We start from the raw sequence: 115343 nt of genomic DNA on the forward strand, positions 1-115343 counted from the left end.
TGACACGTCGGCTTAGTTTAATTCTCTAGAAAAATTTCATCAAATACGATATTTGAAATAAATCCCTAGTATTAATTGGATAAAGGTGTTAATTTTTGTCTATAGTTTGTTAGAGTAGCATCTAGACCCATTCGATCATTACCAACAAAAGAAATAAAGCCGTTCTATGCCAGGTGATTATTACGAAATTCTCGGAGTTCCCAGAGACGCAGACAAAGAAGAAATCAAACGAGCTTATCGCCGTCTAGCTAGAAAATATCATCCAGATGTTAACAAAGAAGCTGGAGCAGAAGAACGTTTTAAAGAAATTAATCGCGCTTACGAAATTCTTTCAGAACCCGAAACCCGTTCTAGATACGATAAATTTGGCGAGGCGGGCGTAGCTTCGGGTGCGGGCGCAGGCGGAGAATATGGCGATTTTGGCGGATTTGCCGATATTTTTGAGACGATTTTTGGCGGTTTCGGTAATATGAACGCAGGTGGGCAAACCCGTCGGCGTAATGGCCCCACTCGTGGCGATGACCTCAGACTTGATTTTAAACTTAAATTTAAAGAAGCTGTTTTTGGTGGTGAAAAAGAAATTCGGATTCGTCATCTAGAAACCTGTCAAACTTGTCAAGGCAGTGGCGCAAAATCTGGCACAGGATCGAAAAGCTGTACAACCTGTAACGGAGTAGGACAAGTTCGACGCGCTACCCGTACTCCTTTTGGTACTTTTGCTCAAGTTTCTACCTGTCCAACTTGTAACGGAACAGGTGAAGTGATTGAAGAAAAATGCGAAGTCTGTAGCGGTGTTGGACGCAAGCAAGAAACCAAAAAACTTAAAATTACGATTCCCCCAGGTGTTGATAATAATAATCGTCTCAGAGTTGCAGCCGAAGGTGATGCGGGGCTAAAAGGTGGGCCACCAGGGGATTTATATGTGTATATCACGGTTGAACCTGATGAGGAATTTAAACGGGATGGCTTTGATATTAAAACTGATCTGACGGTGAGTTATCTTCAAGCTATTTTAGGCTGTACTTTAAAAGTTAATACAGTAGATGGTTCAGAAGATTTAGTCCTACCTGCGGGAACTCAACCGAATACGGTTTTAACATTACAGAGTAAAGGTGTGCCAAAACTGGGTAGCCCAACCCTCAGAGGGGATCATCTGTTTACGATTAAAGTCTCTATTCCGACGCGCATCAATAGTGAGGAACGAGAATTACTCGAAAAACTCGCTAAGCTCAAAGGTGATAGTCACGGAAAGGGTGGTATAGAAGGCTTTTTAGGAGGACTCTTTCAAAAATGAGTCAAGTCACTTTAGATCTTAGAGGTACGCCTTGTCCGATTAATTTTGTTCGGACTAAGCTAAAACTAGAACAAATGCCATTAGGAGAGTTGTTAGAGGTTTGGTTAGATGCGGGCGAACCGATCGAACAAGTCCCCCAAAGCTTAACCGTAGAAGGCTATACCATCGAAAATATTAAAGAAAATGACGGTTTTTTTGTTCTACACGTGCGTCGTTAATTTAACGTGAATGATTCTATCTTAAGCGAGAACACAAGTTTACAAGGTATTGTTATAGCAGTACAAGCGAACTACTATCATGTGCAAATAGATGATCAACATAGCGATCATTTTTTACTTTGCACTCGTCGCACCCGTCTAAAAAAAATTGGTCAAAAAGTGATGGTGGGCGATCGTGTTATCGTAGTCGAACCAGACTGGCAAGATAGACGAGGTGCCATAAGGGAAGTATTGCCGCGTCAAACCGAGTTCCAACGCCCTCCCGTAGCCAATGCGGAACAAATCTTACTCGTTTTCGCCCTACAAGAACCGAGTTTAGATCCTTGGCAACTTAGTCGTTTTTTAATCAAAGCAGAATCGACTAATTTAGAGCTATGTTTGTGTTTAAATAAATCAGATCTAATTACACCAGAACAACAGCAAGCATGGCAAGATCGTCTAAATGAATGGGGTTATCAACCGATTTTTCTAAGTGTTGCTCTTAACTCTGGAGTCGAAGAATTACAAGCGCGTTTACAGCGTAAGATTAGCATATTGGCAGGGCCGTCAGGAGTTGGGAAATCGAGTTTGATTAACCGTTTAATTCCTGATGTTGAACAAAGAATCGGATCAGTATCAGGAAAACTCTTAAAAGGTCGTCATACAACACGTCATGTTGAATTATTTACTTTATCCAGTGGTGGATTAATTGCGGATACTCCTGGTTTTAATCAACCTGATCTTGATTGTACTCCCGATGAACTCGCTTATTTGTTTCCCGAAGCAAGACAACGCTTAAATCAGGGCAATTGTCAGTTTAATGACTGTTTACACCGCACAGAACCGAATTGCGTCGTCAGAGGAGACTGGGAACGCTACGAACATTATTTAAAGTTTTTAGAAGAAGCGATCGCTCTTTCGTCTAATTTAGCCCAACTTCCTGATGAAGAAACAACCCTAAAACTGAAAGTTAAAAGCTCTGGATCACACCAATATGAGCCAAAATTAGAGAGTAAGAAATATCGTCGCCCTTCTCGACGGCAAAAACAGCAAAATTTACAAGAACGTTATGAAAATCAAACATTGCAAGATCTAGTAGATACCGAGGAAAATTGGTAATGATTCTTCACAAAGAATTAATCAAAATAAGCCTTAGATGAGAGGGCAATCAATCCTCTACCATAGAAAATAAGAATTGTTAAGAGTATTTGTCTTTAGGTAATCAAAAAGCTATGGAAATCTTAAGTGTTTTAGGATTAATGACGACAGTAAGCTTATTAGGAATGGTTGGTTGGACACTTGGAAGTGTCGTTAAAGATACGATTGAAGTAGCCAAAACCATGCACGAAATACCTTGTGCAAACTGCCAATATTTTACTAATGATCATCGATTAAAATGTACATTGCATCCAAAAATCGCCAATACAGAACAGGCGATCGATTGTTCTGATTATCGTAGATACAGCAAGTACTATTCATGAAAAACAAAGCATATCAATGGCTTGATCAAAATGCAACACAGAGAAAAACTTGGTATTCTTCCGTTGCTAAAGCCTATGATTATGCTAGACCTCGCTATCTTTCACAATTGATTGAATGGGCAGTTGAATTAGCCCAATTATCACCAGAAAGCACCATTCTTGAGGTAGGATGCGGGCCTGGAATTGCCACAGTCGCTTTTGCTGAATTGGGTTTTTCGATGCTTGGTCTAGAACCCAGTTTCCAAATGTGTGAGTTAGCACGTCAAAATTGTCAATCTTATTCTAATGTAGAGATTCAACAAACTTTATTTGAAGAATGGCAAAGAGAAGAAAAAACATTTAATGCTTTTTTAGCCGCTAATTCTTTTCATTGGATACCTGCTGAAGATCGGTATATCAAAGCATCTGAAGCCTTACAGGATCAAGGTTTTTTGATTTTGTTCTGGAATCTGAGTATGCAACCTACATACGAAGTGTATCAAACATTAAATGAAGTGTATGAGCTTTACGCACCCTCTTTAATGCTTTATGAAAGTCAAAACAGACAAAAAGAAATCCTGCAAGAACTGGGACAAGATGTTATTGAGTCGGGTTATTTTAAAGATTTAGTCTCTAAACATATCCCGTGTGAGAAAACGTATAACATTGATGATTATTTAATTCTACTCAGTACATTTTCGCCCTATATTGGGTTAGATTCTAGTGCGAGAGATGCGTTATTTGATGGAATAAGAGAAAAAATCGAGAAAGACTACGACGGGAAAATATCACTTTCCTATCTGTCGGCGGTTCAGGTTGCCCAAAAAATCTAAAATATTTCTCTTATTTGGCATTTTTTTGATAATTTTGAGTTAAAGTAACAATTTCTTCAAAACAAAACTGATCGGTTAATTCAGTCAAAGCATCTTTAAGATCCGCATGAGATGGCGGAATTTGTTCAATCAATTGAAGAATCTGTTTAGCATTCACTCTAGCTGCTGCTTGCTGTAATTGTTCAACCCAGTCGGCAGGCATAACCGATAAATCAGAAATTGTCAAGGGCGGCTTAGGAGCAGATGAGACAGGTTTTTTAAACTCTTGTTTTGTGCTGTAAAGATAGCGAATTCCGAGGTGAACGGACATTGTTTCAAAGATCATTTCAGTTTGGAAAGGCTTACGCATAAAACCATCACATCCTGCTGCATAAGTACTCATGCGATCGTCCTCAAAACCACTTCCCATCAAAGCAATAATAACAGGAGTAGGATTAACTAGAGCTTTGATCTGTTGAGACGCAGTTAAACCATCCATCACGGGCATATGGATATCCATCCAAATCAGATGAGGTATCCATTTTTGACATAATTTCACCGCTTCTAGTCCATTTTCGGCTTCACGAACATCAAAGCCAATAGGTTTGATTAAATCAACGAGTAACCGACGATTTTCTAATTGATCATCGACAATTAAAATACGATAGGTGGGCTGTCCCAATTCTAAACCGATGACTTGCTGATGATTGGATAAAAATGGCGAGTTTTTGGCTTTGCTTAGTTGGGTTTGAATCTCAAACTCAAAAATCGTACCAACTCCGACTTGTGAATATACTTTAATTTCTCCACCCAAAAGACGTACAAATTCTTGACTGATGGGTAAACCTAAACCTGTGCCTTCATGAGTATTTTTGTTCGCTTCTGCTTGGACAAATGGTTCAAATAAATGCTCAAGTTCTTTCTTTTCAATTCCTTTTCCCGTATCCTTGACTTCAAAAAATAAAGTTAAACGTTCAGGGTTTAAAAAGTCGATTTTTTTAATACCTACTTGCAGAGTGACTCGTCCTTGATCTGTAAATTTGATTGCATTACTAATAAGATTTAATAAGACTTGACGCAGTTTGCCCTCATCCGTGTAAATGTAGCGTGGTAAATGGTTAGTATTGGGAAAAATCAATTTTAATTCTTTAGATTCAGCTAGAGAGCGTAGCATTTGCTCTAAAGAGTGCAAAAGTTCATAGAGATCGCAATCATTTTCTTTAAGTGTTGTTTTTCCTGCTTCGATTTTCGATAAGTCCAGCACATTATTGATTAAAGTTAACAAATGTTCACCACTGCGGCTAATCATGCCTAAATACTCTTGCTGTTGAACATTTAAAGAACCATTACGAGTCAATAACTGAGTGAAACCCAAGATCACATTAAGAGGTGTACGGAGTTCATGACTCATATGAGCGAGAAACTGACTTTTGGCGTTACTGGCTTCTTCGGCTTCAGCTTTAGCTTTTTGAGCTTCTTTGGTACTAGCGGCGAGTTGTGCGGTACGTTGTTCTACAGCTTGATTAAGATTTTTTTCACGGGCTGAAACTTCGTGCGCCATCCGTTGAAAGCTACGGGCGAGTTGTCCTGGTTCATCGGAACGTTGAGCTACTTTCATCATTCTAGGACTATCAAACGCCTTAATTTGTGCGCTTGTGATTCGTCCGCCAGTGATTTGACTAGCGATCGCTGTTAATTGTTTAATCGGTTGAATGACACGCCGTTTTAATAATCCGTTGAGTGAGAGTAGAGCGATCATAAACACACTACCAAAAATCAGCATAATCAGCGTTAAATATCGCTGTCGATGTTGAAAAACTTCATCCGCTGGAATATAGAGAATTTGTGCAGCAATGACATCATTTAATCGCCAATCAAAACCGTTTTGGCTACCATAAGTATTGATCAAGCTTTTGGGTGCGTTCTTAGGATTTCCGTGACACTGAAGACAGCTAGATTGTTTCATCACTAAAGGACGCGCCACATAAAATAGCTTTTTTCCATCCACCACACGATAATCAGAAAGAGACTTTAAATCAGGCTGTAGTTGAAAATGTGCAACAATCTTTGTTTCAAATTCATCAGCTTGATCGCGGGTATTGGTTGGGTTTGGTGCTGCTTCTTTATAGAAAAAACTGTGATATTCTGGACGATCTCGAAATCGCTCAAAAATTTCTCTTGCTGCAAATGCGGGTACCGATTCTCGAACAAACTCCTTAGATGTTGTTAACTGCTCTTTAAAAAGTGGGCTAACATAATTATCGGTATAACTTCTGACCGAATTCATTGTCTGCATCAAAAGTTCTGATTTTCTGGCAATATCCGCTTCTGCCTCGTGTTGTATAGTTTGCCATAAAATTAGGCTACTTACAATGATGCCGATCAAAAAGACGATCGTTAGTAATAAAGTAAATTGAGTTCCTAATTTTAGGTTTTTGAGCATTGGACGGATGTCGCGTAATAAATTAGCTTTTTTACCGTTTTATCACTTAATCACATCGATATTTATAAACTTTAAAATAAAATAATATTGGCAGGATAGTTCTTCGTATCCTTAAAAAAATGTTATGAATTTGAGTTCGGACAAGCGAGGAGACATTTTAATCGTCGATGATACGCCTGATAACTTGCGCTTCTTGTCTACGATGTTGACGGAACAAAAATACGAGGTTCGTAGCGTTAAAAATGGTTCATCTGCTTTGATGGGTGTTCAAGCACAACCCCCCGATTTGATTTTGCTAGATATTACGATGCCAGACATGGACGGTTATCAAGTCTGTCAACGACTCAAAGCAAACCCCAAAACTCAAGCAATACCAATTATTTTTATCAGTGCCTTAAGCGAGTCGTTTGATAAAGTTAAGGCTTTTGCTGTAGGTGGTGTGGACTATATTACTAAACCGTTTCAAGTTGAAGAAGTCCTCGCCCGCGTCGAACATCAACTCGCCATACGTCGTCTACAAACACAGTTAATGAATGCCCTCGCGCAAGAACAAGCCCTCAATCAACGTATTGAAGAATTAGCCACCCTAGAAGAAAGAAACCGCATCGCCCGTGATATTCATGATTCTTTAGGTCATATCCTTGTTGCTCTCAATATCCAAATGGAAACCGCCTTGGCTTTGTGGGCGAATAATACTCATCAAGCGCATCAGTTTTTAGTAGAAGCCAGAAAACTCGGCGCAGAAGCCCTAAAAGCCGTTCGTCAATCCGTCGGAGAACTGCGCTCAGAACAATGGAACGGTCAATTCTTAGAAACTGCGATCGCTAAACTCGCTCAAGAATTTCACTCGATGATGGGAATCTTACCTATAACTGAAATCGCGCTCAATGCTCCAGTCTCGCAGCAAGTTGGCACCGTCATCTATCGAATTGTCCAAGAAAGCTTGACAAATATATGTAAATATGCAGGAGCAACATCAGTACAAATTCAGATTCAATCGACGGACACGGGGTTACAGGTCAAAGTCTGCGATAATGGTCAAGGTTTTCGAGTCGATGCAGAGCTTTCGGGATATGGGTTACAGGGAATGTATGAGCGGATATCTTCGCTCAATGGTCATCTAGAAATTATCAGTCAGCCTGGACAGGGTTGTCAAATTATCGCTAATTTACCGAAAATATGATTCACATTTTATTAGTTGAAGATCAAGAGATTATCCGTCGCGGTTTAAAAAGTTTATTAGAGACTAAAACTGATTTTAAAATTGTTGGAGAAGCTAGCAACGGTCAACAAGCGATCGAACTTGTCGAATTATTTCACACCGTATCCCAACCGCTAGACCTTGTACTAATGGATATTCGGATGCCTGTGATGGATGGTGTCGCAGCAACTCAACAAATCTGTCAAAAATTTCCCGAAACTAAAATTCTTGTACTAACTACCTTTGATGATGCTCAATATGTAACAGAAGCCCTAAGAGTGGGTGCTAAAGGTTACTTATTAAAAGATACACCCATTGAAGAATTAGCCGAAGCCATTCGCTCCATTGATAAAGGCTATACTCAGTTTGGCCCTGGTATTGTTGAAAAAATGCTCACCTATGTTTCAACCCCTCAACCAAAAGAACAGTTATTACCGTCGGGGATGAAAGACCTCACCGCTAGAGAACGACAAATTTTATGTATGATTGCTCAAGGACAGAGTAATCGAGAAATTGCACAAACGCTGTTTCTTTCAGAAGGAACCGTGAGAAACCATATTACTCATATTTTAACTCGCCTCAACTTACGTGATCGGACTCAAGCCGCCATTATTGCTAATACTTTTCTTTCGTGGTTAGAAGATCCTAATCATTAAAACAGTGATCATGACATTTGTCATTCTTGTGTTGTGACATTGCTCAGATGAGAAGAACTGCCCCCTCGCCATACATTAGGACTATAGAAACCGAGGGAAACCTCATTAACACAGGAAGATAAAAAGATGGCTACTTACAATGGTTCTAACGCAAATGACTCTTTTGATGCAAGACTGATTCAAATTTATGAACCCTGGCTAATGTACGGTAATGATGGCAACGACACCCTAATCGGTAGTAGTTTTAATGATAGTATCTATGGTGGAAATGGCGACGATTTTATTGATGGTGGTTTCGGCTTTGATCTCATAGTTGGCGGAAATGGCGTAGATACAGTTAGCTATAATTTTTATAGTGGTGGAATTAATGCTAACTTAGCGACTGGAGTAGTTAGTTTTCCAGGTAATGGTACTGGAAGTGATACAGTTTACGGTGTTGAAAACTTAATTGGTAGTCGTGGGAGCGATCGCATTGTCGGTAGTGCAGACAATAATGTGATCAAAGGTGGTGATGGCAATGATTCTATCTATGGTGACTGGGGCAATGACTCTATCTATGGGGAAAATGGCGATGATTTTCTTGATGGTGGTTTAGGTTTCGATCTCATCGATGGTGGGGCGGGTGTAGATACGGTTACTTATGATTTTTATAGCTTTGGCATTAATGCTAACCTAGCGACTGGGGTGGTGACGTTTCCTGCTGAAGGCAGCAATTTAGCCGATACACTTAGAGGCGTTGAAAACATCATCGGTAGTTATGGTAGTGATGTCATTACAGGAAGTGCGGCTAATAATTTTCTCAGTGGTGGCGATGGCAATGATACGCTCAATGGTGGTGCAGGTAGCGATACTCTCAATGGTGGAACTGGCAATAACCTACTCAATGGTGGTGCGGGTAACGATACTTTCTATGTTAATAGCAGTGGCGATGTAGTTGTAGAAGCCGCAAATAGTGGAACAGATACCGTTTACTCTACTGTTAACTATACCCTAACCGCCAACGTTGAAACTCTAATCCTCAATGGTAGTGCAACAATCGGTACCGGCAACAACCTTAATAACATAATCTTTGCTAATAATAATGGCAATACTCTTAATGGTGGCGATGGAAAGGATACCCTAATTGGTGGTACTGGTAATGACTATCTCAATGGTGGCACAGGTAATGACGTTCTGAATGCTTACGGTGGTAGTTATGAAGTGGATAATCTAGCAGGTGGAACGGGTGCTGATAAGTTTATTATGGGTGATGCCAATCGAGCTTTCTATAACTATCCTGGACTTCCTGCGGGTAACTATGATTACGCTGTAATTGCTGATTTCAAAGTCTCTGAAGGCGATAAACTTCAACTACATGGCAATTCTAGCAACTATCTACTCAGTGTTGGAGGAGGTACAGGTTATGGTACTGGGTTGGCGGATACTTTCATCTACTACAGTAACGGGAGTTCTTCTAATCTGGTGGCAATTCTAGCCGATGTTTCTAATTTAAGTCTAGCGAGTAATTCTGTTATTTATGTTTAACTGAATTGTTGATTAATTATATTTGTAGAGACGTACTATAGACCGTCTCTACTATTGTATGATTAATCTTATTTGAGATTTAAAAATTTATCTAAGGCAGAGATCATATTAGGTGGCCATCTCCGAATCGTTTTAACCCATTCTAAATCTTGATAGCGACTATCCATACCAACGGTTGCAACCCAGTTACTTTCTGCTTCTCCTTGTAATCCTTTTTCCCACAGTGTCGCCGTTAAAGCTGCCCTCATATCAGGAAACATCGGGTATTTTCTGACTATATTTCGCATTACTCGCAAAGCTTCGTCTTTTTGTCCTAATTGGTAGAGTGTTACAGCAACATTCGCATTAGCCCAAGCAAAACTAGGAGCCATATTAGCCGCTTTTTTGTAATCTGCTAAAGCGTCATCCCACTCCCCTAAACCTGCTTTGGCATTGCCTCGGTTATTATAAGCCATCGCATCATCTGGCGCGATTTCTAAAATTTTATTATAGTCTGCGATCGCCTCCGTATAGTGTCCCTGTCCTTCTAAAGCTGCACCTCGGTTTAAATAAGGATCAGCCGCATCGGGTGCGAGTTGAATCGCTTGATTATAATCACTAATAGCCTCTTCTAGTTTATGTTGACTGACTCTAGCATTACCTCGGTTACTCCACACCGCAGGATTCGTCGGAAAGTCTTCGGTTAACTGTGTCCAATAAGCCTCTGCTTGCACAAAATCGCCTTTATTGGTCGCTTCTAGTGCTTTTTTAGCGATTTCTTCCCCCTGTTGTAATTGTTCTTCTGTAAAGGAAAGGAAAGGAGTTTCAGCCGCGCTCGCACTCCAAGATATACTTAGAATCAACAATCCACACAATAAACTTAAAAACCAACGTTTCATAATTAATTAACCATTATTTTTTTATTGAAAAAGAACCGTATCGTCTATGAATGCGAGCGGTTCTCATCTATTCTACAAATTGTATCAAAATGTCATCGGTACACTTCCCTGCAAGGGTAGTGCCTGCGATGACCGCCTTCCGAGGTTAAGATCTAGCGTCCACCAACGGTAATTGAATCGACTTTTAAATGAGGTTGCCCGACGGTTACATAAACGCTACCACTAACAGAGCCACAGAAACCCGCCGCTAGTCCTAAATCTTGCGAACACATGGAAATTTTATTCATAATTTCTTTTGCTTCACCAATCAGAGTAGCACCTTTTAATGGTTTAGTGAGCTTGCCATTTTCGACTAAATATGCCTCATCGACGGCAAAGTTAAATTCACCCGTTGCACCGACGCTACCACCGCCCATTTTTTTACAATAAATGCCTTTATCGACAGAAGCAAATAAATCCTCTAAAGTGTAGTCCCCAGACGCGATATAGGTATTTCTCATCCGAGACGCAGCCGCATAAGCATAACTTTGTCGTCTACCACTACCAGTGCGGGGATGTCCAGTATTAATCGAACCAGCACGATCAGCGATAAAATTCTTTAAGATGCCATTTTCAATCAATAATGTCCGTTGAGCAGGCATTCCTTCATCATCCATATCGATCGTACCAAAAGCATTACTTGATAGCCCTTCATCCCATGCAGTTAGATTTTCGTGGGCAATTTTTTCGCCTTTTTTATCGATAAAAGGAGTCGTTTTTTGTTCGATTTGTGTTGTTTCTAAAAGATGTCCGCACGCTTCATGAAAAATCACCCCACCGAAATGATTAGCCATGATGATCGGATAGGTTCCCGACTCTACATAATCAGCATAGAGCATTTTACCCGCCGACTCTGCCACATCTTCGGCATCTGTTTGATAGTTCCAAGTTCTCAAGAAACCAGGATCACTTGTATTTCCAGCGCGTTTACCAATTGAAGAACGATTTGCACCATCAGCACACAATAAATTGTAGCCAACAGACTGAGTTAAGCGAATATCACGAGCAAAAGTCCCATCAGAAGACGCTACTAGAACTTCTTGCCAGTCACGGAAATATGCCGCCCGACGCGATTGGACATGAGACGCTTTTTTGTTGATATAATCATTAGCCGAAAGTAAAATATCGCCCATTTCTTGCATTGAACTACTTTGAGAAAGCCAATTTTCTTTCCCTTTCGCGCTGGCATAGTCTCGCAGCATTTCTAGATTAATTTCAGGAATAAACGCATTTGGAGAGGGAAGCGTTAAACCAAGAATCGATAATCCTTTTTCAAGAGCGTTTTTCAGTCCATTAAAAGATAAGTCATTTGTACTAACATAACAGTCAGCTTTTCCGCGAAAGACTCTAATTCCCGCACCAGTAGACAAACGAGGGGCAATGCTAGTGATCAGATCATTTTCAGCCAGACAACTGATATAATTAACTTTTTCTAAGAAAAATTCAATAAAATCGGCACCCGCAGCACGTCCTAAACCGAGAAGGGTAGCCAGTGGAGATTCCCAAGTCAGGTCAAAGCGATCGAGACTCGGACTATACTGCAAGGAGGGGATTTCTTTGGAAATGAGTAAAGAGGATGGCATAAATCGGTAAAATCAGATTGATCAATTGCTGATATCTAACAGTCTAACAAGATCTACACTCTAAGCGCTGTCTCCATGAGGAGCTATTATTTTTCGGAATTTTCAGCTGATTTTCCTTTGCATTCAGTATTAATTGTTATATAATTCACAGAGAATTTAGGCTATTCCAGATGAATCAACTTACTCCATTTGTTAATAAACTGCGGCGAGCCAAGAGAAACTTTGAATATAGTGTGCAGGACTTGACTCGTAGTTTTAATCAATCTTCTAAAATTGTTAATCAAAAAGAAATCAGAGTAATTGGGTTAAAAAGAAGTGGTAATCATGCGATTATTAACTGGATCTGGAAACAGTATGGAGAAGATGTAACACACTTAAATAATCTTCGAGTTAAATGTAATCCTTATCGATTTCTTTACGAACATTATCCCACTGAAAGACTTAAGCGAGAAGCTTTGGGAAATTTTACCGAAAAAGAATTATTAATCTATAGCTATGAAGATCATCGACTAGAAGACATTGTTCATCAAAGTTTTGAAAAAAAACATGATTTGTATTTAGGAAAAAGTGCCAAGCGTTATGATCTACTAATTTTAAGAGATCCATTTAATTGTTTTGCGAGTCGCATCAAAATGTATATCAACAAGAATCAATACGATAAACATCATACATTAGTGACTAATGAAAGTGTGAAATTATGGTTAAGCTATGCTCAAGAATTTTTAGGTGAAACTAATTTTTTAAAAAACAATAAAATTTGTATTAATTATAATTTATGGTGTTCTGAAATAGACTATCGTCAACAACTTGCCAAACAACTCGATTTAGAGTTTTCGGATGCAGAATTTGAGCGAGTTAAAGAACAAGGTGGCGGAAGTTCTTTTGATGGTTTGAGTTTAAAAGAGCAAGGCTCTAAAATGAAAGTAACAGAAAGATGGAAATTGATGGCGGAGCATCCTTTTTTCATAGAATTGATCAACAATTCCGAAGTCCTTGAATATTCTAATCAAATATTTGGTGAGATTTCAGGCACAGAATTTTTGCTGAAAAAAAATAATTAGAAATTCGGCTCAACCCGCTTAAAAAGCGATCACATCTTCATTGATCACTTCAGACACGAAATTCAATAGCTTATAGTTTAGCAAGCTATTGCTCTAAAATTCCCTAAAACCAATTGAAAATTGCGTGATGAAATTTTCCACAAAAATGTTATGCGAAGCGGATCATAAGTTTTTCATTTATCACAACTGAATTTAAAGACAAGAGCAAAAGTACGCTGACTAAATTTAATCGTTCCATTCACCTTTAGGGGGTAATGGAGGATTACGCTTAAAAGTACGAGTTAAATCATCATCTTGATCTCTTTCACCTCTTAACCATTGTTTAATCGCTGTTTCGATGACTCGACTCGGATCGTTGGTGAGATGCTTGATTTGTTCTAAAACTTCTGAGTCAAGATGGATAGAAATCTCGACCTTATCGGCTGTGCGTTGAGTAGGCATGGCATTTTCACTCATAGACTTAAAGTTTGGTTCCTCCATTGCTTGGATCTTCCTTTCCTATTGTAATCATTCAACAGTTTTAACGATCTGCTATGACATGAAAGTATGCCTTTTAGTCAAAACTTAACTGGGTTCCTTGTATTTATTTTCACAAAAATAGTACCAATGATGATTTTACCAAGATTTGACAAAGAACTTTAAAATAGATTAAGGATTCTTGATTTTTTCAACCCCCCACGGATATATGACTGACGTTCCTGTTTCTCGCATTCGTAACTTTTCAATTATTGCCCACATCGATCACGGCAAATCGACTTTGGCCGATCGTATGTTGCAGCTAACAGGAACCGTCGAACAACGGGAAATGAAAGAACAATTTCTCGATAATATGGATCTTGAACGGGAACGCGGCATTACGATCAAGCTTCAAGCGGCTAGAATGAATTATACCGCCAAAGATGGTCAACACTATGTGATTAACCTGATTGATACTCCAGGACACGTCGATTTCTCCTATGAGGTATCCCGTTCACTCGCTGCTTGTGAAGGAGCTTTATTAGTGGTTGATGCGTCTCAAGGAGTAGAAGCGCAAACCTTGGCTAACGTGTATCTCGCTTTAGAAAATAATCTCGAAATTATTCCCATTTTAAATAAAATCGATCTCCCCAGTGCTGAACCCGAACGAGTAGCCAATGAAATTGAAGAAATCGTGGGTTTAGATTGTAGTAACGTGATCAAAGCTTCGGCGAAAGCAGGGTTAGGAATTGATGACATTTTAGAAGCGATCGTCCGACAAGTTCCCCCCCCACAAGATACCGTCAACCAACCGCTACGGGCCTTAATTTTCGATAGCTACTATGATGCTTATCGCGGTGTCGTCGTTTATTTTCGGGTGATGGATGGAACCGTCAAAAAAGGCGATAAAATTCGTTTGATGGCATCAGGCAAAGAATATCAAATCGATGAACTCGGTGTCCTTTCTCCCCAGCAGATCCAAGTCAACGAACTCCACGCAGGAGAAGTAGGTTACTTTGCCGCAGCCATTAAAGCGGTTGCTGATGCGCGGGTGGGCGATACGATTACAAGTGCCGATCAAAGTGCCACCGAACCATTACCTGGTTATACTGAAGCTAAACCGATGGTATTCTGTGGTTTATTTCCCACTGATGCGGATCAATACGGAGATTTGCGAGAAGCGTTAGATAAACTGAGTCTCAATGATGCTGCATTATCCTTTGAACCTGAAACCTCTTCTGCGATGGGTTTTGGTTTTCGATGCGGGTTCTTGGGACTACTACACATGGAAATTGTTCAAGAACGCTTAGAAAGAGAGTACGATCTGGATCTAATTACAACTGCGCCATCAGTAGTCTATCGTGTGACGACAATGGATGAAACAGTCGAAGAAATTGATAACCCCAGTCAGTTACCCCCTCCTCAAAACCGTTTAAAACTCGAAGAACCTTATGTTAAAGTCGAAATCATCACACCCGAAACCTATGTGGGGACTTTAATGGAGTTGTGTCAAAATCGGCGCGGTATCTTTAAAGATATGCGTTACTTTACCCAAACTCGTACCGCATTGATCTATGAAATTCCTCTTGCTGAAGTCGTTACTGACTTTTTCGATCAAATGAAATCTCGCACAAGAGGTTATGCAAGTATGGAATATCAACTGATCGGCTATCGGGAAAATCCTTTAGTTAAACTGGATATTTTAGTCAATGGTGATCCAGTTGATGCTTTAGCGATGATTGTCCATCGGGATAAAGCTTATAATGTGGGTCGCGGACTGACAGAAAAACTGAAAGAATTAATTCCTCGTCATCAGTTTAAGATTCCCATTCAAGCGGCGATCGGAGCTAAAATTATTGCCAGTGAACATATTCCCGCACTTCGTAAAGACGTACTAGCCAAGTGTTATGGTGGGGATATTAGCCGTAAGAAAAAACTACTCGATAAACAGGCTAAAGGTAAAAAACGCATGAAAGCCATTGGAACCGTTGATGTTCCTCAAGAAGCATTTATGGCGGTTTTGCGTTTGGACAATCAGTAATTCTTTATTTTAGATTAGGCCTTGGTTAACTTAGCTAAAAGTTGGCCAAGCCATTTAAGTTTTAGGGATGAATTAAAAGACAATTTGCTAATCATTAAAGTACTATTGAAACGTGACTTTTCAGATTAATCAGATTTTCCTGACCGCTTTACTGAAGTTTATTACGCTAATATACCCAAAAATTAAATAATAAATACATTGAGGGTATCTTAATTAAGAAATGTCTTAAAAATCCTGACAATTATTGTTTTAGAGATTAAACTAGAAGAAGCAAAAAAGTATTCAATGATACTAGACAGGACGAATAATGGTAGCTCCCTTAGATATTAATCCAGAAACTAGACCAGAATCGCAATTAAGAGAAATTCAAGACGCAGCGATCGGACTAGCCGCAAAAAATCTCAATCCGACGATCTTAAGTGTCGAGTTTCTCAAGTATAGCGGAATTATTCCTGCTGATTGGGAACTGAGCGCACAACCTGTCATGAACCCTAATTTTGCTCAAATTAACTTCCAAAATGGGGTAAGTATTGTTGCTCAACCCAGAACCATCACATTTACAGCGATTCTCAATCATCCTAATCTAAAAGATTTCAAACTACCCGACATTGCCAGCAATTTTATTGAAAAACTTCCTCACGCTGAATATCAAGGAGTTGGGATTACAACTAGAAGTATTATTCCATTTCCTAGTAGTCCTGATGCAGCTAGACAGTATATTACCAGAACTTTACTGTCCCCTGGGCCTTGGCAAGATTTTGGACTCAACCCAGTACAAGCAGGGATTAATTATCTCTATCAATTAGATCGCTGTCAATTTAATCTAAACATTAACGAAGCGAAAGTGCAATTACCCGATCAGCGCGCTCTTCCTGCGGTTCTGTTTGCAGGCAATTTTAACTATACAATTGAAACTGAGAACGAGGTAGAAAGACTCGCACTACTTAAAAGCGCACTGAATCAATGGGACAATGATTTAAGAACTTTTAGTGAAATCGTTCATCAACGTTTTTTAGGACAGCAAATTAGTGTTTTTCCCTCATTGATCCCGAATTAAAGGAAATTTAACACTGATGCTTAAACTTTATGGAGGAACTCGTACAAGGGCAACGATCGTTCGATGGTATCTCGAAGAGTTGAAATTGCCCTACGAGTCTATTTCTGTTGATATATCAGCAGGAGAACACCGCAAACCCGAATTTTTAGCCATTAATCCGATGGGAAAACTCCCTGCATTAGAAGATGGAGATTATAAAATATGGGAATCTGGCGCAATCCTGCTCTATCTGGCTGATAAATATGACAAAACGGCAGAAAATGCTCAAATTCGGAGTATTTTTGCTCAATGGGTGATTTTTGCTAATGCGACCTTAGCTTTGGGGATCTTTTTGGACGATCGTAGAGATCAAGAACTGCCCAAATTATTGCCTTCAATTGAGCAAATCCTTCAACAACAGCCGTTTTTATGTGGGGATATTTTGACTGTAGCAGATATAGCAGTGGCATCCTATTTAAACTATGGTTGCACTCTATTGTCACTCGATTATAAGGACTATCCAGTTATCATCAGTTATCTCGATCGATTGAGTCAAAGAGAGGCTTTTCAAAAAGCTTTTGGTACTTATCCGATTTAACATCATTGCTCGTTGGAAGTTTTCGTATTTTGAATCATTTCTTGAATTGTTTCAGTATTGCCAAGTTCGTAAACGCTTATCAAACCGTTCTCAATGGTAAAAATTTGCCGAACTGTTGCATTCGCAAGCACATTGCCTTGCAAATCTTTGATGATTTGATGAACGGTGACAATGTTCCGATTGTTTTCGTCCGTCTCGAATTTTAACGTCTCAAGCTCTACTTGAATATTCTTAAATTGATTCGTCCAGTATTCGCGCACCGCATCGCGTCCATAAACGAAACCGCCTTCCAACCCGTTCGCCCATTTCACGTCTGGGCGCATCAGCGAGATGATTGTTTCAATCTCGCGTTTGTTAAAAGCATCGTATAAATTTTGCAGAAACTGTTGATTTGAACTCATAATTATTCATCTGACCTCTTGCTCTTAGTAAAAAGAAATGCAAAAGTATTGTTTTTTACATCTATCTAACGGTAGATATTTTATAACAAATAATTTCATTCATCAGCTTGATGACAGGGGATCTTAAAAATTGCTATTGGTAAGCAATCTTCTAAATCTAACTTAAGATGCTGCAACAATCGTGGAAAACAGAATTACAAGATTTAATCAGGGGCATTTCAGGCGGCTTTTTATTTGGTATTCCATTGATATATACGATGGAAGTTTGGTGGATTGGTTCCTATACTAAACCTCCTTTAATGTTGAGTGTTTTAGCCGTTACATTTTTAGTTCTTTTTTTACTCATTCAAACCGATGGGTTTCGTAAAAATAATTCTCATAGCTTCATACAAATTGTAACGGATAGTGTCGAAGCCCTAGCATTGGGTATTATCAGTGCGGCGGCTATCCTGATTTTGTTACAAGAAGTGACCATAGAAACCCCTTTAGATGAAACACTCGGTAAAATTATCTTTGAAGCCGTTCCGTTTTCTTTGGGTGTAGCATTAGCCCAAACATTAATTAGTGGTGGTGGTGAAGAATCAGAGGAAGAACAGCCACAGTTAACAGGTTCAGAGCGCAAAAAACAACGCTATCATGCAGCATTAGCGGATATTGGTGCTACTGCTGTCGGTGCGATATTTATTGCTTTTAATATTGCTCCGACTGATGAAGTGCCAACATTAGCAGCACCAACTACAGCACCTTGGCTAATCGCAGTTATTTTAACCTCTTTATTGATTTCCTATGGTATTGTCTTTGTCGCTAACTTTACAACACAACAAAAGCGGTTACAACAAGAAGGAATGTTTCAGCAACCCATCGTCGAAACAGTCATGTCTTATGTTATTTCTCTGGCATTAGCAGCATTTATGTTATGGTTTTTCCACCGCTTAAGTTTGACTGATCCTTGGCCGATGTGGTTACGTCATACAATTTTATTAGGACTTCCTGCAACTGTCGGGGGTGCCGCAGGACGCATCGCTATATGAATAAGAGTAAGTCTTTAGGTTCTCGTGCTAAAAATGCAATTCCCGCAGAATGGGTAACATTTGCGATCGCATTATTAATCGTTCTGTCAATGATTGGTTTAGTTCTGTATACTTGGTTGACTCAAGACAAGCAACCCCCCGTGTTATCGATTACTCGTAGCGAAATTAGGGAAACACAAGGACAATTCTATATTCCCTTTAAAGTCACAAATACAGGTGGCGAAACAGCAGAATCAGTTCAAGTGCTCGGCGAATTTCTGCTCAATGGAGAAATAGAAGAATCTGGAGAACAACAAATCGATTTTCTGTCAGGGGGGGAAAGCCAAGAGGGAGCATTTATCTTTACTCGTAACCCACAAAACGGTGAGATTGTTTTACGAGTGGCTAGTTATAAACTTCCCTAAATTCGTCTCAAAACTCAGCCATGAAAGCAGGATACACTAGAAAAAAGTGTGAAACATTAAAAAAAGAGCTAGGAATGGATATACGCGCAGTAGATACGACACTGTTAAATTGGACAGGAGATGCCATAGCTGTTGGTTTATCTGAAGGAACAACAGAACTAACTGGAGAACTTGCCCAACTCAATGAACAACTGTCAAGAACCATCCAAGAACTAATTACAGATAATGAATTTGAAGGAAAAATCGGCACCACAGCAGTATCTAGGGTGGGTGGTGATCATTCGATCCGCAAAATTATTTTAGTGGGTTTAGGCAAAACCGAAGATTACAAGCTAGATACCCTCAGACGTGCGGCGGCTAGTATTTCTCGTGTGGCTAAACAAGAAAAAGTTAAAACACTGGGAATCAGTTTACCTGTAGTTGGAGATAACGCTCGCTCTACGGCACAAATTATCACTGAAGGTTTCCTACTGGCATTACACCAAGACGATCGCTTTAAATCCGAAAAAAAACCAACTAAATTAGAAACAGTCGATTTATTAGGCTTAAACGGTCAAGATGAAGCCGTTCGTCAAGCTGATTTGATTGCTTCTGGTGTCATTCTAGCCCGTGAATTGGTCAATGCTCCCGCCAATAGTGTAACACCTGTCACAATGGCTAATCTTGCCGAACAATTAGCCACCGATTATGGTTTAGCCCTCGAAATTTTAGAGCAAGCCGAGTGTGAAGCTTTAGGAATGGGTGCGTTTTTAGGTGTTGCTCAAGCGTCTGATCTTCCTCCCAAGTTTATCCATCTCACTTATAAACCCGAAGGCACACCCCGCAAAAAAGTCGCTATTATCGGTAAAAGTTTGACTTTTGATTCGGGTGGTTTAAACATCAAAGGTGCTGGTAGTGGCATTGAAACGATGAAAATGGATATGGGAGGCGGTGCGGCAACTTTAGGCGCGGCCAAAGCTTTAGCCCAACTCAAACCCGATGTCGAGGTACATTTTATCTGTGCTGCTACGGAAAATATGATCAGTGGTAAGGCAATGCACCCAGGAGACATTCTAACGGCTTCTAATGGCAAAACGATTGAAGTGAATAATACGGATGCTGAAGGACGGTTAACGCTGGCTGATGCGCTGGTTTTTGCGGAAAAATTAGAACTAGATGCGATCGTTGATTTGGCGACTCTGACGGGTGCTTGTGTGGTTGCACTAGGCGATGATATTGCGGGTTTATGGAGTACGAATCCAGATTTAGCCCAACAAATCAAAGATGCAGCCGAACGTGCGGGCGAGAAGTTTTGGGAAATGCCGATGGAAGAAAAGTATTTTGATGGTTTAAAGTCTGGAATTGCTGACATGAAAAATACTGGCCCTCGTGCAGGGGGTTCTATTACGGCTGCTTTGTTCCTCAAGCAGTTTATTAAAGAAACACCTTGGGCTCATTTAGATATTGCAGGCCCAGTTTGGACAGACAAAGATCATGGTGTTAATAATACGGGTGCGACTGGTTTTCCTGTACGCACTTTAGTTAATTGGGTGATGAGTTAGGTTTTTTGTGGAGACGTGATCAAAGCGCGTCTCTACTATGAATTAAACACCGCTTTTTTATAGGCCGCCCAACCTCCCAAATGAGAAATATCGGGCCAGTTATATTGTTCGACTAATTCCTGTGGATAGAGCATAGCGATCGCTGTTTGTCCATCTTCTAAAATCACTTCAGACGGATACATATGAGGAGGTTCAGTCGAAACCAGATAATCAAATTGTTCGGCACTTAACTGATAAAGTTCTCCTGGGATTGAAATTCCGCCTTCTGGAACTTGATAAATCGCGGGATGCCATCCATCTACTGCTGCATGAAGACGATAGAGGGGTTTGGTTCGTGTTTCTCTAATAAATTCGGCTGATTGCAGATTTTGATGATCGGGTTGCCCGCGTAAAGCTGAACCACAAATAAAAACTTGTTTGCTTCCGTTTGCTATCTCTGTCATTGTGTGAGTGATCCTTAGATTAGAAGAATTATTGACCAACCTTTGATTCTAGCTGAATTTGTTCCATTTCCCGAATTACTCTTTCTTTACTCGCACTCAAATGCGATGTAATAGCTTCTTTGGCTGTTTGTGGATTCCGCGATCGTACTGCGTCATAAATTGCCCGATGTTCCATGCGAATATCGAGAACTAATGGATTATTTTTAGTGGTTTGTATCCTAAGTAACTGCATTTTATCGAAAACTTGGTCTAATAACAAAACGAGCCAAGGATTTCCTGAACTTTGAGCTAAGAGACGATGAAAACGATAATCTAAATCAAGCTGACGAAAACAGTTTAATCGCGTTGGTTTTGCTGCTACTAAGCGTTCTGCTTGCTCTAACATCATTTCCATCTGTTGAAATTGTGTTTCTGTCGCATGAAGACAAGCATCAGCTACCGACAGTTGTTCTAAACTAATCCGACAGTCGTATAATTGTATTGCATCTGCACAGCTAAATGTAGCCACTCGAACGCCACCACTCGGTTCTAAATTGACTAAATTTTCTTGCTGAAGCAGTCGAATCGCTTCTCTAATGGGTGTTCTACTGACTTGCAATTTTTCAGCTAACTGAGTTTCTACCAATCGTTGTCCAGGTTCAAGTTCGCCACTTAAAATCGCTGTTCTTAAAGCTTGATAAGCTTGTACCTGTAATGAATGTCTGCGTTGCAAGGTATGGGGAGATAAAGTCAAAATAATTCTCCTTTTAAGTGCGAAGGTCGCAAAACGGATCTACTGTTCATTTTAAAGAATTGTGCTAGATGTATTTGCCATTACAGTCATTATTCGTATTCAACAAGACCCCTGTGTACAGTATACAAATAATTTCGATGACACTAGGTAAAATTAAAGCCAAAATTACAAAATTTTACTCAAAAAATTATGAGAAAAATATGAATAATTTAGCTGAGATTTTGACAACAAAAAGCTTTAAACCTTAAACAGCTTTTTCAATTGTTCTAAGCGAGCTTGATAGGGAGCATATCGCCAATTGAAATCAAAGCGAAAGCTTTTTTTAAGGATACTTTTGTGATGCGAGAATGTATCAAAACTTGCTTTGCCATGATATTTCCCCATCCCACTATCACCAACACCCCCAAAAGGTAAGTTCATGACTCCGACTTGCATTACGGTATCGTTGATACAAACGCCACCCGAAGAAGTTTGATTTAAAACCTGCTCTTGTTGGTGACGATCGTTAGAAAATAAATAAAGTGCTAAAGGTTTAGGACGACTGTTAATCAATCGAATCGCTTCATCTAATGTATCATATTCTAAAATTGGCAAGATGGGGCCAAAGATTTCCTCTTGCATAATCGAAGAGTTTAGAGAGACATTTGTCATTAATGTTGGTGCAATATAACGCTGCTCACGGTTGACTGTTCCTCCCGTAATAATGCTGCCATCTTTGAGAAATTCGATGAGCCGATCAAATTGTCGATGATTAATAATTCTGGCATAATCAGGACTTAAAAGTGGGTTCTCACCATAAAATGTTTGAATACAGTTTTGGATAGCTTGAATCAAATCATTTTTAATCGCTCGATTTACTAAAATATAGTCTGGAGCAATACAAGTTTGTCCAGCATTAATAAATTTTCCCCAAGTAATGCGTTTAGCAGTTTCTTGTAGATTAATATTAGTATCGACCAGACAAGGACTTTTTCCCCCTAACTCCAAAGTTACGGGTGTTAGATGTTTAGCCGCCGCTTCCATAATAATTTTGCCGATTTTTGTTCCTCCAGTAAAGAAAATATGCTCAAATTTTTCAGAAAGTAATTGCTGACTGACTTCAATACCTCCTTCAACCACTGTAATATAGTTTGAATCAAAGGTATTTTGGATTAAATCAGCAACAACACGTGAAGTATGGGGAGCTAATTCTGAGGGTTTTAAAACTGCACAATTACCCGAGGCGATCGCACCCACTAAAGGACTTAATAAAAGTGTAAAAGGATAGTTCCAAGGGCCAAGAATGAGAACCACTCCCAAAGGTTCAGGAGATACCCAAGCAGTAGACGGAAACTGTTCAAGAGAGGTTTTATATTTCTTCGGTTTGACCCAACTTTTTAAGTTTTTGAGGGCGTAATCAATTTCTTGTGTTACCGAGATAATATCAAAATAGCCTTCAAATTCTGGTTTGTTTAAATCAGCATTTAAGGCTTTTAAAACTTGTTGTTTATGCTCACTCAAAGCGATTTTCAGTTTTTGAAGTTGAGTCAGTCGATATTGAATCTCTTTTGTTTGATGAGAAGCAAAAAAAGCTCTTTGCTTAGTGAGTATTTCTGAAATAGGTGTTAAGGTGAGCATAATTATAATTTAATGTAACTGTTTTTAGGTTAACAACTAATTAACCTTTTTAGAAAAGCGCAATTTAGCCGAACGAGAACGAGGATTTTGTTCTATTTCAGTCGCTTGGGGAATAATGGGTTTTTTAGTGAGGACTTCGAGATCAGGTGATTGTCGAAAAGCGTGTTTAATCATGCGATCTTCGAGACTATGAAAGCTAATTATACCAACAATTCCATCAGGTTTTAGCCATTGCGGACATCGATTTAAAAACCGTTCTAAAGATTTTAATTCTTCATTAACAGCAATGCGAAGGGATTGAAAAACACGGGTTGCAGGGTGAATTCGTCCATAACGATAGCTACGGGGAACACAACGAGAAATCGCTTCGGCTAAATCAGTCGTTGTCGCGAAGGGGCGTTGTTGTACAATTTGTCTAGCAATGCGACGGGATAGACGTTCTTCCCCATACTCATAAAATAAATTGGCTAAATCGACTTCCTTCCAATGATTAATAATATCAGCCGCCGTCAGTGATTGACTACGATCCATCCGCATATCAAGGGGAGAAGCATGACGAAAACTAAAACCGCGTTCGGGATGATCAAACTGTGGAGAACTGACCCCTAAATCAGCGATAATACCATCAAACTGAATTGAACCAGAATCGTAGTCGGCGAAATTTCCCTGCCATACGGTTAATCGTTCGGGAACATAAGCCGCTAAGATTTGAGTAGCTTCGGCGATCGCAATTTCATCTCGATCAATTCCAGTGACTCGTGTATTTGGCTCGGCTTCTAAAATCAAACGACTATGACCACCTCCACCCAAGGTAGCATCTAAATAATGACCTTGGGGGTGAATATTTAATCCAGTGATCAATTCATGACTTAAAACGGAAAGATGGACAAAATTTGGAGATTGTGAGGATAAAACCATTGCTGTCGAAAACGATGAATAAAAATTGAGAAATTTGTCAATTAATCACTTTTAGATGTTCAATAGGCTATATTTACAGGAACTTATCATGTTTCAATTTCTTCAAAAACGTAAAGAATCTCTCTGGGGAGATCGTTATAATTATAGATTGGGCGAATAAGGTTCATGTTCATTTTTGGCTCTTCCCTATTTGACTTGAGCAGAATTTTGACACGCTTGTTAATAACCAGTGTTTTGTCTACCGTGGGAATTTTAAGTGGTTTTGTTCCTGAATTCTCGTGGCATTCTACCCAGTTAAATTTTAATTCTTCGGCTTATACGCAAGATGTTACAGATGATCAGGTGAATAAATATGCCAAAGCTGTGTTACAAATGGAATCTTATCGCCAACAAGCTTATCGAGAGATTACGCAAATTATGGGTAAAACACCGCCAGAAATTGTTTGTAATCAACGAGATAGCTTTAGAAGTTTACCAACCTTAGCTCAAAGAGTTGCTGTAAATTACTGCAATACCTCTAAAAAAATTGTGGAAAGCAGTGGTTTAAGTTCCTCTCAATTTAATGCTATCACGCTGAGAGTTCGTTCTGATGACGGCTTAAAACGACGCATTCAAAACGAAATTCGTCGTCTTCAACGAGCCAATAACTAAAGGTTATGCTGATTTTTACCCAATGTCTATCTCACTCCGTCAAAGCGATTCTCTTCACACTTCCTCTCTCTTCTGAAGAACGTCTCAAAAGTCGTCATCGTTTTGAATCAGATAATGGACAGACCTTATTTATCAATCTTAAACGAGGAACCATTCTACAAGACGGAGATATTTTACAAGCCGAAACAGGCGAATGTCTGCAAATTATCGCTAAACCTGAACCCGTTTTGACTATTACAGCCAGCGATCCTCATTTACTCCTCAGAGCAGCGTATCATTTAGGAAATCGTCATGTAAGAGTAGAAATCACGCCGAATTATTTACGTCTAGCACCCGATTTAGTCCTTCAACAAATGCTAGAACAGTTAGGAGTTGCTATTAAAGCAGAAATTCAGCCTTTTCAACCCGAAATCGGTGCCTATCATCAACATTAAATCAATATGAAAGAGATTTTACAACAGCGACGGCAAAAATTAGCCAAACTCTTTCCTAATCCTGCTATTCTTTGGTCTGGGGGTGCATCATCTCGTAATTTTCCCTCTAACCGCTATTCGTTTCGTGCGAGTAGCCATTTTCTGTATTTTGCGGGTATTCCTTTAGAAAATTCAGCAATTCGGTTAGAACAAGGTAAGTTAGAATTATTTATCGATGATCCGCATCCAGATAGTACACTTTGGCATGGCGCAACCCCAAACCGTAGAGAAATAGCGGCACAAATGGGGGCTGATGCTGATTATCCTCTATCTGAATTAATCAAATATACCAAAGATGCCGCGACGATCTCTGTTCAAGATCCCAAAACCTATGATCAACAATGTCAGCATCTAAACCGTTTTCTTACCTTTGAAGGAATAGACTTAGAACTAGCTCAAGCTATAGTTAAACTGCGTCTCGCCCATGATGCAGCAGCCCTCTATGAACTTAAAAAAGCCGCTTCAGTTGCCATAAAAGCACACCTAGCAGGCATTAAAACCACTGCAAAGGCAAAAACAGAAGCCGAGGTTAGAGCAGCGATGGAATCGGTGATTACTGCTCATAATATGACTTGTGCGTATCAAAGTATTGTGACGGTACACGGTGAGATCCTTCACAACGAACAATATCACCATTCTTTAAAATTGGATGACTTATTATTAGCTGATGTGGGTGCTGAAACCGCTAAGGGGTGGGCATCTGATATTACGCGAACTTGGCCCGTTTCTGGGCAATTTTCCCCCACGCAACGCGACATTTATGATGTGGTTTTAGCGGCTCATGATGCGTGTCTGGCTAAAATGCGTCCAGATGTGGAATATCGGGAGATTCATCTATTGGCGGCTAAAGTAATAGCAGAAGGTTTAGTGAGTTTGGGCATCCTACGAGGTGATTCTGATAATTTAGTCGAAATGGATGCTCACGCGCTGTTTTTTCCACATGGCATTGGACATTTATTAGGCTTAGATGTACATGATATGGAAGATTTGGGCGATTTAGCGGGGTATAAAGATGGCAGAATCAGAAGTAATCGCTTTGGTTTAGGCTATTTACGCTTAGATCGACCTTTGCGATCGCAGATGCTGGTTACTCTTGAACCAGGGTTCTATCAAGTTCCTGCTATATTAAGAAATCCTGACAATCGCGTCAAATATCAATCCGTAGTGAACTGGGATAGATTAAGCCAGTTCGAGGATGTTCGAGGAATTCGCATCGAAGACGATGTATTAATTACAGAAGATGGAATAGAAGTCTTAACCGCAGCATTACCGACACAAGCGGCTCATCTAGAAGAACTGATGAGAGATTAAGAAACTGTTTAAATTCTCATTTTGTAAACCATTTAGCAGTTTAATTATAAGTATAGGTTTATCTATTTTCATTCTCTTCATTTTTAACTTATGAAAGAATTTCTGGATTTTTTACAACATAAATACGCTTATGTAGCGATTGGCGAGTTTCATCCAGGGCGGTTTGCCGAAGCCCAAAGATTATACGAGAAAGCCGTTTCAACTTATACGACTGGATTCAAAAAAGCCTATCTCTTACAAAAACCAGGTACCGATGAAGGTATTGCTGTAATTGTGTGGGATGACATCGAAGATATGGAATATAACAAAAATTCGGTCAATCAAGCTTTGATGAAAGAAATGGCATCTTTATTCGTTAAACCTCCTGTCACTAATTTTTATGAGGTGTGTAGCGAAATTGGAGGGCTACAAGAAGTAAGACTGTAAGATTGAGGAATTATCAGGGTTAGCGTCAAATAGTACGCTAACTCTTCAAATAAACGGTATCAGCTATGGCGGAACAGGACTTTAAAGCAATGTCTTATGATGAGTTAATTGATCATGCACTGTCTCAAGGTGAAGGATCACAAGCATTAGAAGAGTATGTAAGACGAATTAAAAACGATCCTCAAGTTATTACTATCGATCCTAAATCTAATCCTAACTGGACAGATCAATTTACTCAACACGTTCGCCAAAAATACCCCCAGTCCACAAAATAATCGCGCTCTTTTCCCCCAAACTTGATATTCATCCATTACCCTAGATAAAAGGGTACGTTGATGGCTCATCATGATTGGACAAGTTAAATCGAGTTATTCAGTCGCGTGGATTCAGAAAATAGCAGAAATACCGAAAAATCAATGGGATGCTTTAGCCCAACCTCTCGCTACACCCTTCATGGAATGGGAATGGATTCATAATTTAGAATCATCAGGTAGTGCAACTCTTAAAACAGGATGGCAACCCTGTCATCTAACCGTATGGCGCGATCGTCAACTGATTGCTGCTGCTCCGTTGTATATTAAAAGTCATAGTTATGGTGAATTTGTTTTTGATCACCAGTGGGCTGATTTATCCCATCGTTTAGGAGTAAGGTACTATCCGAAATTATTGGGGATGATTCCTTTTACTCCAGCAGTCGGATATCGTTTTTTAATTGCACCGAATGAGGATGAAGCAACAATTACTGAATTGATGGTATCAGCAATTGATCATTTTTGCGATCGCAATCATCTTTCAGGTTGTCATTTTCTGTTTGTTGACCCAAACTGGCGTTTAGTGATGGAACAACAGGGGTTTAGTAATTGGTTACATCATAGCTATATTTGGACAAACCAAGGTTTTAACAACTTTGATGATTATTTAGCTGTTTTTAATGCTAATCAAAGACGTAATATTAAACGAGAAAGAAAAGCAGTAACTCAAGCAGGTTTATTCATCAAAACCTTAGCAGGTGAAGAAATTCCACATCATTTATTTCCACTGATTTATCGTTTTTATAGCAATACTTGTGATAAGTTTTACTGGGGAAGTAAATATTTAACCCATAAGTTTTTTGAGCAACTCTATCCAAATTATCTAGAACGAGTGGTTTTAATTGCAGCTTATCGTGATGAGAATGAACATAAACCGATTGGTTTATCATTTTGTCTCAGGAAAGACAATAATTTTTATGGTCGTTATTGGGGAGCTTTTGAAGAATATGATTGCTTACATTTTGAAGCGTGTTACTATCAACCAATAGAATGGGCAATTAGTCAAGGAATTACCATGTTTGACCCTGGTGCAGGGGGACAACATAAGAAAAGACGCGGTTTTCCTGCAACCGCCAATCATAGCCTACATCGATTTTATCATCCGAGAATGAGCCAGATTTTCTCACGCTATATTGATGAAGTGAATTTAATGGAACAAGAAGAAATCGACGCAATGAATCAAGATTTACCGTTTACTAAGCGAGACGTTGAGATTGAAGTTTAAAGCGATCGCAGTACCTAATAAAATTAAACCACACCCAATCAACATCGAAAGCGTGAGGGGTTCTCTTAAAAAGATCGCTCCTGCAAGCATCGCAAACAAAGGAATAAGATACGCAACGGTAAGAGTTTGAGTTGAACCAATGGTTTGAATTAAATGAAAATAAAGAATATAGGCTAAAGCAGTTGAAAATAAAGCAAGTGTAACAACCGCTAAAATAATAGTCGGTGTGGGATAAATTTTTGGGACAGTAAATGGTAAAACAGGAATCAGAAAAATTGCAGCACTGAGTAAACTGACACTAGCAATAACGAGAGATGGAACCCCTGATAAATACTTTTTAGCATAAGAAGCAGCGATCGCGTACATCATTGAAGCGGTTAAACCTGCACCGACAGCGAGAAAAAATACAGATGTACCATCAATTGCTTTCCATCCGACTAAAATCGTCACTCCAAGAAATCCTAGAATAAAACCCACCAAACGACTACCCGTTAACTTTTCTTTTTGCCAAAGTGCTGCGACAATGACACCAAATAAAGGTATGGTCGCATTTAAGATCGAACTAAAACCAGCAGGCAAAAACAGAGAACCAAAAGCAACTAAAGAAAAGGGAATAGCAGTATTCAAACAACCCATAATGAATAAGGGAACCCAATGACGGCGCACCTCTGACCAACAATTGAGATAAATTAATAAAGGTAAGAGTGCTAAACCTGCAATCAGTACCCGAAGTTCAATTAACCAAATGGGGCCTAGAATAGGGGATGTCATCCGCATAAAGATAAAAGAACCACCCCACAACGCCGCTAAAAAGAATAATTCAGCAATATAAATTAATTTCACCAATCACCCTCAATCACAATAACTTCCCAATCTATAATCAGGAATTTTCGCTTAATTACCCGATGAAAACTGCCTAATTCTTTCATTTTGTAAATTTTTTATAACATCAATTTTGAATTGTGAAGGACTATAAATTAATAATATTATATTTTTAAAGTTTTGTAATAATCAATAACAAAATTATGCGTTTTATTAAGAAGAATTCTATTTCACAAGTATTATAAATTGCTCGAAGTCAGTGGACATATTATTAAAAGTAGAATCAAATTAATATATTTAAAAAGTAATATGACCACCATTAACAGACTTAACAAATTAATTGAATTTGCTTGGAGTGTGCCACTTTTAGGACAGTTAATTAACCGAATTGCTGTCAACAATTTGGCTAACTCGAATCCACCTCGACCGCGCCCCTACAGCCTTTGGTCGGCTAAAGAAAAACCAGACGTTTCTGATTATACAGCTTGGCCTTCCCTGACGGATCGAGATTTTTCGGGTCGCCATCTGCCCCCTGCTCCTCAATCTTATACAGATTCTCTTCCACCAGATAAACCTTATAATCCTCAAGAAATCGGCGAGATTACGGCACTTTTTATAAGAAAAGACGGGGTAATGATTAAAGATCGATCTAGCGTGCTATTTATGTTTTTTGCACAATGGTTCACCGATAGCGTTCTACGGGTTGACTCCAATGATCGACGTAAAAACACCTCTAATCACGAAATTGATTTATGTCAGATTTACGGACTTGAGGAAACAACAACAAATATTTTGCGTTCCCATGAAAAAGGCAAACTCAGAAGCCAAATAATTGACGGTGAGGAATATTTAGATTACCTCTATGAGCAGGATGCAGAGGGACGACTAGTTGCTAAAAAATATTACGAAAATTTGCCATTTATCAGCAAGATTGATGAAATTTTAAAGGAATTCCCTGAAAATACACGAGAAGACCGTAAGAAAAAGCTTTACGCAACAGGACTAGAACGCGGTAACGCCAGCATCGGCTATGTAGCGATTAGTACTTTGTTTATGCGTGAACATAATCGGATTTGCAAAGAATTACAAACGCGTAATCCGAAATGGGATGATGAACAGTTATTCCAAACGGCTCGCTTGATCAACATCACACTGCTCTTAAAGTTTATCCTGCAAGACTACATTAATCATATTTCTGGAGCAAAAGTATTTCGGATGGATACATCGTTTGCCGACAGAGACAAATGGTATCGCAATAGTTGGCTTGAAGCAATCTTACATACATTGCAAAAATCGATTATAACCCACTGGGGCGCAACGGCATTACAGAGATGGTACCTCAGCAATTGGGTAGAGTACAAAAGATGGTATCGAACCAACTGGATCGCTATTGAATTCAATCTTTTGTATCGGTGGCATAGCTTAGTACCAGATGATTTTGTTGTCAACGATCGCGTTTACTCTGGTAATGATTTCAGGTCAAACAATCAGATTTTGGAAGATGTTGGCATCGGAACGGTGTTAAAAGCGGCTTCTAAACAAGCTGCGGGCAAAATTGGTTTATTTAATCATCCTGATTTTTTGTTAGGCGCAGAATATCAAAGTATCAAAATGTCGAGAGATTTTAGATTACGTCCATACAATGAATATCGCGCTCAATTCGGACTTCCTAAGTTTAGCAAGTTTAGCGAAATCACAAAAAATGTGCAGATTCAGAATGAGCTAAAAAGACTTTATAACAACGACATCAACAAAGTAGAGTTTTTGATTGGTCTATTTGCGGAAGATCCGACGGGAAATGGACTATTTGGAGGATTATTACAAACGATGGTAGCCAGTGATGCTTTTACACAGGCGTTAACCAATCCATTATTGTCACAAAATATTTTTAATGAGAATACCTTTACGGAATATGGGTACGATTTGATCAAGAAAACGAGAACCTTACAAGACTTTGTTGATCGCAATATAACCCCAGACCCCAGTGTCAAAGTCGCTTTTCAAGTCAATTAATTGATGTTCTCGTCTCTTTATATTAGACAACGGGTTTGGTCTTTCTACCCTTATAAAATTCTGAAATTGTATCAGATGTAAATCCGATGTTAGCGATGAGGATTTCCAAAAATGACAAAAGAGGTTGAACTGGAACTGACAATAATTAATTGTAAGATATTGTAAAAATTGCTTGATACTGAACCCATTTTTTGCTCTACGGAGGATAACCGATGAATGATATTCCGACTGAATGGCTCGACTGGTTAGCTGTCTTTGGTTATCTTGGTTTTACAGCCTTGATTATTTGGCGAGTTTTTACAAATCAGCAACAAAAACCCTAATTTCTTTAAGTAAATTAAACCCTTTTAGCAAACAGGACGCATTGAAAGTAAGATCGTTTTACACCAAGATAGTGAACTTCATTATAGACATTTTAATCCATGCTAGAAAAAATTCTATACGCAGATTCGGGAACTGGGCATACACGAGAAATGCTGGATGTATTAATGGATATCCCGACCATTAAAAAAGCATCTTTAACCCTTCTCCACGTTGTTCCACCACAAATTACGGCTGAAGCACTTAGTACAAAATGGCAAGAGGGAAATAAAGTTATTTCTGATATTTTAGAATCTGTTCATCTTGATCCAAGTAAGGTTTCTAGTTTATTGCGTCAAGGTGAGCCTAAAGATACGGTTTGTCAGGTTGCTGAAGAAATTGATGCCGATTTAATTATTATGGGTTCACGGGGTTTAAATCGTTTGGAAGCGATTTTAGAAAATTCGGTGAGTCAATATGTTTTTCAACTAACTAACCGTCCTATGTTGTTAGTTAAAGATGATATTTATGTAAAAAAGATTAAGCGAGTCATGGTTGCTTTAGATAAAACACCTGCTGCTGATTATGCTTTAGAATTAGCCCTTTTCTTGCTGAGAACTTATCCTGCAGAACTCATCTTAGCACGAGTTAACCCTGATTTAAAACCCGAATTATTACCCCTTTCTCAAAAAGAAATGGAAGAAAATCCGATTATTGCTTCGGCTGTTGCTAAAGCAAAACGCTTAAATATTCCTTATCGTGTGTTGTAAAAGGTGGCAAACCAGGGGAACAAATCTGTAAAACTGCCGAAGAATATAACGCAGATTTATTAATATTAGGCTCTCCAGATCGTCGTCCCTCTATTGCTAAAAGTTTACCCGATTTAGATCGGTTATTGGGTAGTTCTTTATCAGATTATGTGAGAGTCAATGCTAATTGTCCAGTCTTATTAGCTAGAAAAGACGCTTAATGATATTGGGGTTTGGTCGCCAAACCCTTATTTTTGTATTTGATTTTAGAAAGGTAGATCTTCCTCCTCTTCTATGGCTTTTTCTCGCAATACTAAAATTGTTTCCTTAACTTCTTCAATGGGTAATTCTTCAAAAATTTCTCCAAGTGCTTTTGACCAATCTGAAGTCACTTTAACAGATAAATCAAAAGACTCATTATAAGCTGAAAGAACTTTGACTAATTCATTGATTTTAATCGTTTTCGTGGTACGGTTTTGACTCGATAATTGAAACCCATTAACATTAGTTAACTTTCTTTGAGCCATCACTTTTTTGATTCGAGTTTTTAAATGATCAATTTCTGTATCTAGTTTTTTCCAGTTGGGTTCTATTTGTTGATATCGGGTCACTAAAGCATTAATATCTTCGGTATCTGGATCTGGATTAATTAATTGGGCGAGTTGTAGAAGTCGATGATGAATTTGGGACAAATATACAACGTCCATTTTGGCATAAGCTAATTGTTTTTCGCTTAACGGTCTTCGGTTCCAGTCGCTACCTTGTTCAGATTTATCAATGGATGGAAAATAACAAAGATTTTCGGCTAATGTTTTTAGCTGATAGTTGGGTAAAGGAATGATATAATAGGGAATAGATTTAGCCATTTCTAAAGTACAAGTTACATTTTTAACCTTTCTTTTACCTCCTAAATACTGAACATCAAACTGTGCATTATGAAAAACCTTATCAATGGAAGGATTCATCATAATGGTTTCAATAAATTCATTAACTAACTTCGGTTGTTCTAAGACATCTAAAACTGAAACTTGCTCACCACTAAGATCCGTTGAATTATCCAAGACTTGTATTAAAGAGAGTTTGGCTTTATCTTTAGTTTTATAATCAGCGACTTCTACATCTAACCAAAGAGTTTTAGCTTGAGAAGAATGTACGATCGCATTTTTGATATCATCTATATCTGTTAAGTAAGGCATCAGGAGAAAACAATGTTTAATAAAATGTTGGTGGCGATGGATATGTCTGAAATGGCTAAAGATGTTTATTCTACGGCTTTATCAATGGCCATAAAACATCATGCTAACTTAATTTTGTTACACGTTCTAACCTCAGAAGAAAATTATAGCCCTCTTTTGATCCCACCAAACCTTAGTGAGATCTATCCTGTTACGGGAGGAAACGACTTAACTTTACAAACGTGGCGCAAACAATGGGATGATTTTGTTCAAGAAGGACTAGAAATGCTTAAAACTCGTGCCGCAGAAGCCACAAAAGCAGGAATTAAGGTCGATATACAACAAATATACGGGAATTCAGCAAGAACTATTTGTAAAATAGCCGAAGAATCAAATGTTGATCTAATTATCTTGGGTAGACACGGTAGATCGGGTTTAAGCGAATTATTATTAGGCAGTGTTAGTAATTATGTATTACATCACGCCCCCTGTTCAGTTTTAACAGTGCAGTTACCTGTAAAAAATGGGGAATTATAAGATCAAAACTTTTGATCTTCCCTAATGACAAACATTAATAAACTAACAACATGGCTAGAAACTCGCTTTTGTACACCTGCTTATAGTGGTTGGGTGTTATTTGGTTTAGCGATCTGTTTTTTTGGTGCAGCAACCAATACAATGGCAGGATGGTTATATGTGCTGAGTGGATTGATTAGCGCATTATTAATCATTGGTGCTATTTTACCAGTACGATCGCTACGACATCTCACTATCTCTCGTCTCCCCATTTCTCCAGTAACAGCAGGTGACGATCTTATTATTACCCTAGCACTCGACAACCCTACCTCAGATCATAAAACTTTACTCCAAATAGAGGATCAAATTCCCTTAGTTTTAGGAAAACCATACACACAAGCAATAGAAGTCATTCAACCCCAAAGTCAATATCAATGGGTGTATTACCTTCCTACCCAACGTAGAGGGGTTTATCAATGGCAGGATGTTAACTTAAGAACTGGAACACCACTGGGGTTATTTTGGTGTCGTCGTCAACAGGAAATACCCGCAGCTTCGGCGATCGTTTATCCTACCGTTTTATCCCTTCAACAATGCCCCATTATCGATAGTATTGGACAAGACGACAATATCCAGTTTCAGAGTGACTATCGCGCAGCCAAAGCAACAGAAGGTGTTACCCGCAACCTACGCCCCTATCATTACGGTGATCCGATGCGGATGATCCATTGGCGAACCAGCGCAAAATTAGGAGAATTTAAGATCAAAGAATTGGAAGTCATGACAGGGAGTGAAGATATTGTCATCACCTTAGATAGTGCTTCAACTTGGAATAAAGATATCTTTGAACGCGCTGTTATTGCCGCAGCATCCTTATATTTTTATGCCCAACAACGACAAATGAATGTCAAACTTTGGACAGCCCAAACAGGTTTAATTTTTGGTAATAGTTATGTACTCTCTACTCTGGCGGCTGTAGAAACTCAAGAAGAGGCTAAGTATTCAATACCGTTCACTTCACCTTTAATTTTATTAACTTCAAATACCACTCATTTAAGTTCACTATTAGATAATAGTCGTTGGATACTTTTTACTGAACCTGAAACCACTCAACCAATATTAACACGGCATTTAAAAGGTTTAATTATTAATCCTGAAGAAGACTTACAACAACAGTTACAGATATTTTCTGGAATTACTTAATTGATTCGAGCGATCGCAAGATGATAAACTCGGTATAATCAGACATAAAACCTTGAAATGGCGAATTTACTTCCAGAAACGTTAATTTTAATTACGAAGCTTGTCCCTCGCTTATTTGATGTAATTAATCTTGCAACAGCAACAGAGTATAATTTGTTTGAGCAGTATGGTGAGACAGAAGCAATTTTATATGAGTTGGAACAAATTAAAAATGCTACAGAACGAGCGAGATCCTTTTATAATCGTCTTGATACGCTTACCTTACAAGTTGCTGAATCTCAACCGATCGCTAGTTCTGCTGCACTAAATTTACTGACATTGTGTATCGAACAAGCACAAGCAACGGCTGATGCAGTAGAAGCAACCGCACAAGAAACTAAAAGAACTTGGGGTATATAATGAACACAGAAAAAATAATTCCTGATGCAGCAACAAGAGCAAAAAACGTAGAACGTTGGATAAGAAGTTTGCCTAATGTTTGATCGCCGAAATGCCATGTTAGATGAAACGAGTGCAATTTTAGAAGCCGAACAGAAAAATAATCCATACTATCAATACCGTCAACGAAAACTTCAAGAAAAATCCTTACTTGGTGAAGATCAGCAGACACGATAAAATAGAAAGACTGTAAGTCATCACTAGGTCATCATGGGCAATACCTTCGGACAATTATTTAAAATAACCACCTTTGGCGAGTCTCATGGTGGGGGTGTTGGCGTTGTTATTGATGGATGTCCACCTAGATTAGAAATTTCTGAAGAAGAGATCCAGTTAGAATTAGATCGCAGGAAACCAGGACAAAGCAATATTGTAACACCGAGAAAAGAAAGCGATATCTGTAAGATTATCTCTGGTGTCTTTAAAGGGAAAACGACTGGAACACCGATCGCTATTATCGTTCCTAACACCGACGCACGTTCCCAAGATTACAATGAAATGGTTGAGAAATACCGTCCTTCTCATGCCGATGCTACCTATGATGCTAAGTATGGGCTGCGTGACTGGAGAGGTGGGGGAAGATCTTCTGCTAGAGAAACCATTGGTAGAGTAGCAGCAGGTGCAATCGCAAAAAAAATCCTTAAACAGATCGCAAGTGTCGAAATTATTGGTTATGTAAAGCAAATTAAAGATCTACAGAGTAAAGTTGATCCCAATATCGTCACCCTAGAACAAGTAGAAAACAATATTGTACGCTGTCCTGATGCCGAGTGTGCTGAAAAAATGCTTGCTCTGATCGATCAGATCATACGCGATCACAACTCGATTGGAGGAATTGTCGAATGTGTCGCCCGTAATGTTCCGCAAGGTTTAGGGGAACCCGTTTTTGATAAATTAGAAGCGGATCTTGCTAAAGGTGCGATGTCACTCCCTGCAAGCAAAGGGTTTGAAATTGGTTCAGGGTTTGCGGGAACGCTTCTTACAGGAAGTGAACACAATGATGAATATTATCTTGATGAGACAGGGAACATTCGTACTAAAACCAATCGTTCAGGGGGAATTCAAGGAGGGATCAGTAACGGCGAAAATATCGTGATCCGAGTCGCTTTTAAACCTACTGCAACCATTGGCAAAGAACAAAACACCGTTACTCGTAGCGGAGCAGAAACGACTCTAGCAGCAAAAGGAAGACACGATCCCTGTGTTTTACCTCGTGCAGTGCCGATGGTTGAAGCGATGATGGCTTTAGTCTTGTGTGATCATCTGCTACGTCATCAAGGACAATGTAGCTTGTCAGGAAAGTTTGACTAATTGTTTAAATATCCCCCTAGTCCCTATTGACCGCAAAGCTAAGAGTATAAAGGGTTTTAAATAGTATCTATCTACAGGATGATTAATTGTTACAAAAAGTTTAAAATAAGGAGGATCATTAGCGTAGCTCACCCATTATGCCTGATTCCTCTAAAACGGCTGATCAAACCTACAATGCTATTTTAGACGCCTTAAATCAATTGATTGGAGTCGTTGCCCAATTGCGATCGCCAGATGGGGGATGTCCTTGGGATCTCGAACAAACACCCGAAACTCTGATCCCCTATGTCATTGAAGAAGCTTATGAAGTCGTTGATGCCATTAAAAGTGGTGATCAAAATGCGATCGCAGAAGAGTTAGGAGACTTATTATTACAAGTGGTTTTGCAGGCTCAAATTGCTAGTGAAGCGGGACAGTTTAGCCTACAAGAAGTCGCACAAGGTATTACAGAAAAGTTGATTCGTCGTCATCCTCACGTTTTTGGCTTTCTAGAGGTAACCAATTCTGACGAAGTGCGCCAAAATTGGGAAAAAATTAAGGCTCAAGAAAAAGGAGAAACACCCGAACAAACTCAATTATTAACTCACAAACTGAAACGATATGCTCGTAGTTTACCCCCTTTAATGGCTGGTATGAAAATCTCACAAAAAGCGGCGGCTGTTGGTTTTGAATGGGAAAATATAGAGGGAGTTTGGGATAAATTTAGTGAGGAATTAGCCGAATTTAGAGAAGCTTTAGAGACCGAAGATAAAGCACATCAACAAGCTGAATTAGGAGATTTACTATTTGTGATCATTAATTTAGCTCGATGGTATGGTTTAGATCCTTCTAATGCCTTACAAGAAACTAACATAAGATTTATTAAAAGATTAACTTTAGTAGAGAATTTTGTCGAACGTCCTTTAAGTGACTATAGTTTAGAAGAGCTAGAAACAATGTGGAAACAAGCAAAAGCTACATTAAGAGAACAGGGAGAGTAAAATAAGAAGTTAGATAGATTTTGATATAGCTCAAATATTAATGATACAAAAATGAAAGAAAATCAGAAAATAAGCTCAACTCAAGAAACTTCATCATTTTGGAAAAGCACGAAGGAAAATCTACAAGTTATTTTTATTGCCCTTGCTTTAGCCTTTTTAATTCGGACTTTTATCGCCGAACCTCGCTACATTCCCTCAGATTCGATGTTACCCACCCTAGAACAAGGCGATCGTTTAGTCATCGAAAAAATGTCATATTATTTTCATCCTCCACAAAAAGGCGATATTGTTGTTTTTGAACCTCCACTACAATTGCAATTACAAGGGTATCAAAAAGATCAAGCTTTTATTAAACGAGTCATTGGTACAGAAGGGGATACAATAACGGTAAACAAGGGAAAAGTCTATGTTAATGAGCAACCTTTAGCAGAAAATTATATTTTAGAGTCACCAAATTATCAGTTAGCCTCATTTAATGTTCCTGCTGATCAATTGTTTGTTATGGGTGATAATCGTAATAATAGTAATGATTCTCATATTTGGGGATTTTTACCTAAAGAAAATGTGATTGGTCATGCAGTTTTCCGCTTTCTTCCTTTTAAAAAGATTGGAGTAATTAATTAAAATAGATTAAAATTTGGTAAGGCTTTGGTCAATCTAAACCTACCTCAAAAATTGATATTCATCAAAAGCGGCTTATGTATGTTTAATCGCTTAATTAAATGGCTATTAATTGCTCTCATTAGCTTGACCATTGCTCTAAATTCCACGTTGGTCACAGCACAAACTTCAACAATAGAACAAGAACAACAAGGTATAAATTTTTATCAAAATTATCAATCTCAACAAGCAATTCAAATTTGGGAACAAGTTTTACAAGTTTATCAAGAAAAAGATGATCAATTTAGTCAAGCTAGAGTCTTAAGTAATTTAGCATTAGCCTATCAGCAAAAAGGAGAATGGGAAAAAGCAGAACAAGCACTTGCACAAAGTTTAAATTTAATTAAATCAGTTAGTGAAACCTCAGTTAATCTATCTTTAATTGCTCAAATATTAAATAATCAAGGCTTAATACAATTAGGTAAAGGGCAAGCAGAACAAGCTTTAGAAACTTGGCAAAAAGCTAGTCAAGCTTATGCTAAAAGCTCGGATAAAATTGGTTATTTACGCAGTCAAGTTAATCAAGCTAAAGCATTAGATTTAATGGGGTTACATTCACGTGCTTGTCAAATTTTAGCAGAAGCTTTACAAGTAGATTTGACAATCTGTTTACCTAATAATTTAGATAAAATACCAAGGTTAGAACACAACAAAAATATAATTATAAAAAAATTAAAACAATTAGAAAATAACATAGATTCAGTTAAATTTACTGCTTGGCATACCCTAGCAAAAGAATTAAGAGAGACCGCGCAACCTGAATTATCACAGATTATTTTACAAAACCTTTTATCACAAGCTAATTCCTCAGAAGACCAAGCTATTATTTTATTGAGTTTAGGAAAAATTTATAGTAGTGAAAAAAACCATAAAATAGCTTTAGACTTTTATCAAAAAGCTGAAATAGAAGCCGTTAATCCTTTAACAAAAGTTTTAATATTACTTCAACAATTAGAGTTATTTCAGGTTACTGAGCAATGGACAGCTATTCCAGATTTAGTTAAAAAGATTTCCTCTAAATTAGAAGAACTACCGATTACTCAAGATGCAATTTATGCTCAAATCAATTTTATTAGTCATTTAATTTTAATCAAAAAAACATCATCTAATATTAACTTACCATCATGGTTAGAACTCGCTAAAATCTCAGCAAATATAGTACAACAAGCAAAGATTATAAACTCACCTAGAATAGAATCTTATGCCTTAGGTAATTTAGGTGCGATTTATGAACAAACGAAACAATTAGATATTGCTCAAACACTAACTGAACAAGCACTTATAATAGCTCAATCTTTAAATACACCCGAAATAATTTATCGTTGGCAGTGGCAATTAGGAAGAATTTTGCATCTTGTAGGTGACCATGAAAAAGCAATTTTTGTTTATAATGAAGCAGTTAATACATTGGAATTACTTAAAAAAGATATAGTTTATACTAATCAAAATATTCAATTTTCTTTTACTTCAACAGTTGAACCCGTATACAGAGAATTAGTCAGTCTTCTTTTGCAACCCGATACAAATGGTAATATTCCTCAAGAGAATCTAATCAAAGCTAGATCTACTATTGAATCTTTACAATTAGCAGAATTAGATAATTTTTTGCAAGAAAACTGTTTAAAAGCACAACCCAAATCAATTGATGAACTTGCTCGAGATGCGGCTGTTATATATCCTATTATTTTACCAGACCGTCTAGAAATTATCCTGAGTCTTCCACAACAACCCCTAAAACGCTATGTTACTCCAGTCCCAAAATCACAACTCACATCGACTGCTTTAAAACTACGTCAAACATTAGTTATACGCAGTCGGCGTGATTTTTATGAACCTGCTCAAAATTTATATCAATGGTTAATACGACCTTTAGAACAAGACCTGAAAAACGCTCAGATAGAAACACTTGTTTTTGTTTTAGATGGTGCTTTGCGTAATATTCCCGTTGGGACTTTATATGATGGAAAGCAATATCTGATAGAAAAATATGAAACAAGTTTAACACCAGGGTTACAATTGTTAAATCCTCAACCTCTACAGCAAACCAGTTTATACACATTAGGTGTAGGTATAACACAAGCAAGAAAGGGTTTTTCACCCCTTTATTATGTTGCTCAAGAGCTAGAAAGCATTCAAGAAAATGTTAAAAGTAGAATTATGCTCAATCAAGCTTTTACATTTCAAGATTTTCAAGAGCAACTTTTAGATAATTCTTTTCCCATTGTTCATATAGCTACACACTCTCAATTTAGTTCAAACTTTGAGCAAACATTTCTCTTATCATGGGATAAAAAAATTAATGTCCGTCAGTTAGAGTCTCTTTTAAAAGGAAAAAGTAATAGCCAAAATAATGCTATTGAATTATTAGTTTTGAGTGCTTGTGAAACAGCTACAGGTGATGAAAAAGCGACTTTAGGTTTAGCGGGTATAGCAGTTCGTTCGGGTGCAAGAAGTACAATAGCAACACTTTGGTCAGTTAATGATGAAGCAAGCGCTGAATTGATGAGAACATTTTATCAAACTTTAGCAGTTGGTAAAAAAACAAAATCACAATCTTTAAGAGAAGCCAAACTAAAATTATTAAGTAACGCTAAATATCGTCATCCTTTTTATTGGTCTGCATATATATTATTAGGGAATTGGTTATAATTGATGAGCCGTAATAATAGTCACTGGATTGAGTGGCGAAAAACGAGTCAATTCACCGACCGTTGTTGAACGAGAAATTTGTACTTGTAATAATTTATATTGCCAGTTATTTTCATTAAACCATAAAAGACTTTGATGAATATTTTCTAAAGTTGCTAAGGCTAGAACAATGATTCCTTTATTTTCTAATTTTTGACTACAAAAGGATAAAATTGTATCCAGTTTACCGCTACTTCCTCCAAGAAAAATCCGATGAGGCGAAGGTAAATTCTCTAAAATATTAGGTGCTATCCCATAAATAGGATTAACATTAGTTACCTTAAATCGTTGACAGTTTTGCTCAATTAAATTAATTCCTATTGCTGTTTTTTCAATTGCATAAATTTGTGAAGATGTACACAATCGAGCGATTTCTATGGAAACTGACCCAGTTCCTGCGCCAATATCCCAAATAATTTGTTTTTCTTGTAAGCTTAATTCTCCTAAAATAATTAATCTAATTTCTCTTTTTGTCATTAAACCTGGACGGTCTTTAAATGCTAAAAAGTTTGAATCTGTTATGCCAAATAAAGGTAAGTTATTGAGATGAATATGATTATTCTCTTGTCGAATTAAAATGACTATATTTAAACCTGCAAAATCATTGTCTGATTTTAAAACTAAATCTTGAGCTAAAAATTGAGTAATTTTTTCTGTTTCACTTTCTAAATTTTCACAAATCCAAAAATTATATTGAGTGGTAATTTCTAAGCTTAAATAAAAGCCAGCGATCGCAACAGGATTATTAACCGAATCAGTCAGAATCGCAATTTTTTCTACCCCTTTTTGTAATAATTGATTTAATTCATCTAAAGCGCGACCATGTACACTGACAATTTGTGCATCATGCCAAGGGACTTTAATCCGATTAAAAGCTAATTGTACAGAATTAAGATGAGGATGAAACTGTAAAATTTCAGATGGAAATTGTTCTAAAAGTAAACGTCCTAAACCAAAAAAAAGCGGATCACCGCTGACTAAAATCACGATTTTTTCTTGATTGAGTAATTGTTCTTGTACTTCAATAAGTGTTTGCTGAATATCCTTTAATACAATTTTTTTAGCAAGATGATTAGGAAAATAGTCTAAATGTCTATTACTTCCTACTAAAATAGTTGCTTCTTCAACTACTTTTCTAACGGTTTCTGTTAATCCTGAAACGCCATCTAAACCAATCCCAACAACATCGATCATGATTTTTCGTTTAATTCTCTTTCTTTCGCCAAAACTAATAGCGCATTAATAATAGCAGAAGCTACTGGAGATCCTCCCTTTCTACCTTCGACTCGAATTTGAGGAATCTTAATTTGTGCCAGTGCTTGTTTAGATTCTACAACAGAAATAAACCCGACGGGAACACCAATAATTAAACTTGGTTGTAATTGAGTCTTATTTATTTCTTTACACAAAGCACGTAAAGCAGTTGGTGCATTTCCAATCACATAAATAGCATCTGGATATTTTTGAAAACACTGTAATAAACCTGTTTCTGTAAGAGTTTTCTCTGGTTCAGGGATTGTTACTTGTTCGACTGCACTAATAATTGGATTTTGAAACGTTTTATTGACTAAAGTACGGATTCCATATTTTACCATCCTAACATCGGTCACAATTGGATAACCCTTTCGTAAACAATCAATTCCAGTTTCAATAGCATCCGAACTAAAATAAAGTAAATTGAGATATTCAAAATCGGCGGTTGCATGAATAATTCGACGGACGATCGTATATTCTGAAGCATTAAATGAATGTTGACCAATTTCTTGATCAATAATGGCAAAACTTTGTTCTAAAATTGGATGATTGAGATTCACTGATATTTATGCGTAACGATGATGAGCAAATCAAGACTATCTTAAACAGTAGCAGAGTTATTGCTGTTGTTGGTCACTCTGATCGACCGTCTCGCGTTAGTTATCAAATTGCACAATTTCTGAAAAAACGAGACTATATTATTTATCCAGTAAATCCCACCATAACATTAATTGATGAGCAAATTTGTTATCCATCTCTAAAAGAAATTCCTGAACCGATTGATATTGTTAATGTTTTTCGTCGTTCTGAGTTTGTCATGGAAGTCGTCGAAGCTGCTATCTCAATTCAAGCAAAAACAGTATGGACGCAAATCGGGATCTATGAGGCAAACGCCGCCCAAAAAGCCATAAAATCAGGGTTAAATGTCATTATGGATCGGTGTATCAAAGTAGAATACCTCAGACTACTTGCATAACAATTCTTTACAATGAAAATAATAGACTTATACATTTCATAGATAAAAATCATATGCAACTGACTTACTTTGATAGCAACTCATGGTTAATTGAACTGGGTGGAAAACGAATTTTACTCGATCCTTGGTTAGTAGGAGACTTGACATTTGGGAACTTAAGCTGGCTATTTCGCGGGAAAAAAACGAGTTCACACCCTATCCCCGAAAATATCGACTTAATCTTACTCTCACAAGGATTAGAAGATCATGCTCATCCCCCAACCTTAAAACAACTTGATCGTAATATTCCTGTTGTTGCGTCTCCGAATGCCACAAAAGTCGTGAAAGAATTGGGATATACTCAAATTACGACGCTCGCACATCAAGACAAATATATCTTTGAAAATGTCATTGAAATCAAAGCAGTTCCAGGTTCTCCAGTCGGGCCAACACTCGTCGAAAATGGTTATATTCTAAAAGCATTAGATAGTGGCTTAAGTCTATATTACGAGCCACATGGCTATCATTCCCAAACGATTAAAGAATTTTCACCGATCGATGTCATTATTACACCGATTGTTAATTTAAAACTACCTGTAGTAGGTGCTGTCATTAAAGGAGAAAAAAACGCCTTAGAAGTCTGTCAGTGGCTAAAACCGCAAGTTATTTTACCTACGGCTGCTGGAGGAGATATTAACTTTGAAGGACTACTCAACTCACTTTTAAGCACAGAAGGAAGTTCCGAGCAATTTCAAAAACAACTTCAAGAAAATCATTTATCTACCCAAGTTTTAGAGCCAAAATCGGGAGAAAAAGTAGCACTAGATTTAAAACCCGTCATTTCTTATTAAATTATGAGTTTTAGCTTCACACTGTGCAAGTTCTCTAATATTAAATAGTAAGAAATTATTTCAATGAGGTCATCACTTCTTTTTTTGTCTCCCCTAATCTTGCTAAAATATCGGAAAGATAAAAAAGGAATGAACCCTGATGGCCCTTGATCCACTCAGCGATGAACAAATCGAGCAATTAGTGAATACTTGTCACAGTATTGCAACGGCTCATCTAAACATCACTCAAAGAATTGATGACCTAACCAAACAAGTTTATCAAGTGGAACACCATCAGGGATTAATGGCACGCGCACAAACCAGCTTTCTGACGATATTTGAAAAAATCGAACAACAACAAGAAAAATTAATCGAAGCACAGGAAATATTAACGAGTAATCAATCTAATTTAGCCAATGCAGTCAAACAATTAGCGGATTCTCAATTACAATTAACTCGCTTTGTCGAACGTCTAGACGATAAATTATCTTCAACAAGTGCAGCGATGGAAAGACTAGATCGAATTATTGATTATTTGATGCGACAAAACAATACAAAGACTGATTCAAATGGAGCGCAAGATAGTTAAACTAAAAGCGAAAGAGCAGAAATCATGTTTAGATTAACTGCTCTTTTTATTCAGACGGTTTGGTAACCTATGAGACGGATTTGGGGAATCTTCCATAAAGTTTTACTAGGAGGTTTATCATCGAGGCTGTCCCCTTCTTGAATAGGGACTAACATAGAATCAGTAGAACGAACAGTCATGTGACCTTTAGTATAAGCATCGCGCAACTGACGACCGAATTTCCATGCTTGATATTTTGCAACAGTCCAACGTGGATTAGAGGGATAGCCTGCAAAGCCAGAGCGTAGAGCAGCGTAGTTTTCTGGTAGGATCTGGGTGTTTACATAAATGCAATCCGTTAAATCTGCAACGTTGGGGCTTTGAGGCTTTTGGACTCTTAACATAAATGTCACCCCGAAAGTTGTCATTATCAACACATATCCTGAGTGGATATTCCTACATCATATTACAAATTATTACGCTTGTCGATGATCTCGATCACTAAATTACCGTATAAATATGGACAATAACCGAAAATGCAAGGATTACTGTTCACCAAAACGGTAACCTTTCCCGTAGACAGTATGAATGAGTGGACTTTCTGCCTCAATCTCGATTTTTCGCCTCAAAAGACGAATCAACGCAGCTAACACATTACTATTTGGTGCTTCTTGTTCTGTCCACAAATGTTGATAGATTTGTTCATGAGTCAGAAGTTGATCCGCATGACTCATTAAATACGCTAAAAGTTGTGTTTCTTTTTCCGATAAACTAATCACTCTGCCATGACGATAGGCGATTTGGTTTTCTGAATCTAGCTCTAAATCCGCAATTTTTAGCTTTCCATTGGGATTTGCTTCAAAATTGGGAGAACGACGGAGTAAGGCTCTAACTCTGGCTAATAATTCCCGTAACTGAAACGGTTTAACAATATAATCATCCGCACCTGCATCTAAACCCAAAACGCGATCGTCTATTGTATCTTTTGCCGTTAAAATTAAAACAGGGGTTAAATTACCTTGGCTTCGGATCTTTTTACAAATTTCTACTCCCGATTGATACGGTAACATCCAATCAAGAATCATTAGATCATATATGTTTTGTTGCGCTAAATTTAGACCATCAGTACCATTATCCGCAATTTCAACTTGATAGCCCTCCTGTGACAAAACATGACTCAGAGGTTCAGTTAATTCTGTTTCGTCATCAACTAAAAGAATTTTCATCTAGACTTTTTTAACCTTCTGATGTTTGGATGGAATGAAGATTTAAGAATAAGACATCATCATTATACAAATATGAATTCCCTTGTTTTAGAAAAGTTAGAAGCATTAAAACACTTATTATCCCAGATGGAACGGGCGTTAATCGCCTACTCAGGTGGTGTCGATAGTACCTTGATGGCGAAAGTTGCATATGATGTTTTGGGTGAAAAGGCACTTGCTATTACTGCGGTTTCCCCTTCACTACTACGCGAAGAACTCGAAGAAGCAATCGCACAAGCTGATTATATCGGAATTAAACAAGAATTGATCGAAACAATGGAGATGCAAAACCCAAACTACACCTCAAATCCCGTCAATCGATGCTATTTTTGTAAAAGCGAACTCCACGACACCTTAAAGCCATTAGCAGTACAAAGAGACTATCCTTATGTCATCGATGGGGTAAATGCCGATGATTTACAAGATTATCGCCCAGGTATCCAAGCAGCAAAAGAACGCGGAGTGCGATCGCCATTAGCTGAATTAGGCATTACTAAAGCAGAAGTACGACAAATCTCACAATATTTAGGGCTACCTTGGTGGGATAAACCCGCGCAACCTTGTCTTAGTTCTCGTTTTCCCTATGGTGAAGAAATTACCATTAACAAATTACAACGAGTTGGACGCGCTGAAATCTATTTACGCAAACTCGGTTATCGTAGTCTCAGAGTACGTTCTGATGGCGAAACTGCAAGAATAGAATTACCATCCGAACAAATTCAAGATTTTATTCTTAAAACAAATCTTTCTGATTTAGTTTCATCTTTTCAACAGTTTGGCTTTACTTATGTCACCCTTGATTTAGAAGGTTATCGTAGTGGTAAGTTAAATCAAGGAATTCGTTAATCTCTGTTTATTTCGTTTATTTTATCTATTTTTTCCTGTTATTGATCTACTAAATGAGTTTCATTATAGTAGATTTTCTGTTTTCTGATGGTGTATTAAAACAATAAAATGTAATAGAACTTTTAGGCATTTTAAGCAAATTAAATCAAAAATTTTAGACGCTGTATTCTAATCAGAATCAAGTTTTCCAGTCATCTCAGTAAAAACACCGAACATTGATACTTAAGATGCCTAAAATTGCTGGTACGGCTTTGTAATTAGGAACATACTGAGACTAGAACTTATAAAACTCTTACCTTAATACACAAATGAACCACGAACAGTTAGAGCGAGGCATTATTCTAACGCCATTTCAACGTAAACACTTGACCAAAAGCTTAGAAACCGACTTAAGTCAAGAATATCGGCAGCGTATCGAAATTATGCTTTTAGCAGATCAAGGATACACTCAAACCCAAATCTGTAAAACTTTGGGATGTTGTCAAGATACGGCTCGTTACTGGATAGCGATCGCAAAATTAGGTCAAGCGCATCAATGGAGTGAAGGTAGAATTGGTCGTCCCAAAGTAATTGACGAATCATACTTAAATCGACTGAGGGAGTTAGTCAACCGTAGTCCCCGTGAATTTGGCTATTCTTTCGGACGTTGGACGGCTCAATGGTTGAGTAAACATCTATTCAAAGAAACAGGAATTCAAACCAGCGATCGACATATTAACCGTCTCCTCAAAACAATGGGACTGTCTACACGCCAAAACAAAGCAGTTGAACCCGAAAACCAAAACGTATCAAACAGCAGATTTGTGATTGAAGATTTATCAACGTCTTCCCATACTAATCATCTAATTCCTGTGAGCCACATTAACCCGACATGGTTTCCAATATCTGAATAGCCGAAGCACCATTAAAAAACTTGAGCAATAAAAGCATATGGTTCAGCAAACTTTTAATCGATCCAAACAACTGAGTCAATATCTCGCTCAAACATTAGGAGTTACTCTTTCAGAAACAGAATTAGCGACGTGTTACCAGCAAATGCACATCCTAGAACTCAGTGCAGGTAAGCGGTTTTGGCAATCAACGACAGGCCCATTCGGGCTTTATATTGTTCTAGCAGGAAAAGCCAGATTACTCGACTCAGCTGATAATTTAATCACCTCGCTTAGTACAGGTGAATTATTTGGTGAATCAGCACTTTTTCCAGAACTCAAATATCAACCCCATGCGGTTCGAGCTTCAGTCAATTTAAAACTTTGCTACCTAAACGATGAATACATCCAACACTTAATTCATCGTTATCCTGCTATTCGCCATCATCTCTATCAACAAGCAAGACGTTTACAGAACAAACTTTCAGAAACAGAGCCACCAGTCCATTCTAATACTCGCGCCGTCCCCTCTTTTAATCAACATCACTCAAAAAAAATCGCTAAAGCCTATTTTCCCAAACCTAGCGTACAAGTCAAACAATTGTGGCAACGGATGACTCAACGCTATCCCTTTTTTGCACAACAAAGCGTATCAGATTGTGGAGCCGCTTGTCTAGTGATGGTAGGACGTTACTGGGGTAAGCACTTTAATATTAATCGTCTGCGAGACATGGCTAATGTCAACCGCAATGGCTCATCTTTAAAAGGTTTAGCCGCAGCAGCAGAAAGCATCGGGTTTAGCAGTCGTCCCGTGAAAGCCAGCCTTAACAAACTCGCTCAACAAACCTTACCTGCGATCGTTCATTGGGAAGGAAAACACTACATAGTCGTTTACAAAGTAACACGCGATCGGGTCATTGTTGCTGATCCTGCCATTGGTTTACTGTGTTTGACTCATACACAATTCCAAGATGGTTGGACTGGCTATACATTGTTACTACAACCGACAGCAAACTTTAAAGACACGGATGAAACGAGTACACCCCTGTGGCAAATCTTTGATTTAGTTAAACCCCATTGGCTAGTACTGTTAGAAGTATTGATCGCTTCCATCTTTATTCAAATTTTTGGACTCATTACACCCCTATTAACTCAGTTATTGTTAGATCGAGTCGTCGTACAACGTAGCCATCTCACCCTCACCGCAATAGGATTAGGATTACTGATCTTCGGATTGTTTCGGGTTGCTCTAACTGGACTACGGCAATATCTCCTCGAACACACAGCGAATCGAGTCGATTTAACCCTAATTGTCGGTTTTATTAGCCATACCTTCCGTTTACCCCTAAATTTCTTTGAATCCCGTTATGTTGGCGATATCATTTCCCGCATCCAAGAAAATCGAAAAATTCAGCGTTTCCTAACAGGTGAAGCTCTATCTATTTTTCTGGATTTACTCACTGTATTCATCTATTTCGCCTTAATGTTTTGGTATAGCTGGAAAATTGCCTTACTGGTATTGGTCATGGTGCCACCGTTTATTTTACTGGCACTCCTCGCTACACCTTTCTTACAAAGAGTTTCCCGCGAGATCTTTAATGCTTATACCGCAGAAACGGGATATTTAATTCAATCCCTCACAGGTATCCGTACCGTTAAATCAATGGCGGTTGAACAGATGGTACGCTGGCACTGGGAGGAACTTTTTGGCAAATCAACCAAAACGAACTTTTCTGGACAGGTTATTGGTAATACACTTCAGATTTTTAGCTCAACAATAGAAGCTGTTATCACCGCCGCTTTACTCTGGTTTGGCGCGTGGCTAGTCATTCAAAATGAACTAACGATCGGTCAATTGGTTGCGTTTAATATGTTACTGGGTAACGTCATTCGTCCTTTCCAAAGAATAATTGTACTATGGAATGAACTACAAGAGGTGATGATTGCCCTTGAACGGATACACGATGTAATCGATGCCCCACCTGAAGAAGACATACAGCACCAGTTCCGCCAATTTATACCCCCCATTTGTGGACAAATTCGTTTTCAGTCTGTCACCTTCCGCTACCATCCTGAAAGTGAGACAAACACCCTAGAAAATATTAATTTTGAGGTACAGCCAGGGCAAACGGTTGCACTTGTCGGGCGTAGTGGTTCGGGAAAAACGACGATTTCTAAGCTGATTTTAGGGCTTTATCCGACCACTGAAGGAAAGATCTTGATTGATGGTTATGATGTGGCGAGTTTAGATCTGCGATCGCTACGTCAGCAAATCGGTGTAGTTGACCAAGATACATTTCTCTTTGGTGGTACCATTCGTGACAACATTAGTCTCGGTCATCCTGAAGCCGCCCTAACAGAAGTGATCGAAGTCGCGCAACTGGCTGGCGCACATCAATTTATCACCGATCTACCGATGGGTTATGAAACACAAATTGGTGAAGGGGGTGGAATGCTTTCAGGTGGACAACGACAACGCCTTGCGATTGCCCGCGCACTTCTGGGAAATCCTAGACTACTGATTTTAGACGAAGCAACCAGTAGCCTTGATGCAGAATCAGAAAGAATTATTCAAACCAATCTCAACACCATTCTGCAAAACCAAACCACCTTTATTATTGCTCATCGTCTTTCTACAGTCCGCAATGCTGATTTGATTTTAGTTTTAGATCGAGGGGTTGTCGTTGAACAGGGAAACCACGAGGAGTTAATGACTCGGCGTGGTCATTATTTCTACCTTAACCAACAACAATTAATGAGTTCTCAATTATGACAAACCAACTAAGTAAACATCCACCTACAGAGGATTGGTCTTCTTTAACTCAAGAATTGATCGATACTTTCCCCCGCATTTGGACACGAGGATTATTATATTGTTTAATGCTGTTTCTTGCGATCGCTTTACCTTGGGCGATGTTTTCAAGAGTCGATGAAACGGGAACCGCTAGAGGACGACTAGAACCAAAAGGCAAAACCATTAAACTTGATGCACCTGTCGCCGAAACTGTATCAGCAGTAATGGTGAAAGAAGGTGAAGCCATCAAAGCGGGACAGCGTTTGCTTTCACTAGAATCAGAAATTGTCAGTACAGAACTTGTCGAACAACAGCAAAAATTAGAAGGTCAACAAAATCGGCTCACTCAGTTAGAATTACTCAAAAATCAGCTAATACAAGCAAATCGAACCCAAGAACAACAAAATCAAGCCCAAATCCTAGAAAAACAAGCCCAAATCGAGCAAGCACAGCAAAATCTTAAAGCTCTCAAATTGGCTTATTCCATCCAAAAAGATGAAAAACAATCCCAAATTGATCAAGCTAAACAAGACTTAGCTAAAAACAAAATTGCTCATAACTTAGCTGACATCAATTTGAAAGGCGCACGGGAAAAATACCAACGTTACAGACAAGCCTTAGAAGATAGCGTAATTTCAAGAGATCGTTATCTAGAAGTAGAGCAGTCAGTAAAAGAAAACTCAGAACGACTAACACAAGCTCAATTTGATATTATTCAGTCTGAATCACGCTTTAGAGAACAACAAAATAGTTATGAGCGAGCAATGAGTCAAGCACAAGCAGAAATCGTTCAATCTCAACTACGACTCAAAGAACAAGAAGGAAGTTCAGAAAGTTTGATTTATTCTGGCCAACTGGCACTCCTCAAAAGTCAAGAACAACTCAAAAATCTTGAAACAGAAATCACCACACTAACCGCAGAAATCGCCCAAATTCAAAGTCAGATCGAGTCTTTAAAATTTCAACTGAGCCAACGGGTTTTAAAATCACCAGTAGACGGTATCGTTTTTCAGTTATCGGTCAAAAATGCTGGAGTCGTCGTTAAATCGGGAGATGCGATCGCAGAGATTGCCCCTACTGGAACTATTTTAGTCTTACGGGCGCAAATGGCAACCACAGAAAGCGGCTCATTACGGGTCGGGATGCCTGTCAAAATGAAGTTTGATGCTTATCCATTCCAAGACTACGGCATTGTTGAAGGCAAGTTAAGCGATATTTCCCCCACTTCCAAGGTAACGCAAACGGAGCAAGGACAGGTCACAACTTTTGATTTAGAAATTGAGCTTCAACAGACTTGTCTTCCAACCGCTAAAACCTGTGTTCCCCTTACCCCAGGACAGACAGCAACAGCAGAAGTCATCGTACGACAACGAAAACTGATTGATTTTGTCCTTGATCCTTTTAAAAAGTTACAAAAAAGCGGTTTAGATCTCTAAAGGTATATTATGTCTAAAATTCTTTCTGTTTCTCACGACGAAATTATCCATCAAGTCAAACTCTCAAGCCAACTTCCAGAAATTCTTAATGCGATCGTAGCACGTCAAGTTATTACGACAGCCGCCGCTACAGCAGGTCTAAAAATCGAAACGGAAGAACTACAGCAAGCCGCAGATACCATTCGAGTCGCCAACAACCTCCACCGCACTGAGGATACTTGGACATGGCTGCAAAAACAGAATTTATCTTTAGATGAGTTTGAAGAAATGGTATATACGACTCTTCTGTCGACCAAATTAGCTCATCACTTATTTACAGATCAAGTTGAACCCTTTTTTATAGAACATCAACTGAACTACACTCAGGTTGTTATTTATGAAGTCATTTTAGATGATCCTGATCTAGCTCTAGAACTGTTTTACGCACTGCAAGAAAAGGAATTAGAGTTTTATCAAATCAGCCGTGAGTATACGCAAGATTTAGAATTACGTCGTAGAGGTGGATATCGCGGTTTACTGCATCGTAGTGATCTTAAACCAGAGATCTCTGCTGCTGTTTTTGCCTCCTCCCCCCCACAATTACTTAAACCTATTATTACTGCACAAGGCGTTCATCTAATTTTTGTTGAAGAAATCATTCAACCACAGTTAAATTTAACTTTGCGTCACCAAATTCTGTCTACTCTTTTTTCTAATTGGCTACAAGAACAAATCAAGCAATATGAAGCAATTTTAATCAGTAATTTTTGAAGAATATCTAATTTTGGACTTAATTACTGCAAAATAAATGAAAACTAGAACAACAGATAACTTGTAGGATTTTGGTGACCAAACCCTTACGATATGTAGTCAGTATTTATGAATTTGGTATTAGTGAATAAAGCACGCAGAGTTATAAAATCTTCCAATTTATAAATCTAGTTTAATAGAAAAAATCACTAAAAATTAAGACATAATTAGTTTATTTAGTGCTGATAAATTCAGTTATTACTCTTGTAATTTCAAATTTATTGATAGAAAATAAAATTAATTACTAAAAGCTTAGTAATTAAATTATGAATCTACTAACCCTATTAAAGGAAAATAAGATGTTCAAAAAACGAATTCTTGAAACTGACGAGACTTTAACAACTTTATCCGAGAAAGAAGTTAGAGCAATAATGGGAGGACTCAAAATCAAAAGAGCAGATGTGATTGTAGTCTTACCACCCACAGATTTACTTAATTACTAACCACACTAACAAATTTAGAGGAAAAGAAAATGCAAGCCAAACATAGAAACCAAATTGAACTTTCTGATTTGATCACCGACGCTATTTCTAATGCTGTAGAACGACGGAATCAAGTTCAAGAAACAGAAGAATCGTTAACAACTTTGTCAGATGATGAAACCAGTGCAATTATGGGCGGACTGACTTCAGGTGCATCCGTTCCTGTGGTGAAAACGCCAATTATTGCAGGCTATTTTCCGATACCTGGACAAGAAGTCGCTTAGACAATTTTTGCTCAAGTTAGCTGAGGCTTAATATATGGATACTACTACTGCTCAAAAAACCCTTTGTCCCAGTGCGCGGCCCGAATTACCCGAAAGCGTCGTATTTGGGGTCATTGGTGGAACGGTAGATAAACCTCATGTAACGTACTTACCTCAGTCTCAACCGATTACAAATGATTTGATAGCCATGTCTGCACCAGTCACACCAACTGAAATTCTGCGGACGGCGGCCCCTTGTGCGGCTCTGGGGTGTCAGCATTTTGACGGTACAGACTGTCGTTTGGCGAAGCGAATTGTCGAACAATTACCGACTGTAACCGAACAACTTCCACCTTGTTCTATCCGTAAAGACTGTCGATGGTGGCAACAAGAAGGAAAAGCGGCCTGTATGCGTTGTCCCCAAGTAATCACAGATAACTATTCTGCGTCTGCACAAATGCGTCAAGCGGCAGCACCAACGGTCTAGCATATCTTTTAGTTTAAATAATAATGATCGCTTACTCAGGTCAAACTGAAATAGCGATCATTTTTTGCTATTTTTATACCAAATCTATAAATACTGACTACACATCCTAAGGGTTTGATTACCAAAGCCCTACAATCTATTGTCTTCTTAAAAAGAAATGGTATTATTTTTTTAAAAACTGTAAATGTTTAGACTAAAATAATTTAGATATATCTGATTATTTAAAGTTAAATTCTGTTTTTTATAATGATTTATTGTATAACTAAATTAGTTGAGTGAAAAGCTCACAATCAATTAACAAATGGAGAGAAATCACAATGTCTAGTATCACAATTTCTAACTTACAACCTACTGGTTTAAATCTGTTTTCTGATGATGAAGGTTATTTGAATGACTTAACAGATACAGAACAAAATATTCAAGGTGGTCTACCGATTTGGTGGTTAGGAGCAGCAACGGCTACGTTAGGTGCCTTTACAGTTGGCTTTGCTGGTGCTGCACTCTATTACAGTAGTGCAAAATGTAGCATCTAAATGAACATACAAAATAACAACAGTTGTTATTAGTTGATGAACATTCTAGTTTAAATTCAAGCGATCGCTATTTCTATTTTTCTTGAGATAGCGATTTTTTTAATGATAATTAATTGATTTAAGACCTAACTCATTTATTTAAGTCTAAAAAAGCAGTTTTAGACTCTTGAATAATCGCTTTATTTTTTATAAAACTAAATTAAATAGATTTATTTAGGAGATGATTAAAAATGGCTAGTATCCAAATTAATAATTTAAACCCCACTGGTTCTGACTTATTTTCTAACTCAGAAAGCTATCTAAATGATTTAGATGAAAGTGAAGAATTAGGAATTCACGGCGGAATGTGGATGTACATAGCAGGTGTAGCTGGCGTAATTACTTGTTCAGCTATGTTTGGTTGCTAAAATTCTACTCACTGTTTTGGTTGGCATTTGTCGTCATACTCACAACATTTGTTTTATTAAATGTATTTGTATGGCGGCAACTTCAATTATCTTGTTTCAAATAATCAAAAGGATTAACAATGGAATTTGTATTAAACACTCAAAATGTTTTCGACTACTTAGTTCAGCAAGGACTTTGTACACAAGCAGAACTAAATTTAGGACAAGTCGAGTTAAAAACGGCGAAAAATTTTAATTTGTTGTTGGAATTATCTAATGCTAGAAAACTACTGGTTAAACAAGAACGACCTAATAAAAAGAAAACAAGGGGCGAACTGGTTAATGAATGGCGATTTCATGAATTTTTAGAACAGTTTAGTGAACTCAATCAGATTCGTTCATTTTTTCCAGAGATTCTTCATTTTAATGTAGATGATTCAGTAATTGTTCTTAAATATTTTGATGACTATTGTGATCTATCTGAATTTTATGCTCAAGAAAAAAACTTTGATACAGAGATCGCTACTTTAATCGGAACTCTCTTAGCAACAATTCATCGCACGACGTTTGAGCATCAAGCGTATCAAAATTTCTTTGAAAAAGATATTTCTAATGACACTTCTAAACCTTTTTGGACACTAGGACGACTCACACCCGAAATATTTGGCCATTATTCGGCTGATATTCTCAAATTTTTTAGCCTATATCAACGTTATAACAGCCTTACTCAAGCGATCGCAGATTTGACAACTAATGCTTTTAATCCTTGTTGCTTGGTTCATAACGATCTCAAGTTAAATAACATCCTACTTCATGTAAACTGGGAACAAACTTCGCTAGAACCTATACGATTAATAGATTGGGAGCGTTGTAGTTGGGGTGATCCAGCATTTGATTTAGGAACTTTAATCGCCAGCTATTTAGGTCTTTGGTTAGGTAGTCTGGTGGTTAGCACCAGCATTAATCTTGAAGAATCTCTGCGTTTAGCGATGATTCCCTTAGAGGAACTTCAACCATTGATCGCAGCGTTGACAGTTGCATACTTAAAGCAGTTTCCTCAAATTTTAGCTTCTCAATCAGATTTCTTACACAGAGTCATACAATTTACAGGTCTTGCTTTGATTCAACAAATTCAATCCACCATTCAGTATCAAAAAGCTTTCAATAATACAGGAATCTGTACCCTACAAGTTGCTAAAAGCTTACTGTGCAATCCCGTCCAATCTATTTCTACTGTATTCGGCCAATCTGAATCAGAACTGATCGCTAATAGTTGTTTATCTATTTAGTAGGAACTCATTACTATGCAATTACTTAATATTGATTCTAAAATTTCTCCTCATCTAGTGGAAACTCTGCAAGACATTGCCAGTCAGGTTGAAATTCAGTCTAACTTCTGCATTCGTCATCCCAAGTATCAAACGCTTGAATTACCTGAAAAAGCAGTTACCTATTTTCAACGCATCCCAGTTGAACTAAAACATAAGTATCTCAATCTACAATTACAAAGCTTTCTCTATGGTGTCTATTACAATGGTTCGATGCGATCAACTTTAACCCCTAAATCTAATACAGAAAACAATACGCTACTAGGGATTGATTTAGAATTTTACGATCATTTACATCAAAGTAATCATGGTCAAGGATATTTTGACTCAGGTTGGCTGGTGGTGCAAGAAGAAAGTGATGGAACTTTAGCAGTTACTAAAAAAGGACTAACACTGCATATTGAGCGAGCGTATCATCTTATCAATCCACAATCGGCTGTCGGTGATCTTGTTGCGATCCGAATGCCGAAAAATCTGATGCAGAATGGTTTCTATGTGGCTGTTGGTAACGCTGGAACTGATGAGAGAAATCAACCACAGGCTAATAGTGTGACGGTTCGCATCTACTTCCATTTAATCGCAGAGGGAGCCGTTGCGGTGATGGATAGCCTGACACAGCACTTAAACGATCTTAAAATTCCTTTTAGCTTTAAGGTGTTGTATAGTCCAGATGAATATCAACGCTATGACTCAGGGGTTCTCTACTTTGAGCGTAGTTACTATCCAACTGTCAGACAAGTCTTACAAACCGTTTATCTAGAAAATCAGATCTACTTTCGAGAACAAATCCCTTTGTTTACGAAGCCACTTGCACTAGGGTTAGCATTAGCCGAGGAACCTGATTATAAATTTACCAAACAAGAAAGTTTTGGCATGAATCGCTGTCAAATGATTGCAAATGGACTGTTACAATCTTGGTACAAAAGAGAATCTTCACCTGAGCATCGATTAGCTTCAATCCTCGAACAGTTCTCATCCCTCGGTATTAAATTAGAATGTCCTTTTTTAAATGCTGATTCTGAGGATATTTACTTACCTTTAAGCGTTTTATGAATTGGGTCATCAATCATCAGTTACCAGTAATCAGTATGCAAGTTTTATTGACTGATTACTGTTTACTGTTTTCTAGCCTCTTCTCATGCGTAGACCTTCTTGAAATCCACGAGTATAATCAGGTGAATTACGAGGATTATCATATTTCGCCCCATTAAAACCATCTTGCCGACCTCTAGTAAATTCTTGTTCTGGAGGGACAAAACCGTATCTTTGTCTTCTTTGGTTTTGGGAGTTATTAATTAATATTGCTGAACCCGCACCTACACCAGCACCGAGCATAAAATTACCAAAATTGGCACTTGCAGGAGCCGTAAAGAAGGCTGAACCCGCACCTAAAGCAGTTAAAGTACTTAAACTAATTGCAGTAATTTTGTTCATAGAACACCTCAAATTTTGTACATTAAATAAATTGCAGTCAAGGATTTGTTCAAAATTTATTTGGCATTAGCAGGCAGAACCGATAACCAACCATTTAGAGTAGCAGAAACGATCATCGGTTGATTATTGACCATGCCAAATCTAAGGATATCAGTACCAGAAGTCAAAACCGTTGAACCTTGAGAAGTGGTGATCTGGTCTGTAGTATTAAGAGTAGCGATCGCAAAATTTCCATCAGTAGAGATATCTACTTCTGCTGATTCATTTAGCGTTGTACTCGCATTTCTAAATTGAGCCGCTTTTGTTAATAAATCACGATGCTCCTCAAGACCTTGTACATTAACCGTGAGTCGTCCAGAGTCAGTTTGTACGGTCACTTCTGTATAAGCAAAAGGCGCAATGTATTTTAACATTCCGTCAATATCTTCTTTTTCTCTGGCTGCTTTCAAATCTTCTAATATTTTAAGAATGGCTGCTTCAGTAATTTTATTAGTAGCTTGGGCTACCATTTGAGAATTAGAAGATTGAAGTGGCGAAGCGATGATCGGCAAATTCGGAAAACTAACATTGAGTAAACAAAATGTTAAACAACCAGACAGTAGTCGATGACCAAACATTAACTCAACTCCTCAACAAAAATTAATATTATACAAGTTACACACACACTGAATAGTATAAGATTAGGTAGTCATGGGCCAAGACAATATTTAATGAAAGTTACAGATTTTGTCATCTAACTTAAGCTATAAAAATCTGCTATAACAATTAATCATAATGCTACTATCAACACATCGTATGCTGCGTTCAATCTCTAATCCTCTAGTCAGTTTGACCATCGCCACATCATTGCTAGTGACTGCTTGTAGCGAACCCGAAAAAAGAGCCACAGGGCCACAAGCTGTACCCGTTAAACTACAAACGCTAAAAGATGATAATTTAATCGTTAGTAGTGAATATGTCGGTACCTTAGAAGCCGTACAAAGAGTTAATTTAGCCTTTAAAACCAGTGGACGCATTTCTAAAATTTATGTCCAGGAAGGCACCCAAGTTAGGCAAGGTCAACCCATTGCAGAGTTAGAACCCGATCAACAAAGAGACAATGTTAATGCAGCAGTCGGACAAGTGAACATTGCTAAAGCTAATCTCACCAACGCAGAAGCCCAACTAAGACAACGACAGGCCGAGAGAGATGCCACACAAACGACGATCGCTCAACGTCAAGCTGATATTGCTGGAGCCAAAGCCAGTTTATTGAATAGAGAAGCCGAAATCAGTAGCCGAGAAGCAGATCTTCAAGAATCTTTGGCGAATGTCGCTCTGGCTCAAAAAAACTATGAACGGGCTGTTTTTCTAGTCAAAGAAGGAGCGCAAGCTACACAGGATCTCGATGATCGCTCTCGTGCCTTAGCCGTAGCCAGAGCTAATGTAGATTCAAGACGTAAACAAAAAGAAGCAGCGATCGCCTCAAGAGATGAAGCCAAAGCGCAACTCAACGCCGCACAAGAAGCTTATAATAACGCCGTCAAAAACGTAGCCGCCGCCAATCAACAGGTTAGCGGTGCCGCAGCAGGTGTGAACAGTCAAAGAGCAAGTGTGAGTCAAGCTCAAGCTCAACTTTCCTCAGTGGGTCAAGATTTAGCATTCACAACCCTAAAAGCTCCCATTGCTGGTGTTGTGGGCAGTTTTAATCGGAACAAAGTAGGAGATTTTTTAAATACGGGTCAAGTGTTGACCACAATGACTAATAACGGAGCCTTTAATCTTAATATTTATATTCCGACAGAATATCGAGATCAGCTTCGTGTTGGTTTACCTGTAGAAGCAGTTAACCAAAAAACTAACAAGGGCGTCAGAGGGCGGATTACCTTTATTTCGCCGACAGTCGATCAAAACACACAAGCAATTTTAACTAAAGTTACTTTTAACAACGATGGCAGTTTACGAGATGATCAATATGTCAAAGTGCGAGTGATCTGGGATGAAAAACCAGGTGTTTTAGTCCCAACGACTGCTATTACCAGTTTGGGGGGACAGAAATTTGTTTTCGTCGCAGAAAATAACAAAACTGATGATGGCAAAGAAACTTTAGTCGCAAGACAAAAACCCATATCTGTCGGAACCATTCAAGGGCAAGCTTATCAAGTTTTAAGCGGCGTGAATCCTGGTGAAAAAATCGTACTAACGCGACTCTTAGATTTACGAAATGGGAGTGCGATCATCGATGAATCTGTGGGACAAAAACAAGCTGTTAAACCATAAATGTGTTCTAAAATCACTTTTTTTAAATTGGAGCAGGTTAAGATGCTTGATCAGTTCTACTCAATAATTGGATAACGCTATATATCGATGATCATCTTTATTTACTTTTAATAAAATATTATGATTTTCTCCATTTCAACCGCTTTTATTAAACGACCTGTTCTGACAACAGTTATCAGTATTGTGACGATACTGCTCGGAATGATTTGCCTCGCTCTTTTACCTCTTGACAAATTGCCGCAAATTGCCCCGCAACAAGTCACTGTATCAGCTAACTACATTGGTGCCGATGCTAAGACAACCCTTGATAACGTGACGACAGTTATTGAACGGGAAGTTAATGGGGTAGAAGATGCCAGATGGATGGGATCTAATACGAGCAACTATGGAGAAGCAACGATTAATGTTTCTTTTCCAGTGGAAAAAGATGTCGATATCGCTCAAGTATCCGTCCAAAATAGGGTCAGTCAAGCAAATTCTAACCTTCCTTCTGTTGTACAACAAACAGGTGTAACGACCGAGAAGCAATCACCTAGTTTTACTTTGGTGTACTCTTTCTTTTCAGACAAAGGGGAGAATGGTCAATATCTCTACGATCCAATATTTATCAATAACTATATTGATCGCTTCATCTGGAACGAGATCAGAAAAATCTATGGCGTAGGAAGCTTGGCGATGATTGGCGGAGATACTTACGCAATGCGGATCTGGCTCGATCCCTCTCGTCTAGCTGCCCGAGGACTTACAGCAAGCGATGTTGTTAGTGCCATACAAGAGCAGAATTTTGAGGTAGGAGCAGGACGCATCGGATCTAATCCCGCACCCACTGACCAACAGTTTGAAATCCCCTTACGAATGGTGGGACGCTTCAGGACGGAAGAAGAGGCGAATAATATCGTGATTCAAGTCGGTAACAACGGCTCTTTAACTAGAATTAGGGATGTTGGACGAACCGAATTAGGAAGTAATACTTACGTCACGCAAGCATCGGTTGATGGTAGACCAGGTGTAACTTTAGTTATCTATCAATTACCTGGAACAAATGCACTAGATACAGCCAATGCCATTAAAGCCAAAATGGCCGAGTTACAAGAAAGTTTCCCACCTGGCTTAGAAGTAGATGTGACGGTTGATAATACTCTGTTTATTACGGCTTCACTCGAAGATCTAGCAATTACCCTCGCTCAAGCGATCGGACTGGTTATTTTAATTATCTTTATTTTCCTCCAAGATTGGCGGACTACATTGATTCCAGCCCTTGCCATTCCAATATCTTTAATTGGTGCCTTGATTGGCTTAAAGGCGTTTGGATTCTCACTAAATCAGTTGAGTTTATTTGCTTTGGTCTTAGCAGCAGGTTTAGTTGTAGATGACGGGATCGTTGTTGTTGAAGCGGTTTCTAATAAGTTAGCTCAAGGGATGCGACCTCTACAGGCATCAATTGACGCAATGGAAGAACTATTTGGGGCAATCATTTCAACCACTTTAGTTTTATTGGCTGTGTTCATTCCCGTAACTTTTTTCCCAGGAACGACAGGCATCGTCTATACACAGTTTGCGATGGTGATTGTCTTTTCAATCTTAGTTTCTACCCTCAATGCGCTAACCTTCTCACCCGCGTTGTCGGCGATTTTATTGCGTCCAGGAACTCAGGGACATGGGCCTTTAGCCATTTTTTTTAGAAAGTTCAACCACAGTTTTGATTGGTTTAAAAACCGATACACAGGCTTGATCGAATTTTTCGTAAAGATCCGATATTTAATGATGGTGTTGTTTATCGGTGGTTTAATCGGAACATACTTAATTTATGTGGGACTCCCACAAGGTTTTATCCCAGAAGAAGATCAAGGCTATTTACCCGTTATTGTCGAAGCACCCCCTGGCGTATCTTTAGGCTACACAGCCAAGGTAGGGGAAAAAGTGATTAAAATCGCTCAATCACTGCCAAATAGCGAGAAAAATATCGAATCAGTCGTAGCATTAACGGGATTTTCCTTTGATGGTGCTAATAGTAACAAAGCCGTAGTTTTCGTCAAACTATCTGAATGGAGTGAACGCCCAGGGGCAGAAAATTCTGCATTTGGTATAATTCAACAGCTTAATCAACGTTTTGCTAGAGAAATTAGTGAGGCTAGAGTTTTTGCGGTGAATGCACCTGCTGTTGATGGTTTGAGTAGTTTCGGCGGTCTTGAAATGTACATTCAAGACAGACAATCGAGAGGGATGGAGGCTTTAATCGATAATACGCGGCGGCTCATGGCGGCGGCTAATCAAAGACCCGAAATTGCCAGAGCTTTTACCACCTTCACGTTCGATAGCCCGATGTTAGAGATTAATATCGATCGCGAAAAAGTTAAAGCGCAAAATGTAGCTTTTAATGAAGTTCTCAGAACAGTACAAACCTACTTTGGTTCCAACTTTGTTAATCAATTTGTGTTGGATGGGCGGCTTTATCGGGTGTTTGTCCAAGCGGATACAGATGAACGCGCTAATCCTCAAGATCTAAATCGGGTCTATGTGCGTTCCTTAAATGGCGGACTGATTCAATTGAGCAATATTGTTACAGCGACACCAACAACCTATCCGCCGATTTTAACCAATTACAACACCTATCCAGCGATTAAAATCAACGCTACTCCCGCCCCGGGTTTTAGTTCTGGACAAGCGATTCAAGTGATGGAAGAAGTCGCACAAGAGACATTACAGCCTGGCTTTGGCTTTGAGTGGACTAATACAGCTTATGAAGAAAGAGCCTCAGCAGGTGCAGCACCGATTGTATTCGGTTTAGCTTTTGTGATGGCGTTCCTCGTTTTGGCCGCTCAGTATGAAAGTTACATCGATCCCCTGATTGTTATGCTGACGGTTCCGCTATCGATTTTAGGCGCGTTAGGGATGATTTGGTTACGAGCAACCTTTGTCCAAACAAGCGGGATTTGGCCGATTCTCGATAATAATATGTATGCTCAGGTGGCGTTAGTTATGCTCATTGGTCTAGCAGCTAAAAACGCCATTCTAATCGTAGAATTTGCTAATCAATCTTTAGCACTGGGGATGAGTATTCCCCAAGCGGCAGTTTATGCAGCAAGTGAACGCTTTCGACCGATTCTGATGACGGCGATTTCTGGATTAGTGGGTTTTGCACCTTTGTTATCTGCGTCTAGTGTAGGTTCAGTCAGCCGATGGTCACTTGGAACAGCCGTTTTTGGCGGATTGGCTCTAGCAACTGTTTTGAGTATGTTGTTAGTCCCGATTTTGTATATCGTGATCAAAACTTTTGAACACAATATATTGAATGGCGGAAAAGGTGGTAAACCTCCTCAATCTCGTTCTAAAGAACCACCAAAACCACCCACGCAACCAAAAGAAAAAGAAATTACAACTCTTAACGTTCCCTTGCAAAATGAGTAAATAAATATGTTTAAAAATTGGACATTTGATGATTGGATGAATCACATTCTTTTTACTCTAACTGTGGTGTTACTGGTTTACTCATTTGTATTTCTCTAAGCAAAATGCTACAAATTGTAAGAATTTAAGTTCGTTTATGACAAAATTGTGATAATGAAAATACACTTTTGGGTAAAAATGTCATGAATTTAAAAGTTGCTCTTTTTTCGGGAGTAGTTGCGGCATTGATTGGGGCGATGATTGGTATTGCTTTAGCCCATATTTCACAAAGGGAATTAAGAAAACACGTGATCGTCGTTGGGGGTGCCTCTCTGGGTTTTGTTGTAGGTGCAACGTCATCAATGATGATGCAGCAAAAACAAGAAAATGCTGACGATTATAGTGATACTGATCGATTGAAATAATTTAATACTACTCAAAAATTCATCAGTCTTAGGCACGGGAACTAGATTCACTTTTTTTAGTCAATCTGATTAGACACTCTTTGCTAAATTAAGAAAAGTTTGATCAGTGAACGATTAACTAATCAATAAGAATGAATCATTAGATAGATGGCGACTTTAACAGATTTAATGAATTTACCAAAAAGTCGAAAAGTAGCGATCGTTATTGCTTTACTGGGTACCGTTTTATCGCTGCCGTTTCCGATTGCGGGTTTACATAAATTCTATTTAGGTCAACCCGTGTGGGGTATTATCTACTTATTATTATGGCAAACGCCGATCCCTCGGATTGCCTGTGCGATCGATGTTGTCCTCTATTTGATTCAAGATTCAGAACAATTCGCTCAAAAATTCAATCTGAGTTTACCCACTACTCATCGAACCACAGCAATTGAACCGAGTTATCAAATCGGCTCAATTGCCCAAGCAATGCGAGAATTAGATCAATTGCGATTAGATGGACTCATTTCAGAATACGAATTTGAACAAAAACGTCGTCATATTCTTGACAAAATAAGTTAAATATGTATGGGCTGGTTGACTCAAAGAACGCTACAACAGAAAATTATTAATGATCCTTATTATCGATTTCAAACCTTTGAAGAAATTGCGATCGCAGCCACATTAGGAATCAAAATCAACGTCAATCAAGCAAACGTCGATGATTGGCTTAGATTACCTGGAATATCTATCCATCAAGCTAAAATGCTCGTCCAATTAATCAGTAACGGGGTAGAAATACTATCGATTGAAGATCTATCAGCCGCCTTAAATCTTTCTCTTCAACGTCTCAAACCATTAGAACCCATTCTAGAATTTAATTATTATCATTCCGAAAGTTTCTTGACTCCAATAAGACTCAACCCGAATACCGCTACCCTTGAACAGTTATTAGACATTCCTTTAGTTACGCCGCGACTTGCCGAAAAAATCATCATTCAACGTCAAGAATACGGAAAATATCAAAACTTAGTTGACTTTCAACAGCGTTTAGAATTAGATGGTCAAATGATGTCCCAACTGATGCACTATCTCCAGTTTTAGAATTATGCTACGTTTTGAATTATCGAGTCTGATTAATGCACCAGTGGAAACCGTTTGGAAATTTCACGAAAGATCAGATATTCTGCAAATACTGACCCCACCTTGGCAACCAGTAGAAATCATCCGTAGAGAGGGAGGTCTAGGAGTTGGGGCGATTTCAGAATTTCGGCTTTGGATAGGTTTTATTCCGTTCGTTGGGTAGCCCGTCATACTGAGTGTATCGCCTATCAACTATTTGTCGATCAACAAATTGAAGGCCCTATGCAGTCTTGGACACATCGCCATCAGTTTCAAACCGAAAACGGACAGACCCGCTTAACCGATATAATAGAATATGAACTCATCGGCAGCGAGATTACAGAATCTTTACTTCATTGGTGGGTTAATTCTCGTTTAGAAGATATGTTTCGCTATCGTCATCAAGTAACTCAACAAGAATGCGAACAAAAATAAGACAATATCTTAATTATTATTCGCAGAGAGTGAGTACATTAACTGATATAAGTAGAAAGATAGGTAGATAGTAGCATCGCCTCATAAAACGAGAAGTAGTTTTAAAATTTTCTTGTTATTTTTGCTGTATTAGGAGAGTTAAACATGAGTAACGAAATTATATACGAAGGCATAGGAGCAGTTGCAACATTTATTGGATTTGCGGCTATTCTACGCAATAGAAACAAAAAAATAACAGGAAATGATTCTCAAAATCAAACTAATCAAGTAGCTTGGATTGAAGAAAAAAAACAACTACAAGGAATTGTTAAACAACTTGAATTTAACTTAAATCAAGCCCAAGAAACCGCTACAGACTTAGAACAAGATAAAATTAGGCTTGCTCAAGATTTGGACGACGTACAGCAAGAAATTATTAGTTTTAATACACAACTTCATCGTTTAGAAGAAGATAAAAAGCAATTATTACAACAACTGGATGAAACTGCGAATCAGACCAAATTGCAAAAATCTGATTTAGACAAAGAACTTAACACAACACAAAGTAAACTAACAACCTTAGAAGCCAATTTACAGAAAGTACAACAAGAAAAAATCGATTTAGTTAATCAAGTTAGTCAATTAACTGTCATTCAAGCTCAAATCAAAGAATTAGAGCGTTCAAAATCTGATGCTTCTAAACAACTTGTCACAGCACAAAGTCAAGTGACAAATCTGGAAATCAATTTACAGAAAGTACAACAAGAAAAAACTGATTTAGCCAATCAAGTTAACCAATTAAATGCTATACAAGCACAGATTAAAGAATTAGAACAGCAAAAATCTGATGTTTTTCAACAGCTTGCCACAGCACAAAATCAAGTGTCAACTCTAGAAACGAATTTACAGGAAGTACAACAAGAAAAAAACGATTTAGCAACTCAGCTTAAAGAATTAGAACAACAAAAAATTAGTTCTTCTCAGAAATTAGAAGATTTACAAACAGAGAATAAATCTTTACAAACTCAATTAAAAGATTTACAACAACTCCAAACAAAATTAGAAAATCAAATTGCTTCCTCAAGTAATTTACCAAGTCAAATTCAAGAACTCGAACAAGAAAAAACTGAATTAACCCAACATTTAAACTCAGTACAAGAAAAAGTTAAAACTCTTGAAATAGAAGCACAAGAACTGCAAAAAGTCAATCAAGGTTTAGAAACAAGATTAGCGAATATTAATGCTGTACAAAATCAAATTGAGGAACTCGAACAGCAAAAAGCAGAACTTAATACACAGCTAAAAACCGTTACAGCAAAAACTCAAGATTTAGAAAATCAACTTCAAGAATTTCAGCAGCACAATTCAAGTTTAAAGTCTAACTTGTCGATGGCTCAAACTCAAATTAATGAATTACAAAATCAAGTTAAAGCATTAGAAACGCCAGTTATTTCCGAAGAAAAACCAAGCAATTTAGAAGAAATTGCCTCAGAAACAGTAACAGAAAGTTCCGACGATGACGAAACAATTGAAGCTGAAATAGTTTCAGAAGACATTCAACCGACTGAAACAGAAACTGTAGAAATGGTTCAACCCATTGAAACAGAGGAAGTTACAGAATCAGAACCAAATCCTGTCACCGTAGCAGAAGACATTCAACCGACTGAAACAGAAACTGTAGAAACGGTTCAACCCATTGAAACAGAAGAAGTTACAGAACCAGAACCAAATCCTGTCACCGTAGCAGAAGACACTCAACCGATTGAAAAAACCGAGAAAACTGCGGAAGTCAAAAATGAGTCCGAAGAAATCTCATTATCGGGTAAAAATGTTGTTTTGTTGGGAACATTGACTAAATTAAACAAAGAACAAGTTAAAGAGATTATTCAAAAAGCAGGGGGACAAATGAATAGTTCACCTAGTTCAACCACAGATTATGTAATCGTTGGTAAATCGCCTGGTGATAAATTGAAAAAAGCTCAAAAAATGGGATTAACAATTTGGTCAGAATCCAAATTTTTAGAAATAGTAGACTCTTTAAATTAATTAAATCTAAATGTAGGGGTTTGGTTGCCAAACCCTCATTTTTTATAGTAATAAATTTCTGATCACCTTATCAGCCGCTGTAAAACCTGAATGTAGCGCACTTTCTACTAAATTTCCGCCGCACCAATCCCCACAACAAACGATAGGTAAAGGCTCAGTCGTTACTAAACAAGGAACTGATAAAGAAGATAGCGGTAAAGCATATCGCCAGCGATGAACTTGAAACCACAAAGGAGAATTTAATTCAGGAAATAAAAGTTGTGACGCACTATCTAATAAATGTTGTCCTGCAATCTCTAAATTAGAAATATCTAGATAAGTTTGAGCAAAAGAAGCCGTACTATGAAAAATAACAATAGGTAGCTCAGAATTAGTTTGTTTACTACTTTCTAAACACACCCAAGATACATCAGGATTTTGAGCAATTCTTAAACCTTGCCATTGAGCTAAATCAAAGGGGTTTTGAGTATCATAACCTGCCATCACAGCTAAACAAGGATCAAACTCAACAGAAGCTAGATCATGTAAAAATGAGGGTGGCAGATTTTTAAGAGTAGATGCTTCAAGTAACATCAAAGCTTGGGGTGCAGGAATCGCTAAAACAACAATTTTAGCCTCAACAACATGGGGAGAGTTGGTATCTGTTTCTAAGTTTAGTTGCCAAGTTTGAGACGGCGTAAGTGTTAGCTTAAAGACTCGACAAGATCGCCAAATCTCTAAATCAGTTGCCAGAAATTTAGCGATCGCATTAATTCCCGTAGCAGAAACATAAGCCGAATTTGTACTATAAGATTGAATTTCACCAGAAGGAGATAATTGATAAATCTCATCAAGCCAAGGATGACAGATATTTTGTTGACAAAGATTTTGTACTAATTGCTCAGTCAAATTTCCTTGAATTGAGAGATAAGGTAAACCATGATCCGCCCAAGTATCCTGTAAACGTCGTGTTGCAACTCGCCCTCCTACTCCGCGTGATTTTTCTAAAATTACCACACCAAAACCTAAATCTTGTAGCCGTTTGGCACAGGTTAGCCCCGCAAGGCCCGCACCTACGATCGCGATATCATATACTTGGTTCGTCATTCAATCACCTTAAATGTCAATTAAATCTGATAATTGCTTGGATAAAAGCTACGCAATCTTAAACCACTAATATTAGAATAGTTGAGAGAAACTAAAAAGGTTTGGGGTTGTGGAGGAAAAAAAATTGGATGAACTCAGGTCTGTTTTAGAGTTAGCCACAGAAGAAGAACTACAACAGCTAACTCAACTGTTATTTAGCCGTCGCTTTAATCCCCTAGATTACCTACAAACACCTGATCCGATTGAAGTACAAAGTCAAGGATGGGATGCTTGGCTAGATGCGATTGAAAAACGTTTCCGTTATCTGGCAGCAGATGGCATAACGGTTTTAAAAGGAAAAACAGCAGCCGTTAGTTATCGACAAGCTTTAATTAGAGTCTGTCATTATCTAAAAATTCCTTACTCTAATCAAATGCCCACTACAGATATCGAAGCCGAAATCTTTCTTAACTTAATTGGTAAAGCTTGGAAACGGTTGCCCGCATCTGAACAACAAAGCCTTTCAGTCAAAATTCAACGTTCATTAGCTGAATCTAATTTACCTGAACCCTTACCCGTTCAATTGCAACATAACCCCGTCAATGTGGTTCTTAAAGGTAGTAGTGCTTTTGCTGTTAACTCGATACTGAAACCCTTGATTCTCAAAAGTACAGCCGAACAATTTGCCCTACACTTTGCCCGTTATCAAGCCGCCCAAACCGCCTTACTGGGTGGTAGTACAAGGGCCGCCAGTCAATTAGCCATCAACACCGCAGAACGCGGCATGATGATGACGGCAGCGCGTTATGGTACAGTTCGGACAATCTTTAGTTTTGTGGGGCCAGTTTTGTGGGGCTGGTTTATCGCCGATGTCGGTTGGAAAGCCATTTCAACCAACTATAGCCGAATTATTCCTGCCATTTTTGCCTTAGCTCAAATTCGCCTGACTCGCTCTGAGGAGGAATGCTGGGAGCCTGTATAATAAGCAAAGTCAAAAAGAGACTAGGGGCTTGCCTTTATGGCGCAGACGAGTCAAAACAGTAGTCAGTGGGAATGGAGATTAGTTAAAGCGGCGGTTTTTGTTTTTCCGCTTATCCCTGAATTAGGTGGTTTAGGATTATTGATTGCAACAATACAAATACTGCGTCAACATTTTTTTAGGATTATTAAACAGCCAATTATTAAGACTTTTGGTGTCGTCAGTCTTTGGTTAATTTTCACCTGTATTGTGTCGCCACGTCCTCTTGATGCGTTTTTGGGGTTAGGGAATTTTTTCCCCTTTTTTCTCGTCTTTATGAGTGTGAGTGATCTGATAAAAACGCCCTCTCATCTAAGACAATTAGCTTGGCAATTGGTCATCCCTTCTGTAGCTGTTTTTTGGCTCGGTGTAGGACAATTATTTTTAGGGTGGGGTGTTCCCCCTGCACTCGATCCTATTATCAGTGCCGACTTGCCACCCTATGGTGATCCAGTGGGTCGAATGTCTTCTGTGTTTATGTATGCTAATATTTTGGCCTTTTATTTTTTAATGGTGTTTATTATCGGAATTGGCTTAACCCTCGATCTGTACCAACAGTGGCTTTTTCAACCGTCTTCAAAAAATCGGGCTTTATTAATTTTTGTAGGTTCAACTGTATTAAGTAATGGTGTCGGTCTTCTGCTGACTAATTCTCGAAATGCTTGGGGACTGGCGTTTTTAGCCTGTGTGGTTTTTGCCCTGTACTTAGGATGGCGATCACTTGTGGCAATTTGTGCTGTACTAGCGAGTAGTATAGCGATTGCTTCTTGGGGGCCAAGTCCGCTTAAAGAGGGTTTTCGTCAAATTGTTCCTGCTTATTTTTGGGCAAGATTATCCGATGAACTCTATCAACGTCCTTATGCCTTACTCAGAACCACACAATGGAAATTTGCAGGACAAATGATGTTAGATCGTCCGTTAACGGGTTGGGGACTCCGCAACTTTAGCCCAATGTATAAAGCACAAATGAAATTATGGTTAGGGCATCCTCATAATTTATTCTTGATGTTTTTAGGGGAAATAGGGATCATTGGCACGATTTTATTCTGTAGCTGGGTAGGTTGGATTCTTTTCAAAGGTGTTCTTTTATATTTAAAACTTTGTTCTTTATCTACGGTTAAAAATTATTCAGGTCAACTGATGTTATTTACTTATTTACTCGCTTTTAGTGAAGCAATTTTATTTAACTGTTTTGATCTGAGTGTATTTGATGGCAAAGCCAATACTTTCGGCTGGTTAATTTTAGCGGCTATCACGGGAATTGTACTTTCATCAGAAAATTTTATCTCAAATTACAAAAATCAGGAAGTTAATCAGGAAAATTTGTATTAAACTAAAAACTTATTAATTATCTTAGTAAATTTAGATCAAATCGAAATGATACTATTTTTCTCTGGTCGTAAGAGTTGTCTTTACTTTCTTTTTACTGCTCCCTATCCCCTACTTCATATGATGGAGAACTATCAGGAATATTTTTATATTGTCGAGAGGACTGAGGGTGAGGTCAGTTAATTATCTCCTGCATAGCTTTTATAAAATGGTATTAGCTGCTGCTGAAACATCATTTTAATAAATGAATAAAAAATGAAAGATATTGACTGATTTTAAGCCCAATCAAAAATTTAAGACCATGTTATGATTTATGCGGAAAACTTGCTGGCTATCGAGTCAGATTTTGGTCAATTTACTAATTTTACCCTTTTTTAAAGGTATACTGCACTAAAAAATAAATGATTGTTCACTGACTGAATGAATAGCAAGTCCAACAACACAAAACTCACCAAAAATATAGCAAGGAGAGATTAATAATGTTATTAATTGATGATTCATCGACAATTCTCTATGATAACTCAAGCTTTTTAGATAGATCCGAGCCAGAAACTCAAGAACCAGAAACTCAAGACTCAGAAATTAATCCCATCATCACAACACCAACAGTAGGACAAGCGATCAACTTTACCGCCACTCAAATTTCCAATGTTGAAGTGTTACCCCTAGCTACAACCAACAACATCTCCATTCAAGGTAGTCCAATTATTTATGTACGACAAGGTGCAGGGGGTTCGGGAACATCTTGGGCTGATCCGCTTGGCGACTTACAAACAGCAATTAGTATCGCACCGTTTGGGAGTGAAATCTGGGTATCTACTGGCGTTTATGTGCCGTCTGGAATAGGCGATCGCAATGCCACCTTCACGCTGAAAGATGGCATCGAGATTTATGGAGGATTTGGTGGTTTTGAAACCGAAAGAAGACAGAGAAACGTCGGAGCGTACGCTACTTTTTTAAGTGGTGATATCGGGGTTGGCGGCAACACATCAGACAATAGTTATCATGTTGTTTCTGCGACTAATGCGCCTAATTACGCTATTTTAGATGGCTTTACGATCACTGGAGGTAATGCTAGTCAGCAGAACACTAATGATGATGGCGGTGGGATTTTTATTCAAAATAGTAATGTATCTTTTGCTAATCTCGTCATTACAGCTAATAATGCTCGTGATCGAGGAGGTGCAGTTTACAGTAACAGTAGCGTAGCTCAGTTTACTAACGTTGTGTTCCTTGCTAACAGTGGTGGTGTTGGTGGAGCAATGTTCACTGATGCTAATAATAACACTCCAGGTACAGTAACACTGATCAATTCTACGGTCAGCCAGAATACTTCTAGAAGTGATGGAGGCGGAATTAGGGCTTTTAGAACTGTTCTTTCGAGTATAGGTTCAGTGTTTGAGCGCAATGTTTCGGGTGGTAACGGTGGAGGAATTTTTACGACAGCTACTAACGCAAATATAATTAACAGTACTTTTAGTAATAATGTCGCACAGTCCAACGTTGATCCAACCAATCCAAATTCAGGAGGTGGCGGAATTAGACTGGGTTCAATTTTAAACCGAGGTTTTGTTGTAGTTAGTAATAATATTTTTTGGGGCAATCAAGCACCTCTACCCCAGAATAGCCAAATTATCAGTCAAATTACTGGCCAGATCAACAATAACCTTGTTCAAGGTGGATATGCAGATGGTAGTTCAAATTTAGATGCCGATCCAGTTTTTGTTGATGCAGCATCGGGAAATTTAGCTTTACAGGGGAATTCGCCAGCGATTAATCGCGGTAATAATGGTGCGGTTCCCACTACTTTAATTAATGATATTGTCGGAAATCCTAGGATTTCAGGTGGTGTGATCGATTTAGGAGCGTATGAATTTTTCGCCTTTGAGCCCATATCCTATGGCGCATCTAATGTCGATTTAATTCCTTTTTACATTAACTCTGGCTACGATTTAGCCGTCTTGACGAATCATTATTTAACGGCGGGTCGTTTTGAAGGTCGTCCGACAGATACTTTTGACGAATTTCGTTATACTGCTTCTAGTTATGTCACAGGTGGCGACTTAATTAATGCTTTTCAATTGAATGGTGCTGGCGCGACTCTACACTATATCAATAATGGTTTTGTTGAAAATCGTCCGACAACCGCCTTTGATCCTGCTCGTTATTTGAATTCTTATGATGATTTACTGGGTGCTTTTGGCCCTAATATCGCCGCAGGTACCCAACACTTTATTACGAGTGGTTTTTATGAAAATCGCAATCCTAATTTGTTCTCAAGCGATCGCTATCTAGCCTCTTATATCGACTTAATCAGCGCATTTGCACCGATTACAAATTATGCCGCTAAGATCGAAACCGCTTCTAATCATTATCTGTTGGCTGGACGCGGGGAGGGACGACAAATCACGTTTGATCCCAACGCCTATCTTAACGCAAATCAAGATCTAATCCCGTTTGCACAAGCAGGACAAATTGACCCAACACAGCACTATATCTTATTTGGTGCTGCTGAAGGTCGTCCGACTGCTTAAATGAATGTAGGGATTAGGAGGTCAAAGTCAAAGCCCTAATCCCTGCTTTCTTTTATATAGTCTCTGACGGCTTTCACACTGATAATTTTGGTCTGTCCAATTACTAAGATCCACTTTTGACAACTCGGTCACATCCCAACAATAGGGTCTAATGATCTGACTCAAAACGCCCCAGATCACACTTCGAGCAATATCTAATGCTGTCTTGAGCGATGATTCATTATTACCTGGAATTCCAGTTTCTCTTACGATATCCATTTCGACTGCGATACCTTGCGCCCCTAAATGAATTTTGGCCAGCCATTGGGCCCTCGGTAAATGAGTCGGTGAGGTGACAACTTTTACTTTATGAACACCCCAACTTTTCAAAATAGGGACTGTAAAAAAGAAATTTTCAAAGGTTGAATTAGCGCATTTTTCTAGCCAAACATTGTTTTTTCGAGCCGCCGTAAAACGAAATAAATCAACAATACAAGGTTCTCTTGACCCTTGAGAGATCAAAAGCGGTATTCTAGGATACTGATTTGCTAACCGTGTCGCATAAATTTCTCTTTGCACACTGCCACCTAAAACCAAAATCCCATCAACACTTTGCGTCTGATTTTGAGGAAGTCGAATCGCTAAATTAACAATAAGGCTAATGATAATAAATCCGACAATACCGAGCAAAACAAAGCGAAATAGTCTAGTTTTTTCTTTCCATGATAAATGACGACTTAAATCTAATTTTTGCTTTTTCACAGTGTACTTTAGCCTTCCTACATCTGAGAACTCATGACAGCGACAATTGATTCTTTGGTTTGTAATTGCACAATGCGATCGCCTACACCATCTTTACTGCCTTTTACGACAGAATCAGAATCTATCATTAAATGTCTCTTTTGATTCGTCAAGATGATCACTGGTTGTTTCGATTTTGCTTTGACCATGCCTGCTAAGTTATCGCTTTTACTAGAAAATTGTAAAGCAGTTGTACCCAGTTCACCCAGTTTGATTAAGCGTAATGTATTTATAGGAAGTCGTTTTCCATATCCTAACTGAGAAACAAGTAGTAAATTATCTTGAGCTTGTAGGGTGACACAACCCACAATCGTTTCACCAAAACGCAAACGTAACGCCATATTTCCCTGTGCATTGCGTCCCATGATTGGGATCTGTTCATCGGTAACAGCAAAACGTAAGACACGCCCTCCTGTAGTAGCGATCGCTACTTCTTCTCCTTCTTTTGTCCAACAGACGTAATTTAAACGATCCTGCTCCTTTAATTTGGTTAACGCTAAACCTCGATTGCCAATTTGTTCTAATTCGGCGGCATCAATTCGTTTAATTCGCCCAGATTCCGTTAATAACAACAAATCATGACTTTTTTGACCATCAGGCATCAAAAAGACGCTTACAGCCCGTTCTGAGTCCTGTTGTGCGGTTCTTGAGAGTAGGGTTAAAACCGAAATCGGCTGACTATTCTTAGGTGGAATTTCATTAATCGCGACTGGATAAGCTTTGCCACTATCCGTAATCACGATTAATTTTTCGCGTTTTTGAAGTGATTGTGTATAAATTAAGGGTTGTTCTGAGTGTTGTTGATCGTTATACGGGGTTTTCCAGTAGATTTCGCCTTGATGCGTCAAACAGATTAGAGCTTCTTCTGGTGGTGTTTGAGGGGTAAACAGTGTCAGAAGAGATGCTTCTAGTTTTGGTGAGGTTTCTTTAAGGCTTACTTTATTATCTTTTATCTCCGATTTTTCTGGGCTTATTCTAGATTTATTTTTTGTTTCGGGAATTAATTTAGATTTATTAGCTTTTATCTCTGATTTTTCGGAGCTTATTTGGGATTTATTGTCTTTTTCAACTTCTACGACTGATTTTTTAGAAGATGTAGTGGTTTCTTTCGTTGGAGGTAAAATACGAGTACGACGTTCATCAGAAAATTTTCGTTTAAGAGTGCGAAAATCTTTTTTTAAGGTTTTAAGTAATTCATGACGATCGCCAAGTAAGGTTTGTAGTTCCTGAATTCGTTTTTGTAACTCCTCATATTCCGTTTGCAGTTTTTGACGTTCTAACCCCGTTAAACGACGTAGGGGCATGGCTAAAATTGAATCGGATTGCGCTTCACTAATGCCTAATTCTGCTTGAAATCGTTGTTTAGCAGTGGTTCCATCGGCTGCATTAGTTAAAATTTCGATGACAGTTTTGAGATTTTCTAAAGCAAGCAGTAACCCTTCGAGTAAATGTACTCGTTGTTGAACTTCATTAAGTTCGTGGCTGTATTGTCGTCTTAAAGTTTCTTCACGAAATGCTAAAAATTCTTCGAGTAACTGACGTAAGGATAATTGACGCGGTTGGTTATTAACTAAAGCCAGAAAAATCGCGCCAAAATTGATTTGTAGTGCCGTTTGTTGATAGAGTGCATTCAAAATTGTTTTAGGCTCAATCTCGCGCTTGAGTTCAACAACAACCCGCATCCCTTGGCGATCGCTTTCATCTCGAATATCAGCAATTCCGTCTATTTTTCCCAAATTAACTAACTCGGCTACCTTTTCGATCCAAGCTGATTTATTGACTTGATAGGGTAACTCAGTGATAATAATCGCGGTTCTTTCCTTACGACGTTTTGCTTCGATATAAAGTGTTTCAATTTTGGTTACCCCTCGAAGCGGAATTAAACCTTTTCCAGTACGATACGCTTCTCGAATGCCTTCTGTATCTAAAATTTCTCCTCCAGTCGGAAAATCTGGCCCTGGAATTAACTTCCATAACGCTTCATCCGTTAGGCTAGAATTATCAATTAGTGCAATTAAACCATCGATAATTTCACCAGCGTTATGAGGGGGAACATTTGTCGCCATCCCGACAGCAATTCCAGTACAGCCATTGAGGATTAAAAAAGGCAACTGTGCGGGCAAAACGACGGGTTCTTGTTGAGAATTATCAAAATTATTCGTAAAATCGACAATTGCCTCACTAATGCCCTGTAACATGGCTTGATCGGCGACCGCAGCTAGACGAGTTTCAGTGTAGCGCATGGCGGCAGCAGGATCATTATCGACTGAACCAAAATTGCCATGACCCGACAAGAGTGGATAACGGGTCGTGAAATCCTGTACCATACGGACAAGGGCTTCATAAACCGATTGATCGCCGTGAGGATGATATTTACCCAAAACATCTCCCACCACGCGGGCGCATTTCCTAAAAGGGCGATCGCTTGTAAGTCCTAATTCATACATGGCGTACAAAATCCGACGATGAACGGGTTTAAGTCCATCTCTGACATCGGGTAAAGCGCGTCCCACAATCACACTCATGGCATACTCTAAATAAGAGCGTTCCATCTCTTGATGTAAAGCTGTGGGGATAATTTGACCCCTTGTCAAAATATTGAGTTGCTTTGCCATGAGTCTTGTTTTCCTGATTGACTTGTGTTTTAAATTCAGTAGTATTTATCACAGAGGATTGTCGTGCTATCCTCCTTTATTAACAATACTTCTTTAGTACAATTCCTATGACAACCGTTTTGATTGTAGAAGATGATCCGCTTAATTATCGAGTTTTTGCCAAAATTTTGACGAAACGTGGCGGACTAGAGGTGAAAGGAACTGAAGATGTAGCAGAAGTAATTCGGATCGCTCAGTCTGGTGAAGCTGATTTGATCCTGATGGATGTTTCTTTAGCTCATAGTACCTACCAAGGTAAATCGGTTGATGGGATTAAGATCACACAACTGTTAAAAGCTAATCCCGATACAGCTTCGTTACCTATTATTTTAGTCACTGCTCACGCAATGGAAGGCGATCGAGAAAATTTTCTCAAACAAAGTGGTGCAGATGGCTACATTTCTAAACCGATTGTTGATCATCAAGCTTTTGTCAATCAAGTTTTAGCAACGGTAGCCGCCCATCCCAATCAAAATTTTTCTGATTCGCGAACCGGGAGCCATGAATATTAACTGACTAACCCGTTCACAGCAGATCATGATGCCAAAGTTAATCTTATTGTAGTACAAATGCTCGGATTTATTGAGTTTTTTTCTGGGGGAATTGATTAATGTGGGCAATTCCATAAAACACAATCTGTTGATCCTTGATTCTGGCTCGATCTATCCTGAGTTGAGTGCCATCTAGAGCAAATTTATCGAGATCCATCAAATCATTAACGTGATCAATGATAGCTTTTCCTAAGTCTTGTGCTTCAGGGCTTCCTTGATAAGTTACATTTGTAAATTGAATTTTGGTGCGTTCTTCTACCTCCAAAAATGCCGTTACATCAATGTCTATGGGTTCTGATGCGTCTCCAACTCGGATCGAGGACTTCAAACATAATGATTTGTCATCATTTAAAATCATTTGCGTATCTTGAAAATGTAGCGATTGTCCTTGGTATTGTAAACGCTGTAGTTTTTCGACGACAAACGGCGTATTAAAAGAGGTTGTTAAATCTTCTTCAGTTAAAATCACCCTTAGACTCGCTTGAGTGGGTTGTTTGAGTTTAACCTGTCCAGTGAAAATGGCACTAAAATCGATCGCAACAGCCTGCACATATAATTCCATTGCTTCGATTCGCAATCCGTTATACATGAGCATTCCGTTACCAATAAAATCGAATCCGTCAATACTCCCAGAGAGGAGTTTCGCAACTGGTTCGGCCCGAACAGTAGCAACCAGTTTACCAGTTCGTTTAAAAAGAGCCGCAATCGCCGCGCTAACAGCTTTGCTGACGATTTGAGCGCCGCCTTGATTAGAAAAGGGTAGACTACCAAACACAAATGATGTCATGTCCTAATGGCAAACTTCTTAACAGATCTTAACATTGTGTAGAAGAAAAAGCGTTAAGAACCACCAAAGTGTAGATCTAAAAAAAATTATTACAGTTATAACCTTCTCCTAACCTTTTAAAAAAACAACAAAACCCCCTCATGTTTTGAAGGGGTTTCAGACTTCTTAAAAATTCTAAGCTTCTTTAGCCGAAGAACGACGACGACGACGACGAATTACTGGACTAGAATCTTCTGATTCGATACTGTCTTCAGGTTCTTCGTTCAATAATTCTAATGGTGGCTCAGTTTCAACGGGAGGTTCAATAGGTGGTTCAACAAAACTAGCCTCTCTAGTTTCGATTACTGGCTTTGTTACAATCGGACTTGGTGGAGACACCTCAACCGTTGGTGTCTCAGTAACGTCCGACTCACCCGGAAGTTTAACAGACACAACAACTGATTTAGGATCTTTAAATTCTCGATTGACTAAAACCAGTGGCGAAATTCCCATCCGCGAATAAACATCTTGTTCTAAGGGTGTCATTTCGACTGATACTCTTTCGACTGGTACTTCTTCACGGCGTGATTGTCTAATGGTACGATTCCTATCTCTGTCTCCACGCTCATTGCGCTCTCTATCGTTTCTCTCTCTCTCTTCAATTCTCGGCGGTTCATACTCTACACCAACTTCATTTGGTGTCGAATTAACATAAGGTTTTCCGATTTCGTCTTTGAATAATAAATCCGCACGACGGCGACGACGACGACGATTATTATTATTCATCCCTTGATCTTGATAGGTCGGATGGTACAATAGTTCTAATTGTGGGCTGCTCTCTTCACCTTCAAATTCTGAGAAATTATCGAAATACGCAGGTTCAGGTTCTGATACAGGTCGGTCAATTATTTTAGGAGATGAAACAACAGTTGGCGTAGCGGCAGCAATCTCAAGAGCAATTAGGTCGTTTTCACCCGGTAGATGAGCTAAATGTCCTAAACCACCGCAATGAGCGCAAGTTTGACCAAAAAGTTCATAGATATTTTTTCCTTGACGTTTGCGAGTCAGTTCAACCAGTCCAAGTTCAGACAGTTGAGCAATTTGGGGTCTAGCTTTATCAGCTTTGAGTTCGCGGTTAAAGTGTTCGAGTAATTTCAGTTGATCTCGGCGAGAGTCCATATCAATAAAATCGACTACAATCACCCCACCAATATTCCTCAATCGTAGCTGACGAGCTATTTCGGTAGCGGCTTCGCTATTTGTCCAAAGAACGGTTTCTCTAGCGGTGGCAGAACGCGTAAAAGAACCAGAGTTGACATCGATGACCGTTAATGCTTCAGTCGGTTCGATAATAACATAACCACCCGACGGTAAATCAACTCTCGGTTTGAGGGCTTCCCGAATGGCTGCATTAACTCGAAAATAATCAAGAATTGATTGTGATTCTCGATGATGGTCAATATAAACCCCTTCGGGCGCACGGCCTCCCCCCCAGTTAATCAGTTGTTGTTTAACGCGCTTAACGGCGGCTGGCGTATCAACAACAATTCGATTGACCTCGGCGGTGTACATATCTCTGAGGACGCGCTGAATAAAGTCGTCATCTCGGTTTAGCAGTGCAGGGGGACGGCTACTGACGGCTTGCTGTTGAATGGTTTCCCATTGTTTGAGGAGACTTTCTAAGTCTTCCATAATGGCTTCTTCTGCTTTACCTTCTGCTTCTGTCCGCACCAGTAACCCCATTCCTGCGGGTTTAATGAGAATGGCTAAAGCTCTTAATCGACTGCGTTCATCATCGCTTTTAATGCGTCGCGATAAGTTAACCCCACGACCATAGGGCATCAGTACTAAATATCGTCCAGGTAAAGTAATGTTTCCAGTCAAACGTGGGCCTTTGTTGCCTGTAGGTTCCTTCATGACCTGTACTAGAACTTTTTGTTGTGGGGCTAAAAGTTCTGTAATTGCACCCGACGTTTTTTTCAAGCGTAAGGGGCCTAAATCAGTGACGTGAATGAAGCCATTTCGTTCTGCATCCCCAATGTTGACGAAAGCAGCATCAATTCCAGGGATGACGTTTTCAACTAAACCGAGATAAGAGTCACCGACTTGTTGATTGCCTGTAGCTACAACTAATTCTTGAATTTGATCTTCCCAGAAAACTGCGGCCAGATGATGCTGTTCGGCAATAATTATTTGTTTTGGCATTTAATTTCCTCGATTCTTTTTATAGCAAATAGTGACAGCCTATGTCGGCTGTTTCATCAATTAAAAAAATGTAAATCACAGAGTTTTAGTGATTGTTCTTGAGATGAGAGGTAGTTCAGGTCAACAAAACTGCTTGTTAACAAAACAGTCTTTCTTAATCAATTTGAAACTAGGATTTGGCTTTCTGAGCCAGAAAATCATAATCCTTAGCTGACTTGGTTCAGGCTTCTCCCAACAAAATTGACCGAATGTAAGCTTTGAAATGATTGCTTAAATCTAAAAAAAGTCAATAAATCAATAAACAAAATTTCGGTCTGCATTCAATTGTCCTATGACTGATCTTGCAAAGATTGGGAAGAATCTTGTCTAGATTTGATGAACGTGAACGCCTTGGCTAACCTTGCCTCTATTACCGCAACCTAAGGGCGGTACCATTGTCCAAAAGATTTTAACTAAAATATAACCTGAAAGAGCTACAGATGACAAGAGAGAACTTAAGTTATTCCCAAAGACGCTGACACGTTAGCTTGACGAAGTGATTGAATCGTTGCGATCGCACTTTCAGCAACCTGTTCAATTTCATCAAGAGTATTAAACCGACCGATGCCAAATCTAAGAGAAGCATAGGCTAATGCTTCAGAATGCCCTAACGCGGTTAACACATGAGACGGAGCCGTTGATGTGGTTGAGCAAGCAGAACCTGAGGATACAGCCACTACAGACTGTAGACCTAGCAGTAAAGCTGAACCGTTCACACCTTCGATACTCACATTTAGATTACCTGGTAAACGCTGATTTGGATGACCATTTAAGTGTACTCCTTCTAGTTGACTTAATTTATTCCATAAGGTTGTTTGAAGTAAAAGAAGGTGTTGGGTTTCTTCTAGCATTTGCTCTATGCCAATTTCAACCGCTTTAGCAAAACCGACAATGTTAGGGGTCACCAATGTTCCCGAACGTAATCCCCTTTCTTGTCCTCCCCCTTGAATTTGAGCCGCTAGACGGACTCTAGGGTGACGACGACGCACATACAAGGCCCCAATTCCTTTAGGCCCGTAAATTTTATGCGCGGTTAAAGACACTAGATCTAAGTTCATCTGTTCTACATCAAGGGGAATTTTCCCGATCGCTTGTGCTGCGTCGCTATGAAATAAAACTTCATGACGGCGACAGATGGCTCCAATTTCCGCTAAGGGTTGAATCACCCCAATTTCGTTATTAGCCGCCATCACCGAGACTAAAATGGTATCGGGTCGAATGGTCTTTTCAAGTAGATTGAGATCAATCAATCCATCGGCTTGTACAGGTAAATAGCTAATTTCAAATCCCAGACTTTCCAAATACTGACACGGATCTAACACAGCGCGATGTTCAGTTTGAACCGTAATGATGTGTCTACCTTTACTAAAGTAAGCTTCTGCAACACCTTTAATGGCTAGATTATTTGCTTCTGTCGCGCCACTGGTAAAGATAATCTCTTCTGGTGACGAGTGAATCGCCTCTGCTAAAATTTCTCTAGCCTTCTTCGTAGCTGCTTCTGCTTCCCAACCATACTGATGAGTGATACTCGAAGCGTTGCCAAAATACTGTGTAAAGTAAGGCAACATGGCATCTAGCACCCTTTGATCCATTGGCGTTGTAGCATGACAGTCAAGGTAGATGGGCCGAACTAACATAAATTCTTGTGAACAAGATCACAACTCATCAGTGATAACCATTATTGCTAACTTAACCTAAATCGAGAACACTAGATACTATGAACTCAGTATCTATGAGTTTCTTCTCTCCCTAGCTGATTGCTCTCATTCACTTATGGTAGTGTCTAATCAGATGAAATATAGAACGCCTTGCTTTTTGTAAATATCAATCAAGACATACTTTACAAGTTGTTTTCAGCCTAACCATCTTATTAGGTGTCTACTGATCAAGCATTTGAGAGCAATTCTTTGTTCCCTCTCCCTCCTATTCTAACTGTTGAAGGCGTGTTATGACTCAGAAATTAAGAGCAATCTATCAGAATGGAGCTTTTGTCCCTCAAAGTCAATGTTATTTACCCAACAATGCAGAGGTTGAGTTGACGGTGAGACAACATTTTAATTTAGATATTATCGATCCAGAAGCCAGAAAACAAATTATAAAAGCACTTACTCAAAGAATGCGTCAAAAACGGTAGCTATATCTAATTTTTTACGAATTATAGACTATAGATTGATGAGCGAGTGAACGAGTCACGATAGAATTCTACAAAATTCTAACTTAGATCATGTCATGAAATACACTCGACTCGGACACACAGGTTTAATTGTTTCTAAACTTTCCTTTGGGGCGATGACTTTTGGGAATCATCCTTCTTTACCGACTATTTATAAGGTTGATCAAGAAAACGCACAATTAATGATTGACAAATGTATCGAGTCAGGAATTAATTTTTTTGATACAGCCGATGGTTATGCAAATGGTCAGTCGGAAGTGATGTTAGGAAAACTTTTAGAACATCGCCGACAAGATGTTATTATAGCGACGAAAGTAGGTTTTAGAACGGGTGAACCTATTACTCAAGCTGGACTATCAAAAAGACATATTTTAGATTCTTGTCACCGCAGTTTACAACGACTGAATACTGATTATATTGATCTCTATATTCTTCACAAAGAAGATCCCTATACTCCCTTAGAAGAAACCCTAGAAGTATTAAATGATTTAGTCCGTTCTGGTAAAGTGAGATATATTGGTTTTTCTAATTGGTCTGCGTGGAAAGCAGCAAGCGCATTACAAATTCAAAAAGCGAATCATTTCGCACAATTTTGTAGCGGACAAATGAATTATTCATTATTAGGGAGAGATGTCGAACAAGATATCATTCCTTTTATGGACTATTCGGGAATTAGTATGACGGTTTGGAGTCCTTTAGCGAGTGGTTTTTTGAGTGGTAAATATACTCGTGAGTCTTTACAAGATCCAGATAATCGTTTTTCTGGATTTGATTTATTACCCTTTGATAAAGAATTCGCTTTTACTGTTGTTGATAAAATTCGAGAAATTGCCCCAAATTATAACGCATCGGTTGCTCAAATTGCTTTAGCATGGTTATTGAGTAAATCGGTTGTTGCTAGTATTATTGTTGGTGCAAGTAAAATACCTCAACTCGAAGATAATCTAAAAGCAGTTGAAATTCAGTTAACTGATACAGATATTGCCGCCTTAGATGAGATGACTAAACCACAACCTTTATATCCACATTGGTTTAATCAAAATCTAGTCGATGCGAAACATAAAGCTATCTTTGAAGGATAAACCCGTATTTTTAGCGATGCTAAATATAAGGTGATCACCTATTGTATAATTATTGATTTTCAATTCCCTTAGCAAAAGATGATCACTCGTTTTTTATTTTCTATTTCTACTATCTTCAGTAGTCTTTTTCTCTTAACTGCTTGTGATCATCCTACTGCTAATTCACGTCCTCAAACCTTACCTCAAGATTCATCCATTCAAGTCTATTTTAATCAAAACAACGCTGAAGGAATTAATTACACTGATCCTTATCGGAAAATCACTCGTTCTGGTGATAATTTAGAACAAATTATCATTGATACGATTCAAACTGCAAAAACTTCTGTTGATATTGCGGTTCAAGAATTTCGTTTACCTAATTTGGCCCAAGAATTAGCGGCACTTCAAAAAAAAGGTGTTAAAGTTAGAGTAATTTTAGAAAATCAATATAGTCGACCACTCAGTCAATTAACTGTAAATGAAATTAACCAATTAGATGGTAGAGATCGAAATAGTTATCAAGATTATTTCGCTTTAATCGATCAAAATAAAGACAAAAAGCTAAGTTCACAAGAAATTAATCAAAACGATGCTTTAGTAATACTCAAAAATGCCAATATACCAATAATTAATGATACTGCAGATTCTTCTAAAGGTAGCGGACTAATGCACCACAAGTTTATTCTTATCGATCAACAAATGGTGATTGTTACTTCAGCTAATTTTACTTTAAGTGATACGATTGGTGATTTTAATAATGCTCAAAGTAGAGGAAATGCTAATCATTTAATTAAAATTATTAGTTCTGAAATTGCTAAAGTTTTTACACAAGAATTCAATTTAATGTGGCAGAATCATCAATTTGGTGTAGATAAATCTTATCGCCCTCCTTCACAAGCACAATTAGGTCAAACTAATCTAACTATAAAATTTTCTCCCAACTCATCAAAAATAGATTGGCATTTAACCAGTAACGGACTTATTGAAAAGACTTTAGATACGGCAACCCAATCAGTTGATTTAGCTTTATTTGTTTTTTCTGAACAAAATTTAGCCAATGCTTTAAAAAAACGTCATCAACAAAATGTAACAATTAGAGCTTTAATTGATTCAAATTTTGCTTTTATAAATTATAGTGAAGCTTTAGATATGTTAGGTGTAGCGATTCGGAATAAATGTCAATATGAAAAGAATAATAATCCTTGGAAAAATCCAATTACTACAGTAGGTATTCCTCAATTACCCCTCGGCGATAAACTTCATCATAAATTTGCTGTAATTGATAACCAAACTGTCATTACAGGTTCACATAATTGGTCAGCTTCGGCTAATTATCAAAATGATGAAACTTTATTAATTATTCAAAATCCGATTATTGCTGCTCATTTTAAACGAGAATTTGAAAGATTGTATAAAAATGCGTCTTTGGGTGTCCCAAAATTTATACAAGATAAGATTAAGCAAGATAATAAAAAGTGTAAAAACTAATTGTTTATCTGAATTCAGCATAGATTGTATAATAAACATTGAAAAATAATAATTTAAAGAATGAAACTTTTAAATATATTCTTTTGCTGTTTAATAATTCTGATTAGCTGTAATTTTCAAGCGAAGGCAGTAGAATTAACCGTAGCAGGTTACAATGTTGAATCTGGAGACGCTAACCCTTATTTTCTAGCTAAAAATTATATCGGGCCAATAAAAGGAGTAGATATTTGGGGATTTAGTGAGGTTCAAGGAGAAAACTGGATCTTACCCCTAGAACAAGGCACAGAAGAAGGCGAGGTCAGTCATTTTACTCCCATTTTAGGTACAACTGGATTCGCAGACCGCTTGTTAGTTTTATATAAAGATACAGAATTAGAAGAAATTCAGCATTTTGAACTTAAAAATATTAATATTGGGGGAAAAGTACGCGCCCCCTTAGTTGTTCAGTTTCGCCTTAAAAAGACTGGACAAAAATTTTTATTTATGGTCAATCATCTTTATCGTACTCATAAAATAGAACGAAAAGAACAAGCACATCTTTTAAACCGTTGGGCAAGTCAACAAACATTACCGATTATTGCAGTAGGGGATTATAATTTCGATTGGAACGTCAAAAGTACCGTGCATGACCCAGGTTACGATTTAATGACTCAAGATGATGTCTTTAAATGGATACAACCTAAATCTAAGTTTCCCACCACTTGCGGACGTCATAACACAATTCTAGATTTCGTTTTTGTCTCAAGAGAAGCCCAAAAATGGCTAGCTAGTTCTAAGATATACGATCGTCCAAACTACTGCCCTGATACTCCCCTTAGCAGTGATCATCGTCCTCTTTTCGCTACCTTCCGTATTGCTAAATGAAGGAGGATAACCGTATCTGAAAAGACTTTACTTTTTCGCTTTAACAGTGGTAGTATAATACTACAAAGCAAAAAGGAAAAAATACATATGCGTCTCAAAAGTTGGGAATCACCCCGCAAACAAGGACGAAACGACAAGGGCAAAGGCGGATCAGCCAGACAGCGACAAATTAGAAAGCAGATGAAAATGCTACAACAAAAACTAAAACAAGGTGTAGAACCCAGTCAGATCAAAGGAAAAAGCAAGGAGAGAGAAATTAACTTCTCTCTTTTTTTATTTAAAAATTTCAATTTACTTGATAAAACAAAATAATCTAATTTTTCAACCGATTCAGTATTGTTACTTAAGATACCATTTTAAAAAACTAAATTTCAGTAAATCTAACTAGACAAACTTTATAAAAAAATACAAAAAAAAACATCTAAAAACTAAAATCAGTAATACATTAAAAGTAGAGTGTATCAAACAATCGTGATGACCAGTTGCTTAGTCACGTTGTTGAATCAGTAAGGCAACGGAGGAGTGATCCTAACCCTACTTTAAAGGTAAATCCATATGTTTACTACTTCCCCACGCTGTAAATTTAATTTGTCTCTTTTGTGTTTACTTGCTTTTGGTTTAGTTGCTGTAGCTGTTCCAGCCAAAGCTGATGATACTACGATTATTACTGAACCCAAACCCTTAGTAATTCCTACTGGACAGTTACAAGACTTACAGGGAATTGAGTCTAAAACTCAAGTCGGTGATTTTGGGACTGTGGGCGGAGGAAATCAGGAAATAATGTCTAATATATCTGATAATCCCTATGGCGGTCGGAAAATAATTGTTTTTTATCCATCAAGACAAGAAACTCAACCCGAAAGCAGTTTAACATTAGAACCTGAACCCACATTAATCGGTGATTTAACGATCGAGCAAATTCGCTCAAATCTAGTAGGTCAACCCGATCGTAGTACAATTCAACTACATTTCAGATAAATGAGTATAAAGTTTTAGGGCTTGGTCACACAAGCCCTTATCTTTAGACAATCTCTCGAACATCGGCAACTTTTCCAGAAATAGCCGCAGCAACCACCATCGCTGGACTCATCAATAAAGTCCGTCCTGTCGAGGAACCCTGACGACCTTTAAAGTTACGATTAGAAGAAGATGCACTGAGTTGATCGCCTTGTAGTTTATCTGGATTCATTGCTAAACACATTGAACAGCCTGCCTCACGCCATTCAAAACCCGCATTGACAAAGATCTGATCGAGTCCTTCTGCTTCTGCTTGTTGTTTAACTCGTTCTGAACCAGGAACCACAAATGCTTTCACTCCAGAGGCTACTTGATGTCCCTTGGCTAGTCTAGCTGCTTCTCTGAGATCACTAATACGTCCATTAGTACAACTACCAATAAAACAAACATCGACTTTGGTTCCTTTAATGGGTTCACCTGGAGTCAGTTTCATGTATTGATAGGCTTCTTTGGCGATCGCTTGCTCACCATCGGCTAAACTTTCGGGTACAGGGATCATCTCATTCACACCGATACCTTGTCCTGGTGTAATTCCCCAGGTTATGGTCGGTTCAATTTCCAAAGCATCAAAAATCACCACATCATCATAGACCGCATCAGTATCACTGCAAATACTTCTCCACCAGTTAACTGCTTGATCCCATTCGGCATCTTTTGGCGCAAAATCACGACCTTTAAGATATTCAAACGTTATATCGTCAGGATTAATATAACCACATCTGGCTCCCCCTTCGATGGACATATTACAAACTGTCATCCGTTCTTCCATCGACATTTGTTCAAAAGTAGTACCTGCGAACTCATAAGCATAACCGACACCACCTTTAACACCGAGTTTACGGATAATATGTAAAATCACATCTTTGGCATAAACCCCAGGTGAAAGCGTTCCATTAACTTCAACGCGACGAACTTTTAATTTAGCTAAAGCAAGGGTTTGTGAGGCTAAAACATCCCGAACTTGAGAGGTTCCGATGCCAAATGCGATCGCACCAAACGCGCCATGTGTCGAGGTATGAGAGTCTCCACAAGCAATCGTCATACCCGGTTGGGTTAACCCTTGTTCGGGCGCAATCACGTGTACAATACCTTGATTACCAGAACCGATATTATAGAAACGAATCCCATTACTTGTAGCATTGGTTTCTATTGCTTCCATCATTTGTTCTGCAAGATCATCAACAAAGGGACGCGCTTGATTCTCAGTCGGTACAATATGATCAACCGTTGCAACCGTCCGTTCTGGAAATAATACTTTTAATCCTCTTTCTCTCAGCATTGCGAATGCTTGAGGACTGGTGACTTCATGAACTAAATGTAATCCTATAAAAAGTTGGGTTTGTCCTGAAGGTAAGATACTAACCGTGTGTAAATCCCAAACCTTATCAAATAGTGTTCCTCTTGACATATCAATCTCAGCATTTAATACACCCTAGGTAGTTGACTAGGGCTGTCTTCTTACTTACATTTTACACGGGTGATACGCTTCAATTGACAATCGGCACTCTAGTCCAATGATGATTTCTGATTATTTTGTTGGTGTCGTAATTCTTGCGATCGCTTTCATCATGGGATTTCTTACGATAAATTATTTAAAGGCTATAAGTGACACACCTTGCCACATTATCAAGATAAGTAACGTTGATTGTTTCGGCCATGCACTTTTGCCCATGATTGTAGGTGCAGTCAATCACATCGCACTGGGAAACTTCACCGACTTCTATCTCGACTTGCTTGACTTTTTCTGGCTCTTGTGTATAAGTGTAGCACTCGGCTAACTTATTTTCAAAAGTAACTTTGATTGCGCCTGCATCACATTGCTGTTCTAAATTGTAAGTGCAATTAATCGCGTCACATTGACAAACAAACCCTAAATCCATATAACTCCCCTCTCTGACTAGCGGTCTTTTTTAACTGTTCGCCGTTGAATTTCAGGAATTTTATCACAGGGAATTAGACGTTATTCGTAACAATGGTGTCAAAAGTGATGCTTTCTATGAGTCATTGGCAAAACTAACTTGGTTGCCCAATGACAAAGCTCAACCCCCGATTCTAGCGTCTAGATTTTTTAACAATAGAGACAAAAATCTTTAAGACAACATTTTATAAGTCAAATCTATAATAAATATTTCTTAAATCAATTTAAGTCATTTATTTTAGCTATTCTTCGAGAAAATTTTAGTCAAAGATGGCAAAAGAAGAATCAGTTTTTCAGCACAATCAGATTAAGAATATCTATTTTCTCTAGCATCAGTTTTGCAAAAATATAAGCCATGAGAATAGTGATTATTAAAAATTAATATACACAATCGTTACTCAATCTAAATGGTCATTTTTCTGCATACTCTAAAAAAACAGTTGTTATAGATATTTAAAAATTAAAATTATTGATTTTTATCATGTATTTATTGTCAAATATAATAACAAACCTCCCTATAATATGAATACAGATTAGTTGAATCATGTTGATAGCTCAGGTTTAAATCAATTCTTTAAATAGATGGTTATAGAAGAGAAAATCAACAAATATAATCAACTTTTAATTAAAGTGTGGTGTAAGGAGAAATCGTGAATAAATTGCAACTCGTTTCTATCAGCGAAAGAATTGTCTTATCCTTTTTGGCAGCTACGTTAGGTTGGGTAACTGAGGATGCGATCGCCTCGGAAGTCATTCCTCAATCTAAACAATCGATGGCTCAAATTACCTCAGTTTCAGAACTGCGAGACGTATCGCCCAATGACTGGGCCTATGAATCGTTAAGAAATCTGGTTGAGCGTTATGGCTGTATTGTTGGTTATCCCGATCGCACCTACCGAGGTACACGAGCTTTAAGCCGTTGGGAATTCGCAGCAGGGTTAAATGCGTGTCTTAATACAATGGAACGATTGATCCAAGAAGGCGTATCTATTTTACGAGAAGATATCGACAAACTGAAACGTTTAGCCCAAGAATTTGAAACAGAACTTGCCGTTTTAGGGACGCGAGTCGATAATTTAGAAAATCGTGTTGCTTTTTTAGAAGATCACCAATTTTCCACGACGACTAAACTCAGTGGAGAAGTTATCTTTTCAATAGCAGGAGCAACGGGCGGCGAACCCGATACAGACGATGCCCAGATTGTTTTTAATAATCGAGTGCGGCTCAATTTTACAACTAGCTTCACTGGACAAGATGCACTAATTACAGGTTTACAAGCTTATAATTTCAACTCTCGTACTGGCGGTGGTTCTAGTATTGGTGAGGTGCTATTTCCTAACGATAGTTCAATCCTGAGCGATCCGATGACAAAACTCAGTTATGAGCCGCAATTTCCTGGGTTTAATCCTCAGACCTTATCTCAAGGATGTGGTAATAATAGTGTTTGTCTGTATAAATTGCTCTATCTCTTTCCAGTCGTTAATAACCTCAAGGTATTTATCGCTCCCTTGGCAGAAACAACCGATGCTTTTCCCACGATCGTACCTTTTGCCAGTGAAGGACAAGGGGCTGTTTCTCGTTTTGCTTCGGTTAACCCAGTACTCAGAGTCTCTGGGGGAACTTCTCAAACAGGTCTAGCAACGGCGGCGGGTTTTATTTTCACCCCCGATCCCAAAGTTGACTTTCGCGCCCTCTATGCTTCTGTCAATGCTGCATTACCTGACAATGAAGGTTTTCCTGGAACGCCTTTAGGTGCAGGTTTATTCAATGGGAGTTATGTAGCTGCGACACAGTTAACCTTAAAACCGACTAGCACCCTAGATATTGGTTTGAATTACTCTTTTAGCTATCACCAGATTAATATTCTGGCTACAAATTTAGCGGGATCTTCTACTGGAGTATTGGGCGGTTTGCCCCTGACGACTCCCGTTAACATTCATGCGGTTGGTGCTACATTAACTTGGCGTTTTAGTTCTTTTGCCCACTTCACGACTTACGGATCTTACTTTTTTGTTGATCAAGCAGGTTCTGGAGGATCAGCATATACCCAACTCTCTAGTTGGATGGCGGGCCTATATTTTCCCGATGCTCTGAAAAAAGGCAATACAGCAGGTTTATTATTCGGACAACCGCAATATCGCACGACAGCAGGTAACGGGGCAACACGTCGAACGGCTAATATTGATTCTCTCGCTACTCCTTATCAAATCGAGGCTTACTACAATTTCAAGGTGACTGATAATATTAGTGTTACACCTGGTGGCTTTGTGATTTTTAACCCAGAAGGTGATTCTGAAAATTCAACCACTGGAGTAGGAGTCTTGAGAACAACTTTTACTTTTTAGGAGACTTGCTCAATTTAGAGGTTTGATTTAAAAGCCATCCCCTGATTTTTGATCATATGTTGCTTTCTTTTTTCAATCTGATCGAACTAAATTTTTCCGATTTGTTCGACCAAAGAACGCGAAATAAAGGGCAAGATGGCTTTATTTTGACTATTGGCTTTTCCTTCAGTCAAAACCACTAAAAGATAGGGAGACTGTTCAGGAATTTCAATATAAGCCGCATCATGACGTACTTGGCTCGTCCATCCTGCTTTTGACCAAAGTTGCGCGTTTTCGGGTAATCCATCGCCTAAAAAGCCAGTGACTTGATTTTCATCATTTGTGTTACTGGCTAAAACATCTGGTGCTAAACTACGCTTTAAGAATGACATCATTTGTTGCGATCGTACTGAAGAAACGGCAATCCCCCCGACAATGGTATGAATTAAGCGAGCTACGGCATTTGAGGTTAACATATTGCGTTGCTCTAATAATTCCCCTAAAAACATCCTTTCGCGTCCGTATGGCCCGTCTCCCCACGTTTTTTGATTGACATTAATTGCCTCTAATTCTGACCAACCTAAAGATTTGTAATAACGGTTGACAATATCGCGCTGATATGACCACGTCTCGAAAGGGCCAGGGGGTAATTCTGGCCCGCTAGTGGTTCCGCTTAAAACATCGACAATTAAACTGGTGGCATCATTACTAGAATCGACAATCATATCCCGCATCGCCCGCAATAATTCGGGGGTTTCGGGAACCATCGCACTTTCTAACCATTCTTGAATCGCAACCAGATAAAATAATTTGACCAAACTAGCGGGATAAATTCGCTCATCCCCTCGGTGACTAAACCCTCTAACTCCATATTTCCAAAATTCCTCAGATGAAATGGCACCACCTGTATTAACAATGACAGGAGCATCATACACAACCCAAGTTAAAGCAATTTGTTGCGGATTTAATGTAGGGAATTCTTGCCAAGTTGCCTCTAGAATACGGGTTCCGATTTGGGTGAGTTGATCGTCTGAGCGAAAAAAGGGCATGATAAATTGAAAAAGAATGGCTTACCTCAAAATTATATGGTCTTACTGAACCAAATCCCTCCATCGGCTAACGGTGAGTATTGTTGTCTACGTGATTTAGATTTATATAATTCTTCTGAATGTAAAGAGTTAGCCACGCAAGCATCCAAAGGACGACATCTTAAGATTTTAAGCGAAACGGCTCTAAACGCAGTAAAAGTACAGTTATGTGAAGATGGCTATCTCGCTTGGTTATCCTCAGAAGACATTGACGCATTAGAGCCCGCTACTACAGTGTATCAAGCGATCGCTCTTTCTCGTCCTGAAATTGAAACTCGTCTTGCGGATGTCATTGCCTTTACTAAAACCGCGTTACAGACACCTAATTATTATCTTTGGGGAGGAACGCTTGGGCCAAACTATGATTGTTCGGGACTAATGCAAACCGCTTTTGCTAACTCTAGTATTTGGTTACCGAGAGACTCTTATCAACAAGAAGCATTCACCCAAAGAATATCGAGAAATGAACTTAAAGTAGGTGATTTAATTTTTTTTGGCTTAGAACGAGTCAATCATGTTGCTCTCTATTTAGGAGATGACCGCTATATCCACAGTTCAGGAACAGAAATGGGACGCAATGGAATCGGAATCGATACACTTTCTGATATCACAAGTGACACCGTTAGTCAAGCTTATTATCGTAAATTACGCAGTTTTGGGCGAGTGATGACGAGTTTTGCCTAGATTATCGATTGCGATTGACTGGCTGCTGTACAGTTGTTTGGGTTCCCGTTGTTGGCTTTTTCGGGTCTTCTTTCTTCTCGTATCTTGGCCCCGCTTTAAAATAGGTTTCTAGCACATCTAGAACAATTGGCCCAGCAGTAGAACCTCCACCACCGCCAGAGTGTTCTACAAACGCTAAGACAACGATTTCGGGTTTATCAAACGGTGCGTACCCACCAAACCAAGTATGAGACTTACCTGGGGGGGCTTCTGCGGTACCACTTTTTCCGCCAATGTGGGGTAAATAAGGAACATCCAGCCGTCTAGCAGTCCCTTCTGCAACAACCGCCCGCAAACCTGCTCGTATCGTTTTCAAAGTTTCTGGTTTAAGATTGAGTGGAGTTCGCCATTTTTGAACATCACCGCTATCTTTAATTAAATGGGGTTTGACTAAATAACCACCATTGGCTATGGCAGAAAACATTCTTGCCACTTGTAGCGGTGTAGCAAGCGTAAAACCTTGCCCGATAGACATATTCACCGTGTCGCCGTCTGTCCAATCCCAGTTAAAATTCTTGCGCTTCCACTCCGCATCAACAATTAATCCGGGGGTTTCTTCGGCTAGTTCAATTCCTGTTCGACTGCCAAAACCGTATTTACGCGCCCATTTAATTAAAGCAGGGCCCCCGACACCTCGACCGATTTGACCATGAAAAGTATTACTACTCATGGCTAAAGCTCTAACATAACCAACCGTGCCAAAACCAGCATGATTCCATTCACCAAATCTAGTCCCACCGACATTCAAATAAGCCGCAGTATGTAACATTGTTTTTGGTGGAAATTTACCCGACTCTAAACCTGCTGTATCTGTGACCACTTTAAACGTAGAAGCAGGGGGAAAAGCTTGTAAAGAACGGTTAATAAAAGGGTTGCCTTCTCCTTGTAATTCGCGCCAAATTTTAGGAGTAATCGGTGTAGAAAAGACATTGGGGTCAAAACTCGGATAACTCACCATCGCTAACACTTCTCCCGTATTGGGGTTCATAGCAACCACCGCCCCTTTACGTTTTCCTAGCGATTCTTCAGCCGTTTTTTGCAATTCTAAATCGAGGGATAAAGTAACATCATTTCCTGGTTTAGCGACTTTTTGCCCCAGAATTTTCATGACTTTCCCTTGTCCGTTCACTTCTAGCTGAATACCACCCCATTCTCCTCTTAGTTGTTTTTCATAGGCATCTTCTACACCCATTTTTCCCGCGACATCCCCTAAACGATAGCCGAATGGTTTACGTTCTTTTAATTCTTCGGCGTTGAGTTCTCCCGTATATCCTAAAACGTGGGCCCCATTTTTACCGTTAGGATAGTGTCGCAAGGTTTCGATATCGACTTCAATTCCGTTAATTTGATCTCGATATTCTTCTAAAGCGGTAATTTGTGCGGGTGTTAAACTTCGGGCAATGCGAACGAGGGTAGAACCATTATCGTCGGTTTGTTCGATGCGTTTTTGAATTTCAGCCGCAGGAACCCCTAAAATATCAGAAAGACGTTTCAGGTTTTCGGGCCAGTCTGCTTGATGTTGAACTCTTGGCCATAAATATAGCGCATGAGTCAAACGGGCGGTTGCTAAAACTTTTCCATTGCGGTCAAAAAGATTGCCTCTGACAGGTTGTTTGGGTAAAATACGAACACGATTATTTTCTGCTCTTTCTCGATTCAAATTTCCTTCATAGAGTTGAAGATAGGCTAGACGACTGCCCACGCCACCCAATAAGACTAAACTGACCAATGACATGATTAAGACAGACTGGCGATTTTGTCCGATGGTACGCTCATTCTGTTTTTGTTTTTCTCCCGATACGATGGGACGTACCTGAATTTTGGGGTATCTGTTTTTGCTTTTACTTTTTGGTAGGATTCCAGTGTATCGCATGAATTTCGCACAGGATGAGAAAAGGTCAGTATGAAAGAGCTTTGCCTCTTTTAGTAGTATAGGTATGATTAAAGGAAATTGACACTATTTAATTCAGTTGATTTTATGTCTTTAACTGAAAGATTTCTCAGACAAATTCCAGAGCAAACATTATTACATCTACGAGAGGCTGACCGACGTTGGTCATCATTACGCAATGAAGATGATTCGACACGGGTTTCTGTTCCCTCGGTTGTTGCTTTAAATAACAATTCTCTTGATGAAATTAATTACGATGTCATCATTTGTGGTGGAACACTCGGAATATTACTGGGTGCTGCTTTACAGCGTCAAGGATGGCGAGTTTGTCTGATAGAACGAGGTATCTTGAAAGGTCGTGTACAAGAATGGAATATTTCACGCCAAGAATTAAGCATTTTTTTAGATTTGGAGTTATTATCAGAGACAGAATTAGAACAAGCGATCGCTACTCAATATAACCCCGCAAAAGTTCGTTTTCATCAAGGTTATGAGCTTTCGGTGACGGATGTCCTTAATATTGGTGTTGACCCCGTATTTTTACTTAATACACTTAAACAGAAGTTTCTTGCTTCAGGTGGCGCGTTATTTGAGCAAACACCGTTTACCTCAGCTATGGTTCATCCAGACGGAGTTACCCTAAATGCGGGAAATCAAACATTAACCACTCGTTTATTAATTGATGCGATGGGTCATTTTTCTCCCATTACTCAAAGCGCGAGAAACGGTCAAAAACCTGATGGCGTTTGTTTAGTGGTGGGTAGTTGTGCTGAAGGTTATCCCGTCAATGAAACAGGAGATTTAATCGCTACTTTTACACCCATTCTCAATCAATGTCAGTATTTTTGGGAAGCATTTCCCGCAAGAGATGGCCGAACGACTTATTTATTTACCTATCTCGATCCCCATCGGGGGCGTTTTAGTTTAGAGTTTTTCATGGAGGAATATCTCAGATTATTACCTGAATATCAACAAATTGAGCTAGAACAATTAAACTTTAAACGTTTTTTATTTGGCTTTTTCCCCTCTTTCCGTCAAAGTCCTTTAAAAATGCCTTGGTCACGCATTCTTGCCGTCGGTGATAGTAGTGGAAGTCAGTCCCCTGTAAGTTTTGGTGGGTTTGGGGCAATGGTTCGCCATTTAAGTCGATTAACGTTCGCTATTGATGAGTCCCTAAAAATTGATAGTTTAGATGAGAAATCTTTGGCTACATTACAACCCTATCAACCTAATCTATCGGTTACTTGGCTGTTTCAACGAACAATGATGGTAAAGATGAATCAAAAATATAAGCCCAATCAAATTAATGATTTAATGAGTGGCGTTTTTCAAGTCATGGATAAGCTCGGCGATGATGTGCTAAAACCCTTTCTACAAGATGTTGTGCAATTTTCGGCTTTGTCTAAAACTCTACCGTTAGTCAATCCAACTCTTGTTTTACCCATGCTTCCTGAAGTGGGTTTAATGCCTTTTGCTGATTGGTTGCTGCATTATTTTAATTTAGGACTCTACACGGGTTTATATCCTGCTGCTCATTCTTTTAAAGGCTTAGAAAATCAACTTTCACCCCAACAGAAATATTATTATCATCGATGGTTAGACCGATTAAAATACGGTTCAGGTAACGATTATCACTCACTGTAAAATTTTAAAATAGACCCCTTCTAAGAAGTCTATTAAATCAAAAAACCTAATTTCTAATATTCGTCTTGGAATTTCTCTAGAATATCCATTAAGCTGACTTGGCATTTCATCGGTAATAAATCAGCTAAAGGAACTTCGGTTTTTCCCCCACCTAAAGGGACTTTAATTTCTTTGAGAACTTTAAGCACAGAGTCTTCTGTTATCGCTTTGTCCTCAATCAATGGAAAAACTTTCTGCGCTACGGTTGTATGCAGATGAGCATCATTGAGATGTAAATGCCATTTTGCTACATCGATATACACATTTTCGCCGATTTCGGCAGCTAATGATTCAATGACTGGGGTTAGATTCGCCATAATGTTTAGTTGGTTTTTACTGAATAATCGGCAATTGCTGTAATGTAAATCAAATGAGCTAATAAAATTATTGCCCACACTCCAGAGAACCCAGTTAGCCAACTCCAATCAATATACTTGATGATATGGAAAAACCATAAACCAGAATTAATGGCTGCAAAAATAGCAACATGAACCGCGAAATTCATGCGATCGTCTAGTTTACGATAGGCGGGATCATTGCGATCGGGTTTTCTTGGCCAACGAGGAGGCATAATTTCAAACTGAACAAATACTGTTATTTCTATTTTAATTCTTCTAAGGAAAAATCACCTGATTTTCCTCCTGTTTTACTGATCAGGCGGATTTTTTCAATTTGCATTGATTTTTCTAAGGCTTTGGCCATATCATACAAAGTCAATGCTGCAACCGAAACCGCCGTTAGGGCTTCCATTTCTACACCTGTTTCGGCTTTCGTCACCACAGTAGCGCGAATTTGATAGCCAGGTAATTCAGCATCTGGAATTATCTTAACTTCTACTTTGCTCAAGGGTAGGGGATGACAGAGGGGAATTAAGTTAGACGTTTGTTTAGCTGCCATAATGCCCGCTATTTTCGCCGTTCCTAAAACATCGCCTTTAGGTGCGTTCCCTGCTTCAATGGCTGTAAATGTGGCTAAGGTCATTCTAACTTGTCCTGCTGCGATCGCTTCTCGTCTCGTCTGTGCTTTGCCTGAAACGTCTACCATTTGGGCTTCCCCTTCATTATTTAAATGAGACAGAGACGAATTCAAAGTATCCTCTTGCATTTTATTCCAAGTCCATGTTATATTTAATTACTGTTGGCAAAACAGGGGCTTGTAGCTTAGTGGATAGAGTGCATGGCTACGGACCATGAGGTCGGGGGTTCGAATCCCTCCAAGCCCGTTAATTAGAATATCATACCGAATTGTCTAGCCTTTCAAACAAGGCCGCTAGAATGGTGTTAGAAAATAGAAAGCCTCTGGATCGCTTAGTTTAATGCTTGAACCTGAATCATCAATCCATCTCTTAGCGTAATATTTTTGCAATGTCTCTAGAATCTGATCTTGAACGGTTTCGCCAAACTGTTCTTTAATCTTAGATAAACTGATGCCCTCTTTTAAACGTAATCCTAACATCAGTGTTTCTAATAAAATATCGGTGTTTGAACTTTGAGGGTAATCAATTTTGCCGTTGTTTTCTTTTAACTGTTGTACCCAGGGAAAATATTCTTTACGGTTGCGAGGACGAGTAAAACGCTGACGATAGGTATAACTCGCTGCGCCCATGCCAAAACCATAATACGCCCGATTTTCCCAATAAACTCGATTATGTCGGCATTGATAGCCGTTGAGCGCATAATTAGATATCTCATAATGTTCATATCCTGCTGAGGTGAGTTTACTTTGGGCTAAACGATACATTTGGGCGGTTGTTTCATCGGTTGGTAAAGGTTTTTCTCCCCCTTCGTAAAGTTTTCCAAAAGCGGTAACAGGTTCTAAGACTAAATCGTAACAAGAAAGATGGTTTGGTGAAATTTGAATCGCTTGTGATAAAGAATCATCCCAGTTTTCTATAGTTTGATTAGGTAAACCCGATATTAGGTCTAAACTAAAATTAGGGACATTGGCTTGCTGGAGTGAATCAATTGCAGTAAAAATATCAGATACAGAATGCGATCGTCCACATAGCTTTAATAATTCATCTTGGAACGCTTGTACTCCTAGACTAACTCGATTAATGCCCGCTTGCTGATAACCTTGGAGTTGTTGTAAGGTAAAAGTCCCTGGATCGATTTCCATCGAAATTTCTGCATCTTTAACGATCTCAAATTGCTGATCTAAAGTGTATAAAATTAAATCTAAAGATTGAGTCGGTAATAGAGAAGGAGTTCCCCCACCAAAAAAAATTGTTTCTAAAGGATATCCTAAAGAGGGTGTCGCTAAAATTTCTTGGCAAAGTACCTCGACATATTCCTTAATTGCTAGGGAGGTTTCAATATTAGTTTGTCCTAAAACTGAAATTGGAAAATCGCAGTAATAGCAGCGACGACGACAAAAGGGAATATGCAAATAAGCAGAACGCGGTTGATCGAGATGAGAATCACTCTTAAAACAACTTAACATTAATAATTTTCCAGTTCTTCCGTCAAATGTTCTATTTTTAAGATTTTTCTAATAAGTTACTGTTTAATTTTATATACAATTGAAGAGAAATCTATCTTAATAAATCCCTAGGAAGCAAGAGATATAATAGATCAATCTGGTTCATACTCATTATTCAAAGGGCAATTTTTGTCCTAAGACATCCCCATCTATTACGAGGGATAAACAATTATGTTAGATGCAATTATTATTTTATTATTCGTGTTTGCCATTGGTGGAGTCGGTTTCAGTAGTGTCGATCTACTTCCGTTGATGGTTCGAGATCAGATTACTAATATTGAAGCCCTACGCTGGCTATCGGCGGGTTTTGCTTCGATCATTGGTTTAGCCTTGGGTTTAGTCGCCCAAACCAGTTATCGTCGGGTAGAAGCCCAAATTCGACGCACTCCGATTGAAGTTTTGTTAACACGTGCGATCGGGTTAGTGATCGGCTTATTGATTGCTAATTTAATTTTAGCACCGATCTTTTTTCTACCGATCCCCAAAGAATTTTCCTTCATTAAACCGATGATAGCGATTTTGGGTAGTGTGATGTTTTCTTATTTGGGTGTTACTCTAGCTGATACTCATGGTCGTACTTTTTTGCGTCTGATTAATCCCAATAGTATTGAAACCATGTTAGTCGCAGAAGGAACCCTACAACCTGTCTCGACTAAGATTATTGATACCAGTTGTATTATTGATGGACGAATTGAACAACTGTTAGACACAGGTTTTATTGAAGGACAAATTCTGGTTCCTCAGTTTGTGCTACAAGAGTTACAACAGTTAGCAGATGGCAGTAATGATCAAAAACGGGTTAGAGGAAGACGGGGTTTAGATATCCTTAATCGTATCCAAGAAACGATGAGCGATCGTATTGTGATTCATTCGGCTGATTACGAAGATATTGCTACAGTAGATGCCAAGTTAGTTCATCTAGCGCAAGAAATCAACGGAATCTTATTGACGAATGATTACAACCTCAGCAAAGTGGCTAATCTACAAAAAGTAAGCATTCTTAATGTAAATGATTTAGCCCAAGCCTTGCGCCCGATTTATCTTCCTGGTGATACTTTAGATCTCAAAATTCTTAAACAGGGCAAAGAACCCACACAAGGGGTAGGTTATCTAGAAGATGGCACAATGGTCGTAGTTGAAGAAGGAAAAGATTATGTAGGGGAAGAGGTACGAGTAATTGTTACTTCTGCTTTACAAACGTCAGCTGGACGTATGATCTTCGCTAAACCTCAAACCTCGGTGATAGCATCGTAAAACTAATCTACATAGAAATAATAGAGACGCGACAACTTAATCGCGTCTTTGTTTATATTTTAGAAAAAGGCATCTAAATCAATGGCTTTAGAACCGCCTTTTTGTAGTTGTTCTAATAATTTACCCAATTGTGTCCATACTAAAGCACCGATAAAAATCGTCATTGGCAGTGCGATCGCATAAGATACCCAGCTATTCATCAAAAAGATTTCGACACCAGAAGCCAGGAAAACACAAATCCCGACGCAAATTCCCAAAAAAGGTAACTGTAGGGTAGAACTATCTAAAAGATTGGCGGGTTTTGAGGAAGATTTATACCATGTGTTGACAATTTGTTTTAGAGTAGCTTCAAAAGCAACCCCACAAGTTATTCCAGTAAAAAAACCCACGAACATTAAAAAGTATGGCGGTTCAGGAAGATAATACATATCAGGTTATGAAATAAAACGTTACAAAGCATCATAAGCTTAATCGGACGACTTAGGAACCAGTGCGGCAACTGCTGGCGTAGCTAAATCACGAAAGGTACTCCATGCAACATCAAATAAACGTTGCGGTTTGAGTTCGTCTTGTACTAATGCCCAGATTCGTTGAACTTCTTCAGTATGCAAGCGATCGTCTTCGGTTAAGGCGAGAAGTAGCTGACGACGTAGATAACTGCCTTCATCGGATAATAAATATTTGACACCAAGTTGTGCAGTGGGTAGAATATCAAACCGTCCATCGGTTCTGGCAATTTCGATTAAATTCTCTAAGCGTTGCCATTGGAATTTTCCATCTTTGAATAGGATATCAAGTAATCTTCGTCTGAGTTGGGGGGATTCACCTGTTAGTAAGCGTTTAGCCACATAGGGATAGGCAACTTCTACTATTTTAAAATTCGGGTCTAAACTCAGTGCTAATCCTTCTTGAGTAACCAATGAACGGATGATTAAAGCAAATTTAGAAGGTAAACGGAATGGATACTCATACATCAACTCGGAAAATTCATCGGTGATCGTTTGAAAGTTAAAATCTGCGACACTTTGACCAAGGGCGTTACCCAAAACTTTTTCTAATGCGGGAATAATCGGCTCAATGTCAGTATCAGGGGTCAAAAATCCAAGCTTGACAAAATCTTCAACTAATGCTTCATAATCTTTATTAATCAGTTGTACGAGGGAACTGGCGATCGTTTCTTTGGTGATTTCTTCGAGTTGATCCATCATGCCAAAATCGATGTAAGCCATTCGACCATCATAGGTAGCGAATAGGTTGCCGGGGTGGGGATCGGCATGAAAGAAACCATGCTCTAAAAGTTGACGTAAGCCTGATGTTACACCAATTTTAATAATATCGTTGGGATCAATCCCTGCCGCCTTAATCTGATCAATATCGTTGAGTTTATAGCCGTTGATCCATTCTAAAGTTAAAACCCGATTGCTACTATAGAGCCAGTAAATTTTCGGTACTTTGACATCGGGATCACCCTCAAAGTTAGCCGCGAATTTTTCGGCGTTTTTCCCTTCATTACAATAGTCGATTTCTTCAAAAAGCTTATTACCAAATTCATCAATAACTAGGGTTAAGTTATGACCTAAATTGAGGGGTAGCCAGTCACCAAACCATTGAGCGCAAAGACGCATCAAGTACAGATCTAACATTAATACGGGTCGCAAGTTGGGCCGTTGTACTTTGACGGCAACCTCTTCTCCAGTGAATAAAATCGCCCGATAGACTTGTCCTAAACTAGCTGCGGCTACTGGGTTGGGGGAAATTTCTTTGTATATCTTATTAACAGGGTACCCCAGATCCTGTTCAATAAAGCCAAAAGCCGTCTCATTGTCAAACGGAGGGAGTTGATCTTGTAGCTTGATCAGTTCATCTAAAAAGTCTTTGCGAATGAGATCAGGGCGGGTTGAGAGAGCTTGACCTACTTTAATAAAGGTTGGGCCCAAGCGAGTTAATAGGGTTCGTAACTCACTAGCTCGTTTGTACTTATTTTTTTCTTCCTGATGAGTCCAGCGATCAAATTGTAGATGCCCAATAAATAGGCTAAATGACCAAATAATTGTCAACGAACGCCAGAACACTAACCAGGGGCGATAGCGATAGTAACGGGCGATCGCTGTAGCACTATAGCGTTGTAGTTCTCCTTCTTCGGGTGTTGGTTGCTGACTCACAAACTATTCTTTAGCCTCGTGTCTATTCGTCTTGGAGTTTAACAATACTTCATAACTCCAGTATACAAAACTACAAATTTTTTAACGTAAATTTTTCTAATTAGTTTAACTTCAGTTAATGGGTATAGATGAACAATATACCCAAAACTTTATATTTTCTTTAGATTTTAGCCTGCAATAATTTGATGTAAATCTTTGGGATCGAGATGAGAATAGATGACTTCTCCATCGCGGAACCAGACAACTCGTTTCGTTTTGGTGGCAACATCTGACTCATGAGTGACGATAACGACGGTAATACCACTGTCATTGAGTTCTTGGAAAATATTAATGACTTCTTGAGTGGTACGGGAGTCTAACGCGCCAGTCGGTTCATCGGCTAGAATCAAAACAGGTTGATTGACAATAGCACGTGCGATCGCTACCCGTTGTTGTTGTCCCCCTGAGAGTTGGTTGGGTTTATTGTGCAATCTATTTTCTAAACCGACTTTAATTAACGCTTCTGTGGCTCTTTCTTTGCGTTCTTTGGATGGTACACCTGCATATACCATCGTCAGCATGACATTATCTAAGGCACTCAACGCGGGGAGTAAATGAAACTGTTGAAAAACAAAACCTATTTTGCGGTTGCGAGTTTCTGCTAGTTGAGAACTGGGTAATTGTGCGACATCCAAATTTTCTAAATAATAGCTTCCTGAAGACGGACGATCCAAACAGCCAATAATATTCATCGCTGTCGATTTTCCCGATCCTGAAGCCCCCATAATAGAACAGTATTCCCCTTTTTCGATGGTTAAATTGACCTCATTTAAAGCGTGTACGGCTGTATCACCGCTTCCATAAACTTTAGAGACGTTTTCTAGCCGAATAATGATGGGCTGATATTGAGGTGGGTTATCTTGAGGAGAAGAATTAGGGGAAAATAGTTCTGATGCCATAAAATAGAAAATGCTTTGCTTTTGTTTTGTTTCGGTCTTATTACTGTTTTCCCGCTACGACCTACTATTATAAATTTTTTCGTGATCAACTGCATGAGTAAATTTTATTCTGAATTAAATCCCACGCTACAAAATTTCATTCAAGAACAAAAAATCTTTTTTACTGCCACCGCACCGCAACAAGGAAGAATTAATCTTTCACCGAAAGGAATGGATAGCTTTAAATGTATCGATCCTCTAACGGTTGCATATTTAGATTTAACGGGTAGTGGCAATGAAACCGCCGCCCATTTAGCTGAAAATGAGCGAATCACTTTGATGTTTTGTAGCTTTACCGAAGACCCTTTAATCTTACGTTTGTATGGCAAAGGACAATCAATTAAACCTCGTCATCAAAATTGGGAATCTTTAGCACTGCTTTTTCCGTCTATGGCAGGGACGAGACAAATTATTTTAGTCAAAATTGAATCGGTACAAACATCCTGTGGTTATGGTGTACCGCTTTATGAGTTTCAACAAGAACGGACTAATTTAGTTAAATGGGCTAAACAAAAAGGAGACAAAGCAATTTATGATTACTGGCAATTAAAAAATCAAAAAAGTATTGATGGTTTGCCGACTTATTTACTCGAAAAAAAAGATGAGGAAATTTTTTAGATTATTTATTTTAGTATTAATTATCATTAGTTTTCAGCCAATGGTAACTCTTTTGGCACAATCACCCCAACCTTTATATTTAGCTTATCCTCCGAATAATCATCAAACAGTAGCAGAAAAAATCTTTTTTATTGGTTCAGCGTCTCCCACGAATCAAGTGACGATTAATCATCAGCCTATTCAACGCAGTAAAACAGGAAACTTTGCACCGAGTTTTCCTTTAAAAATGGGTGAAAATAAATTTACCATTCGTGCTAAAGATCAAACCATTCAACGTCTGATTACTCGACTTCCAAATCAACCACAAATACCCAAAGGTGCCAAGTTTGCCGTTAATTCTCTTACACCCAGTCAAAATATTACTCGCACTTCAGGGGATAAGGTTTGTTTTAGTGCGATCGCTGTTAAAAATGCTCAAATTTCTGTCAAGATTGCTAATCAAAATATTACCCTAAAATCTCAAGTTCTCACCCCACAACTTCCACCTAATTCAGCCGTTCTCACCGCGACTAATCAGTCCCAATTACCACAAGGAATTACACTATATCAAGGATGTACAAGTTTTGCTAATCTTGGAAATTTAGGTAAGCCGATTTATACAATTACAGTTAATGATCAAACCGCGAGTCAAACAGGTTCAGGAGAGATTAATATTATCGATCCATCACAAGTTACTGTAGTAGAAATTATCTCAGATACAGGCGTTACTCGAACAGGCCCCAGTACAGATTATTCAAGGCTTACACCTTTACCAAAAGGAACAAAAGTAAGTGTTACTGGAACCGAGGGAGACTGGCTAAGATTAGATTATGGGGCATGGATTTTAGCTCAAGAAACACAATTAATACCCGATGCTATTCTTACTACATCAATGGTTAGAGGAATTTCATCACAGAATACAGAAAACGCCACAGAAATTATTTTTCCTTTAGAAAATCCTGTACCGATTGAAATTAAACAAGAAGATAATAGATTGATTTTATCGTTACACAATACGGTCGCGCAAACCGATACGATTTATATTGTCGAAAATCCTTTAATTAGACGTTTAGACTGGCAACAAGTTAACCCTAAAAAAGTTGACTATACATTTAACTTATATTCGGCTCAACAATGGGGCTATGATGTGAGATATGAGGGAACCAGTTTAATTTTCTCTCTGCGACATCCTCCACAATTCCAAAATAAGCTAACTCGAAATTTAGAGGGAATCAGTATTTTATTAGATCCAGGGCATGGGGGCAAAGAGACAGGTGCAGCAGGCCCGACAGGATATACTGAAAAAGAAGTGAATTTAGTCGTTTCTCAATTAATTAAAGAAGAATTAATTAAACGTGGTGCAACAGTTTATATGACTAGAGAAACGGATCAAGATTTATCTTTAAATGAGCGAGTGGTGATGATTAATAAAATTAAGCCAACTCTAGCAATATCAGTTCATTATAACGCTTTACCCGATGGTGGAGATGCGATCAATACTGATGGAATTGGTGCTTTTTGGTATCATCCACAAGCACATAATTTAGCCGCTTTTCTCCATAATTATTTGACGAAAACATTAAAGCGTCCGTCTTATGGAGTGTATTGGAATAATCTTGCTTTAACACGTCCACATACTGCCCCTTCTATTCTATTAGAATTAGGTTTTATGATTAATCCAACTGAATTTGAATGGATTATTGATCCTCAAGAACAAGTAAAATTAGCAAGTGCGATCGCAGATGGGATTACCGAATGGCTACACAAACCACAAACCTAATCGATTAGGATAGAAATAGCTACATCAAAGGAGAGCGTAACGCGTGAATAATAACTTCCCCCGCATCTATTCCATCAATGACTCTGGTTTGGGGTGTTTTGCCTCTATGGTCTTAGTGGGTGTACTATTGGGGGCAGTTGGTTTAGGTTGGTTAGTCAACGGTTTTTTAATTCTACTGGCTTTTTTCTTGGTCGCGCCTGTTATTGGTTGGTTTGCCCTACAATGGTGGTTAAAACGTAAGTTAGCAATTGATCAATGTCCAGTCTGTACTTATGAGTTTACTGGATTTAATAATACTGAGTGTAGCTGTCCGAATTGTGGTGAACCTTTAAAAATAGAAAACGGACATTTTCATAGAATTACCCTACCTGGAACGATTGATATTAATGCAATTGAAGTTCCTGTACAAGTTTTAGAAGAAAGTTCTGAGGAAATTGATTAATTAATGACTATAAGTCTTTTAATATAACAATTCATCAATGACAATTTCTAATGAAATTCAATCTTTAATTCAACGACTCAATCAAAACCTAGATTAAACAGAACAAAAAGCTTATCAAGGTATTATCCTAGTTAGTCCTCTGCTGCTTCGTTCTCCAGAGAATCTTATGTTAATGCAGCATTTTGTCTATTTTAATAATTAGGCAAGACGTTATCCAAAACTCAAGTTAGTTAAATCTCAACACAAAAATGACTATTTAAAAAACACAAAAACCTCGTCAATAATGACAAGGTTCGATAAGGGATTGATTTCGCGATTTTTTAGTTGTTAGGTATCCGAATCCTCTGCTTCTGCTTGTTCCACTGCTTTCTTTAGTTCATCAAAAGAAATGCTACCATCTTTATCTGAATCGTATCCTTGTAATATGCTAGATAAAGTGGTTCCTGTTAATCTTGGTAAGACTCCTGTCGTCACATGATCCCTAGTAATCTCTTGAATGGATATTTTGCCGTCTTTGTCAAGGTCTAAGCTATCAAATATTTGTTTAAGCTCTTGTTCATTTATCATAAGTTTTCACTCCATAAACTTTTCATTTTGGTAGTGTCTCATGAATCTTGATGCAAACTCAAGGGCAGTTAAGACGGTGAAATAATATTTAATAATATCTTTGGCTTCTGAATCTGATAATTTTTACATTTCATTTGAGCCTAAATAATACTCATAATGACTTTTTCATGGTTTAAAAAGCAGGAAACGTCATTAAAGTATTGCAATTTAAGTTTTCCTCAAACTCATAACAAAACTCAGGTTAATTAACTCAACAATTTAACCATAAAGGTTGAACAATATATTGGAACGATTATTCAAAAATCTTAGTGAAAAAGAATGCACCCTAAATTATAGTTTATGCTGCTGCGGTAATGGCTTCTTGACCGTGTGAACGCAGTAAATCCATCAATTCATCTTTATAGTCGTGGAAGACGGTTTGACGTTTGATTTGATTTGATCGTTCTGGTAGATTGACGACAATTTCCCGTCTGACTGTTCCAGGACGTGCGCCGAGGGCATAAATGCGATTAGATAAAAATACCGCTTCTTCGACATCATGGGTAATCATAAAGATAGTGATGTTGGTTCTTTGCCAGAGATCTAACATAAAATTGTGCATGGATTCTTTAGTATGAATATCCAATGCGCCAAAGGGTTCATCCATTAATAAAACTTTGGGTTCGGAGGCTAAAGCACGTGCGATCGCGGCCCGTTGTTTCATCCCTCCAGACAGTTCTTTGGATAATGATTTAGCAAACTTAGCCAAACCTACTACATCTAGATAATAACTCGCTCTTTCACGTCTTTCTTTAGCGGGAATACCTTGTAACTTCAGACCAAATTCTGTATTTTCTTGAACGTTCATCCAAGGATACAATGTATAGTGTTGAAAGACCATACCGCGATCGGGGCCTGGCCCTGTAACAGATTTTCCATTAATTTTGACATCACCACTGGTCGGTTGATCGAGTCCTGCAATTTGTCGTAATAAAGTCGATTTTCCTGAACCTGACGCGCCGACTGCACAGATAAACTCGCCCTGTTCAATGTCCATATTAATATCTTTGAGAACAACGAGGGTACCTTGTTTGGTTTCAAAATGTTTATGTAAGTTCGTAATTTTTAGATACATTGTTTCTTTTTCCTACCTGAGATAATGTTAATTCTGGACAACTTGTGTTGTGCGATATGTGTCACAAATCACTAATTAGCGTTTTTGACTCGACCATTTACAAGTGACTCTGAGGAAATATTGGAACAACAGGTCAAAACATAAACCAATAACTCCAATGACAATTAAACCCACAAAGATTTCATCGGTTCTTAAGAAACGTCCTGCAACACTAATACGTCTTCCTAAACCTTCTGTAGATGCGATTAATTCTGATACAATAACCAATTGCCAAGCGGCAGCAAGGTTAATTCGACACGCATCGAGGATACCTGGTAACACGTGGGGGAAAATGACTTGAGTCAGGGTTTGCCAACGATTTCCACCTAAAATATATGTGGCTTCGATTAAGTCTTTGGGGACAAATTTGACCGTATCCATCACCATCAATGAATTAAAGAAGAAAACCCCAATAAAAATTAAAGTTATTTTTGGTTCTTCCCCAATACCTAAATAGAGAATGAGTAGCGGAATAAAGGCAGGGGCGGGCATATAACGCATTAAACCAAAAAGTGGTTCTAGAAGGGCGCGAATACTTGGAAAACTGCCCATCAACACCCCAACAGGAATAGAAAGCAGTGAGGCAAACAGAAAGCCAACACCAACCCGCCACAAACTCGCTACGGTATCCTTGAGTAGTTCTCTTGTACTCCATAGTCTACCAAATGCTTCTAAAACTTTACCTGGTGAGGGCAAAAATTTTGGGTCAATATTGCCAAAGGTTGTAGCCAGCCACCACAATAATAGAGGAAGTGCGATCGAAGTAATGGTTAAAGCAATATAAAGAGGTCGCGGAATATCTTCAGCCAGTCGCCAGAAGACACTCGGTTGTAAATTATTATTACGGGCTGCTGTTTTAGTCGAAAATTCTGTACCTTGAGTCATAATCAGTTCTCACTTTCTCAATGATTTACGCTTGAGATTTTTCGGCGTATGCTTTAATAAAGCGATCGTCAAATAACTTACTGATGTCGGGTTCGTTTTTGGCTAAACCGACTTCAACCAAAAATTCGCCAAGTTTTTCGGCTGCATAGTGCAAAGAAGTCATATCATTACCCGGTTTAAAAGCTTTAAGATTTTCTTCAATGGTAAATAGCTTGGTACCATCTGCATATTGTTGATATTCTGCAACCGAAACTCCCGCCCGTCTCGCCATAATTTCAGTTGCACGTGCTGGGTTTTTCTTGATAGCGTCTAGAGTGACAAACCAAGCATCGACTAAAGCTTGTACTTTTTCGGGCTTTTCTTCGATATATTTACGAGTAAAGACCAAATGATCCGAAATTGAGCCAGGAAAGTCTTTAGAGCTAAATAATTCTTTACTACCAGGACGTTTTAAAGCTTGGGTGGTAAAAGGTGCAAAGACCGCAACTGCATCAACTTGTTCACCAACAAAAGCCGATGCTGCTTTTCCTGTTTCGAGGGGGACAAACTGAATATCTTTTGGTGACATTCCCGCTTGTTTAAGTCCCAGTAATAGAAGAAAATGATCGACGGTTCCTTCTTCGGCGGCTACTTTTTTTCCTTTAAGATCTTGAACTGAGTTGATGCCTTCACGGACAATTACTTTATCGTTTCCTGTTGAGTTATCATTCACTAAGACAACCACTTGGTCAGCACCACCGACCACAGAACTGACAGTATCACCTAATGTTTGGCTATTAGCATCAATTTGTCCTGCTGTCAAGGTACTAATCGATTCTAAATAACCATCGAACCATTTTAAATCGACTGGAACTTGTTGCTCTTTAAAGATTCCCTTTTCTTGAGCCACTTGCCAGGGAAACCAGCCTGGCCATGCACTAAAACCCAAACGTAGGGCATCCACTCCCGCAGAAATAGCGGTGTCCTCTTCATTGGTGGTTTTGATATAAACCGCAGGATTGGTACAGGCAACCGTTAGCGATAGAGTGATAATAAATAAAAGAAAAGATGATATTAGCGATCGAGCTTTCATATTTATAATAAGAATTGAATTTCTATGATTCCTCTAATCTTTTTAAATAAGGGTCGGGGAATTTCTTTTGATTAATGAACAGATGATCATCAATGGTGTTGAGTTGGGGCTTGACTAATTTGCCTTCTTACCCATTCATACCACTGTTCTAACCCTTCTCCTGTTTTGGCAGAAATGGGAATAATTGTTACAGTTGGATTCATCTGGCGTACATTATTAATAATGCGATCGAGATCGATTTCTAAATAGGGTGCTAAATCCATTTTGGTAATTAATAAACAATCAGCCTCTTGAAACATGACTGGATATTTCAAGGGTTTGTCTTCTCCTTCAGCAATACTGAGTAAAGCGACCTTAGCGTGTTCACCTACTTCAAATTCAGCAGGACATACTAAATTACCTACATTTTCGACGAAAACTAACTCAAAATCTGATGGATTATAGTCATGGGCGAGACGATGAATACCCCCTGCAACCATCTTAGAATCGAGGTGACAGGAACGACCCGTATTAATCGCTATCACTGGAACATCATATTGTCTGAGACGTTCGGCATCTAATTCGGTAGTCATATCGCCTTCAATAACGGCAATTTTTAGCTTATGACTCAGTTTTTCTAGAGTGCGTTCAAGTAATACCGTTTTTCCCGCACCTGGACTACTCATAATATTGAGACAAGTAATACCCCACTCGTCAAAATGTTCTCGGTTATGGTCGGCCCCTGCTTGGTTAGCATGAAGTAAATTGACCCCAAGGGCTACGTCAAAAGTTTGGTGCATATTGGCTTAAACTCCTAGCAATAAGGGATTGAATCACCGAAACGGGGGAAGGGGATACTATTTACGCATGAATCCCCTCAATTCGGTCGATTTTGAGTTCTCGACCTGAGCGAATATCTTCCATCGGAGCTTGACACTTAGGACAAGCGTACTTAATGCCAATTTCAGGGCGATATTCTTCTTGGCAACGGTGACAAAAAGCAATCAAAGGTGTTTCTTGAATAACCAGTTTAGCCCCATCTAAAAAAGTATTGCGGGTTTGGACTTCAAAGGCGAATTGTAAACTAGCGGGTTCAACACAGGTAAACTTTCCTACCGTTAGATGAATTTGTTTAATTTCAGGTCGTTCGGGCTGCGATTCCCACCAATCTTGTACCGTAATTAATAACGCCTTCGTCATGTCTGTTTCGTGCATGGTTTTAAGTCCAGGCCACTAATTCAGGTTGTGCTTCGGGGTGAATATAAGCGGGTTTTTCCTTGCGTGGTAATTGCCCAGATAACACTAAATGCGCCATTGAATCACAAATGACTCGTGTTGCCATTAGTGAAGTCATATCACTAACGTCATAGGGGGGAGAAACTTCGACAACTTCGATACCGCAGACTGGAACTTTTTGGATAATTTTACCCAGTAAACCGAGTGCTTCCCTAGGGAGTAGTCCACCTGGCTCAGGCCAACCTGTACCAGGAACAAATCCCGCGTCAATGCAGTCAATATCAAAACTAATCCAAACGCAATCTGTACCATCTGTAGCGCGTTCAATCGCATAATTCGCTGCCGCATCTAATCCCATTTCGGTAATATCAGTCACGGTTAAGATATTAGTAGCCCGTTCTCGACAGACTTTCACACCTTGACGGGGGACTTGCCATCCACCAATCCCTAATTGTACGAGATTCTTAGCGGGGGCATTTTTCATATTGGTTGCATGAAACCAAGGACAAGTGTGCATCCGTTCGTCTAAATCGGTTTCTTGAGTGTCTACATGGCGGTCAAAATGGATAATTCCGACTTTTTTATCGCCTAAATGACGACAAATGCCTCGTACAGTAGGGAAACCAATGGAATGATCACCACCCAAAAGAATCGGAAATGCGCCAGAATTAAAGATATGTGCGACACCTTTGGAAATTTGGTCGAATGACTTTTCGTTATTGCCTGGAATAGTGAAAATATCGCCCACATCACACATCTTGATCTGTTCACGCAAATCAACCCCTAATTCAAAGTTATAGGGGGTATAGAGTGCAGAGATGCGGCGAATTCCTTGCGGCCCAAAACGTGTTCCAGGACGATAAGTTGTGCCAGAATCATGAGGTATACCGACAATTGCTACATCATATTTACCTACTTGTCGGACATCTTCTAAATAGGGGGCCTTCATAAAAGTATTAATTCCCGCGTAGTGTGGCAATTCACCACGAGAGAAGGTCGATATAGTACGATCAATAATACTCTCGGCCGCTTCGAGTCCGTATTCTAAACCTTGATTGACTTCTTGTTGCCAACCCGTCAAAGGCAGTCGCTGCTCTAGTTCTAAGGCTCGTTCGGCTTCCGAAGAATGTCCATTATTATCACTATTCGGTGGTTGGAAAGGGTAGTCACTCATCTGTAAACTCCTATTGTGATGGCCATACAAAGTAGTATAGATGCACAAATTCCCAAGAGAATCATCTTAGAGCCTTTGTGCTAATCTATGATTTCTCCCGGGCTTTTTTCCCTCCGTGTAGCCACCTATCAAGGGACTTAAATTTAATTAAGCCTAAATGTCTTTTAGTAAAGGTAGCTTGCTTCTCTTGGACCTGACGCAGTTAGCCGGAACCCTAGAAGCAATAAATATATGTCGATATACCAAGCTTTTTAAGCTAAAGATGAGCATAGCAACTGTTAATCCTATAGAAAGTATCAAAAACTACAAAAATTTGAAATTTTGAGATAGATCAACGTGTATACCTACTATTTAATTTAGGATGAAACTGAAAAATCTGGGCTAAGTTCTGTAACGTATTTTGAAGTTATGTAGCTATTTAAGAAGGGAATTTCGCTGTGTGGGGTAAACTAGCCGATAATCCAGAATGATAACAAAGAGAACACTCAAGGAGTCATTAACTCAATGTCTCATAGCGTTAAAATTTACGATACCTGTATCGGTTGCACTCAGTGTGTACGTGCTTGTCCCACCGATGTATTAGAAATGGTACCTTGGGACGGTTGCAAAGCTGGACAAATCGCCTCTTCTCCTCGTACACAAGATTGTGTAGGCTGCAAGCGGTGTGAAACAGCTTGTCCGACCGACTTCTTAAGTATTCGGGTCTATCTTGGCCCTGAAACAACCCGTAGTATGGGTCTAGCTTACTAAGTCCCCTTCTTTCATAAAGGCAATCATTCTGTTTAAAGTCTTTGGACATTATTTCTTGATGTAGAGGGAGTTTTTCCCTCTTTTTTAGTCAAATCATGCCGATGAGATAGGTAGAAATAGGGTATGGCAATGTGACAAAAGCTGAAGATTGCTTGATTAGTCGTTACTCAACGTCATGGAACAATTGCAATTGAACAAGCGGTAAAAAAGATAGCTATTCAGCAAAACCGAATTTAATTCTTTTTTGTAATGCACTCAGCATCTAATACTATTAACTTTTCTGTTGTTTTTACTGAACACAGATTAATTACTTGAGTAAGAGCAGGTAATTGATTTTGTTTTAATTTTGCAGTCGTTTTTAAAACAATATCATTAAAAGAACTATTAATCAGCCATTTTCGTTGTAATAAATAATCAGAGTTAAAAAATGTTGGTTCAATCATCAGATAATCTATTCCATATTTTTTAATCAAATTTTGTATATCAGCTAAATTTGAACTGTATTGCGCTTGAATTAAATCAATTGCTTTTTGTTGCATCTGATTGTAATAAACAGGGTGAATGGGTAGGGCAAATTCGGTACTAAATAAAACTGAACGTTGGGCAAATGCAGGTAAATTACTGGTATCAGGTGTTAAGGAGGCTATTAAAATATCTTTAGGTTTTGAGGCAAAAAAATGATATATTTCTTGATTTTTCCCAATTCTCCATTCTTGTAATCTTAAAAATAAAGCGGGTGTGAAAGCAGGTAATAAAAATATAATAGCTACCAAAATTAGGATAAATTTAGTTGTTTGAATTGAAAATTTTTGCTTTAATTTTGTATCAAAATAATTCAGTAACGCTAAAATAACAATAGCTGATGATATTGCCATCACAAATTTAAGACTATGATAAGTATAACGTCCAGGAAAATAAAGACGTAATGGAACAATAGAAGCGGCTATATACATAATTAAAGAAGCTAGTAAAAGTTGCCAAAGTATTTTTAATTCTTGATTCACTAAACTAGCTAAAAACTGTGATTTTTTTAAAACAAATGGTAAACCTAAGCTGAGCCAAATAAATGGCGGAAAAGTTGGCGCACCTATACCAGAACTACTTTTAAACGGTAAAAATAATGGATTAAAACCAAAATATTCGATTCTTCCATTGATATAATATTCTGGCATTTGTTTCATTTGTTCTAAGGTTATTACTGAACCAAATTCTGAAATGTGTAGTGCAAAAGGAAGAAGCACTAAAAAAGATACAACTAATCCTAAACTCCAAAAGAGATAATTTGTTTTATCTAGAATAAATCTAAAATGATTATTCTTCCATTCTAATAAACGAATGGTTAATAAAAGAACTTGAACAAAAACTAATTGAGGGAAAAATAAACCTTGTAAAGCAATGATGATCAAACAAAGAATAAGGGAACGTCTAACTAAATAATACAAAAAAGCCGCAAAAATCGGATAGACAAAAGCTCTAGGAGTTCCAGAGACTAAATCATCTTTTAGCCAAATATTGATATTTAAGATTAAAGTCGATAGAAAAGCACTAAAGGGAATTGGTAAAATAATAAGAGAGAATTTATAAAAATAGCTTGTGGTAATCATTGCTAAAAAAACTGGAATAATTTTAGCAAGTAACATCGGCGAAATACCGAGTTTTGCACCGAGCCAATAAAATAATTTATAACCTGTTGGGGCGACGGATTGAAAATAATTAAAGATTAAATCATTTTTAAATAACTCAGAATCGATAAACTGTTGAAACCAGATAATATGCTGTCGCGCATCATCTTGTACAACATAAGGCTGACTTAACGCATAAAATAGAGTAATGATTCCAAAATATAGAGGTGGAATTAAACTAGCAATTAGCCAAAATCTAGTAGATTGATTAAATAATTTCATGACCTCTTTTTTTAGTCTAGATCAATCCAAAATCGTTGACGCTGGAACG

Annotated in this window: 112 protein-coding genes, 1 tRNA gene, 2 pseudogenes and 1 riboswitch (1 of these 116 running past the window's edge); of the genes and pseudogenes, 72 read left to right on the plus strand and 43 right to left on the minus strand. The window is 38.6% G+C overall.

Annotated features, from left to right (window positions below; genetic code table 11):
- Positions 1-166: 166 nt before the first annotated feature.
- The 5 genes from dnaJ to CFPU101_RS07140 all read left to right on the plus strand — a co-directional run bounded on the left by dnaJ (position 167) and on the right by CFPU101_RS07140 (position 3784).
- Complete coding sequence (gene dnaJ, locus CFPU101_RS07120; protein ID WP_206814639.1) at positions 167-1294, plus strand: molecular chaperone DnaJ; 1128 nt, start codon at positions 167-169, stop codon at positions 1292-1294.
- The gene (locus CFPU101_RS07125) at positions 1291-1512 is read left to right on the plus strand and encodes a sulfurtransferase TusA family protein (RefSeq protein WP_206814640.1); all 222 of its coding nucleotides are present in this window, start codon (positions 1291-1293) and stop codon (positions 1510-1512) included. The genes dnaJ and CFPU101_RS07125 overlap by 4 nt, the downstream gene beginning before the upstream one ends.
- Positions 1513-1518: 6 nt before the next feature.
- A complete protein-coding gene (rsgA, locus tag CFPU101_RS07130) occupies positions 1519-2610 on the plus strand; it encodes a small ribosomal subunit biogenesis GTPase RsgA (protein ID WP_206814641.1) in 1092 nt (363 codons plus the stop codon).
- A gap of 113 nt (positions 2611-2723) precedes the next feature.
- Positions 2724-2972: a hypothetical protein gene (locus tag CFPU101_RS07135; protein ID WP_206814642.1), complete on the plus strand. Its 249-nt coding sequence runs from the start codon at positions 2724-2726 to the stop codon at positions 2970-2972.
- Complete coding sequence (locus tag CFPU101_RS07140; protein ID WP_206814643.1) at positions 2969-3784, plus strand: bifunctional 2-polyprenyl-6-hydroxyphenol methylase/3-demethylubiquinol 3-O-methyltransferase UbiG; 816 nt, start codon at positions 2969-2971, stop codon at positions 3782-3784. Before CFPU101_RS07135 ends, CFPU101_RS07140 begins: the two co-directional genes overlap by 4 nt.
- A gap of 10 nt (positions 3785-3794) precedes the next feature.
- Here the strand turns inward: CFPU101_RS07140 and CFPU101_RS07145 are convergent, their stop codons facing one another.
- Entirely contained in the window at positions 3795-6206 is a 2412-nt protein-coding gene (locus tag CFPU101_RS07145) for a DUF3365 domain-containing protein (protein ID WP_206814644.1), read from the minus strand.
- 124 nt (positions 6207-6330) lie between these two features.
- On the opposite strand from CFPU101_RS07145, the gene CFPU101_RS07150 reads away from it, so the two are divergent.
- From CFPU101_RS07150 to CFPU101_RS07160, 3 genes are all read left to right on the plus strand, one after another.
- Positions 6331-7389, plus strand: a complete 1059-nt coding sequence (locus CFPU101_RS07150; protein ID WP_206814645.1) for a response regulator — start codon at positions 6331-6333, stop codon at positions 7387-7389.
- A complete protein-coding gene (locus tag CFPU101_RS07155; RefSeq protein ID WP_206814646.1) occupies positions 7386-8063 on the plus strand; it encodes a response regulator transcription factor in 678 nt (225 codons plus the stop codon). Before CFPU101_RS07150 ends, CFPU101_RS07155 begins: the two co-directional genes overlap by 4 nt.
- Before the next feature lie 126 nt (positions 8064-8189).
- Positions 8190-9587 carry a calcium-binding protein gene (locus CFPU101_RS07160; RefSeq protein ID WP_206814647.1) on the plus strand — a complete coding sequence of 466 codons (1398 nt, stop codon included), beginning with the start codon at positions 8190-8192 and terminating at the stop codon, positions 9585-9587.
- 68 nt (positions 9588-9655) lie between these two features.
- Here CFPU101_RS07160 and CFPU101_RS07165 read toward each other — a convergent pair whose 3' ends face one another.
- Positions 9656-10465 (minus strand): tetratricopeptide repeat protein, encoded by an 810-nt coding sequence (locus CFPU101_RS07165; protein ID WP_206814648.1) that lies wholly within the window; start codon positions 10463-10465, stop codon positions 9656-9658.
- 152 nt (positions 10466-10617) lie between these two features.
- Positions 10618-12087, minus strand: a complete 1470-nt coding sequence (locus tag CFPU101_RS07170) for a TldD/PmbA family protein (protein ID WP_206814649.1) — start codon at positions 12085-12087, stop codon at positions 10618-10620.
- Between the two features lie 170 nt (positions 12088-12257).
- Here CFPU101_RS07170 and CFPU101_RS07175 point away from each other — a divergent pair, with 170 nt between their 5' ends.
- Entirely contained in the window at positions 12258-13148 is an 891-nt protein-coding gene (locus CFPU101_RS07175) for a hypothetical protein (RefSeq protein WP_206814650.1), read from the plus strand.
- Between the two features lie 225 nt (positions 13149-13373).
- On the opposite strand, the gene CFPU101_RS07180 is transcribed toward CFPU101_RS07175, so the two are convergent.
- Positions 13374-13604 carry a type II toxin-antitoxin system CcdA family antitoxin gene (locus CFPU101_RS07180; protein WP_206814811.1) on the minus strand — a complete coding sequence of 77 codons (231 nt, stop codon included), beginning with the start codon at positions 13602-13604 and terminating at the stop codon, positions 13374-13376.
- 229 nt (positions 13605-13833) lie between these two features.
- Between CFPU101_RS07180 and lepA the strand changes: the two genes are divergently transcribed.
- The 3 genes from lepA (at position 13834) to CFPU101_RS07195 (ending at position 17279) form a co-directional block, all read left to right on the plus strand.
- Entirely contained in the window at positions 13834-15645 is a 1812-nt protein-coding gene (lepA, locus tag CFPU101_RS07185; RefSeq protein WP_206814651.1) for a translation elongation factor 4, read from the plus strand.
- Between the two features lie 307 nt (positions 15646-15952).
- On the plus strand, positions 15953-16702 hold the full coding sequence (locus tag CFPU101_RS07190; protein WP_206814652.1) for a hypothetical protein: 750 nt from the start codon (positions 15953-15955) through the stop codon (positions 16700-16702).
- A gap of 16 nt (positions 16703-16718) precedes the next feature.
- The gene (locus CFPU101_RS07195; protein ID WP_206814653.1) at positions 16719-17279 is read left to right on the plus strand and encodes a glutathione S-transferase family protein; all 561 of its coding nucleotides are present in this window, start codon (positions 16719-16721) and stop codon (positions 17277-17279) included.
- 2 nt (positions 17280-17281) lie between these two features.
- On the opposite strand, the gene CFPU101_RS07200 is transcribed toward CFPU101_RS07195, so the two are convergent.
- On the minus strand, positions 17282-17680 hold the full coding sequence (locus CFPU101_RS07200) for a nuclear transport factor 2 family protein (protein WP_206814654.1): 399 nt from the start codon (positions 17678-17680) through the stop codon (positions 17282-17284).
- 167 nt (positions 17681-17847) lie between these two features.
- Between CFPU101_RS07200 and CFPU101_RS07205 the strand changes: the two genes are divergently transcribed.
- From CFPU101_RS07205 to CFPU101_RS07215, 3 genes are all read left to right on the plus strand, one after another.
- Positions 17848-18711, plus strand: a complete 864-nt coding sequence (locus CFPU101_RS07205) for a TIGR02587 family membrane protein (RefSeq protein WP_206814655.1) — start codon at positions 17848-17850, stop codon at positions 18709-18711.
- Positions 18708-19115: a TIGR02588 family protein gene (locus tag CFPU101_RS07210; protein WP_206814656.1), complete on the plus strand. Its 408-nt coding sequence runs from the start codon at positions 18708-18710 to the stop codon at positions 19113-19115. The genes CFPU101_RS07205 and CFPU101_RS07210 overlap by 4 nt, the downstream gene beginning before the upstream one ends.
- Before the next feature lie 74 nt (positions 19116-19189).
- Positions 19190-20656: a leucyl aminopeptidase gene (locus tag CFPU101_RS07215; RefSeq protein ID WP_206814657.1), complete on the plus strand. Its 1467-nt coding sequence runs from the start codon at positions 19190-19192 to the stop codon at positions 20654-20656.
- 35 nt (positions 20657-20691) lie between these two features.
- Here CFPU101_RS07215 and CFPU101_RS07220 read toward each other — a convergent pair whose 3' ends face one another.
- The 4 genes from CFPU101_RS07220 to rsmH all read right to left on the minus strand — a co-directional run bounded on the left by CFPU101_RS07220 (position 20692) and on the right by rsmH (position 24367).
- The gene (locus CFPU101_RS07220; protein ID WP_206814658.1) at positions 20692-21099 is read right to left on the minus strand and encodes a gamma-glutamylcyclotransferase; all 408 of its coding nucleotides are present in this window, start codon (positions 21097-21099) and stop codon (positions 20692-20694) included.
- Between the two features lie 28 nt (positions 21100-21127).
- The gene (locus CFPU101_RS07225) at positions 21128-21832 is read right to left on the minus strand and encodes a GntR family transcriptional regulator (protein WP_206814659.1); all 705 of its coding nucleotides are present in this window, start codon (positions 21830-21832) and stop codon (positions 21128-21130) included.
- 237 nt (positions 21833-22069) lie between these two features.
- Complete coding sequence (locus tag CFPU101_RS07230; RefSeq protein WP_206814660.1) at positions 22070-23449, minus strand: aldehyde dehydrogenase; 1380 nt, start codon at positions 23447-23449, stop codon at positions 22070-22072.
- A 36-nt stretch (positions 23450-23485) separates the two neighbouring features.
- Positions 23486-24367, minus strand: a complete 882-nt coding sequence (rsmH, locus tag CFPU101_RS07235; RefSeq protein ID WP_206814661.1) for a 16S rRNA (cytosine(1402)-N(4))-methyltransferase RsmH — start codon at positions 24365-24367, stop codon at positions 23486-23488.
- A gap of 165 nt (positions 24368-24532) precedes the next feature.
- Between rsmH and CFPU101_RS07240 the strand changes: the two genes are divergently transcribed.
- The 6 genes from CFPU101_RS07240 to CFPU101_RS07265 all read left to right on the plus strand — a co-directional run bounded on the left by CFPU101_RS07240 (position 24533) and on the right by CFPU101_RS07265 (position 28764).
- Positions 24533-25018: a DUF4168 domain-containing protein gene (locus tag CFPU101_RS07240; protein WP_206814662.1), complete on the plus strand. Its 486-nt coding sequence runs from the start codon at positions 24533-24535 to the stop codon at positions 25016-25018.
- A 5-nt stretch (positions 25019-25023) separates the two neighbouring features.
- Entirely contained in the window at positions 25024-25452 is a 429-nt protein-coding gene (gene ureE, locus CFPU101_RS07245) for an urease accessory protein UreE (RefSeq protein WP_206814663.1), read from the plus strand.
- 6 nt (positions 25453-25458) lie between these two features.
- The gene (locus tag CFPU101_RS07250; RefSeq protein WP_206814664.1) at positions 25459-26802 is read left to right on the plus strand and encodes an aminopeptidase P family protein; all 1344 of its coding nucleotides are present in this window, start codon (positions 25459-25461) and stop codon (positions 26800-26802) included.
- Between the two features lie 90 nt (positions 26803-26892).
- A complete protein-coding gene (locus CFPU101_RS07255) occupies positions 26893-27228 on the plus strand; it encodes an antibiotic biosynthesis monooxygenase (RefSeq protein WP_206814665.1) in 336 nt (111 codons plus the stop codon).
- A 65-nt stretch (positions 27229-27293) separates the two neighbouring features.
- Positions 27294-27503, plus strand: a complete 210-nt coding sequence (locus tag CFPU101_RS07260; protein WP_206814666.1) for a hypothetical protein — start codon at positions 27294-27296, stop codon at positions 27501-27503.
- Positions 27504-27573: 70 nt separating this feature from the next.
- Complete coding sequence (locus CFPU101_RS07265; protein ID WP_206814667.1) at positions 27574-28764, plus strand: GNAT family N-acetyltransferase; 1191 nt, start codon at positions 27574-27576, stop codon at positions 28762-28764.
- Here the strand turns inward: CFPU101_RS07265 and CFPU101_RS07270 are convergent.
- The gene (locus tag CFPU101_RS07270) at positions 28726-29607 is read right to left on the minus strand and encodes a DMT family transporter (protein WP_206814668.1); all 882 of its coding nucleotides are present in this window, start codon (positions 29605-29607) and stop codon (positions 28726-28728) included. The genes CFPU101_RS07265 and CFPU101_RS07270 overlap by 39 nt on opposite strands.
- A gap of 288 nt (positions 29608-29895) precedes the next feature.
- On the opposite strand from CFPU101_RS07270, the gene CFPU101_RS07275 reads away from it, so the two are divergent.
- Together CFPU101_RS07275 and CFPU101_RS07280 are read left to right on the plus strand one after the other, a co-directional pair.
- A complete protein-coding gene (locus CFPU101_RS07275) occupies positions 29896-31599 on the plus strand; it encodes a peroxidase family protein (protein ID WP_206814669.1) in 1704 nt (567 codons plus the stop codon).
- A gap of 422 nt (positions 31600-32021) precedes the next feature.
- Positions 32022-32869 (plus strand): annotated as a pseudogene (locus CFPU101_RS07280) (universal stress protein).
- 45 nt (positions 32870-32914) lie between these two features.
- On the opposite strand, the gene CFPU101_RS07285 reads toward CFPU101_RS07280, so the two are convergent.
- A complete protein-coding gene (locus CFPU101_RS07285) occupies positions 32915-33844 on the minus strand; it encodes a ribonuclease D (RefSeq protein WP_206814670.1) in 930 nt (309 codons plus the stop codon).
- 12 nt (positions 33845-33856) lie between these two features.
- Between CFPU101_RS07285 and CFPU101_RS07290 the strand changes: the two genes are divergently transcribed.
- From CFPU101_RS07290 to CFPU101_RS07325, 8 genes are all read left to right on the plus strand, one after another.
- Positions 33857-34360 (plus strand): universal stress protein, encoded by a 504-nt coding sequence (locus tag CFPU101_RS07290; RefSeq protein WP_206814671.1) that lies wholly within the window; start codon positions 33857-33859, stop codon positions 34358-34360.
- Positions 34361-34384: 24 nt separating this feature from the next.
- A complete protein-coding gene (locus tag CFPU101_RS07295) occupies positions 34385-35542 on the plus strand; it encodes a DUF58 domain-containing protein (protein WP_206814672.1) in 1158 nt (385 codons plus the stop codon).
- Between the two features lie 57 nt (positions 35543-35599).
- A complete protein-coding gene (locus CFPU101_RS07300; RefSeq protein WP_206814673.1) occupies positions 35600-35941 on the plus strand; it encodes a hypothetical protein in 342 nt (113 codons plus the stop codon).
- Between the two features lie 75 nt (positions 35942-36016).
- The gene (locus CFPU101_RS25485; RefSeq protein WP_242577809.1) at positions 36017-36157 is read left to right on the plus strand and encodes a hypothetical protein; all 141 of its coding nucleotides are present in this window, start codon (positions 36017-36019) and stop codon (positions 36155-36157) included.
- 33 nt (positions 36158-36190) lie between these two features.
- The gene (aroC, locus tag CFPU101_RS07310) at positions 36191-37291 is read left to right on the plus strand and encodes a chorismate synthase (RefSeq protein ID WP_206814674.1); all 1101 of its coding nucleotides are present in this window, start codon (positions 36191-36193) and stop codon (positions 37289-37291) included.
- A gap of 137 nt (positions 37292-37428) precedes the next feature.
- The gene (gene mazG / locus CFPU101_RS07315; protein ID WP_206814675.1) at positions 37429-38271 is read left to right on the plus strand and encodes a nucleoside triphosphate pyrophosphohydrolase; all 843 of its coding nucleotides are present in this window, start codon (positions 37429-37431) and stop codon (positions 38269-38271) included.
- 51 nt (positions 38272-38322) lie between these two features.
- Positions 38323-38895 (plus strand): signal peptidase I, encoded by a 573-nt coding sequence (lepB, locus tag CFPU101_RS07320; RefSeq protein WP_206814676.1) that lies wholly within the window; start codon positions 38323-38325, stop codon positions 38893-38895.
- 78 nt (positions 38896-38973) lie between these two features.
- On the plus strand, positions 38974-41580 hold the full coding sequence (locus CFPU101_RS07325) for a CHAT domain-containing protein (RefSeq protein WP_206814677.1): 2607 nt from the start codon (positions 38974-38976) through the stop codon (positions 41578-41580).
- Here CFPU101_RS07325 and cbiE read toward each other — a convergent pair.
- Both cbiE and CFPU101_RS07335 read right to left on the minus strand, forming a co-directional pair.
- A complete protein-coding gene (gene cbiE / locus CFPU101_RS07330; RefSeq protein ID WP_206814678.1) occupies positions 41575-42813 on the minus strand; it encodes a precorrin-6y C5,15-methyltransferase (decarboxylating) subunit CbiE in 1239 nt (412 codons plus the stop codon). The two genes, CFPU101_RS07325 and cbiE, sit on opposite strands and share 6 nt — an antisense overlap.
- Positions 42810-43433 (minus strand): cobalt-precorrin-8X methylmutase, encoded by a 624-nt coding sequence (locus tag CFPU101_RS07335; protein WP_374191936.1) that lies wholly within the window; start codon positions 43431-43433, stop codon positions 42810-42812. Before CFPU101_RS07335 ends, cbiE begins: the two co-directional genes overlap by 4 nt.
- An 8-nt stretch (positions 43434-43441) precedes the next feature.
- On the opposite strand from CFPU101_RS07335, the gene CFPU101_RS07340 reads away from it, so the two are divergent.
- From CFPU101_RS07340 to CFPU101_RS07350, 3 genes are all read left to right on the plus strand, one after another.
- Positions 43442-43849: a CoA-binding protein gene (locus CFPU101_RS07340; RefSeq protein ID WP_242577810.1), complete on the plus strand. Its 408-nt coding sequence runs from the start codon at positions 43442-43444 to the stop codon at positions 43847-43849.
- 53 nt (positions 43850-43902) lie between these two features.
- Positions 43903-44679, plus strand: coding sequence for an MBL fold metallo-hydrolase (locus CFPU101_RS07345; protein WP_206814679.1), 777 nt, complete (start codon positions 43903-43905; stop codon positions 44677-44679).
- A 139-nt stretch (positions 44680-44818) separates the two neighbouring features.
- A complete protein-coding gene (locus CFPU101_RS07350) occupies positions 44819-45247 on the plus strand; it encodes a hypothetical protein (protein ID WP_206814680.1) in 429 nt (142 codons plus the stop codon).
- Positions 45248-45297: 50 nt separating this feature from the next.
- Here the strand turns inward: CFPU101_RS07350 and CFPU101_RS07355 are convergent, their stop codons facing one another.
- Together CFPU101_RS07355 and rppA are read right to left on the minus strand one after the other, a co-directional pair.
- Positions 45298-45630, minus strand: coding sequence for a hypothetical protein (locus tag CFPU101_RS07355; protein ID WP_206814681.1), 333 nt, complete (start codon positions 45628-45630; stop codon positions 45298-45300).
- Positions 45631-45771: 141 nt separating this feature from the next.
- Positions 45772-46452: a two-component system response regulator RppA gene (rppA, locus tag CFPU101_RS07360; protein ID WP_206814682.1), complete on the minus strand. Its 681-nt coding sequence runs from the start codon at positions 46450-46452 to the stop codon at positions 45772-45774.
- Between the two features lie 72 nt (positions 46453-46524).
- Between rppA and larE the strand changes: the two genes are divergently transcribed.
- From larE to CFPU101_RS07420, 12 genes are all read left to right on the plus strand, one after another.
- Positions 46525-47337 (plus strand): ATP-dependent sacrificial sulfur transferase LarE, encoded by an 813-nt coding sequence (gene larE / locus CFPU101_RS07365; RefSeq protein ID WP_206814683.1) that lies wholly within the window; start codon positions 46525-46527, stop codon positions 47335-47337.
- Positions 47338-47645: 308 nt separating this feature from the next.
- Positions 47646-48230 carry a helix-turn-helix domain-containing protein gene (locus tag CFPU101_RS07370; protein WP_206814684.1) on the plus strand — a complete coding sequence of 195 codons (585 nt, stop codon included), beginning with the start codon at positions 47646-47648 and terminating at the stop codon, positions 48228-48230.
- 37 nt (positions 48231-48267) lie between these two features.
- Positions 48268-50979, plus strand: coding sequence for a peptidase domain-containing ABC transporter (locus tag CFPU101_RS07375; protein ID WP_206814685.1), 2712 nt, complete (start codon positions 48268-48270; stop codon positions 50977-50979).
- On the plus strand, positions 50976-52436 hold the full coding sequence (locus tag CFPU101_RS07380; protein WP_206814686.1) for an HlyD family efflux transporter periplasmic adaptor subunit: 1461 nt from the start codon (positions 50976-50978) through the stop codon (positions 52434-52436). The genes CFPU101_RS07375 and CFPU101_RS07380 overlap by 4 nt, the downstream gene beginning before the upstream one ends.
- Positions 52437-52445: 9 nt before the next feature.
- Positions 52446-53186 (plus strand): peptidylprolyl isomerase, encoded by a 741-nt coding sequence (locus tag CFPU101_RS07385; protein WP_206814687.1) that lies wholly within the window; start codon positions 52446-52448, stop codon positions 53184-53186.
- Between the two features lie 338 nt (positions 53187-53524).
- The gene (locus CFPU101_RS07390) at positions 53525-53668 is read left to right on the plus strand and encodes a hypothetical protein (protein WP_206814688.1); all 144 of its coding nucleotides are present in this window, start codon (positions 53525-53527) and stop codon (positions 53666-53668) included.
- Positions 53669-53697: 29 nt separating this feature from the next.
- On the plus strand, positions 53698-53931 hold the full coding sequence (locus CFPU101_RS07395; protein WP_206814689.1) for a hypothetical protein: 234 nt from the start codon (positions 53698-53700) through the stop codon (positions 53929-53931).
- 34 nt (positions 53932-53965) lie between these two features.
- Complete coding sequence (locus tag CFPU101_RS07400; RefSeq protein WP_206814690.1) at positions 53966-54397, plus strand: nitrogen fixation protein; 432 nt, start codon at positions 53966-53968, stop codon at positions 54395-54397.
- Positions 54398-54714: 317 nt separating this feature from the next.
- Entirely contained in the window at positions 54715-54930 is a 216-nt protein-coding gene (locus CFPU101_RS07405) for a hypothetical protein (RefSeq protein ID WP_206814691.1), read from the plus strand.
- 230 nt (positions 54931-55160) lie between these two features.
- Positions 55161-55337, plus strand: coding sequence for a hypothetical protein (locus tag CFPU101_RS07410; protein ID WP_206814692.1), 177 nt, complete (start codon positions 55161-55163; stop codon positions 55335-55337).
- A 119-nt stretch (positions 55338-55456) separates the two neighbouring features.
- The gene (locus CFPU101_RS07415; RefSeq protein WP_206814693.1) at positions 55457-56605 is read left to right on the plus strand and encodes a phosphotransferase; all 1149 of its coding nucleotides are present in this window, start codon (positions 55457-55459) and stop codon (positions 56603-56605) included.
- A gap of 15 nt (positions 56606-56620) precedes the next feature.
- On the plus strand, positions 56621-57697 hold the full coding sequence (locus CFPU101_RS07420; RefSeq protein ID WP_206814694.1) for a T3SS effector HopA1 family protein: 1077 nt from the start codon (positions 56621-56623) through the stop codon (positions 57695-57697).
- A gap of 72 nt (positions 57698-57769) precedes the next feature.
- Here the strand turns inward: CFPU101_RS07420 and CFPU101_RS07425 are convergent, their stop codons facing one another.
- Together CFPU101_RS07425 and CFPU101_RS07430 are read right to left on the minus strand one after the other, a co-directional pair.
- The gene (locus CFPU101_RS07425) at positions 57770-58078 is read right to left on the minus strand and encodes a hypothetical protein (RefSeq protein ID WP_206814695.1); all 309 of its coding nucleotides are present in this window, start codon (positions 58076-58078) and stop codon (positions 57770-57772) included.
- Positions 58079-58134: 56 nt separating this feature from the next.
- On the minus strand, positions 58135-58695 hold the full coding sequence (locus CFPU101_RS07430) for a hypothetical protein (RefSeq protein WP_206814696.1): 561 nt from the start codon (positions 58693-58695) through the stop codon (positions 58135-58137).
- A 157-nt stretch (positions 58696-58852) separates the two neighbouring features.
- On the opposite strand from CFPU101_RS07430, the gene CFPU101_RS07435 reads away from it, so the two are divergent.
- From CFPU101_RS07435 to CFPU101_RS07465, 7 genes and pseudogenes are all read left to right on the plus strand, one after another.
- The gene (locus CFPU101_RS07435; protein WP_242577811.1) at positions 58853-60337 is read left to right on the plus strand and encodes an efflux RND transporter periplasmic adaptor subunit; all 1485 of its coding nucleotides are present in this window, start codon (positions 58853-58855) and stop codon (positions 60335-60337) included.
- Positions 60338-60457: 120 nt separating this feature from the next.
- Positions 60458-63745 carry an efflux RND transporter permease subunit gene (locus tag CFPU101_RS07440; RefSeq protein ID WP_206814697.1) on the plus strand — a complete coding sequence of 1096 codons (3288 nt, stop codon included), beginning with the start codon at positions 60458-60460 and terminating at the stop codon, positions 63743-63745.
- 182 nt (positions 63746-63927) lie between these two features.
- Positions 63928-64149 (plus strand): hypothetical protein, encoded by a 222-nt coding sequence (locus CFPU101_RS07445; protein ID WP_206814698.1) that lies wholly within the window; start codon positions 63928-63930, stop codon positions 64147-64149.
- 147 nt (positions 64150-64296) lie between these two features.
- Complete coding sequence (locus tag CFPU101_RS07450; protein WP_206814699.1) at positions 64297-64710, plus strand: NINE protein; 414 nt, start codon at positions 64297-64299, stop codon at positions 64708-64710.
- A gap of 6 nt (positions 64711-64716) precedes the next feature.
- The gene (locus tag CFPU101_RS07455; protein ID WP_206814700.1) at positions 64717-65232 is read left to right on the plus strand and encodes a ComEA family DNA-binding protein; all 516 of its coding nucleotides are present in this window, start codon (positions 64717-64719) and stop codon (positions 65230-65232) included.
- A 4-nt stretch (positions 65233-65236) separates the two neighbouring features.
- Positions 65237-65685 (plus strand): annotated as a pseudogene (locus tag CFPU101_RS07460) (SRPBCC family protein).
- A 144-nt stretch (positions 65686-65829) separates the two neighbouring features.
- Positions 65830-67710, plus strand: coding sequence for a BRCT domain-containing protein (locus CFPU101_RS07465; protein WP_206814701.1), 1881 nt, complete (start codon positions 65830-65832; stop codon positions 67708-67710).
- A gap of 42 nt (positions 67711-67752) precedes the next feature.
- Here CFPU101_RS07465 and CFPU101_RS07470 read toward each other — a convergent pair whose 3' ends face one another.
- On the minus strand, positions 67753-68796 hold the full coding sequence (locus tag CFPU101_RS07470; protein ID WP_206814702.1) for an NAD(P)/FAD-dependent oxidoreductase: 1044 nt from the start codon (positions 68794-68796) through the stop codon (positions 67753-67755).
- Between the two features lie 124 nt (positions 68797-68920).
- Here CFPU101_RS07470 and CFPU101_RS07475 point away from each other — a divergent pair, with 124 nt between their 5' ends.
- The 3 genes from CFPU101_RS07475 to CFPU101_RS07485 all read left to right on the plus strand — a co-directional run bounded on the left by CFPU101_RS07475 (position 68921) and on the right by CFPU101_RS07485 (position 73656).
- Complete coding sequence (locus CFPU101_RS07475; protein ID WP_206814703.1) at positions 68921-69757, plus strand: YaaW family protein; 837 nt, start codon at positions 68921-68923, stop codon at positions 69755-69757.
- Positions 69758-69793: 36 nt separating this feature from the next.
- Positions 69794-71125: an O-antigen ligase gene (locus CFPU101_RS07480; RefSeq protein WP_206814704.1), complete on the plus strand. Its 1332-nt coding sequence runs from the start codon at positions 69794-69796 to the stop codon at positions 71123-71125.
- 476 nt (positions 71126-71601) lie between these two features.
- Positions 71602-73656, plus strand: a complete 2055-nt coding sequence (locus CFPU101_RS07485; protein WP_206814705.1) for a choice-of-anchor Q domain-containing protein — start codon at positions 71602-71604, stop codon at positions 73654-73656.
- Between the two features lie 27 nt (positions 73657-73683).
- Here CFPU101_RS07485 and CFPU101_RS07490 read toward each other — a convergent pair whose 3' ends face one another.
- Both CFPU101_RS07490 and CFPU101_RS07495 read right to left on the minus strand, forming a co-directional pair.
- A complete protein-coding gene (locus tag CFPU101_RS07490; RefSeq protein ID WP_206814706.1) occupies positions 73684-74397 on the minus strand; it encodes a YdcF family protein in 714 nt (237 codons plus the stop codon).
- A 17-nt stretch (positions 74398-74414) separates the two neighbouring features.
- Positions 74415-77051 (minus strand): DNA topoisomerase (ATP-hydrolyzing) subunit A, encoded by a 2637-nt coding sequence (locus CFPU101_RS07495; protein WP_206814707.1) that lies wholly within the window; start codon positions 77049-77051, stop codon positions 74415-74417.
- Positions 77052-77158: 107 nt separating this feature from the next.
- Here CFPU101_RS07495 and CFPU101_RS07500 point away from each other — a divergent pair, with 107 nt between their 5' ends.
- Complete coding sequence (locus CFPU101_RS07500; RefSeq protein ID WP_206814708.1) at positions 77159-77602, plus strand: response regulator; 444 nt, start codon at positions 77159-77161, stop codon at positions 77600-77602.
- Positions 77603-77669: 67 nt separating this feature from the next.
- Here the strand turns inward: CFPU101_RS07500 and CFPU101_RS07505 are convergent, their stop codons facing one another.
- The 3 genes from CFPU101_RS07505 to CFPU101_RS07515 all read right to left on the minus strand — a co-directional run bounded on the left by CFPU101_RS07505 (position 77670) and on the right by CFPU101_RS07515 (position 82288).
- Entirely contained in the window at positions 77670-78428 is a 759-nt protein-coding gene (locus CFPU101_RS07505; protein WP_206814709.1) for a DUF2993 domain-containing protein, read from the minus strand.
- 174 nt (positions 78429-78602) lie between these two features.
- A complete protein-coding gene (locus CFPU101_RS07510; RefSeq protein WP_206814710.1) occupies positions 78603-80612 on the minus strand; it encodes an Rne/Rng family ribonuclease in 2010 nt (669 codons plus the stop codon).
- A gap of 494 nt (positions 80613-81106) precedes the next feature.
- Entirely contained in the window at positions 81107-82288 is a 1182-nt protein-coding gene (locus CFPU101_RS07515; RefSeq protein WP_206814711.1) for a cysteine desulfurase family protein, read from the minus strand.
- A gap of 311 nt (positions 82289-82599) precedes the next feature.
- Here CFPU101_RS07515 and CFPU101_RS07520 point away from each other — a divergent pair, with 311 nt between their 5' ends.
- The 6 genes from CFPU101_RS07520 (at position 82600) to CFPU101_RS07545 (ending at position 87215) form a co-directional block, all read left to right on the plus strand.
- Positions 82600-82785 (plus strand): hypothetical protein, encoded by a 186-nt coding sequence (locus CFPU101_RS07520; RefSeq protein WP_206814712.1) that lies wholly within the window; start codon positions 82600-82602, stop codon positions 82783-82785.
- Positions 82786-82880: 95 nt separating this feature from the next.
- Positions 82881-83906: an aldo/keto reductase gene (locus CFPU101_RS07525; protein WP_206814713.1), complete on the plus strand. Its 1026-nt coding sequence runs from the start codon at positions 82881-82883 to the stop codon at positions 83904-83906.
- 78 nt (positions 83907-83984) lie between these two features.
- A complete protein-coding gene (locus CFPU101_RS07530; RefSeq protein ID WP_206814714.1) occupies positions 83985-85373 on the plus strand; it encodes a phospholipase D-like domain-containing protein in 1389 nt (462 codons plus the stop codon).
- A gap of 60 nt (positions 85374-85433) precedes the next feature.
- On the plus strand, positions 85434-86237 hold the full coding sequence (locus CFPU101_RS07535; protein ID WP_206814715.1) for a hypothetical protein: 804 nt from the start codon (positions 85434-85436) through the stop codon (positions 86235-86237).
- 87 nt (positions 86238-86324) lie between these two features.
- Positions 86325-86549, plus strand: coding sequence for a hypothetical protein (locus tag CFPU101_RS07540; protein WP_206814820.1), 225 nt, complete (start codon positions 86325-86327; stop codon positions 86547-86549).
- Between the two features lie 243 nt (positions 86550-86792).
- Positions 86793-87215: a hypothetical protein gene (locus CFPU101_RS07545; protein WP_206814716.1), complete on the plus strand. Its 423-nt coding sequence runs from the start codon at positions 86793-86795 to the stop codon at positions 87213-87215.
- Positions 87216-87258: 43 nt separating this feature from the next.
- Here the strand turns inward: CFPU101_RS07545 and leuC are convergent, their stop codons facing one another.
- Positions 87259-88662 (minus strand): 3-isopropylmalate dehydratase large subunit, encoded by a 1404-nt coding sequence (leuC, locus tag CFPU101_RS07550; protein ID WP_206814717.1) that lies wholly within the window; start codon positions 88660-88662, stop codon positions 87259-87261.
- 184 nt (positions 88663-88846) lie between these two features.
- On the minus strand, positions 88847-89134 hold the full coding sequence (locus tag CFPU101_RS07555; protein WP_206814816.1) for a DUF1540 domain-containing protein: 288 nt from the start codon (positions 89132-89134) through the stop codon (positions 88847-88849).
- Positions 89135-89945: 811 nt separating this feature from the next.
- Between CFPU101_RS07555 and CFPU101_RS07560 the strand changes: the two genes are divergently transcribed.
- Positions 89946-91517, plus strand: coding sequence for an iron uptake porin (locus CFPU101_RS07560; RefSeq protein WP_374191938.1), 1572 nt, complete (start codon positions 89946-89948; stop codon positions 91515-91517).
- Between the two features lie 86 nt (positions 91518-91603).
- On the opposite strand, the gene CFPU101_RS07565 is transcribed toward CFPU101_RS07560, so the two are convergent.
- Positions 91604-92545 (minus strand): serine hydrolase, encoded by a 942-nt coding sequence (locus tag CFPU101_RS07565; RefSeq protein ID WP_206814719.1) that lies wholly within the window; start codon positions 92543-92545, stop codon positions 91604-91606.
- Between the two features lie 36 nt (positions 92546-92581).
- Here CFPU101_RS07565 and CFPU101_RS07570 point away from each other — a divergent pair, with 36 nt between their 5' ends.
- Positions 92582-93268: a C40 family peptidase gene (locus CFPU101_RS07570; protein WP_206814720.1), complete on the plus strand. Its 687-nt coding sequence runs from the start codon at positions 92582-92584 to the stop codon at positions 93266-93268.
- 1 nt (position 93269) lies between these two features.
- Here the strand turns inward: CFPU101_RS07570 and mrdA are convergent, their stop codons facing one another.
- Positions 93270-95180: a penicillin-binding protein 2 gene (mrdA, locus tag CFPU101_RS07575; RefSeq protein ID WP_206814721.1), complete on the minus strand. Its 1911-nt coding sequence runs from the start codon at positions 95178-95180 to the stop codon at positions 93270-93272.
- 105 nt (positions 95181-95285) lie between these two features.
- On the opposite strand from mrdA, the gene CFPU101_RS07580 reads away from it, so the two are divergent.
- Positions 95286-96842, plus strand: a complete 1557-nt coding sequence (locus CFPU101_RS07580; RefSeq protein WP_206814722.1) for an NAD(P)/FAD-dependent oxidoreductase — start codon at positions 95286-95288, stop codon at positions 96840-96842.
- A 53-nt stretch (positions 96843-96895) separates the two neighbouring features.
- On the opposite strand, the gene CFPU101_RS07585 is transcribed toward CFPU101_RS07580, so the two are convergent.
- The 3 genes from CFPU101_RS07585 to moaC are packed head-to-tail and all read right to left on the minus strand — an operon-like array spanning position 96896 to position 97985.
- Positions 96896-97198 (minus strand): DUF3181 family protein, encoded by a 303-nt coding sequence (locus tag CFPU101_RS07585; protein WP_206814723.1) that lies wholly within the window; start codon positions 97196-97198, stop codon positions 96896-96898.
- 5 nt (positions 97199-97203) lie between these two features.
- Positions 97204-97452, minus strand: coding sequence for a 2TM domain-containing protein (locus CFPU101_RS07590; protein WP_206814724.1), 249 nt, complete (start codon positions 97450-97452; stop codon positions 97204-97206).
- A gap of 29 nt (positions 97453-97481) precedes the next feature.
- The gene (gene moaC / locus CFPU101_RS07595) at positions 97482-97985 is read right to left on the minus strand and encodes a cyclic pyranopterin monophosphate synthase MoaC (protein WP_206814725.1); all 504 of its coding nucleotides are present in this window, start codon (positions 97983-97985) and stop codon (positions 97482-97484) included.
- 45 nt (positions 97986-98030) lie between these two features.
- Between moaC and CFPU101_RS07600 the strand changes: the two genes are divergently transcribed.
- Positions 98031-98103 (plus strand) — tRNA-Arg (locus CFPU101_RS07600).
- Positions 98104-98150: 47 nt separating this feature from the next.
- Here the strand turns inward: CFPU101_RS07600 and hemW are convergent.
- Positions 98151-99323: a radical SAM family heme chaperone HemW gene (hemW, locus tag CFPU101_RS07605; protein ID WP_374191937.1), complete on the minus strand. Its 1173-nt coding sequence runs from the start codon at positions 99321-99323 to the stop codon at positions 98151-98153.
- A 210-nt stretch (positions 99324-99533) separates the two neighbouring features.
- Between hemW and CFPU101_RS07610 the strand changes: the two genes are divergently transcribed.
- Positions 99534-100616, plus strand: coding sequence for a PIN/TRAM domain-containing protein (locus CFPU101_RS07610; protein WP_206814726.1), 1083 nt, complete (start codon positions 99534-99536; stop codon positions 100614-100616).
- Positions 100617-100675: 59 nt separating this feature from the next.
- On the opposite strand, the gene CFPU101_RS07615 is transcribed toward CFPU101_RS07610, so the two are convergent.
- From CFPU101_RS07615 to CFPU101_RS07625, 3 genes are all read right to left on the minus strand, one after another.
- A complete protein-coding gene (locus CFPU101_RS07615; protein ID WP_206814727.1) occupies positions 100676-101044 on the minus strand; it encodes a hypothetical protein in 369 nt (122 codons plus the stop codon).
- Positions 101045-101083: 39 nt separating this feature from the next.
- Positions 101084-102778: an AarF/ABC1/UbiB kinase family protein gene (locus CFPU101_RS07620; RefSeq protein WP_206814728.1), complete on the minus strand. Its 1695-nt coding sequence runs from the start codon at positions 102776-102778 to the stop codon at positions 101084-101086.
- 167 nt (positions 102779-102945) lie between these two features.
- Positions 102946-103716 (minus strand): ABC transporter ATP-binding protein, encoded by a 771-nt coding sequence (locus CFPU101_RS07625; protein WP_206814729.1) that lies wholly within the window; start codon positions 103714-103716, stop codon positions 102946-102948.
- Between the two features lie 93 nt (positions 103717-103809).
- Between CFPU101_RS07625 and CFPU101_RS07630 the strand changes: the two genes are divergently transcribed.
- Genes CFPU101_RS07630 through CFPU101_RS07640 form a run of 3 tightly spaced genes read left to right on the plus strand, consistent with a single transcriptional unit; the run spans position 103810 to position 106574 of the window.
- Entirely contained in the window at positions 103810-104373 is a 564-nt protein-coding gene (locus tag CFPU101_RS07630) for a pyridoxamine 5'-phosphate oxidase family protein (RefSeq protein ID WP_206814730.1), read from the plus strand.
- Positions 104374-104413: 40 nt separating this feature from the next.
- Positions 104414-106132, plus strand: a complete 1719-nt coding sequence (locus CFPU101_RS07635) for an N-acetylmuramoyl-L-alanine amidase (RefSeq protein WP_242577812.1) — start codon at positions 104414-104416, stop codon at positions 106130-106132.
- 43 nt (positions 106133-106175) lie between these two features.
- A complete protein-coding gene (locus CFPU101_RS07640; protein WP_206814732.1) occupies positions 106176-106574 on the plus strand; it encodes a hypothetical protein in 399 nt (132 codons plus the stop codon).
- 327 nt (positions 106575-106901) lie between these two features.
- On the opposite strand, the gene CFPU101_RS07645 is transcribed toward CFPU101_RS07640, so the two are convergent.
- The 7 genes from CFPU101_RS07645 to speB form a co-directional block, all read right to left on the minus strand.
- Positions 106902-107141 carry an EF-hand domain-containing protein gene (locus CFPU101_RS07645; RefSeq protein ID WP_206814733.1) on the minus strand — a complete coding sequence of 80 codons (240 nt, stop codon included), beginning with the start codon at positions 107139-107141 and terminating at the stop codon, positions 106902-106904.
- 337 nt (positions 107142-107478) lie between these two features.
- On the minus strand, positions 107479-108255 hold the full coding sequence (locus tag CFPU101_RS07650; protein ID WP_206814734.1) for an ABC transporter ATP-binding protein: 777 nt from the start codon (positions 108253-108255) through the stop codon (positions 107479-107481).
- A 75-nt stretch (positions 108256-108330) separates the two neighbouring features.
- Positions 108331-109179: an ABC transporter permease gene (locus CFPU101_RS07655; RefSeq protein WP_206814735.1), complete on the minus strand. Its 849-nt coding sequence runs from the start codon at positions 109177-109179 to the stop codon at positions 108331-108333.
- A gap of 25 nt (positions 109180-109204) precedes the next feature.
- A complete protein-coding gene (locus CFPU101_RS07660) occupies positions 109205-110251 on the minus strand; it encodes an ABC transporter substrate-binding protein (RefSeq protein WP_206814736.1) in 1047 nt (348 codons plus the stop codon).
- An 89-nt stretch (positions 110252-110340) separates the two neighbouring features.
- On the minus strand, positions 110341-111030 hold the full coding sequence (hypB, locus tag CFPU101_RS07665) for a hydrogenase nickel incorporation protein HypB (protein ID WP_206814737.1): 690 nt from the start codon (positions 111028-111030) through the stop codon (positions 110341-110343).
- Positions 111031-111091: 61 nt separating this feature from the next.
- The gene (hypA, locus tag CFPU101_RS07670) at positions 111092-111445 is read right to left on the minus strand and encodes a hydrogenase maturation nickel metallochaperone HypA (protein ID WP_206814738.1); all 354 of its coding nucleotides are present in this window, start codon (positions 111443-111445) and stop codon (positions 111092-111094) included.
- 4 nt (positions 111446-111449) lie between these two features.
- Positions 111450-112640 (minus strand): agmatinase, encoded by a 1191-nt coding sequence (gene speB, locus CFPU101_RS07675; RefSeq protein WP_206814739.1) that lies wholly within the window; start codon positions 112638-112640, stop codon positions 111450-111452.
- Between the two features lie 92 nt (positions 112641-112732).
- Positions 112733-112869, minus strand: a riboswitch (guanidine-I (ykkC/yxkD leader).
- Between the two features lie 275 nt (positions 112870-113144).
- Here speB and psaC point away from each other — a divergent pair.
- Positions 113145-113390, plus strand: coding sequence for a photosystem I iron-sulfur center protein PsaC (psaC, locus tag CFPU101_RS07680; RefSeq protein WP_206814740.1), 246 nt, complete (start codon positions 113145-113147; stop codon positions 113388-113390).
- A 233-nt stretch (positions 113391-113623) separates the two neighbouring features.
- Here psaC and CFPU101_RS07685 read toward each other — a convergent pair whose 3' ends face one another.
- The gene (locus tag CFPU101_RS07685; RefSeq protein WP_206814741.1) at positions 113624-115294 is read right to left on the minus strand and encodes a hypothetical protein; all 1671 of its coding nucleotides are present in this window, start codon (positions 115292-115294) and stop codon (positions 113624-113626) included.
- Between the two features lie 11 nt (positions 115295-115305).
- Positions 115306-115343: the final stretch of a type I polyketide synthase gene (locus CFPU101_RS07690; RefSeq protein WP_206814742.1), read on the minus strand. Its footprint extends 1810 nt past the window's final position; only the last 38 of its 1848 coding nucleotides appear in the window; its start codon lies beyond the right edge, outside the window; it ends in the stop codon at positions 115306-115308.

The sequence above is a fragment of the Chroococcus sp. FPU101 genome, assembly GCF_017312365.1.
Taxonomy (GTDB): domain Bacteria; phylum Cyanobacteriota; class Cyanobacteriia; order Cyanobacteriales; family Microcystaceae; genus Chroococcus.

Coding starts and splice junctions, on each gene's coding strand:
- CFPU101_RS07195 (WP_206814653.1), top strand. CDS start 16,719: ATGCTTAAACTTTATGGAGGAACTCGTACAAGGGCAACGATCGTTCGA.
- lepB (WP_206814676.1), top strand. CDS start 38,323: ATGAAAGAAAATCAGAAAATAAGCTCAACTCAAGAAACTTCATCATTT.
- CFPU101_RS07390 (WP_206814688.1), top strand. CDS start 53,525: ATGTTCAAAAAACGAATTCTTGAAACTGACGAGACTTTAACAACTTTA.
- CFPU101_RS07370 (WP_206814684.1), top strand. CDS start 47,646: ATGAACCACGAACAGTTAGAGCGAGGCATTATTCTAACGCCATTTCAA.
- CFPU101_RS07200 (WP_206814654.1), bottom strand. CDS start 17,680: ATGAGTTCAAATCAACAGTTTCTGCAAAATTTATACGATGCTTTTAAC.
- mazG (WP_206814675.1), top strand. CDS start 37,429: ATGCCTGATTCCTCTAAAACGGCTGATCAAACCTACAATGCTATTTTA.
- lepA (WP_206814651.1), top strand. CDS start 13,834: ATGACTGACGTTCCTGTTTCTCGCATTCGTAACTTTTCAATTATTGCC.
- CFPU101_RS07615 (WP_206814727.1), bottom strand. CDS start 101,044: ATGTATTATCTTCCTGAACCGCCATACTTTTTAATGTTCGTGGGTTTT.
- CFPU101_RS07420 (WP_206814694.1), top strand. CDS start 56,621: ATGCAATTACTTAATATTGATTCTAAAATTTCTCCTCATCTAGTGGAA.
- CFPU101_RS07465 (WP_206814701.1), top strand. CDS start 65,830: ATGAGTAACGAAATTATATACGAAGGCATAGGAGCAGTTGCAACATTT.
- CFPU101_RS07255 (WP_206814665.1), top strand. CDS start 26,893: ATGAAAGAATTTCTGGATTTTTTACAACATAAATACGCTTATGTAGCG.
- CFPU101_RS07655 (WP_206814735.1), bottom strand. CDS start 109,179: ATGACTCAAGGTACAGAATTTTCGACTAAAACAGCAGCCCGTAATAAT.
- CFPU101_RS07405 (WP_206814691.1), top strand. CDS start 54,715: ATGTCTAGTATCACAATTTCTAACTTACAACCTACTGGTTTAAATCTG.
- speB (WP_206814739.1), bottom strand. CDS start 112,640: ATGAGTGACTACCCTTTCCAACCACCGAATAGTGATAATAATGGACAT.
- CFPU101_RS07170 (WP_206814649.1), bottom strand. CDS start 12,087: ATGCCATCCTCTTTACTCATTTCCAAAGAAATCCCCTCCTTGCAGTAT.
- psaC (WP_206814740.1), top strand. CDS start 113,145: ATGTCTCATAGCGTTAAAATTTACGATACCTGTATCGGTTGCACTCAG.
- CFPU101_RS07590 (WP_206814724.1), bottom strand. CDS start 97,452: ATGCCTCCTCGTTGGCCAAGAAAACCCGATCGCAATGATCCCGCCTAT.
- CFPU101_RS07545 (WP_206814716.1), top strand. CDS start 86,793: ATGTTTACTACTTCCCCACGCTGTAAATTTAATTTGTCTCTTTTGTGT.
- CFPU101_RS07265 (WP_206814667.1), top strand. CDS start 27,574: ATGATTGGACAAGTTAAATCGAGTTATTCAGTCGCGTGGATTCAGAAA.
- CFPU101_RS07135 (WP_206814642.1), top strand. CDS start 2,724: ATGGAAATCTTAAGTGTTTTAGGATTAATGACGACAGTAAGCTTATTA.
- CFPU101_RS07445 (WP_206814698.1), top strand. CDS start 63,928: ATGAATTTAAAAGTTGCTCTTTTTTCGGGAGTAGTTGCGGCATTGATT.
- CFPU101_RS07570 (WP_206814720.1), top strand. CDS start 92,582: ATGGTCTTACTGAACCAAATCCCTCCATCGGCTAACGGTGAGTATTGT.
- CFPU101_RS07520 (WP_206814712.1), top strand. CDS start 82,600: ATGACTCAGAAATTAAGAGCAATCTATCAGAATGGAGCTTTTGTCCCT.
- ureE (WP_206814663.1), top strand. CDS start 25,024: ATGCTGATTTTTACCCAATGTCTATCTCACTCCGTCAAAGCGATTCTC.
- CFPU101_RS07220 (WP_206814658.1), bottom strand. CDS start 21,099: ATGACAGAGATAGCAAACGGAAGCAAACAAGTTTTTATTTGTGGTTCA.
- CFPU101_RS07455 (WP_206814700.1), top strand. CDS start 64,717: ATGGGCTGGTTGACTCAAAGAACGCTACAACAGAAAATTATTAATGAT.
- leuC (WP_206814717.1), bottom strand. CDS start 88,662: ATGTCAAGAGGAACACTATTTGATAAGGTTTGGGATTTACACACGGTT.
- CFPU101_RS07240 (WP_206814662.1), top strand. CDS start 24,533: ATGTTCATTTTTGGCTCTTCCCTATTTGACTTGAGCAGAATTTTGACA.
- CFPU101_RS07650 (WP_206814734.1), bottom strand. CDS start 108,255: ATGTATCTAAAAATTACGAACTTACATAAACATTTTGAAACCAAACAA.
- CFPU101_RS07340 (WP_242577810.1), top strand. CDS start 43,442: ATGCGTAACGATGATGAGCAAATCAAGACTATCTTAAACAGTAGCAGA.
- CFPU101_RS07450 (WP_206814699.1), top strand. CDS start 64,297: ATGGCGACTTTAACAGATTTAATGAATTTACCAAAAAGTCGAAAAGTA.
- CFPU101_RS07385 (WP_206814687.1), top strand. CDS start 52,446: ATGTCTAAAATTCTTTCTGTTTCTCACGACGAAATTATCCATCAAGTC.
- CFPU101_RS07345 (WP_206814679.1), top strand. CDS start 43,903: ATGCAACTGACTTACTTTGATAGCAACTCATGGTTAATTGAACTGGGT.
- CFPU101_RS07415 (WP_206814693.1), top strand. CDS start 55,457: ATGGAATTTGTATTAAACACTCAAAATGTTTTCGACTACTTAGTTCAG.
- CFPU101_RS07580 (WP_206814722.1), top strand. CDS start 95,286: ATGTCTTTAACTGAAAGATTTCTCAGACAAATTCCAGAGCAAACATTA.
- CFPU101_RS07470 (WP_206814702.1), bottom strand. CDS start 68,796: ATGACGAACCAAGTATATGATATCGCGATCGTAGGTGCGGGCCTTGCG.
- CFPU101_RS07430 (WP_206814696.1), bottom strand. CDS start 58,695: ATGTTTGGTCATCGACTACTGTCTGGTTGTTTAACATTTTGTTTACTC.
- mrdA (WP_206814721.1), bottom strand. CDS start 95,180: ATGCGATACACTGGAATCCTACCAAAAAGTAAAAGCAAAAACAGATAC.
- CFPU101_RS07260 (WP_206814666.1), top strand. CDS start 27,294: ATGGCGGAACAGGACTTTAAAGCAATGTCTTATGATGAGTTAATTGAT.
- aroC (WP_206814674.1), top strand. CDS start 36,191: ATGGGCAATACCTTCGGACAATTATTTAAAATAACCACCTTTGGCGAG.
- CFPU101_RS07480 (WP_206814704.1), top strand. CDS start 69,794: ATGGCGCAGACGAGTCAAAACAGTAGTCAGTGGGAATGGAGATTAGTT.
- CFPU101_RS07290 (WP_206814671.1), top strand. CDS start 33,857: ATGTTTAATAAAATGTTGGTGGCGATGGATATGTCTGAAATGGCTAAA.
- CFPU101_RS07175 (WP_206814650.1), top strand. CDS start 12,258: ATGAATCAACTTACTCCATTTGTTAATAAACTGCGGCGAGCCAAGAGA.
- rppA (WP_206814682.1), bottom strand. CDS start 46,452: ATGAAAATTCTTTTAGTTGATGACGAAACAGAATTAACTGAACCTCTG.
- CFPU101_RS07160 (WP_206814647.1), top strand. CDS start 8,190: ATGGCTACTTACAATGGTTCTAACGCAAATGACTCTTTTGATGCAAGA.
- CFPU101_RS07500 (WP_206814708.1), top strand. CDS start 77,159: ATGACAACCGTTTTGATTGTAGAAGATGATCCGCTTAATTATCGAGTT.
- CFPU101_RS07485 (WP_206814705.1), top strand. CDS start 71,602: ATGTTATTAATTGATGATTCATCGACAATTCTCTATGATAACTCAAGC.
- CFPU101_RS07155 (WP_206814646.1), top strand. CDS start 7,386: ATGATTCACATTTTATTAGTTGAAGATCAAGAGATTATCCGTCGCGGT.
- CFPU101_RS25485 (WP_242577809.1), top strand. CDS start 36,017: ATGTTTGATCGCCGAAATGCCATGTTAGATGAAACGAGTGCAATTTTA.
- CFPU101_RS07215 (WP_206814657.1), top strand. CDS start 19,190: ATGGATATACGCGCAGTAGATACGACACTGTTAAATTGGACAGGAGAT.
- CFPU101_RS07535 (WP_206814715.1), top strand. CDS start 85,434: ATGAAACTTTTAAATATATTCTTTTGCTGTTTAATAATTCTGATTAGC.
- CFPU101_RS07440 (WP_206814697.1), top strand. CDS start 60,458: ATGATTTTCTCCATTTCAACCGCTTTTATTAAACGACCTGTTCTGACA.
- CFPU101_RS07645 (WP_206814733.1), bottom strand. CDS start 107,141: ATGATAAATGAACAAGAGCTTAAACAAATATTTGATAGCTTAGACCTT.
- dnaJ (WP_206814639.1), top strand. CDS start 167: ATGCCAGGTGATTATTACGAAATTCTCGGAGTTCCCAGAGACGCAGAC.
- CFPU101_RS07285 (WP_206814670.1), bottom strand. CDS start 33,844: ATGCCTTACTTAACAGATATAGATGATATCAAAAATGCGATCGTACAT.
- CFPU101_RS07295 (WP_206814672.1), top strand. CDS start 34,385: ATGACAAACATTAATAAACTAACAACATGGCTAGAAACTCGCTTTTGT.
- CFPU101_RS07565 (WP_206814719.1), bottom strand. CDS start 92,545: ATGCCCTTTTTTCGCTCAGACGATCAACTCACCCAAATCGGAACCCGT.
- CFPU101_RS07380 (WP_206814686.1), top strand. CDS start 50,976: ATGACAAACCAACTAAGTAAACATCCACCTACAGAGGATTGGTCTTCT.
- CFPU101_RS07495 (WP_206814707.1), bottom strand. CDS start 77,051: ATGGCAAAGCAACTCAATATTTTGACAAGGGGTCAAATTATCCCCACA.
- hypB (WP_206814737.1), bottom strand. CDS start 111,030: ATGCACCAAACTTTTGACGTAGCCCTTGGGGTCAATTTACTTCATGCT.
- CFPU101_RS07325 (WP_206814677.1), top strand. CDS start 38,974: ATGTTTAATCGCTTAATTAAATGGCTATTAATTGCTCTCATTAGCTTG.
- CFPU101_RS07425 (WP_206814695.1), bottom strand. CDS start 58,078: ATGAACAAAATTACTGCAATTAGTTTAAGTACTTTAACTGCTTTAGGT.
- CFPU101_RS07275 (WP_206814669.1), top strand. CDS start 29,896: ATGACCACCATTAACAGACTTAACAAATTAATTGAATTTGCTTGGAGT.
- CFPU101_RS07635 (WP_242577812.1), top strand. CDS start 104,414: ATGGTAACTCTTTTGGCACAATCACCCCAACCTTTATATTTAGCTTAT.
- CFPU101_RS07350 (WP_206814680.1), top strand. CDS start 44,819: ATGGCCCTTGATCCACTCAGCGATGAACAAATCGAGCAATTAGTGAAT.
- CFPU101_RS07510 (WP_206814710.1), bottom strand. CDS start 80,612: ATGCCAAAACAAATAATTATTGCCGAACAGCATCATCTGGCCGCAGTT.
- CFPU101_RS07190 (WP_206814652.1), top strand. CDS start 15,953: ATGGTAGCTCCCTTAGATATTAATCCAGAAACTAGACCAGAATCGCAA.
- CFPU101_RS07555 (WP_206814816.1), bottom strand. CDS start 89,134: ATGGATTTAGGGTTTGTTTGTCAATGTGACGCGATTAATTGCACTTAC.
- CFPU101_RS07410 (WP_206814692.1), top strand. CDS start 55,161: ATGGCTAGTATCCAAATTAATAATTTAAACCCCACTGGTTCTGACTTA.
- moaC (WP_206814725.1), bottom strand. CDS start 97,985: ATGCAAGAGGATACTTTGAATTCGTCTCTGTCTCATTTAAATAATGAA.
- CFPU101_RS07205 (WP_206814655.1), top strand. CDS start 17,848: ATGCTGCAACAATCGTGGAAAACAGAATTACAAGATTTAATCAGGGGC.
- CFPU101_RS07610 (WP_206814726.1), top strand. CDS start 99,534: ATGTTAGATGCAATTATTATTTTATTATTCGTGTTTGCCATTGGTGGA.
- CFPU101_RS07165 (WP_206814648.1), bottom strand. CDS start 10,465: ATGAAACGTTGGTTTTTAAGTTTATTGTGTGGATTGTTGATTCTAAGT.
- CFPU101_RS07435 (WP_242577811.1), top strand. CDS start 58,853: ATGCTACTATCAACACATCGTATGCTGCGTTCAATCTCTAATCCTCTA.
- CFPU101_RS07140 (WP_206814643.1), top strand. CDS start 2,969: ATGAAAAACAAAGCATATCAATGGCTTGATCAAAATGCAACACAGAGA.
- CFPU101_RS07530 (WP_206814714.1), top strand. CDS start 83,985: ATGATCACTCGTTTTTTATTTTCTATTTCTACTATCTTCAGTAGTCTT.
- CFPU101_RS07400 (WP_206814690.1), top strand. CDS start 53,966: ATGGATACTACTACTGCTCAAAAAACCCTTTGTCCCAGTGCGCGGCCC.
- CFPU101_RS07230 (WP_206814660.1), bottom strand. CDS start 23,449: ATGCTCACCTTAACACCTATTTCAGAAATACTCACTAAGCAAAGAGCT.
- CFPU101_RS07250 (WP_206814664.1), top strand. CDS start 25,459: ATGAAAGAGATTTTACAACAGCGACGGCAAAAATTAGCCAAACTCTTT.
- hypA (WP_206814738.1), bottom strand. CDS start 111,445: ATGCACGAAACAGACATGACGAAGGCGTTATTAATTACGGTACAAGAT.
- CFPU101_RS07145 (WP_206814644.1), bottom strand. CDS start 6,206: ATGCTCAAAAACCTAAAATTAGGAACTCAATTTACTTTATTACTAACG.
- CFPU101_RS07515 (WP_206814711.1), bottom strand. CDS start 82,288: ATGTTAGTTCGGCCCATCTACCTTGACTGTCATGCTACAACGCCAATG.
- CFPU101_RS07685 (WP_206814741.1), bottom strand. CDS start 115,294: ATGAAATTATTTAATCAATCTACTAGATTTTGGCTAATTGCTAGTTTA.
- hemW (WP_374191937.1), bottom strand. CDS start 99,323: ATGTTAAGTTGTTTTAAGAGTGATTCTCATCTCGATCAACCGCGTTCT.
- CFPU101_RS07125 (WP_206814640.1), top strand. CDS start 1,291: ATGAGTCAAGTCACTTTAGATCTTAGAGGTACGCCTTGTCCGATTAAT.
- cbiE (WP_206814678.1), bottom strand. CDS start 42,813: ATGATCGATGTTGTTGGGATTGGTTTAGATGGCGTTTCAGGATTAACA.
- rsmH (WP_206814661.1), bottom strand. CDS start 24,367: ATGGTTTTATCCTCACAATCTCCAAATTTTGTCCATCTTTCCGTTTTA.
- CFPU101_RS07505 (WP_206814709.1), bottom strand. CDS start 78,428: ATGACATCATTTGTGTTTGGTAGTCTACCCTTTTCTAATCAAGGCGGC.
- CFPU101_RS07560 (WP_374191938.1), top strand. CDS start 89,946: ATGGCTCAAATTACCTCAGTTTCAGAACTGCGAGACGTATCGCCCAAT.
- CFPU101_RS07540 (WP_206814820.1), top strand. CDS start 86,325: ATGCGTCTCAAAAGTTGGGAATCACCCCGCAAACAAGGACGAAACGAC.
- CFPU101_RS07585 (WP_206814723.1), bottom strand. CDS start 97,198: ATGGCGAATCTAACCCCAGTCATTGAATCATTAGCTGCCGAAATCGGC.
- larE (WP_206814683.1), top strand. CDS start 46,525: ATGAATTCCCTTGTTTTAGAAAAGTTAGAAGCATTAAAACACTTATTA.
- CFPU101_RS07525 (WP_206814713.1), top strand. CDS start 82,881: ATGAAATACACTCGACTCGGACACACAGGTTTAATTGTTTCTAAACTT.
- CFPU101_RS07660 (WP_206814736.1), bottom strand. CDS start 110,251: ATGAAAGCTCGATCGCTAATATCATCTTTTCTTTTATTTATTATCACT.
- CFPU101_RS07210 (WP_206814656.1), top strand. CDS start 18,708: ATGAATAAGAGTAAGTCTTTAGGTTCTCGTGCTAAAAATGCAATTCCC.
- CFPU101_RS07355 (WP_206814681.1), bottom strand. CDS start 45,630: ATGTTAAGAGTCCAAAAGCCTCAAAGCCCCAACGTTGCAGATTTAACG.
- CFPU101_RS07150 (WP_206814645.1), top strand. CDS start 6,331: ATGAATTTGAGTTCGGACAAGCGAGGAGACATTTTAATCGTCGATGAT.
- CFPU101_RS07395 (WP_206814689.1), top strand. CDS start 53,698: ATGCAAGCCAAACATAGAAACCAAATTGAACTTTCTGATTTGATCACC.
- CFPU101_RS07625 (WP_206814729.1), bottom strand. CDS start 103,716: ATGGCATCAGAACTATTTTCCCCTAATTCTTCTCCTCAAGATAACCCA.
- CFPU101_RS07300 (WP_206814673.1), top strand. CDS start 35,600: ATGGCGAATTTACTTCCAGAAACGTTAATTTTAATTACGAAGCTTGTC.
- CFPU101_RS07630 (WP_206814730.1), top strand. CDS start 103,810: ATGAGTAAATTTTATTCTGAATTAAATCCCACGCTACAAAATTTCATT.
- CFPU101_RS07375 (WP_206814685.1), top strand. CDS start 48,268: ATGGTTCAGCAAACTTTTAATCGATCCAAACAACTGAGTCAATATCTC.
- CFPU101_RS07180 (WP_206814811.1), bottom strand. CDS start 13,604: ATGAGTGAAAATGCCATGCCTACTCAACGCACAGCCGATAAGGTCGAG.